Below are 111,706 nucleotides of genomic sequence, written 5' to 3'. Positions count from 1 at the left end.
GTTATCCCAGTCTTACAGGCAGGTTACCCACGTGTTACTCACCCGTCCGCCGCTGATATCAGGGAGCAAGCTCCCATCAATCCGCTCGACTTGCATGTATTAGGCACGCCGCCAGCGTTCGTCCTGAGCCAGGATCAAACTCTCCGATAAAAGTTTGAATAGCTCTTTAAAAATAAATCTAGAATTAACGTTGACGTATTGTCTTGTTTTGTTCAGTTTTCAAGGTTCAATGTGTAAGCGCTTCGTTTAAGCGACTTTTTTATCTTATCAAGTTGCCTTCATATTGTCAACAACTTTTTCATTTTTTTAAGTCGCCACTGACCGCTCGTTGCCGTCGTTCAGCAGCGACATTTACTAATATACCAAGGTAGCAGATTGAAGTCAACGAAAAATTAATATTTTACTATAATTATTTTGCTGCACGGTAATAACGGTGATAAATCCCTTGTCCTTTCGTCTCTACATCGACGATTTCAACAAATCCCTTATCCGTTAAATATTCAATGAGCATACTTAAATCCACGGAGTAGTGTCTCGCTTCTGAATGATTAAGAAGATCCTGGAACGTCCAGTGTTCCTTTTGGGCAAGGATATCCAATAGATGTTCAGTGGAAACCTTCGTTCTTGAATGGATGAGAAACTCGCTTGCCAAGAACAAGAGCTCCAGCCGTTTATCGATTTCTTCATCACTGGTAACGAGTTCTTCATACAATTTATAAATCTCGGGTTCTATTTGCTTGACCTGGTTCCAAACGGTTACCTCTGGATGGAATCCATTTTCTATGACTGCCAGTCTCGCTAAATGATGCAATGAGTGGACAATGTGATTGTAAGCATCCAAATAATGTTTGCTTTCAAAGAATTCTTTACCGTCCATATAACGGCGAATCAATTTGGCAAATTCCATGCCCATTTTGATCTTTCTGCCATAGAAAGGGAAGTCCCGTAACTCCGTTTTAAGATTCTGGATAAACTCATTGCGATCAAACAGGACTTTTCCATTGAACAGCCAATCGATCACTTTCCGGTTTGATCCGAGTAAAATCCACTCGTTCAGCTTGGCTTCTGTCACGATATGTAACGCTGCCTTTTGTTCTTTATAAGAATAGTGCTTGATGAATACCGGCTCTTCCGCTTCCTTCACAATCAGGAAAAGGACAATATCAAAAGTATCCGTCAACGGACTTGATTTCTTGCTTTGTTCTATTAGAAGCGCTCCTAAAGTATTGGGGTGACTTGTACGCTCTTGGTATATCGGTCGTAAAATGTCTTCCATTTCATACTCCTCCACATCACTCATTGGTTGGTTACTATTTCGACATTCAAAGAGGATTTCCTTCTCTGAATATAGTCATTTTTCGACAAAATGGTTTCGTATCCCTCTACTGTCAACAAATATGGTATAGTACTTTTTTAGGGGGGACAAACAAATGGCTAAGAAATATTCAAGTAAGATCAATAAAATCCGTACGTTTGCCTTAAGTTTAGTTTTCATCGGATTTATCATTATGTACGTCGGTATATATTTTAGAGAACATCCATGGATCATGACAACATTCATGCTGCTGGGTTTTCTGGGAATCATCGGAAGTACGGTTGTCTACTTCTGGATCGGGATGCTGTCTACGAAGGCCGTACAGGTGACATGCCCCAATTGCGGTAAGGTCACCAAGGTCCTTGGACGAGTAGATATGTGCATGTACTGCAACGAGCCCTTGACCCTTGATCCGAACCTTGAAGGTGAAGAATTCGATGAGGACTATAATAAAAGGAAAAGATAAAGCTGAATGAGAAAAGACCTTCAACGGGGACCCGACCCCCAAAAGTTAGAGTAGAAAACTAACTTTTGGGGGTGTTTTTATGGCTAAATATAGTGAGGAATTTAAAGAAAAGCTTGTGATCGAGTATTTGTATGGGAATCTTGGCTATAAATTATTGGCGAAAAAATATAATATGCCGAGTTCTACTCCATTAAAAAATTGGGTGAGCACCTATAAAAGTCAGGGGATGAAGGGGGTAAAAAGGAAAAGAAAGAATAGGGCGTATTCTGTTCAATTTAAAGTAGATGCTGTAAAATTTACTTTAACTACAGGTGCTTCTTATTCAGAAACGGTTAAGCAATTCAATTTGACCAACCCTGCCTTACTTGCACGATGGGTGAAAGTATTTCGCGAACAAGGGGTAGAAGGCCTGAAAACAAGATCAAAGGGGCGTCCTTCTATGTCTAAGAAACCCAAGAAATCCAATAAAAAAGAGGAAGCAACGTTAACACGTGAAGAAGAATTAGAACGTGAGAACGAGCTACTGAGGCTAGAAAATACGTATCTAAAAAAGTTGAAAGCTTTTCGGGAGAATACGATTGCCTATCGCGAAAAGCACAAGCAAAGCTGGCGCTCGAAATCAAACAGGAAGGATTTCGACTAAAGGATGTTCTCGTGGTCGTTGATATTCCTGAAGCAACCTATCATTATCATGTAAAAAACGTTGGGAAAGAGAATGCTGAAACAAAACTGAAAGAGCTCATCACAGACCAATTTAAGCAGTCTCATGAACGATATGGATATAAACGGATTACGAAAGAATTAAAGAAATCAGGTCATCAAGTTAACCATAAAAAAGTGTATCGCATCATGAGAGAACTAGGTTTAAAGTGTGTAAAATTCATGCGCAAATCCCGTAAATATAATTCGTATAAGGGAAAGGTCGGGAAGGTAGTGAAAAACCGATTAAACCGACGTTTCAGCACATCGGTCCCCCTTCAAAAATTGGTGACCGATATTACCGAATTCAAATGTCTTGGAGATAGAAAATTGTATTTGAATCCGATTCTAGACCTTTATAATGGAGAAATTCTTGCGTTTGACATCAAGCAGAAACCAACATTAGATCTCGTCATAGAACCGTTGAAAAAAACGATCGAAATCGTCAAAAAACACGCCACCTATCGCACCACCATCCATTCTGATCAAGGCTGGCATTATCAACACAACCAATGGGTCAAGACATTGAAAGAAAATAAAGTATTTCAGAGTATGTCACGTAAAGCGACCTGCGCAGACAATGCTTCCATGGAAAATTTCTTTGGCATTTTAAAACAGGAAATGTATTATGGGGAACGATTAGTGAGCTATGAAGAATTAAAAAAACGGATTGAAGACTATATCCACTGGTACAACCACAAACGATCAAAAGAAAAATTGGCAGGATTAAGTCCAGTGGAATACCGAACTCAATCCTGCCAATCAGCTGCATAATAAAAACTCTAACTTTTGGGGGTTAGCACCCAACGGAAGGTCTTTTTTTTGAGGGCAAAAATAAAAGAATGGTCCTAAATTAGAACCATTCTTATCTAATGTGTCTCCTTAACAGAGCAGTCAGTGCATGTTCCGTAGATTTCCATGCGGTGGTTGTTCACCTTGAATCCAGTGACATGGGAAGCCAGCTGTTCGACTTCATCAAGTCCCGGGTAATGAAAGTCAACGATTTTGCCGCAGCCATCGCAAATGACATGATAATGATCCGTCGTCACAAAGTCAAAGCGACTGGATGCATCCCCATACGTCAGCTCTTTCACTAAACCTACTTCACGGAATACACGTAAATTATTATAAACAGTCGCGACACTCATGTTAGGGAATTTTCCTTCGAGCGCTTTATATATGTCATCGGCAGTTGGATGGGCCATTGAATCAATGAGATACTCTAATATCGCATGACGTTGAGGAGTGATACGGACTCCCGTTTCCTTCAATGTCGAAATTGCTTCTTTCAATTGTCCTTCTTCAGACATCGTCATGCACCTCTTTTCATAAGAATTATTATTTTATAATGTTTATAAATAGTGTACTAATCAACGGTCCCTTTTGTCAATCTTTCACCCTGTTACTCGTGGAGGTTTTTCTCCTGCTCCCCAAGCTGCTGGTTGATGTATCTCCCTGCTACGAACAAGTAATCGGAAAGCCGGTTCAGGTAAGAAAGGACCAATGGATTGATGTCTTCATCAATTCCTACAGCTTCTCTCTCAGCTCTCCTGACAATCGTCCTTGCAGTATGCAGGGCTGCACCTGCCGGCTGACCACCGGGAAGGATGAAGTTTCGTAGAGGTGTGAGAGATCCATCCAGGAAATCGATTTGATCTTCCAACTCTTTGATATGTGTTTCATCAAGCTTCCATTTCACTTCTTTTCCAGCAGGAGTGGCAAGTTCTGCCCCGACATGGAACAGGATCGTTTGCACCTTGTGAACAAACTCTTCGAATTCTTCTTTACCATCAAAGTATTCAGCTTTGATATAACTTAGACCAAGACCAATCATGGAGTTCGCTTCATCGCAAGTTCCGTAGGCCTCTACCCGTTGATCCTTTTTGGATACCCGTGTTCCGTATACTAGGGAAGTCGTCCCTTTGTCTCCCGATTTTGTATAAATCTTCATGTTAATAACCCCTCTCTGTATCGATCACGTTAATAAAGTTTTCCCTCTTCTTACTATATGTAGATAAATTCTTTTTAAAGATTTCAAAGGCCCTTGGCATATACTTTTTTGTAATGCTTGATAGGTGAGGTGTCACCGTGATCCCTTCCGTCTTCCAAAATGGATGATTTTCAGCTAACGGCTCTTGATCAAATACATCCAGATACATATGTTGTATCAACTTCTTGTTCATCGCTTCAAGAAGGATCGATTCTTCAACAAGATCACCGCGACCAATATTGATGAATACAGCTGAATCCTTCATCTGTTCAAAATGGTCAATGTCCAATATTCCTTTGGTTTGACTCGTACTTGGCAGTACCGAAACAATGTAATCGGCTTTCGGAAGTTGATCCGTGAAGGTCTCCAAAGTGAACATACTGTCAAAATGCTCCGAGGGTAAACCGGTAGAATTCACTCCGCTTACGTTCATTTGAAACGCCTTTGCCAGTCTCGCAATTTCCCCTCCAATGGCCCCTGCTCCAAGAATAAGAAGAGATCCTTCATGAAGTTCAGTGGTAGGTAACCTTCTGCTCCACACGGCATCTTTCTCCTGTTCCCAAACTGACTGAAGCTGTTTCGCATGCTGAAGCATCAAGCCGATTGTGAACTCAGCCATGGGGATCTTGTGGATTCCCCTTGCATTGGTGACGAGGATCCCCCTTCTTTTGATCGCTTCAAACGGCATTTTTTCAAGTCCCGCTGAAGTAACCATGATCCATTTGCATTTCTTGCTTCTCTCAATATGATCACTCGTTAAATCTTCCCCCATTGTGACGATCACTTCTGCATTGGGAAGCTCACTTTCCGCTTGACTGATTTTTTTATAAAAAAGGAACTCAACCCCGGGGAAGCTATTCGTTAAATCTGAAACGAATTCTTCCTTCGGTTGAAATGTAACGATGATTTTCATGTAGCTGCCTCCCATCCCTATTGCCCATTATTTTACCATATAGGAGAGGATTCCCCCTAGCTTTGAGCATCTCTTTGAGCATAAAAAAAAGAGGATCGACCTGGTCGATCCTGCTACACGGATGAGACTGACTTATTTGAGGAGGTTGCCCTACTCTTACTATATGTCCTTCCAGCCTTTGTGAATGGACAAAAGCCTCAAGCCCGTTAAAATAGGCTTGAAAATAGGCTTAGGACAGGTTGTCTTGAATATACTGAAGAGCCTCTTCTACATGTCCCTTCACTTTCACCTTCCTCCATTCCTTGGAGAGGTTTCCATCCTTATCGATAATGAAGGTAGAGCGCTCGATACCCATGTATTCTTTCCCGAAGTTTTTCTTCAGCTTCCACACTCCGTATTCTTCCGCCACTTTATGATCTTCATCCACAAGCAGAAGGAACGGCAGTCCATGCTTGTCTACAAACTTTTCATGTTTATCGACGGGGTCCGGGCTCACTCCAAGGATAACGGCATCAAGATCTTCAAAGTTCTCATGCTGATCCCTGAAATCACACGCTTCTGTTGTACACCCTGGCGTCATGTCCTTTGGATAAAAATAAAGGACGACGTTTTTCCCTTGATAATCGGAAAGCTTCACCTTTTCTCCATTGCTTGCGAGTAATTCAAATTCAGGTGCTTTTTGACCAACTGTCATACATCTTCCCCTCCTAATGGTTATCGTTCTCACTTTAGCGTACCCAATAGGAGGGAAAAACTCAAACCATACGCTACTTGTTCTCGTAGTGTAAGAAGGACTTCACGACAAAGGCTGCCGGTATCGTATAACCAAGCCAGGACTCGATAAGGGCAATCCCTCTTCCGATCCCCACAGGGGTTACATCTCCATATCCAACCGAGAAGAGGGTAATGCCACTGAAATACATCGTCGTAAAAAAATGATCGAGGAAGTCCCCCGAGAGAGGTCTCCCCGCCTCGACGAGAATCTGGATGCCCTCGATCTCAAGGAGCATAAACAATAACCCGAACCCGATCATAATCGTGATGTAACACATTCCCAAGAAAAGAAAATGATGCAGTGAAACATGGTGTTCCTTCCATCTTGAAGGATAAAATAATGCCCTCAGGCTCATAACCATGCAAAACAGAATAAAAAATCCAATGATATAAAGCATGTACATACCCTCTTTTTTTCTGCTTGTCTTAGTATATGTACGCTTTTCATCGTGGAATCATTCTAGTTACCTGCACCTCTGTACCGCTTCACTCCCTCATTCCAAAGAACGATGGAGAAAACAAAAAATCCGATTCCGACAAATGGAGTCAGGAACGAATACGGATACCATTCCGTCTTCTCAAGGAAAAAGGCAGATGGATATACGCCAACGAACGCAAAGGGAAGGATCCAGGTCAGTACAAATCGGATGACGCTATTGTAAATATCAACGGGATATCTTCCATAGTTTCCGATATTGTACATCATCGGCATGATGGACGTTTTCGCATCCGACCAGAAGCCAATGCTTGCGAGAGCAATGAAGATCCCTGCATAAACGAGGGCACCACCTAACACAAATACGAGGAATAAAACCGGCTCATACCATTCAAAGGTGATATCAAGCCTGCCACCTGCATAGTACATGACCGCCAATCCCGTAATGACGCCGAAAAGGGACTCAAGCTCCATCCGCTCCAATATCACTTGAAACAAACTGTGGATCGGTCTCGTCAGGATCCGGTCGAACTCCCCCTTCACTACATACCGGTCGTTAAAGTCCCAGATATTGAAGAAGGAACTGAACAAGGCGAAAGGTACAAGAAAAAATCCATAGATGAATATAATTTCATCCCTTGTCCACCCGCTCAACAGCTGTGTGTGACCGAAAACAACTAAAATGAATACGAGATTAACAGCTTGAAATAATAAATCTGATAATATCTCTACGATCAGATCAGCCCGGTACTGCAGTCTGATCTTCATGTATTGGGCGACGTATTGAAAAAACATCTTCACATAAAACATCGGTCACCCTCCTTGTATGATCATTTGTTTTTTGGCCATGACCCAAAGTACTTTGATCGGTATGAGGAGAAGCAACGACCAAAGACCCTGCATCATGATCGCGTTGAAGGCTTCCGACGTTGAAAAGCCATTCGTGAAAATCATGCTCGGGACATAGCTGATACTCTGAAACGGCAAGTACTCCATCACATTTTGGGCCCACAGGGGGAAAAAGTGAATCGGAAGGAGAAGTCCCGAAAATAAATCGATGACAACCCGTTTCGCCCGGATGAGACCATCGTTATTAAATAAGAAAAAGGTTGTGATTCCTGTCAGCAAATTGATTTGAGTATTGATGATGAAGCTGAATAGAATGGAAATCGCGAATAAACCGATCGTGTCAAAACCTGTACCGATTTGAAGCGGGAAAACGAGGCTCACAATGATCATTCCCGGGAATGAGAAAAACACCAAGCGGAAGACTCCCTCACCGAGTCCCTGCATCGTTTTCATACCAAGGTAGTTATACGGACGGATGAATTCAACGGCCACTTTCCCCTCTTTGATTTCCTGCGCAATTTCACGATCGATATTATTAAAGTAAAAGGCCCTTGCCATCCATGAAACGGCGACATATGTCGTCATCTGAATGATCGATAATCCTTCAATATCCTGCTTCCCACCGTAAATGGCCTGCCACAAGAAATAGTAAGCCCCGATATTGATACTGTAAATCAAAATTCCACTATAATAATTCGTGCGGTAGGCAAGCATCATCAGAAACCGGATGCGAATCATTTCGATATACTTAGCCATGATGCCTCACCCCACACACGTACAGACATTTCATGGTTTTTATTCCACAGCTCATCTTGTCACAGCCCCTTTTTCATAGATGTTGCGGATAATTTCCTCAGTGGTCGTTTCTTCTATCTTCATATCCTTCACTTTGAAATTTGCCACGACATTCGTGATGAGCTGCGAGATGACTTCTTCATCGGCTTCCGTTATAGCAGCATAGGATTGCTTTTTCTCATCAAAAGACCAGGAGATATTCTCATTTTTAGTAAGGTCGGATAAAGCCGACAGAGAGGTTCCATCAAGGAATTGAAAGACGACTTCTTTCTGATCTCCCCAGTTTTCTTTCAGCCGACTCAGTTCACCATCGTAAATGATCTTTCCTTCATCCAGCATCACGACCCGTTCACACAGTGCTTCGATATCGGATAAGTCATGGGTCGTAAGCAATATGGTTGTGTTGTATTTCTCATTGATTTCCTTTAGAAACTGACGGATTTTCAATTTCACAAGGACATCCAACCCGATTGTCGGTTCATCCAGAAAGAGAAGGGGTGGATTGTGAACAAGTGCTGCGGCAAGTTCACATCTCATCCGCTGTCCCAGGGATAATTTACGGACTGGCTTGTCCAGGAGCGGAGCGATATCCAGGGTTTCAATCACATGATCCATATGCTCTTTGTATTGCTGGTCCGGTACTTTATATACCTTTTTCAGTAGTTGAAAAGATTCCTGCACGGCAATATCCCACCAGAGCTGTGAACGTTGTCCGAAAACGACCCCGATCGTCTGGACAAACTTTTCACGATCCCGGTGAGGATTCATTCCATTTACGGTTATATCTCCCCCGGTCGGAGTCAAGATCCCGGTCAACATCTTGATGGTCGTCGATTTACCCGCTCCATTTTCACCGATGTAGCCGACCATCTCACCCTGCTTCACATTAAATGAAATATCATTCACAGCAGGGACGACTTTATAATTACGCGTAAACAAATCCCTGAAGGCCCCCTTCAGCCCCGAACGGCTGGAAAAGGCTTTGAATTCCTTACGCAAATGATTCACTTCAATTGCATTCATCTTGCGTCCTCCTAAATTCCTAAAAAATAGATTTCTCTTTAACAAACAAAGAATAGTGTACCACAGTGATGCCCCTCTATTTGAACAGTCTGCTTAAAAATGAGGGTCCCCATTGATTCCCTATTTGCTAAAGTGGAAAAGGCCGTACTACAATAGAAGGGTAGTTCATAGACAAATACACATTTACCGGGAGGAAAACATGAAATTCACTGAATCAGAAACTTTACATACAGAAGCATTGGAACATATCGTCGGAGGCGTAAACAGCCCGTCCCGTTCCTATAAAGCGGTTGGCGGCGGATCCCCCGTTGCCATGGAAAGAGGAAAAGGCGCCTACTTCTGGGACGTGGACGGGAACAAATACATCGATTACCTGGCAGCATACGGTCCGATCATAACGGGACATGCCCACCCGCATATTACAGAAGCGATCACAAGAGCTGCAGAAAACGGGGTCCTTTACGGAACTCCTACGCGCCATGAAGTGAAATTTGCGAAAATGATCAAGGAAGCCATGCCTTATATGGACAAAGTCCGCTTCGTCAATTCAGGTACCGAAGCCGTGATGACGACCATCCGTGTGGCGAGAGCCTATACAGGTAAGGACAAAGTCATCAAGTTCGCCGGCTGTTACCACGGTCACTCGGATCTGGTGCTTGTTGCAGCAGGTTCCGGCCCGTCCACCCTGGGAACGCCTGATTCTGCAGGTGTCCCAAAAAGCATTGCCCAGGAGGTCATCACCGTTCCATTCAACGACATCGAGCCATTTAAAGAAGCGATGGAGAAATGGGGAGATCAAATCGCCGCTGTTCTTGTGGAACCGATCGTCGGGAACTTCGGGATCGTGGAACCGAAGGAAGGCTTCCTCGAGCAGGTGAATGACATTGCCCATGCCTCTAATTCCCTTGTCATCTATGATGAAGTCATCACGGCATTCCGCTTTACATACGGCGGTGCCCAGGACATGCTGAAGGTAAAACCGGACTTGACTGCTCTTGGAAAAATCATCGGCGGGGGGCTGCCGATCGGAGCCTACGGCGGAAAGAAAGAAATCATGGAACAGGTGGCCCCACTTGGTCCTGCCTACCAGGCTGGAACGATGGCCGGTAATCCCGCCTCCATCCTTTCAGGAATAGCCTGTCTTGAAGTATTAAAAGAAGAAGGCGTATACGAGAAATTAGATCAACTCGGGGAAATGCTTGAAAAAGGTATTTTATCTGCAGCAGAAAAGCATAACACCCCAATTTCCATCAACAGGCTGAAGGGTGCCCTCACTCTCTACTTTACAACTGAAAAAGTGGAGAACTATGAGCAGGCGGAAGCAACGGATGGAGAGATGTTTGCGAAGTTCTTCAAACTCATGCTTAACCAGGGCATCAATCTTGCTCCATCTAAATATGAAGCATGGTTCCTGACAACGGCCCATACAGAAGAGGATATCAAGGTGACACTCGAAGCTGTAGACCGCGCCTTTGCACAACTGTAAACACAATCAAAAGACTGCATGCCAAAAGCTTGCAGTCTTTTTTTGATGAAGAATACTAATCCTCTACCTTTTTGCATAGGGATGAAAGTTGTGGTAGAACGATTGTTTAATCCCTTTTTTAAAGTAATTCGTAAAAACTTATTCGAATTTGCCTATTGATATTACTTGTAAGTACATGTATAGTACAGTATTGTTTATTAATAAGTTACACAAGAAAGGATTCTAATTCCATGAAACTTGGTGCTCGCATCCTTAAAACGGGAATTGCGATTGTATTAGCTTTACTTGTATCCCAGTTGCTCGGCATACCTTCACCAGTGTTCGCGGGAATCGCGGCGGTATTTGCCGTCCAGCCCACGATTTATCGTTCTTATCTATCCATCATCGAACAAATTCAGGGAAACCTGATCGGTGCCGGGATTGCCGTCATCTTTGTATTATTATTCGGAAGCAATCCTTTGATTGTCGGTCTTGCTGCTGTTATCGCCATTGCTATTATTCTTAAATTAAAGCTGCAGAACACGATCGGTCTGGCGCTGGTGACGATGATTGCGATCATGGAAGTGACGGATCAGGACTTCATCCAGTTTGCATTCATCCGATTCTCGACGATCATGATCGGTGTCTTCTCATCGTTTCTTGTGAATCTCGTCTTCCTGCCTCCAAAATACGAAACCAAGCTTTATCATAAAGTATCCGATTCAACGGAGGAAATCCTGAAATGGATCAGGCTAAGTATGAGGCATGCAACAGAGTTCCATCTTTTAAAAAAGGACCTGGAACGCATAAAAGAAAAGTTGATAAAGGTCGACCAACTGTATCTTCTCTATAAAGAAGAACGAGATTATTTCAAGAAAAATTCAATTGTCAAAAGCCGGAAGCTCGTGATCTTCAGACAAATGATATCTTCAACCAATCGGAGTTTTGAAATATTGAAGCGCCTCAACCGCTATGAAAATGAAATCTATCAATTGCCCGACGACTTGCGTGGCGTCATAAAAAATCAACTTGATTGTTTACTGACCTATCATGAGCAATTACTGTTGAAGTTCCTTGGCAAGATGCATCCCCATGCAGAATCAGAAGCCCAGCAGGATGTATGCCTGCACCGTAAAGAGCTGATGAAGATCATGCTGGAAGAAGTCAATCATCATACTAAGGATGACAACATCCATAATTTTCACCTGCTTCATATTTTCTCTGCCATTTTTGAATACGATGAGCATCTCGAGCACTTGGAAAAACTGATTACAAGCTTTCAGTCGTATCATAAAGACGATAACGAAGTAATGATCGGGGAAGAAGAAGAATAAATGGGAACGGAGCAAAGGATGATGTCCTTTGCTCCGTTTTTAGTTAGTTTTTCATTTTTGGATCAAGCGCATCCCGAAGTCCGTCCCCCATCAGGTTGAATCCTAACACAGTCAGCATGATGGCAAGTCCAGGGAAAATCATCGTCCATGGTGCCTGAAGCATATACTGCCTTGCATCGGATAACATTTTCCCCCATTCAGGTTCCGGCGCCTGAGCTCCGAGACCCAGGAAGCCAAGTGCTGCCGCTTCAATGATGGCAGTCGCAATGGCAAGTGTCCCCTGTACGATGATCGGAGCCATACTATTCGGGAGAACGTGACTGAAGAGAATCCGAACATCGCTCATCCCGATCGCTTTTGCAGCCATGACGTACTCTTCCTGCTTTACACTCAGTACCCGTGAACGGATGAGTCGACCGAAATTCGGAATATTGATGATGGCGATGGCAATCAAAGCATTTCGGAGTGACGGTCCAAGAGCTGCCACAACCGCGATTGCGAGCAGGATACTTGGGAATGCAAGCATGATGTCAAAGACACGGGAGATGATCGTATCAACCCATCTGCCATAATAACCCGCTACGATCCCCAGTAAACTTCCTACCACGGAAGAGCCGATGACGGCGAAGAAACCGACCCATAATGAGATACGCGCTCCATGGATGATCCGCGATAAAATATCCCTTCCAAAGTCATCCGTCCCTAACCAATGTTCTGAGGACGGTGCCTGCAGCCTTTTCGATAAATCCTGTTCATTGATCCCCTGAGGTGCAATGAGTGGTGCTGCAATAGCCAAAACGACAAAGAAAAGAACGATACAAAATCCGACTAAAGCAATTTTATTCTTTGTGAAGCTTTTCCAGGCTTCCTTCCAGGGAGAGACCGTTTCTTCTTCCAAAGAAGGATGAAGCTCCTTTTGCGGTTCTGCTAATTCTGCCATGAGAGTTCACCTCTTTCTTCATTGATGTTAGTTGTATTTAATTCGTGGATCGACAGCCGCATACAGTAAGTCGACAATTAAGTTAATCGTGACAAAGATCGTGGCAACGACCAGGATTCCTGATTGAACGACTGGATAATCACGGTAACCGATCGCTTCATAAATATATCGTCCGATTCCAGGCCAACCGAAGATGGTTTCCGTCAGGATTGCTCCCCCAAGGAGAAGGCCCATTTGTAAACCAATGACTGTCAGCACCGGGATGATGGCATTTTTCAAAGAATGCTTATATACGACCCAGAACATTTTCAATCCCTTCGCACGAGCTGTACGAATATAATCCGAACGCATGACTTCCAACATACTCGAGCGTGTCATCCGGGCAATGATGGCCATCGGGATGGTTGCTAATGCAATCCCCGGCAGGATGATATGTTTCAAAACGTCACCAAGCTGATCGAACCGTCCTTGCATGATCGTATCGAGAATATAGAAGTTGGTTATGGAATCAACGGGATTCCGTATATTCTCCCTTCCTGTTGTAGGCAGGATGTCAAGCTGAATACCGAATGTCCATTGCTCCATCAATCCTAACCAGAAGATCGGCATGGAAACACCGATAAGGGCCAGGATCATAGCCGTATAATCGAACCAGGAGTTTTGGAACCACGCACTGATGATCCCTGCATTCACTCCTATGACAATCGCTATGATGATGGCGACGATGGCAAGCTCAGCTGTAGCGGCCAGATAAGGCCAGATTTCGGTTGAAACTTCCGTCTTCGTTCGCAGGGAACTTCCTAAATCCCCGGTCAATAATCCTTTTAAATAATCAATGTATTGGATATACCAGGCATTATCGAGACCCAGTTGATCTCTTAATGCAGCCACGGCTTCTTTCGTCGCCTGCTGCCCTAGAATGACCTGAGCCGGATCTCCCGGAATCGCACGGATGATCGAAAATACGATAAGAGTCATCCCGAGTAATACCGGAATGAGCTGAAGTAATCGACGAATGGTGTATTGGAACATCTTGTTCACCTCTCTGAGTGGAGATTCTGATTAACTAGTATTAATTTAATAAGATTGCATTGTAGCTTTTCTATTTGTCCAGCTCCAGCGGCTAGTCCCTCGAGGTCATAAGGCCAGCCCACCCAAAAGGCAAAAGGCGCCTTTCCGGTGGACTTGCCTTATGCTTGTCGCCTCTGGGCGAAGCCCTCCGCTTTTCTATGTACAAAGGGGAGAAATCGTAGATGTCTCCCCTTTGGTTTGTTGCTTATTACTCCATGTCCACAGCGCCTAACCAGTCTGAGCCGGTTGGATGCGGTTTGAAGTTTTTAAGAGCTGCACTTCCTGCAAGTAGTGGTGTAGAGTGAGCAAGTGGTACCCATGGAGCATCCTCATGGATGATTTCCTGGGCTTTCTTGTACAGTTCTTCACGTTTTCCAGGATCTACTTCTGTTTGAGCGTCGATCAGGATTTTGTGTACCTCATCGTTTTTGTAGTAAGAGTAGTTGTTGCTTCCGATATTGTCTTGGTCAAGAAGGACATACAGGAAGTTATCAGCGTCTCCATTATCCCCTGTCCAGCCAAGTAAGAATGCGTCAGCTTCTCCGTTTTTCGCTTTTTCAAGGTAAGTCGCCCACTCGTAAGAAACGATTTTGGCCTTCACTCCTACTTCAGCAAGATCCGCTTGAATCGCTTCTGCTACCTTTTGGCCGTCCGGCATGTATGGACGTGGTACAGGCATTGCCCATAATTCCATATCAAATCCGTCTTTAAGACCCGCTTCAGCAAGAAGTTCTTTCGCTTTTTCAGGGTTGTACTCATAAGCTTCGATATCATCATTGTATCCACCGATTACCGGAGGCATCGGGTTTTTCGCCATCTCAGCTTTTCCTTCGAAGAACGCATCGATGATTTCCTGCTTGTTGATGGCATAGTTGATCGCCTGACGTACTTTAGGATTATCAAAAGGTTTACGAGTTGATGTTAAACCTAAGTATCCAACGTTCATGGATGGACGTTCGAATAATTGCAGGTTGTCATCACCTTCGACTTTACTTGCATCACTTGGGTTTACACCATCGGCAAGATCAATTTCACCTGAAATCAACGCATTCAGACGAGCTGAGTTTTCAGGGATCGATTTGAACACGACTTGATCTAATTTTGGTAAATCTTTGTTCCAGTAGTCTTCATTTTTCTCGATGACGATTTTGTCATTACGCTTCCACTCAACAAATTTGAAAGGACCAGTCCCCGCATCTGTCGGCGCTTCAGCAAGTTTGTCACCCAGTTCATCAATCGCTTTCGGACTTACGATCGCGAATGGACTCATGGCAATATTTTTTAAGAATGGTGCTTGAGGACGCTTTAATACGAATTCAACCGTCATGTCGTCAGCAGCTTTCACTTCTTTGATGACATGACCTTCATCGCCCTTGAAACCGCCAAACATTGAACCGTAGTAAGGGAACTGATCTGCATTCCCGTTCATCCAGCGCTCGAAGTTCTTCACAACGGCATCTGCATTGAAATCTGTGCCGTCCTGGAATTTCACTCCCTCGCGCAACATGAATTTGTACGTTAACCCATCATCGGATACTTCCCACTTTTCAGCTAATCCCGGGTTTACTTCTGTATCCTGCTCTCCGAATTTAACAAGAGTTTCGAAGATGTTTTTCGTTACTTTAAATGATTCACCGTCAGTTACTGTTCCCGGATCAAGAGCTACAGAGTCTCCCCCGCGACCGAAGATCAGTACTTTAGGATCTCCATTATCTCCGCTTTTGCCGCCGTCTCCTGAAGATTTCTCATCTCCTCCACATCCATAAAGCGCGGATGATACGAGCAGGATGAGCAGCATTAAAATTGACCAGCTTTTTTTCCTCAACTAAATCCCCTCCTGAATATTGTTTATATAATTATGAGACTTGTCTTCTAGTAAAGATGACAAGCTACATAATGCCCTGGTTGGTGTTCCTTGAATTCCGGCACTTTTTGTTTGCATATCTCTGTTGCATGCGGGCATCTGGTGTGGAATGTGCAGCCGCTCGGTGGATTGGACGGACTCGGGATGTCCCCCTGTAAGAGAATGGTTTCCCTTTTGAAATCCGGATCCGGTACCGGCACCGCCGACAGGAGCGCCTGGGTGTATGGATGAAGCGGCTTTTCATAGAGGTTCTCACTATTACTGAGCTCTACCATCTTCCCGAGATACATCACTCCTACCCGGTCGCTTATATGTCTGACTACACCCAGATCATGCGCAATGAAGATATAGGTGAGTCCGAATTCTTTCTGTAGATCCTGCATTAAATTCAAAACCTGTGATTGAATGGATACATCAAGGGCCGATACCGGCTCATCGGCTATGATAAGCTTCGGCTTTGTCATGAGAGCCCTTGCAATCCCGATCCGCTGCCTTTGCCCTCCACTGAATTGATGTGGATAGCGTTTGGCATGGTAGCTGCTCAAGCCGACGATATTGAGGAGTTCATGAACCCTTTCTTTTCTTTCCTTGGCTGAACCCATTCCATGAACCTTGAGTGGTTCTTCGAGAATCTTCTCTACCGTATGTCTTGGGTTCAAGGAAGCGAAGGGATCCTGAAAGACCATTTGCATTTCCCGGCGTACCTTCCTCATCTCCGAGTTTGATAGACTCGTAAGTTCCCGATTCTCGAAGGTCACTTTTCCTTCTGATGGGTCGATAAGTCTCATGAGCATCCTGCCCGTAGTCGATTTTCCACAGCCGCTTTCCCCTACGATCCCTAGGGTTTCTCCTTTATTCACCGTGAATGATACCCCGTCCACCGCTTTTACAGAGCTGACAGGTCGTCCGAGGATCCCCCCTGTAATCGGAAAATGTTTCTTAAGATTCTCAACCTTTAGCAACGGTTCCGTCATAAACTCCCTCCTCCACTTCATCGAACAGGAAGCATCGTGTGCAATGTCCTTGTGATGTTTCATATAATTCCGGTGTTTCCACTAAACAGCGATCGAATGCAGCATCACAGCGTGCGGCAAACCGGCAGCCTGTCTTGATTGAGCCCGGCTTGGGTACATTCCCCTGGATCGAGTGCAGCCGCTGCTGTTTGATGCGCATGTCGGGTACAGATTGTATCAACCCTTTTGTGTAAGGGTGCTGAGGGTTTTTGAAGATTTCTTCAACCGTGCCCTCTTCCACTACCTTGCCTGAGTACATGACGACGACCCGTTCGCATGTTTCTGCGACAACCCCTAGGTCATGTGTGATCAGGAGGACCGCTGTGTTCAGTTCTTTATTTAATCGCTTCATCAATTTCAATATCTGGGCCTGGATCGTTACGTCCAGTGCCGTTGTCGGCTCGTCTGCAATCAGGACGCGGGGATCACACACCATTGCCATGGCGATCATGACCCTTTGTCTCATCCCTCCGGACAATTGGTGAGGATATTCCTTGATCAATTCTTCCGATCTCGGTAAACCGACCATTTTCATGATCTCAACAGCTTTATCCCTTGCTTGCTTCTTTCCTACTTTCGTATGTATGCGTATTGCTTCGGTTAATTGATCACCTATTGTAAAAACAGGGTTTAACGATGTCATCGGTTCCTGGAAGATCATCGCTATATCATTGCCACGAATTTCTCTCATCCGTTTTTCTGATGCCTGTGTCAAATCTTCATCTTTATAAAGAATCTTGCCACCTACGATTTTCCCCGGTGGTTTTGGTACGAGACCCATGATCGACAGGGATGTCACACTCTTTCCACATCCACTTTCCCCTACGATTCCAAGCACTTCCCCTTCATTCACGTGAAAACTCACTCCATCGACTGCAGGAACTTCTCCATCATCAGTAAAAAAGGAGGTCCTTAAATCTTCCACTTTCAGTAAAGGACGCTGTTCGCTCATTCAAATCCTCCTCTTCAAAACTATCTCTCTTTTCTTAATAGTGCTTATTTTCTAAATTTTATATGTTTCTTATTATACAAGATGTTACAAATGTTGCAATCCATTTTCAGAATTTTTCTACAAGAAGTCGATATTCCCACTTCAATTCAATATATGTCCAATTGACCCTTTCATTCCTTCCATATAAAGTTATTTAGTCCTACTTTATATATGAAGCACCTGATATAAGTTTGATATATTTTTTAGAAATACAAAAAAAGTCATGACATTTATCACAGAAATCGTGATATGTCATGACTTTCATTCTTATTGGTCAAGCTGTTGTACTTGGAAGAGTTTGTAGTAATGTCCCTGCTTTGCCATCAACTCTTCATGAGTTCCCATTTCGACAACTTCACCGTGTTCCAAATGGATGATCCGGTCCGCATGGGTGATCGTGGATAAACGATGGGCCACGATAAAAGTTGTTCGATCTTTTGCCAGGATCTCAAGAGATTCCTGGATGAGGTGTTCACTCTCTAAATCAAGGGCGGATGTCGCTTCATCCAGTATGAGGATCGGCGGGTTCTTAAGGAATACCCTTGCAATCGCAACCCTTTGCTTCTGACCACCAGAAAGCTTCACGCCGCGTTCTCCTACACGGGTATCGTAGCCTTGCGGCAGTTTCATAATGAAATCATGGGCATTTGCCGCCTTTGCTGCCTCGATGACCTCTTCGTCTGTCGCTTCGGGATTACCGAACTTAATATTCATCTTAACGGATTCACTAAAAAGAATATTGTCCTGCAGTACCATTCCGATGTTGTCCCGTAATGATCTGACTTGAAACCTCCTGATGTCCGTACCATCTAAAAGGATCTGTCCATCGGTTACATCATAGAAGCGGGGTATCAGACTGACGAAAGATGATTTCCCCCCGCCACTCATCCCGACCAACGCGACGGTTTCACCCGATCTGATGTCTAAATTAAGGTTGCGGAGCACTCTTTCTTCATCTGATTCATATCGGAAAGAGACACTGTTAAACTTGATATCCCCCTGTACATTTTCACACGGAACCGCTCCCGGTTCATCATCGATATCATATTTTTCATCCATGAATTCAAACACACGGTCCATGGAAGCAATCGATTGAGTCAGGGTGGTAGATGAGTTCACCAGTCGTCTGAGCGGACCATACAGGCGGTCGATGTACGCAATGAAGGCCGCCATCGTACCAATCGTAAGATCTCCATTGATCACTTGCAGGCCGGCATATCCAATGATGATCAAAGGTGAGATATCCGTGATCGTATTGACGACCGCAAACGCTTTGGCATTCCAGCTCGTTTGCTTTAAAGCCTTCGTCAGGAAATTATGATTCTGATCCTGAAATTGCTTTTGTTCATAATCTTCAACAGCAAAGCTCTTGATGACAGCCATCCCCTGGACCCGCTCATGCAAATGACTTTGAACTTCCGCAAGCGCCTGGGAACGATCTCTCGTCAAGCCCCTTAACCTTCCGAAAAAATAGCGGACGGAGAAAGCGTAAAATGGAAAAGCAATGAGTGAGACTAGGGTGAGCGATACATCCATCGTGAACATGATCGACAGTGCGATCACAATGGTGGCCGCGTCCAGCCAAAGATTCATCAGCCCGGTGATGACGAAATTCTTCGTCTGTTCCACATCATTGATGACCCTCGAAATGACTTCCCCTGCCCTTGTATTTGAATAATACTTAAAGCTGAGTTTCTGAATATGCGAGAAAAGAAAATCCCTCAAGTCATACAGGATCTTGTTGCCCGTCCATTGTGCAAAGTACTGCCTGTAATATTCCACCGGCGGCCTCACTAGAAGGAACAGGACAAGCATGATCCCCATGATCATGAGCAGCTGACTAGTCTTCTCATCGGTTGTCAGTCCTTTAGCCCCGACGATGTCATCAATGACATATTTAATTAATACGGGGATTAACAAAGGAATGGTGAATTTGATGATGCCTATGATTAATGTACCTATGATCTGCCACTTATATGGTTTGACAAACTGGAGGTACCGTTTGATACTATCCAAGTGATTACTCCTTTCTAAGATGTGTGTATTTATTTTCCCCAATAAAAAGGGATGACCCCGTATGGAACGCAGCACTGTTCCTCTTCACATCCTGATTGGAAGTGAGCAGGTTGCTCCTTACTGGGTCAGCCCTTTGATACCTATACAATTTTTAAAGCTCCGTTATCCCCTGTGAGTCAAATAGCGCTCGTACCAGATATCAATAAAGTCAGGGGCAAATGGCCCTTTTCTTTGTCGGATCCAGCGAACAAGCTTGTCTACATTCCGCTTCAGGATATGATCGATCACATCCGGGTAACCGTATAGTTTCCGATGAGCTTCGTACTCATCTTCATCGAGCAGTGTATATGTCATATCAGGAAACACTTTTATATCCAAGTCGTAATCGATATACTTGATCGCCTCATGATCATATACAAATGGTGAACTTAAATTACAATAATAATAAATACCGTCCTCACGAATCATACAAATAATGTTAAACCATAGCTCAGAATGAAAATAGCAAATAGCCGGCTCTCGGGTCATCCATGTCCTTCCGTCTGACTCCGTCACCATCGTCCGGTCATTTCCACCGATGATCTGATTGGTCGTTCCTTTAAGGACCGTCGTTTCATTCCATATGCGGTGAATGTTTCCATCATGCTTAAAGCTATGTATTTGTACAGATTTTCCTTCAGTGGGAACCGCCATCGTATCCCCTTCTTTCATTTCAGAATTACCTTTATATATACTTGTCTATTTTATCATTATAACGTTTCCTCAGAAAATTTAAAACAAAAGGGCTATCCTTAAAGAAAATATCCTTTAAGAATGGCCCGAAATTGATCCTTATTGGGGTCTAATATAGAAATGGAAGCGGTATTTCTCCTGATTTTATGATGTGACACCGCTTTGTTCCTTTTGATAGGAACGGATCACCTCATCGGTCTGCTCTTGAAAGGTTTTCTGGATTTCCCTGAGATCCTTCTTTTTCCTAAGGATTTCCTTCTGTATTGATTCTACCTTTGTCATCTCCTGAAGTTCGATCAATTCTTCCTCCAACGCCTGGCAACGCTCTATCTCGGACTGAAGATATAATAACTTATCCATTGTATCCAACTGTACGGAAACCAACTCATTAAATCGTTGCTGCAACACTTCGACCAACTCCTCTAAACAAGCTCTCCTAACACATTCTCCCTTCGGTGCACAAACCCTTTGACTTTTTATGTCACAATCGTGGAAGTTTTGTCGATGTGAAAGTTGAAAGCTGTGGTGTCAGTTGGATATTCCAATATTTGTTAAACGACGCAATTCACGACCAGAATGACGCAATTATCATCCAAAATGACGCAATCCCCCATTTACGTGCCTCTTCAAAAGGGACATTTTACTCACCAGAAGTACTTCCTGTTCTGTAATCCGTTGAACATGCATTGATAATCAGGTAAATGAGGCAAAAATGAAAAAGCACCCATCGAAATGGGTGCTTTTTCTGTCAAGAACAATGAGATTATTGTTGTTGACCGTATTTTCCAGAAGCTTTCGCTTTGTTAGCTTCTGCTTGTTGGTTTTGTTGCTTCACGTGTTGAGCTGCTGTCGTTTCTGAAGCGAACTCAGTACCGTATTGTTGTTGCTGAGCTTGACCAGCTTGAGCGTTTTGTTGTTTCACGTGTTGAACGCTTGTACCAGATTGAGTTTTGTTTGGTTGTTTTGCCATTGTAATCACCTCCACGCTTATTAAGATAACCAAGCGTGGATTTCACTATTCGGTTAATTTCAGGAAAAACATTCCATTACACGAGAAGTGAGCGGCCACCGTCTACGATGATGGTTTGCCCTCTGATCATGGAAGAATCGTCTGAAACGAGGAACATGACAGACTTCACAAGATCATCGATTTCGACCATGCGTCCTGCAGGTGTTTTACTGCGGGCATCTTCCAGGAGCTCTTCGCGATTAGGAAAGTGCTTGAGTGCATCCGTATCGATTGCGCCGCCTGATACAGCATTTACAATGATGTCACGGGGTGCAAGTTCAACGGCAAGATAACGGGTCAATGCTTCCACGGCAGCTTTTGAAACTCCGACCGTTGTGTAATTGTCCAAATAACGGATGGACCCCAAAGAGCTGATGCTCACGATGCGTCCGCCCTTGTCCATTAATTTAGCTGCTTCCTGAGCACAGAATAACAGTGCTTTACTGTTTATATTCATCGTCCAGTCCCAATGAGACTCTTCAAGCTCCATGACAGGGCGCAATACCCCTGATGCCGCGTTGCTTACCAATACATCCAGGCGGCCGAATTCTTCTCTGATCTGTTCAAACATGGATTTGATCTTATCCACATCGCCGACATTCGCCCGGACAACAAATGCTTTCCGTCCAAGCTTCTCAACTTGTTCAGCCGTCTCGAGGGCACCTTTTTTACTACGGGCATAATTGATGACGATATCGTATCCTTTTTCTGCAAGCTGGATGGCGATTTCCCTTCCAAGACCACGGCTGCTTCCTGTTACTAATGCTACTTTTTGACTCATGTTACTTCATCCTTTCAATTTCATTTTTCCAATTGGTCCAAAGCATAAAGCGACCCTGAACACGCAAACTAATAAGAAATATCAGCTAAATGGAGGAATGAGTTATGTATGTAGGCAGAGATATGACTGAGCTTTCAATGATACCCAAAGATGAATGGAAGGAAAGCGAGCTTGCTTTCTTTCACCATTCACTACAACAAATAGTACCTTATTTGAATGCAGAAGGACAATCGATTCATCGGGAAATTATCGAAGAAATAGAAAATCGTGGCGGAATGAAGCGCGGTGAGGCCGATTATACTCATGGTACGAAAATTAGTTACGACTGAAAGGGTATGGATGAAAAGAGCAGCGGGGCACGCTGCTCCTTTCTATTTCAGTAGTATCCCTGCACCTGTTTCCTTCCAGATCTTCTGGTGTGAAACAGGAAACGCATACTTTTCGATTTCTGCAGGAGTAACGGCAATCAGTTCGCTGCCTTCTAGCGTGTTGCTGTCTACAGATCCCACATATACTTCAATATCCCATACAATATGAGAGAAAATATGCTGAATCTTTGTCACAACTCCGGTCTTTAAAGAGCAATCCACATCATACTCTTCTTCCATGAGCTGAAGCAATTGCTTCCGGCCACTGCTCGCATTTCCCACTTCAAAATTAGGGAATTCCCATAAATTAGCGAGCAGACCCTTCCCAGGGCGCTTATGGATCAAAACCCGATCATCTTCCGTGAACAAAACAGCTGCCGCCATATTTAGCTTGCGGGCGGACTTTTTCTTCGATTTAATCGGAAGTTCAGTTTGAACTCCTTCTTCAAAAGCCTGACAGTGCTCCCGTACAGGACAAAGCAGACAGGATGGGGATGTAGGTGTACAGATCAGAGCACCAAGTTCCATCAGTGCCTGATTGAAATAAGAAGGGTTTTCTTTTGAAATCAGCTCCCTTACTGCTTCATCAAACACTTTCCTTGAGGATGGTTTGGCAATATCCAGCCATATGGATAAAATACGTGAAAATACCCTCATCACATTTCCGTCTACGGCTGGCTCTGGTTTACTATAGGCAATACTTAAAATCGCACCCGCTGTGTAGGGACCTACACCTTTAAGAGAAGAAATTTCCTTCGGTGTATCCGGAACGATTCCTTCATACTTTTCCCTCACTTCTCTTACGGCTGTTTGCAGATTCCTGACCCTGGAATAATAGCCGAGGCCTTCCCACGCTTTCAGGACATCTTCTTCATCAGCGGAGGCAAGGGCATCTATTGTAGGAAATTTCTCGATGAATCGGTTAAAATAAGGTATGACCGTATCCACCCTCGTTTGCTGAAGCATGATTTCTGACACCCATACTTTATAGGGATCTTGATCATTCCTCCACGGCAAATCACGTTGTTCTCTTGAAAACCATGAAATCAAATCTTTCTGAAATTCCTCACGGTTGATGGTTTGTAAGTGTTTCAGTGGTTCTATCAATTTTGTACCTCCAGGATGTTAATTGTTACATTGAATAGGGAATAAATAATTAGTACTCTGTTTTTAAACAGACAAGGTTTATTTCTTGTAACCCACCACAAATACATTCGTCCAATAATCCAAATAATAAATGACGACGGGACATCCGTAAACGTTTTAACGCATGAAAATGGGACTCGGTCGGAACCACGAAGGTTTCGATATAGCGATTCGAATCGGCTTCAGCCTTCTCCCAATGGAAGTTTAAAGCGTCATATTGTGGTAATGTCTCTGCGATATTGGTCATAATTTGCTTATACCGAGGTTTTAAATTCTGCTTTATTTCATATTCCAAATGTATGTGTAAAGTGTTTTTCATTGAAATAATCTCCTTTTAACCATATCATGTTCACCAATGATACGTCATAAACAAATCTTAGAAATGCGAGCCAAGGGAGGACTTTTTTTGGATACAGGCACTCATATCGTCATGGGCTTCGCTCTCGGGGGATTGGCTACTTTAGATCCCGTCGTAGCTGAAAGCGCAGCCACTTCTCAAAGTGTGTTAGTCGCTGCAGTGATCGGCTCTCAAATACCTGACATCGATACCGTGTTGAAATTACGTAATAATGCGGTTTATATTCGCCACCATCGTGGAGTTACTCACAGTATTCCTGCGGTCGTTCTCTGGCCACTCTTGATTGTCGCTTGTCTTTATCCGTTTTTCCCCGGAGCAGATTTGCTTCATCTATGGATTTGGACATTTGTGGCGGTATTCCTTCATGTATTTGTCGACATTTTCAACGCCTATGGGACCCAGGCCATCAGGCCGATCTCGTCGAAATGGGTCGCTTTAGGGGTCATTAACACGTTTGATGCAGTAATATTTGGAATACACTTAGTAGGCTTGATTTTGTGGGGCCTTGGATTACCACCGGGAAGAATCTTTTTGGTCATGTACATTGTCATTTTTGCTTACTATGTATTGAGATTCCAAGTTCAAAAAGCCGTGAAAAATGCGGTGAAGCGAAGAATCCCGAAAGCCGAGAAAATCATCGTTTCACCGACGATCCGATTTTTCCAGTGGCGGTTAGCCATCGTAACGAAGGAGCATTATTATGTGGCACGGGCATTTAGGCGGTCGATCACCATCTTTGATAAATTCAAACGTGTGGAGCTCCCTGATAGTCCGATCATCAATGCTGCCAGGAAGGATAAGAACCTGGCTGCATTCCTCTCCTTTTCACCGGTTTACCGTTGGGAAGTGGATGAGTACGATGACCATTATGAAGTACGCTTCATCGATCTACGATATCGGAATAACGGTCACTACCCATTCGTGGCGCTGGTACAGCTCGATAAAGACCTGAACATCGTGAGCTCCTACACAGGATGGGTCTTCAGCGAAGAAAAACTCCGTTCAAAAGTGGACATCGACATTTTAATTGATTAAAACAGTGAGGGACGGGCCTTTAAAAGGTCCGTCCCTCATCACTTTAATGCACTAAACCATCATCTTCTTTATCGTCGATCAGGTGTTTGTATTTCGGGTTTTGTGCGGCAAATTCATGAATCTGTTCACCATACGTATTGACCCATTGACGGACGACTTTCTCCGTCACTGCTTTTCCTTTGTAATCGTAACCTGCTTTCGCGTATGTTGCTTCGAAATCTTCCCACACGAGTTCAATCCAGGTCCTTGCTTTCTCATAAGAAAGCTTATTATTTTTTTCAATTAACAATTGTGTTAATTCGTGGAATGTTGACTCCATTTTGTCCCCTCCTTTTCCATATATTTAGTTTGTACATTTATGATAATGTCGATCATTTCACCCATACTAAAGGTACGTGGTTAAGCTTAGTTGTGAATCTTTGCTTCTTCACGGTATGAGTCAGTACATTTCACCTTTTAGGAGGCACATTATGCGAAATAAATCGACAGGGTTCCCGAACATGAACAACAATAAATTCGAAGGTGAACCGAGAGCAAAAGCGGAATATGCATCTAAAAGGGCTAACGGCACCATCAATACCCATCCTCAAGAACGCATGAAATCTTCAGGACAAAGAGATCACGACTCACTTTAATACAGTGAAATTTGATTAGGGGGTAGTCACGATGGCAAACATGAAAAACAACTTCTACCGCAACAAGTACAGCAGTCCATTTAACAAGGCATTCTACAATCCGAAGCATGCCCATTCCCAGGCAAATGGACAAACAACACAAACTCAAGACTTAATCATTCTGGAAAACCAGACACGTAAGCGTTCCTAGATCTTCAGAGGTCCGTCCCTAATGACGGACCTCTTCTTTATTTCTTTTCTGCAGCTAAAAGGGAAATGGGTAAAGCTTCTTCTTTTCCGTCTCCGCCCAGTCTGTAGCCCCACGCGAATACTCCATTCAAGTAGTCAATTTTAAAATAAGTGCCTGGATCGCCTTCAATCCCATAAATCCCACCAGGCTTATAAGCATCAGGATTCATCAAATAAGCCTGAGCCATAAGGGCTTTTCGCTCCAGTACGGCAAACTCATTCACAATCCCCAACTGCTCAGCCTTTCGGGCCTTCTCTTTCAACGAAGCAATCTCCTGCCTCAACTCATGCTCCGTCATCTCACTATATCTTCTCTCTTGTTCCATTCTCATCACCTCTACTAATAGTAGTATAGAGAAAATGATACAATAAGAAAAGCGCAAGCGGCTGGTCAGGCCCGACAAGCATAAGACGGGATGGCCGGAAAGGCGTTCTTTGCCTTTTTGGCCATCACGACTTATGACCTCGAGGGGCTAGCCGCTGGAGCTGGACAAAGAAAAGCGCAAGCGGCTGGTCAGTCCCTACAAGCATAAGAAAGGATGATTAATCATGAAGACAGCCCTCATTACAGGTGGAGGCTCGGGCCTCGGTAAAGAATTGGGGAAACTTCTTAGCGGGCAAGGATATCATATCTTCCTCCTTGGTCGAACAGAAGACCGTTTAAAGGAAGCAGGAACAGAAATTGAAAACATGGGCGGACAAGTTTCATTTACCACGTTGGATGTTCGCTCCGCTCATGACATTCACCAATTCTGCAAGAATCACCTTAGTGATCTTAACGTTGAATTACTCATACATAACGCTGGCGTAGGCTACTTCGGTCCTTTCAAGGAGTCAACTGACGATGAGTTAATCAGTATGTTTGAAACCAATACCCTCGGGCCAATCCGGTTAACAAAGGCACTGCTCCCTCAATTGGAGAAAGGATGCACAATCATCAATATCATCTCTACAGCCGGCCTAAGAGGCAAGAAAAACGAGTCCCTTTACGTAGCAAGCAAGTTCTCTCTAAGAGGGTTTGGGGAAAGCCTTCAAAAGGAATACGAAGGCTCTAATCTTCGCATCGTGAATGCTTATATGGGTGGAATGGATACTCCATTCTGGGAAAACAGCGATCATATCAGTGACACGTCAAGACTGCGTTCTCCCAAAGAAGTAGCGGAAACGATCGTGAATGAATACCGAAAAAAAGATGAGATCGTCATCGAATCAAAAAAATAAACCAAAAAAGGCAGCCTTCCATTATAGATGGCTGCCTTGATTTAAGGAGCAAACGGAAAAAACATAAAGGCCACAAAAAATAATAGCATTGGGACTAAAAACAATGCGAATACATCAATGACCACGACAAAGGCGATCCATACCCAGCGGATTCCATCCTTTCGTTTTAAAAACTGCTGAATCATCCTGATATTGACGAGGATCAAGAAGATTGCCACTCCCAGAAGAAAAAATGGCACGACCCATTTTCCCATATCCTCAGAAAAGCCCTGCTTGTACCACTCCTGCCTGCCTAATGAAAAGAAGTCCGTTTGCATTTTGATAATCAATTCACCGATGAGAAATAGCAGGGCATTACCAATTACGATTCCCCCGGCATAAAGCTTGAATTTTCTCCCTGTCCCAATGATAAGTGGCAGGGTAACAACAACAAACAGGATCGCAACGATCTCCACTGAACTCTCCCTTTCCCATCCGGTTTAATCACTCTTCATTTTCTTTTAATTCTTCCAACAACCTTTCAATGTCTTCCATTGAAAATCCTTTCCGATACAACGTTTGTTTCATTTTCTGTACATACTCATAACCATCATATTTTGAACTGAGTTTTCTGTGTGCCTTCAACCCCTGATGGTAAACAGCATCCCATCTCTCATCATCATCCCGTTCGGATTCGACTGTTTCCCATACGATTTTCATGATTGAGCCAGGATACCCTTTCCTCATCATGTTTTGTTCAATCTTTTGCTTGGCAATCATCTTTGAATCTTTTCGATATTTATGAAGGAGCTTTTCTGTCAGGGCAACCGCTTTGTCTACCTGCTTTTCTTGTGTGAAAGCGGATAGGGCCTCTTCAATATGAGAATCCCCTACGCCTTTCCTTCTTAATTCCCCGCGGATCCAAGTCGGCCCCTTATCAGCCGTATTCATCTGCGTACCGACAAACGCATGGGCGAATTCTAAATCATTGATGTATTTAATCTCATTTAATTTATGAATGACTTCCTGGATGACCCCTTCCTCCGGGTCCCCTTCCTGCAGGTGATCACGGATTTCCTTTTCCGTTCTCATCCGGTAGGCAAGATATTGAATGGCTTTATTGAATGCTTTTTTTACATCGTCTTCATATTGAAGCTCCGAAATCTCGAGCTCATCCACCTCCAGCCCTTTTCTGAGCTGAAACTTAGCAAGGACCGCTTCGTCGACACTGAAAGAATATTTGCCATCTATAAATAAATTGTAACGCTCATCGTTCTTCACTTGCTTCGTTATTTTCGTAATCTTACCCATTTTTTCCACCTCATATTAATCCTAACACATTCAACATATGTTTTTTATTGTGAAGATAGGTAAAATAATAAGTATAACTGGAGGGATGATGATGAAGATCGCTATAACAGGTGGAACAGGTTTTGTCGGGCGGGCACTGACAGAGGAACTTCTCAAACACCAGCATGAAGTGATGATCCTGACCCGAAATCCGGATAAATATGAGGCGCAGCCAGGAGTGACGTATGTGAAGTGGCTGTCGGATGGCGCGAGGCCGGAAGAAATGCTTGAAGGTATTCATGCGTTTATCAATCTTGCCGGTGAATCGATCAATAGCGGACGCTGGACAGACGAACGGAAGAAACGCATCATTAATAGCCGGATCAACTCCACCAGGGAAGTCATCAATATCATCAAGGCCCTGAGAGAGAAACCATTATGCCTTATCAATGCAAGCGCAATCGGCTATTACCCCTCTTCCAAGACGAATACGTATACGGAAGCCTCAACCGAGACCGCAGACAATTTCCTTGGGGAAACCGTTCAAATATGGGAAAAGGAAGCAGCAAAAGCCGCACAAATCGGTATAAGGGTAGCCTATACGCGATTCGGCATCATTCTCGGCAGGGACGAAGGTGCCCTTCCCCGCATTGCGCTGCCCTATAAAATGTTTGTCGGTGGGACTGTCGGTTCTGGTGAACAGTGGATGTCATGGATTCATATTAAAGATATCGCGAGAGCCGTGCATTTTGTTGCCGAAACGGAAGGGATTGAGGGACCGGTTAATGTCACCGCTCCCTCTCCCGTCACCATGAAAGAATTCGGAAAGACACTCGGGACGGTCCTCGGGAGACCTCACTGGATACCGGTCCCTTCACTCGCTTTAAAAGTGGCAATGGGTGAAATGAGCGCCCTTGTGCTGGAAGGTCAAAAAGTCCTTCCGAGTGTCCTGTCAGAACACGGTTTTCAATTCCAATATCCTGAATTGAAAAGTGCCCTCAAGGATATTTATCAGTAAATCATAGGTATGTCCCTTTCATTTCACGGCAAAAATAGAATTAATCTTGAAAAGAAGGGATGTACATAGGAATGGATAATAAGAAAAAGAAAGACAAAAACAAGTCGGTTCTATCAAGTGCTCAGGAAGTAACGTACTCAAGGGAGTTCAAAGCAGCAGACCGTGCAGGCGGTTTCAGCTCCAAAGCACACAGATAGACAATTATTACCTAACTAAAAGTCCTTACTTTGAAGAAAGATAAAGGTACAGGTTCCAAAGGATCCTGTACCTTTATTTTTTAACCAAAAGGGGATGTTGATATTGGGAAGATCACGCGGCCATAGCAAAAGAGGAAACAAAAACAGCCTGCCACAAACACCCGCTCAGCTCAAATCTGATGGTGTTGACGAAGAGTTCTCAAGAGAACTTGCCGACCAGGCGGATATGGAAGCACAAGCCCGTGCGAACGCTGCAAACCAACGTGCACGAGTGAAGAAAAACCAATAGTGAATCCCGTTAGTTAAAAATGTCGGGTTTGAGGAATTCAGTTATAAATAGCCCCACGCTGTGACAGCATGGGGCTATTTCATATCCGAAATTTTCATACAACAATCGGCTTCTTGTGCTTTCTGTCATGTTGGGTGAACACCTGTTTCAAGTAAGGAATCATCCAATGGTCGGCTCCCCAGAAGTAGGCACCTCTACCTGCAAAAAGAAGGATGATGGCCGCTGTGTAAAGGATGGGGTTCGTGCTCACAGTCCCTGCCAGTAAGAAGTTCAGGTTCATAAATGCTCCTGCGAGAAGAGCCGGAATGGTCATGAATCCAACAATCAACCCTACCCCTACCAATATTTCTCCCCAAGGAATCAAGACATTGAACAGTTCTACGTTTGGCAAAGCAAATCCTTTCAAGAATTCTGCATACCATCCTTGGACGGCAGGATGATCTCCTGTAGCATTAGCCAAAGCCCCCTGCAAAAAGCCGCTTGCATCAAAGCCGTCATTCACCTTATGCCATCCAGCTTCAAGCCATTGAACTCCAAGCCAAACTCTCAACACTGTCCAAACCGCGCTCACTTTTTGATTTTCCCACCATCTCATGATGGATCATCTCCTTTTGAATGTATAATTTGTGAAACTTTTCACAAATATCATTGCGTTAAGATGTCTTGTTGTCATTTATATTCGTGTGATTGTGAATTGTTTCACATGTTCTTTACACTCTTACTATACCTCTTCTTACACCTTAATACAATAGGCTTTCATGTCGTTCACAAAGGTGTCAAAGTCTTGAATATTATGATGAGTACAGGTGCTGAATTTTCAACGGTATATCACTTATCAAATTTCTTTCCAAATTAACGTTTTAGAATCAATGACGTTGATTTAAGTGAAACTTTCCTATTTTACTTTCGTACTACATAATAGACATATAAACAGTTTCCGAATGCGGGGGATGAAACAATGAAGTCACAAAACAAGCTTTGGAGAATGTGGAAGGTATTATCACTCGCCTTATCCATAGTGGTGAGGGTCTACTGGTACCGGCTGCGGGGTAAGTCTCAATGGGACAAAGAAAAGCTTTGGGAACGAATCGGAAAAGAGTTCAAAGAAACCCTTTTTGAACTGAATGGCGTGTTGATCAAAGTTGGACAACTGTTGAGTATACGGGAGGATTTGCTCCCGAAAGGGTTCATCAATCAAATTCAGGACTTGGTTGACCATGTACCTCCTTCACCTTGGGAAAAGATTGAATCCGTTCTTGAAGGGGAATGGGGAAGTTCCCTTTCTTCTAAGATACAAAGCATAGATAAAGAAGCCATCGCTTCGGCTTCCATCGGAGAAGTGTACAAAGCGACATTGCTTGATGGCACACAAGCAGCCATCAAGGTACAAAGGCCGGAGATCCCTTCTCTTGTGAAGACTGATTTCCGGACGTTGTCCATCATCATCTGGTTTGCCCGGCATTTTGCTCCCATGCCAAAAGGATTCATCGATTTTAAGATGCTATATAGAGAATTGAAACAGGTCATCGAGCAGGAGCTCGACTTTTCCAAAGAAATGAGTACTGCCATTTCTTTTAAACAGAGGTTTAAAGATCATGCCAATGTGAAGATCCCGACGATGTACCCTGAACTCTGTACAGATAAAGTATTGGTGATGGAATGGGTCGATGGTGTTCGATTGAATGATAGAGAAGCGATTGAATTGTATGGACTGAATGGCCAGAAGCTCTCACAGGAACTATTCCGGCTCTTCCTCCCTCAGTGGCTTGAGCCCGGAATCTTTCATGCCGATCCCCATGCTGGGAACATTCTGCTTCAGCCTGATGGTACATTCGTTTTATTGGATTACGGGATGATCGGGGAAATCTCAAAAAGGGATTCAGCCCATTTCCAAGATCTTCTCGAAGGGGTTCTTCTAAAGAATTTCCGGAAAGCTTCGGAAGCTCTTGCCGAATTGGGGTTCCTGCTTCCAGACGCCAGTCCGAAGACGATTGAGCCTGTGCTAAAGGAATTTGTCTCTCTTGATATGGAGCAGTTTAAACAGATGGATTTGATATCAGTAAAGAAGGAAATCAACGAAATGGTCAAATCACTTCCTGTACAGGTTCCGACACGCTTTATCTTTTTAGGGCGATCCTTCGCCACCATCGAAGGACTTGTCCACACATTGAATCCCAATGAGGAAACCCTTGATGTCGTTAAACCAGCCTTCATGGATTGGGTGAAGGATGGGAACACGAACAAATGGGAGCTTCTCATGAAATGGGTCAGCGCCCAACCTCTATTTCAGACCGTTCAAAAAGTACGGCAGTTGTTGGATATACCGGAAAAAGCATTGGAACAAAAGGATCATCATCAGCTAAACGGCTTTCAGTTCAAGATATTTGAGAGCCAAAAAAAGCAGGCTTTTATCCTTCTGCTTGCAGGATGCATTGGGGGATTCTCAGGACTTGCGTTCGGTATGGAGGTCATCTGGCAAGGTAGCTTTGGACTTGCAGGAATCGGTTTAGCTGCGTATTGGATAATTGCCACGAAGCAAAGAAACTGGTTGAAGAAGTTGAAGAATGGACAATTGCATTAAATCTAAAAAGGTAACCTATAATGAGGTTACCTTTTTATGGTAAAATACAGAGGGGAAGGATACTATGACAAATCGTAAACAACCGTTTAATGATGTGATTGACCATATGTCTAAAATCGAAGGGGCACCCATGAACAAGCCCGAAATGGGAAGTCTTCCACTCGGGATCCGGATCATCGGTTATACCATCATTGGGTTCACGGGCCTTCTGACTTTATTTGCCCTCATTTTCGGTTTGTTTGATTGAAACTTCAGTATGTGTGTTCCACTCAGATTCAGGGTGATGCTGATATTTCCCAAGCTCAATCCTGTTATTCCCTATAAAATGGACTCCCTCCGCTTCAAGGGACAGCCTTTGGCCCATCATTTGCTCCTCATCACGAAATCCGATTTCCCCTTTGCTGTTTAGAACCCTGTGCCAGGGGAGTTTATACTTTTCACTCATGGAGTGTAGTATCCTCACGACCTGCCTTGCCGCCCTCGGGCTTCCTGCAAGCTCTGCAATTTGCCCGTACGTCATGACCTTTCCCTGAGGAATATCGGCTATGATGTTCACCGCCCGTTCAGTAAACGGCTTCATGCTTGTTCACCTCCCCTTCTTCCTCTCAACTATGTTTTAACCTTATTGTAATAGGAAGTCCCCGATTTAGGAACTCATGCCCTTCAGCAAGTCACCTTCCTAGGAGTTTCGCTCTCTTTATATTACACTGTAGATGAATGAAAAGAAGGACGTGATAAGAATGAAGGATATTAAACTGATTGCACTGGATATGGATGGGACACTCGTCAATCATGAGGGCGAGGTATCCCCGGAAAACGAACAAGCCATTCAGCGGGCAAAGGAAAAGGGAATTCATGTTGTACTGAGTACCGGCCGCTCCCTATTTACATGCAGGGATATTTCAGATGAGCTTGGTCGCTCCTCTTACCTTGTCACCGTGAATGGCGGGGAAATCTACGATCATGAATACAATCTTGTAGATCGCATCCCTCTTGATATTGATCTTGTAAAGCAGCTATGGGAGCTTAAAGAAGAGCATGATGTGTATTTCTGGTCTTCCACGTCCCAAGGCTTATTCAATAGCAGGAAAACTTTTAATCAGGATATCGAATCTTATAACTGGCTGAAGTTTGGCTTTGATATCCAGGATGATGATGTCCGTAAAGTCATGATGGACGAACTGGTGAAGAATGAAGCACTTGAAATTACGAATTCATCACCCACCAACATCGAGATCAATCCAGCAGGGGTCAATAAGGCGGCTGCATTGGTGAAGGTGTGTAAATGGCTGGACCTATCAATGGATCAGGTCATGGCAGTCGGGGACAGTATGAATGACATCGCGATGATCCGTGAAGCAGGATTCGGTGTGGCCATGGGCAACGCTCAGGAAGCAGTGAAAGAAGCAGCCGACTGGGTGACAGGGATCAATACTGATCACGGAGTCGCTCAAGCAATCGATAAAGTACTGAAAGAAATGAACTAATTAGAATAAAGGTGCCTGATTCTCAACCGAATCAGGCACTTTCTCTTTACACAGGGTCTATTCCTTTCCTGTTACGTCCATACTAATGGAAAAAACAAGGATTGTATCCGATATGTATCTAATACTAGTAGTAGTGGTTTATTTACTTTTCGCAAAGTTCTTTATTGATTGGAAACGGTGGAAAGATTTTTATCCAACGGTTCAATTTTATATCATTTGCAATCTCACCTATAACCTGATTTTTTACAACCACACCTTATGGGAGTATAAAGCGGTGACGGTTGACTGGCTCAATCATACGTTGATCGATTTCGTTTTCACCTTTTTTATCATTCCGGTGGTGATTATGATCTATCTTCGTTATTTTCCCTATCGTAAAAAGAAGATTCTATATGTCTCAAGCTGGATTACTTACTTTACGTTCCTGGAGTACTTATTTCACAAAAAAGGTTTGTTCATTTACGAAAATGGCTGGAACTTAGGATGGTCTGCTGTTTTTAATATCATCATGTTTACCATCTTGGGATTGCATCACAAAAAACCGTTGCTTGCACTCATCATTTCGATTCCGATCATTGGCATCCTTTTACTGATTTTCCATCCATCTTTTCATGAATTAAAGTGAGGCTGTTTCGATGACTTCCTTTCCTACCCCTGTTTTTATTGTATCGGTTATTTGTGTTTATATTGCGATGGCCATTTATATCGCGATATTAAAACGAAAAGAATAAAGAAAAAGAAGCACCCTCAAAATTCCGGATGCTTCTTTTTCAATTTATTTCACGATAATCTCATCATTTTCAAGTGACACGTTCATTTCCGCCACACCTTCTTCATCAAGAAGGAAGTCGGCAATTTTATCTTCCACTCTTTCTTGGATTACGCGGCGCAATGGTCGTGCACCAAATTCAGGATGATACCCGAGTTCCACGAGCTTGCGCTTCGCTTCCCCATCGATCGTCATGGTAATCCCCTGCTCCTTGAGTTCTGCCTGAAGCTCATTCAGCATCAGATCAAGAATTTGAAGCAGTTCTTCTTTTTCCAGAGATTTGAATTCAATGATACTGTCAAATCGGTTCAGAAATTCCGGCTTAAAGTAGGCACCAAGTGATTGAAGAATGTTCGTTTCTTTAATGGCATCTGTACCTCCCGTATCGAAACCGACGACTGCTTCTTTCTTGTCCGTCACCCCAGCGTTGCTTGTCATGATGATCACAGTCTCTTTGAAGCTGACCGTTCTTCCCTGACTATCCGTCAGACGCCCATCTTCAAGAATCTGCAGGAACATATGCTGAACATCCGGGTGGGCTTTTTCAATTTCATCCAGGAGTATGATGGAGTAAGGATTTCTTCGTACTTTTTCCGTCAGTTGACCGGATTCCTCATGACCTACATACCCTGGAGGGGAACCAATCAACTTAGAAACAGAGTGTTTCTCCATATACTCACTCATATCCAGTCGAAGCATGGAATCTTTAGATCCAAACAACTCTTCTGCCAGTGTCTTTGTTAATTCTGTTTTCCCTACCCCCGTCGGTCCGACAAAAAGGAATGTGCCGATTGGACGGTGCTTTGCTTTCAGGCCTGCCCGACTGCGTCGGATGGATTTCGCCACTTTTTTCACGGCTTCCTCCTGTCCGATCACTTTATGAGCAAGGTTTTCTTCAAGGGACTTCATCCGTTTGCGATCATCACTTTGAAGCTTTCCAACAGGGATGCCTGTTTTGGTTTCAATGATCGCCTGAATCAATTCCTTTTCTACAAGTGCCTTCGAATCAGAAATACCACGGCCTAGTTGTTCCTCCAAGTCCGCTTCCTGATCTCTGAGAAGTGCTGCCTGCTCATAATTTTCTTCTTTCGTTGCCTGCTCTTTCTTCAATCTTACCTCATGTAATCTTTTGTGGAGGGCCGTTTTATCCTTGCCTTCAGATAGAAGGTTCACTTTTGAACCTGCCTCATCCATCAGATCAATCGCTTTATCCGGCAGGAATCGGTCCTGTATATAGCGGTGGGATAATTTCACACAAGCCTCGATGCTCTCGTCGGTGAATTCCACCCCATGATAGTCTTCATAGCGGTTTTTTAAACCCTTTAGAATTTCAATGGCTTCTTCTTGTGTAGGCTCATTGACCATAACAGGCTGGAAGCGGCGTTCGAGTGCCGCATCTTTTTCGATTTGACGATACTCTTTAAGGGTTGTCGCCCCAATCACCTGCAGTTCACCACGGGCAAGGGCCGGCTTTAGGATATTCCCTGCATCCATGGACCCTTCTGCAGAACCTGCTCCCACTAATTGATGGATCTCATCGATGAACAGCATGACGTTCTCACGACTTTGCAATTCATTGATGATGGCTTTCATCCGTTCCTCGAATGATCCCCTAACGCCAGTACCAGCTGTCAAGGAAGCAACATCCATCACATATACTTCTTTATTCAATAATTTTGACGGCACATCACCTGCTACGATTTTACGTGCCAATCCTTCCGCTATGGCTGTTTTCCCGACACCGGGCTCACCGATCAGTACCGGATTGTTTTTATTGCGGCGGTTCAGAATCTCAATCACACGATCCACTTCTTTGTCACGACCGATAACCGGATCGATCAAGCCGGCTTTGGCTGCTCCAGTGACATTACGGCTAAACTGATCGAGGATGCCGTTTCCTCCATTTCCGTTTCCACCTTTCGTTTGAGGTGAAGTTGGCTGATGTTGGTTATGGAATCCGTGGTCTGGACTTCCACCCATATTCATCCCTTTGAACAATTCATCAAACGGGAATCCTCCTTGAATGCCAGAAGGGATTTGCTGCTTTTGAAAGCAAGCAGAACACATTTTCATACTGAATTTATTACCATTCACTTGCGTATACACTTCAACCGTTGCTTGATTGTGTTGACATACTTGGCATTTCATGAAACATGACCTCCTGTTGTCTTGTTATATATAAATAGTTTATTAGTAGGTTTATAGTTAAGGTCAAATCAAAATTTGACTATGTTTGACTTTGACTTTATTTGACCTTATAAACACAGTATACTTTGACCTTTTTTGACTTTCAAGATTTTTGCTTATGGAAATTTTTGGTTGGAATTTATTTTCCCGTTGATTGAAGAGTATAGTAGGGTGGAATAGAGAAATCAAATAATTGATTTATTGGTATACCCATCCTGAATTGCACAAAAAAAAGCCGGCATATACGCCGACTCCATTAATACCAATGCTCCCAGTTGTCTTTGTAGCATCCATGCTTCTTTTTATGGCAAGTACATTTTTTAATCTTCTTTAGTTCTTCCAGAATCTCTTCTAGAAGATCTTTGATGTCTTGATGCTTGTCTTTTTTACAACCATCATGCTTGTAGGATTCGGATTGTTTTTTATACATACGCTGATTCACCACCTTTTCAATCATTGGAAGAATATTCATCATGTTTGCCATGGACCCTAAGTTTCCAAGTGAACCTAGTGCATCCAGAGACCCCTTTCCTTCCGAACCTAACAGTCCTTTAAGATGATCCTCATTCAGTAATGAACTTACCTTTTCTTTTGCCGTTTCCAGATCCAGTTTACTCTCATCTTCTTTTGTGTATTGGTTGATCAGATCCATAAGTCCTTCTAGTGGATTATTTTTTTCACTCATCGTTTTCCCCTCCATCTTTTTGCAGTTTTCAATGTAATGGTATTCCTTGAAGACTCCTCATCCCGTCTTCAAGGAATGGTGAATCTTTAAATATTAGCTAATGGCACTAACGGCTAGTAGAACCAAAATAGCGATTCCAACAATCAATGCTGCTAGAGGGTTAATTGCAAGTAGAACTAGAAAAGCTACAATTAACAGAACTAATAGCAAGCTGTAAAAATCAAATTCGTTATGAGAATGACCGGCACTCATCCATAATCACCTCACTTATTCAGTACTTTTAAATCACCTTACATGGCTATCTTATGTATGTATTGCTAGTTTCGAATGATATAAACGTCTATTTACTAGTAAAAAGGGCTATTTAAACCATAAAAAATGCCAGACCTGGAATCAGGTCTGGCATTCTACTATTCATCTTATCCTTAGCTTTATATCAATTCACGATCCCAATGGCGATGTTCCGCAATGGCTGCGGTGAACTCCCGGGCAAATGATTTCATGTCTTCTCCGGTTACAACCCCTGAACCCTTCACACCTGCTTCTTCCAGCCAGTGTAAACCTTCATGGGTGGCACCTATCGGTTTAAAGTGAGAATACGCTTCTTTTACAAAGTAGGTAGTATCTTGTGAGAATTTTTTATCAACGTTTTCTCCACCTACAACGTATAGACTGTCGAATAAGACCGATTCTCCCGTTAAGAATGTATGGTCGACTTCAAGCTCTGTACCGTCATTACCTTTGCGGGTCCCCAGTTTATCACTTATGATTTCAGGCTGAACCCCTTCTTCTTTTAGAGCAGAGAGAACATGATTCACTTCTTCTCCTTTGAAGCCATTACCGACGATGACACCCACTTTACGGGTAGCCGGCTTCTTTTTCGTATTTTCCTGACTTAAAGCCGGTGAAGATTTCGTTACCTTCGATCCTTCTCCTTCAGGTACTTCTATATTGATCGCTTCTGCGAAACCTTTTGCCAGGTCCATACTCACGTTCGCAAACATATCGACGATCTGCTTCTGAACCGATTTGCTCTTCACTTTTCCCAGTTCAAAACTGAAGGCTTGAATGATGTGCTCCTTCTCAGGTTTACTCATGCTGTTCCAGAATAGTGTCGCCTGTGAGAAGTGGTCCTTGAAGCTTTCACTTCTTGTACGTACTTTCCTGCCTTCCATCTTTTCCTGATAGTGGGTGTACCCGCCTTCTTCCTTCGAAGCAGGGGCCGGTGTATTATGAGCCAATGAATTGTTATGATAGCTCACCTGGCCTTTATTAATCGTATGACGTCCATAACCATCACGCTGGTTATTATGGAAAGGACATACAGGTCTATTAACCGGAAGCTCGTGGAAGTTCGGTCCTCCAAGGCGGATCAATTGTGTATCTGTATAGGAGAATAAGCGTCCCTGCAACAACGGATCATTGGAGAAATCGATTCCAGGAACGACAGATCCAGGATGGAATGCCGCCTGTTCCGTCTCGGCAAACACATTGTCCACATTCCGGTTCAGGGTCATTTTCCCGACGATCTTCACAGGGATTTCCTCTTCCGGCCATAACTTCGTAGGATCGAGGACATCAAAGTCAAAATTGAACTCATCTTCTTCTTTGATGAGCTGAACACCAAGTTCATACTCCGGATAGTCCCCTCCCTCGATTGATTCGTATAAATCACGGCGGTGGAAATCAGGGTCTTTCCCGTTAATCTTCTGTGCTTCATCCCATACGAGTGAGTGTGTTCCGAGTACCGGTTTCCAGTGGAATTTCACAAAATGAGCTTTGCCTTCTTCGTTCACCAGGCGGAATGTATGGACACCGAATCCTTCCATCATACGGAAACTCCGTGGAATCGCCCGATCGGACATGGCCCACATCACCATATGAGCGGACTCCTGATTATTTGCAATAAAGTCCCAGAATGTGTCGTGGGCAGAAGCAGCCTGAGGCATTTCATTATGCGGCTCAGGTTTAAGAGCATGAACAAGATCCGGGAATTTGATTGCATCCTGAATGAAGAACACCGGAATATTGTTTCCGACAAGATCATAATTCCCTTCTTCTGTATAAAATTTCGTGGCAAATCCCCGCGCATCACGTACTGCCTCCGCTGAACCCCTGGACCCAGCCACTGTTGAAAAGCGTACAAATACAGGAGTCTTCGTCGACGTATCCTGAAGAAACTTAGCCATAGTATATTCTTTCATAGAGTCATAGAGTTCGAACTCTCCATGAGCCGCAAATCCACGTGCATGGACAATCCGTTCCGGTATCCGTTCATGGTCGAAGTGGGTCATCTTCTCCCGGAAGTGGAAATCTTCCATTAAAGTAGGTCCGCGCTCTCCGGCTTTCAGTGAAAACTCATCCTCAGATACCTTCAGCCCTTGATTGGTTGTAAGATGCTTTCCTTCGTCATCCACCCTATACTGTTCAAGCTGTTCATCTTTACTTTTACCATTCACCTTCGTACGACGATCGTCTCCCATTCTTTCATCCCTCTCTATGTTTATTAATGTTTACTATGTAATACATTCTGATTAACTAGTACCCATGATGAGTTGATGTAAACATTTATTGGAAAGTTCGGGAATCATCTCTTTTAATATTTTTCCAATTTTTCTTTACTGCGTAACATTGTTCTGTTAAACTGAATGCAAAGTAACGTAACAATGTTTTGTTACAGAAAGAAGTGAACCCTCATGGAAACAGATCTTATTTCTAAAAAAGAAGTGCTGGAACTCACCGGGATATCTTACGGACAGCTTTACCGCTGGAAACGAAAGAATATCATCCCTGAAGGCTGGTTCATCAAGAAGTCCAGCTACACCGGTCAGGAGACGTTCTTCCCGAGGGAAAAGATGCTTGCACGGATCGATACAATCAAAGAGATGAAAGATGATTACTCCCTGGATGAGCTCTCGGATTTCTTTTCACCCAATCCCACAAGGATCGGAGTCAGTGAAGGAGAGCTTTCGTCCCACGGCCTTCTTTCAGATCAAACCATGGCTTTCTGTACCTCTCTATTACCAGTAAAAGACGCTTACGAATTCCAGGATATCTTAAATATGTTGATTATCGAAAAGTGCAACAGATTAGAAATCCCTAAAGAAGCTCAGCAAACCCTTTATCTTTTTCTTCATGAAAAGTTTACACCATTGAAAGAATCTTCCCTTGAACTAATCGGTATCAGAAAAGGTGAGGCGCATATGTGGATGCTCCTTCCCCTCCCTTCAGACTTCCTGGTGGACCATACGGCTCAAGTCGTGTTGAGATTCGATTTACAACAAATGATGGAAGAATTGAAAATCACGTTAACGAATACGAAAGGGATCTGACGTCCCTGAATTGGAGGAGAATTACATGAATACAGTGGAAAAGAAAAAGCTTCATGATTTGAAGATCAGCGGGTCCGGAACATCCGGCGGAGGACAATTTGATGAAGTGAAGATCAGTGGAAGTGGGAAGATCGCTGGGGATATTGACTGCCGTGAAATGAGAATATCGGGTTCAGGTACCGTGGCAGGGGATGTAAAAGCAGGGCTGATCAAAACAAGCGGCTCTTCCTCAATTGAAGGAGATACGAAAGCCGAAACGATTACAACGAGCGGCAGTTCCAAATATGAAGGGTCCGTGATTGCATCCGAAATGACGATAAGTGGATCCAGTAAGGTGAATGGGGATCTTATCATCGAAAAATTCAAGGTAAGCGGTTCATGCAAGGTAAGCGGAAAGATTCAGGGCGGATTGATCAGAGCGAGCGGATCTTTAACGGTTGGAGAGGATTGTGAAGTCGAAACCTTCTCATCTTCAGGCTCTGTGCACATCGATGGGTTACTTAACGCTGATAACGTCCAGATTGAAATCAACCATGAATCATCCATTAGAGAAATTGGCGGTGAAAAAATTTCAGTGACTCACCACCATTCAACCAAACTATTCAAACAGGTATTCAACTTCTTTCTGCAAAAAGAAGATTACTTATCCTCTGAACTGATCGAAGGTGACGAAGTCAATCTTGAACATACGAGGGCAAAGCTTGTTCGCGGTAAAAACGTCGTGATAAAGGAGAACTGTGAAATCGATACGGTTGAATACTCAGGTACCATTGATGTACACAAGGACTCCTCCATCAGAAACAAAGTGAAAATCTGACTTACACGAAACAGGGAGTGGCCCGGCCATCCCTGTTTTTTATATTTACGACTCCTTTACATCCCCTTAACCTCCACCTATTCGAAATTTCATATTTTTATTCTGAATGTTCTGCTATATTAATAGGTATATAGTAAAATCCTGCGAGGATATTGGAGGACATTATGAAACGTTTGACGGATCACCTCATAGTCATCTCTTTCGATTGTTTATCAGCCTTGGACTTTCCCATCCTGAACGAACTTCCCCACTTCCAGGAACTGATTGCACATGGATCTTACTGCAAAGGGGTTGAAACCATCTATCCTTCTGTCACGTATCCCTGTCACGCAACAATCGTAACCGGAAAGTACCCAAATCGTCACGGTGTGGTGAATAATACACTCCTCCAGCCTGGCAGAGAGTCGCCGGACTGGCATTGGCACCGGAAATCCATAAAGGGCACCACCCTGTATGATGAAGCCAGAAAAGCGGGAATGACGACGGCAGCCCTCCTTTGGCCGGTGACAGCCAAAGGGGATATTGGTTATAATATGCCCGAAATCTTCGCCAACCGTCCCTGGCATAACCAGATACTCGTCTCGCTTTTGAATGGAAGTCCCCTCTTCCAACTGCAGATGAATCGTCTTTTTGGCCATATGCGCAACGGCCTGAATCAGCCTGAGCTGGATGATTTCGTCCTCGAATCGACGGTTGAAACAATCAAAAGGAAACCAGACTTATTGCTTGTGCATTTTACGGACCTTGATACCATGCGGCATTACCATGGTTTTTCTTCTGAAGAAGCACATGCAGCCCTCCGCCGCCATGATGAGAGATTGGGGAGAATCATAGAAGCGTTAAAGGAAAACGGCATGTATGCTAAGTCGACGATTGTCGCCCTTGGAGATCATAGTGCCTTAGACGAATCGAAGGCCGTGCAACTCAACGTTCTTCTTAAGGAAAAAGGGTTAATATCCGTAAACCGTCGCGGGAAGGTAACTGACTGGAAAGCGTATTGCAAAGGGTGTGATGGTTCTGCCTATGTGTACACTCGGGATCCCGATTCGACACAAGAAGTGAGGTCGCTCTTGGAACGGTTACAACCGGACCCTTCCAATGGTATTGAATCCATTCTCACAGGAGAAGAAGCTGCCGGAAAAGGAGCCGATGCAAATTGTGCATTCATGCTCGAGGCCCGACACGGTTTTTACTTTAAAGATACTCTGGATGGATCCTTCATCCATACAATCACTCAGGAAGATGTGAAGGATAAGCGGTACACGTATGGCTCTCACGGATATTCTCCGGAAAAGGAGAACTACTCCACGATCTTCATGGCTGCAGGAAAAGGAATCCGTCCAAACCTTGAAATCCCATCAATGCGCCTCATTGATGAAGGACCGACATTTGCAAAATTGCTCGGCCTCACCTTAGAAAATCCAGACGGAAAACCGATTGAAGAATTATTGGATGTATAAAGAAGATTCTGTTTCCTTAGGGGGAAAAAATCATGAAACGTTTTTCGAAAGAAGAAAGCAGCTGGATTTTTTATGATTGGGCCAATTCAGCGTATTCCATTATCATTTCTACCGCCGTCTTTCCGCTCTTTTATAAAGCGGCCGCTACAAATGCCGGAGTCAGTGCCGCTAATTCAACGGCCTATTTGGGATACACCATTGCGATTGCGACCTTCATCCTGGCCATGATCGGTCCGATCCTTGGGACCATCGCCGATTATGAGGGATATAAGAAGAAGTTCTTTACCTTCTTCTTTGCACTGGGTGTGACATTCACCCTCTTCCTCGCTTTCGTACCCAGTGATCAATGGCTGCTTCTTTTAGTCTTTTATACAGTGGCAGCAGTCGGATCAGCCGGTTCGAACGTCTTCTATGATGCCTTTCTGACCGACGTTACGGCGGAAGAGCGGATGAACCGTGTATCGTCACGGGGATTTGGATTCGGGTATATCGGAAGCACGATCCCGTTCATCTTAAGCATCGCCATCATCATTTTATCCCAGAATGGGACCCTTCCCATCTCCGTCACCGTCGCCAGTAAGATTGCCTTTGTGATCACCGCTTTATGGTGGGGGCTCTTCTCTATACCGCTATTGAAGAATGTACACCAGCGCTACTTCATCCAACGGGAAAAAAGCCCGGTCGCAAACAGCTTCAAACGTCTTGGCAAAACGATGAAAGAAGTCAGGAAATATCGGGCACTCTTTTTATTCCTGCTTGCTTACTTCTTTTATATTGACGGGGTCGGCACCATCATCACCATGTCCACGGCTTACGGGTCGGATCTTGGGATCACCTCCACCAACCTTTTGATTATTCTATTTGTGACCCAGGTGGTGGCTGGACCTTTTGCGATTCTATACGGAAGACTGGCCGAAAGGTTTACGGGGAAAAAGATGCTGTATGTGGGAATCTCAGTGTATATCATCGTATGCATATACGCCTATTTCTTAGAGACAACCATGGACTTCTGGATCCTCGCCATGCTCGTTGCTTCTTCTCAAGGTGGCATCCAGGCACTGAGCAGGGCTTATTTTGCAAAGCTGATACCGAAGAAAAATGCCAACGAGTTCTTTGGGTTTTACAATATTTTCGGTAAGTTTGCATCGATTCTCGGTCCCTTATTAGTGGCAGTCACCGCGCAAATGACCGGTGCGTCCAACAGTGGTGTCTTCAGTCTTGTCATCCTCTTTATCATAGGAATTATCATCCTTGCTTTCGTACCCGAACCGACAGAGGCTGACGTAGAGAAGTCAGCCATCGTATAAAGAAGAAAGAGCCCGAACATTTATGTTCTGGGCTCTTCTAATTTCATTAGAAAGAATGTGCTGCATCTTTCGCACGGGCAATCGCATCTTCCTTGATCTCCTGTGCTTTATCCGGCATTGCGGCATGTCCCTCCACAAATACACCCTCAAAGGAAGGTACACCGAAAAATTGCATGATAAGGCTTAAATAGCGATGTCCCATCTCCATACCTGCCGCCGGTCCTTCAGAGTAAATACCGCCCCTGGCCTGGATATGTATCGCTTTCTTGTCCGTCAATAATCCAACCGGCCCATGTTCCGTATACTTGAATGATTTCCCTGCCACTGCCACGGAGTCGATATATGCTTTCATCACCGGTGGAAATGAAAAATTCCAGAAAGGAGTAACAAATACGTATTTATCAGCCCCGATGAACTGATCGGATAGTTCATTGAGACGGTTGACTTTCTTCTGCTCTTCCATGGAAAGCTCCTCAAATCCTTTACCTGATTGAAGCTTCCCCCATCCACTGAACACATCCGCATCGATATGAGGAATATGCTCACGGTACAAATCGAGATGAATCACTTCATCGCCCTGGTTCACTTCCTTATACGTATCCATAAATGCTTTCGCAACCGCCATGCTGTACGATTGGGTATCGTCATGGGGATGCGCGGTTATATATAATACTTTTGCCATTCATCATCCATCCTTTCTTCTATTGACTCACAATCGTATTTTGTGAAGATATGAATGGTATTATCCTTTTTTTCAAAAAAAGAATGCTGCCCGCTTAGGACAGCATTCAAATCTTACTCTTCTTCACCTGGTGTTTCAAACGGGTTTCCTCCGATATTTTTTCTTATTTCGTCTGTTAGTTCAAATGGAGTGTTTTCTTGCGTTTCCCCAGCTGCGAAATGGTGACTGCCATCAAAGTGAAATGGTAATGGTTTACCTTCCAAAGTCGACACCTCCGTTTTACTGTAGTATGACCATTATGTACGGGTCCATACAGAACAGACCTTTTACCCAGTAGTATTTACTCATTATAATATGCTTTACTTCCAGAAGATATCCTTTTTTCCCATTTTATATTGATATTTTTTATTTTCTAATACAACAACCTGCTCTGACGATGTTGTTGCCACACTCTTTGTTTCTTCCACGAGATGTTGAATGAGACCATGGCATTGCTTCGCCCCTTTCACAAGGAGGGGCACGCCGATCCAATCGATCCCCAGTTCCCTTGAAAAGAAGCCTCCCGCTGTCATCGTTGGCGGGACGGTTGGTGAAGTATTGGAAATGATGATTTTTTCCTTTTGTCCGTAGCGATTCAATAAAATGCCACTCAGATCCGTTAAGGCAGGTACCACATACTTGGAATTCCTTCGTCCGATTGTATAGACGGAATTACCTTCCTCGTCGGTCCCGTGATAGAAAATGTGTCCCGTGTCTTTTTTTCTGAGCTGGTTAAAATATGGAACCGAAAGGATCTCCTCCTTCGTTAACTTTCCCGGCTTCAACAAACGCAAGTGATAAGCTGCAGCCAAGGAGGTGGTATGAGTCCCGCCGAAATCATTGTATATATATATCATCTGATCACCTATAAGAGTCGTTTTCTTCAGTATGGACGGTTGGGTTGGAGAGTATCCCTTTTCATTTTAATACAATAAAAAATCCTGCTCCCACGAATGGGGAAGCAGGAACTCACAGCCTGAATCAACCACCCGCAGGAGCAGTACCTGCTGCTGGTGCTGCTGTACGCTGACCCAATTCCTGGTCCAGCACCAATAGAGCGGCGGGATTATCTCCGGCAAGTTTCAACCGATCTACAATAGTCAGTGCCTGAGCTTCTTCATCAATCTGTTCTCTCAGAAATTCCTGAATGATGACAGCAGTCTGTTGATCATTTTGAGCGGCATAATTGTAGGCCTGTTGATAGGAGTTGGTAACGAATTGCTCATGTTCCAGCACTTTTTGAAAAGTTTGAAGAGGGGTTCCATACTCTTTCGGCTGGGCAGGGAGTTGCTGAATATCCACCATTCCTCCCCTGTCTGTCACATAGTCGATGAGCTTCAACATATGTGTCCGCTCCTCTTCAGATTGGAGCCTCAGCCAGTTTGCCATTCCTGTGTAATTCTGATTCGCCATATAGGCAGACATAGCAAGATAAAGGGTAGTTGACACATGCTCGATCCCGATTAGATTATTCACCAGCTTTTGAATTTGCTCATTAAGCATATCGTTCCTCCTCAAAATGTATTGACCATTTATTTTATTGAAGGAAAGATAAAATTATGATGAATAAAAAAACAGAACCATCTATGCTTGATGATTCCGTTTTCCATCCAGGAACCGTTTCCGTTTTCTTTTCACCACAATTTCTTCCAGGGTACCGGATCCACATACGACACCAAGGACGATGAACACAAGACCGACCAGGTGATAGATTGTCACGGTCTCACCAAGAAAAATCGCCGCTCCGAGAAGTGAGAAAAAAGTATTAAGGTTCAGGAAAATCGATGTTTCAGCAGCACCTATTTTTCCAATCGAATGATTGTAGATCATATGTCCAACAGCTGTGGCCAATATGGCTGAAGCAAAAAACAGCACCCATATCGAGGCCGGTGCCCCACCTAATTGCTTCAGTCCTCGGGGTTCCGTGACCAGGCTGATGACAAAAAGAACAATGGAACCGAACACAAGCATATACCCCGTCAATAAACGGGGATCCAACGTCTTGGCGGCACGGCTTATGATGATGAAGCTCAATGCCTGTGAAAATATGGAGATGAAAATGAACAGATCCCCCATCTTCAATCCACCGATTCCTTCCCCACCTGACAATACAATGATCGTCACACCGACACTGCCTGAAAGAAACCCGATGATTTTAATCACGGTCGGCCGATTCCTGAGGATGATCGTCGCCATTAAAGCCGTTAACAATGGCCCCGTTCCAAGGATCAACCCCCCATTTGTAGACGACGTTCCCGTTAACCCGACCGATAAAAAATAATGGTGACTGACCACATTTAACAGACCACCGGCAATGATGAATAGGAATTCCTTTGCTGTCGGCTTTCTGATCTTCCCCATAAGACCAAGGAGAATAAATACTGTCATACCTGCTGTGAAAATGCGAAGAGAGGTAATCGTAACAGGTGTAAATTCGCTTACAAGCGTTTTCAACGCCGGCACATTAAAGCCCCATATGAGCATGATGAACACAAGGATGATATACGTTTGCCATTTTTTCAATTCAAAGGAGCCTTCTTTCTATCGGATATTTCATCCAATCATAGCACCAGAGAGGCATTCCGACTAGAGATAGAAATCCTTTTTTGGAAACAACAGGAACATTTTAGCGGTAATATAGACAGCACCTTATATTCTCCTCCACCCTAGACTATGCTATAGTATAGGTCGAAAGGGGTTTTTAAACATGACAAATCATGAACTGCCACCAAAAACATGTACCATCGAACGTTTAGTAACAAATGCGGAAGACGTTGAAAAAGTGCTTCAAGGAACGAAAACGGCAACCCGTCGAAATGGAAGATACGCGGATGTCGGGGAAATCATGGAACTTCAAGAAAAGAAATACATAGTGAACAGCGTCTATTCCCAGTCTCTGGGCGAACTGACAGACGATCACGCCAAGCAAGAAGGATATCAATCTGTAGAGGATTATAAAAATGCCATCCTCTCCTTCCATCCAGGAATGCCGTGGCACCCGGGCATGAAAGTATGGGTCCACGAATTTAGTTTAGTGACAGAATAGAGCACTTCACATGGAGCAACTGCTATATAAAACATTGATTTACCTTCATGTCATAAGTGTCGTGGCTTCCATCGGGCCATTTTTCTTACTATTATTGACGATGAAAAAGTTACGGACCGCGTCTCCGTCCATCCTGCCTTCGTACCTGGATACATTCCGCTACACCGTGCAGCTTTCAAAGCATTCAGGACACGTCCTTGTCGGATCGGGGATTCTCCTCGTTCTTCTTGGACCATGGACATGGACGACACCGTGGATCATCATGACCCTTTTCATCATGTTCTGCTCTCTTTTCTTTTTGGCACGGGCATTTTCACCGACTCTGCGGAAATTCGGGGAGGAAGATGCGGACAGGGAGAAGCTTGTTGGAAAATTGCATAGGACCGTTTGGATTTATCTCGTTCTCCTTTTGGCCATGCTGTGGTTTATGGTGGTGAAACCGGGGATGTGGGTGTAATTGTTGCGTGTACCGGGTACAATCGGGGATGATTGTACCCGGTACACGCTTTTTTAGTTCGATTCCTACTCATCCCCCTTATTCCCCTTCGACTCTAATACTTTCATAAAGTAGGCAGTCGGAAGTAACAGTCCGATCGCGGCTTCAAGCAGCGCAAAGAATCTGAGATGCCCCGTCGGGATATAGTCCCCGTAACCGACTGACAAAATGGTCACTCCGCTATAATACAGGTAATTGAGGAATGAATGTTCCACCGGCTTACCACTCGGCGAACTAATCCGGAGCATAGGATTGTCAAACGACAGGGCATAATAAAGTGCAGCAAATGCAATCATGATGCTGAGAAGCACAAAGAACAGCTTCAGAAATAACGCTGTGCTGAAATAACTGTATTTGAAATGCTTATCCTTAAAGAAATATATTAAGTTTACTACTATAAATAGGATGGCTCCTAAGGTAACGATGGTTGCCAATGCGTGTGAATCCTCCTCTTAAACAGACTATGTTTCCTATACCACGTTCGGTTTGTTTAAAACTCATGACTTCAAATTCTTATTCCTAATCCCTAAAATCCACATATGATGTAGCAACTCCTCTATTTTGAGAAAGGTGAGAATGACATTGAATCTGCCATATAATATGTATAGACCCGCCCACGGCGGTGGAGGGCATGCAAGTTGGGGAAACGGACACGGCCACGCAACCTGGGGACACGGAACAAGTTGGAATCAGGGAGGTAACTGGAATCACGGTGGAAACTTTGGCTATCACGGCTGGGGATACCCCGGCTTTGCTGCCGGAACAGTGACCGGTTTAGCCGTTGGGGCAGCTGCGTCCCCTGGACCATACCCGGTGCCGGTACCTGCTTATCCATATCCGTATCCTTACCCTTATCCCTACCCGACACCTTACCCCCAATCATAATGAAAACGAAAATCCCCCCTCCTGGATGGAGTCGGGGATTTCTTGATGATTGGCTTTATTTGAAGCACAGAAGCTGCATTTTCATTCATGTCACATTCTCTCTATTAACCATGAAATTCCTCCCATGGAATAGAGTTTAAGGGTCCACGTGAACGGTGGAAGTTTCTCCATTATTAAAATGTGGTATAATAGATTAGTTAGCAAATTATTCATAGATTCGTATACACAAGGAGGAAGCAATATGGATTTCTCATTTCCACTTGGACTTGCCATCTCTACCGGAGCAATCATTGCCCTATTAAAAATCATAGCCATCGATATCATTTTATCTGGAGATAATGCGATTGTCATTGCCATGGCAACGAGAAGATTACCGAAAGACCTTCAGAACAAAGCGATCTTCTGGGGAACGGCAGGTGCCGTCACCCTACGAATCTTCTTTGCAGCCGTCATCGTTTATTTACTACAGATTCCTTATGTTCATCTCATAGGAGGAGTCCTGTTACTATGGATTGCCTATCAGGTACTTGTGGAAGATGAAGAAGATGCCAATGTTAAATCGCACACCGGACTTAGACAAGCCATCATGACCATCATCATCGCGGATGCTGCCATGAGTCTTGATAATGTCGTTGCTGTCGCAGGTGCCGCACATGGACATCTCGGTATGATCGCCCTCGGCGTCTTCATCTCGATTCCTATCATGATATTCGGATCCAAAGCCATCGTAAAAATACTGGAAAGATTTCGCTGGATCGCCTACCTTGGGGCTGGGATCCTTGCCTACACAGCAGGGGAAATGATCGTGTCGGATGAGAAGTTCCTGGATCTGATCAATATCGAACACGGACTGATTACTACCATCATCACCATCGTACTAACCGCCGCGATTCTTATTGGAGGGTTCCTGGCAAATAAACGTTCTCAATCTGATCACAAAAATGTACACCAATATAATGCATAACCCTGGAAGATGCCTGCAATTGTAGGCATCTTTTTTGTTTCTTACAAGTGCTTTTTGGAAAGACTAATTGTCAGTTAAGAAAGAAGGAGGACGTGTTTATTGGATTTCTTCATGAGCCAGGAATCATTAACCGCTGTGGAATGGATTTTCCGTGCTGCTACAGGATTCACCTTTTTACTTGTCATAACCAAATTAATGGGACAACGGTCCATTTCTCAACTGCGATTCCTTGATTTTGTTATGGCACTTTTAATCGGGAATATTATGGCTCATCCCTTGTCTGACGAAGGGTTAGGAATGAAAGGATCTATGCTCACTATGGGAACGTTGGTGATTCTCTATCTAATTGGGGTTTACCTCAGCCTTCATTCAACCTTCATACGAAAAATACTCGATCCCTCCCCTATTCCCATAATACATAATGGTGAAATCTTATATAAAAATCTCAAGAAAGCAAGGATTCCTATAGAAAGCCTGTTATCTGAATTAAGGAAGCAGCAAATCGAAGAAGTTCATAAAGTTGCGATAGCCCTGTGGGAGCCTGGAGGAGAGATTTCATTTTTTCTCAAACCACAGTATCAGCCCGTTACAATTCAGGATGTCGCACTCCCTTTTAAAGCATTTGACCTCCCCATCCCCATTATCGAGGATGGCAGAGTCAATCTATCAGCATTAATGAAGCTTAATAAAAACGGATCCTGGTTGTATGATCAATTAAGAAATTCTCATGATGTTACAGTACACGAGGTCTTGCTGGCAACGATAGATAAGCAGGATCAGATAAAAATCTATCTGTATAAATGAAGACTCCCTCTACCCTCGGAGGGATCATTACCATTATGAGTTCATCATCTGCTTAACCAATTCTTTATTCCTTTTCTTGAATGCTTCGTTATGAGAAGAGACCATGGCAAATTCTTTGGCGTCGGGTTGAATGAATTGCTTGGCTTTATTGACCGCGTTTGCGGCATCCTGGAAAGCGCCGGCAATCAAATTCACTTTTCCTTCATGTTTCAGGATATCGCCTGCCGCATAAAGCCCTTCTATTGAGGATTCGCTCGTTGTTGTACCAGCTATATAGTAATCATCGATCATATCGATATCGAGTGAACTATTCTTTAGTAAAGATGTATCGATTTCATATCCATGATTGATGATTACTTCATCGATCGACAGATAGGATACTTCGTTTGTCTGGTGATTCGTCAACTCTACCTTCTCAATGGAATCATGGCCGGCACCAGCTATCAGCTTGGAAATGGACGTATTCAGTAAGCAAGTCACCGAGCTGGTCATGAGCTGTGCGCACTGTGCTTCGTGTCCTTTGAGGGCATCCTTTCGATAGGCAATGTATACTTTCCCAGCAACCGGCTCCAGTTCATTTGCCCAGTCGATCGCAGAGTTGCCTCCACCTGAGATGATGACGGTTTTTCCTTTGAACCGTTTCAATGACTTTACCGTATAGTTTAAATTGGAGACTTCAAACCTTTCTGCTCCCTCGATGTTAAGCTTTTGTGGATTAATGATCCCACTTCCCACTGCGACGATGACCGTTTTTGAATAGTGCTTTTCACCGGAAGAACCTTCGAGAATAAATATTCCTTCTTCATCTCTCGTCATCGACTCGACCTTTTCATTCAGGACGACAGTCGGATCGAATGTCAGCCCTTGTTGAACAAGCTGCTCAATAAGTTTTGCCCCCGGTACAGGAGTCATTCCCCCTACATCCCAAATCATCTTTTCTGGATAGACGTGTATCTTTCCGCCTAAGCTTGGCTGAAATTCAATGATCTTCGTTTTCATTTCTCTTAATCCGCTGTAAAAGGCTGAGTAAAGGCCAGCCGGTCCTCCGCCGATGACTGTTACGTCGAATAATTCTTTTTCCAATTCCGTTCACTCCTTGAGTAACCAAACTATAATTGATTATCATTCTCAATTACATCCTATCTCTTTTTCATTCCCTTGACAACCAAATTTTATGTTGACATTGGTAAAAAAGGATTATAGTATTGAAATTGTTCGAGAATGAGAATCATTATCAATTTTATAAATGGAGGTCATAAAATGGTACGCCTCTGTACAGACGAATTAAACATTGGTTATGGGGACCGACTGATTGTGAAAAATCTCAGCGTCGACATCCCGGACAAAAAAATCACAACCATCATCGGATCCAATGGTTGTGGGAAGTCCACCCTGTTGAAAGCGATTACCCGGATCATCCCCCACCACTCCGGGAATGTCCTGTTGGATGGTGAAAACATTTCAAGGGGAAATACAAAAGAATTGGCCAAAAAGATGGCGATTCTCCCTCAAACACCTGAAAGTGCAAGCGGACTCTCGGTTGGTGAATTGGTGTCGTACGGACGTTTCCCTCATCAAAAAGGAATGGGACGGCTGACCAAAAAAGACTACGACGTCATCAACTGGGCTCTTGAAGTGACAGGGATTCTAGAATTTAAGTACAGAGAAGTCGATGCCTTATCCGGCGGTCAGCGTCAACGCGTATGGATTGCCATGGCTCTTGCCCAGGAAACGGACATCATTTTCCTCGATGAACCTACTACCTATTTAGACATGGCCCATCAGCTCGAAGTACTTGAACTGTTACAAAAGCTCAACCTGGAAGAGGAACGCACCATCGTAATGGTCCTCCACGATTTGAACCAGGCAGCCCGGTTTGCCGATTATATCGTAGCGTTAAAAGAAGGTGAAATCGTCAAATCCGGAAGCTGCGAAGAAGTCATCACCCACGACGTATTGAAGAAGGTATTCCACATTGATGCCGAAATAGGAAGAGATCCCCGAACAAATAAGCCAATGTGTATCACATACAATTTACTCAAAGGAGAAGCTCAACATGAAAAAATGGCTCATTCCGTTTACTCTGCTGTTGGTGTTACTGGTTAGTGCCTGCAGCAATGGTTCAACGAAAGAAGAAGGTTCAGATTCAAAAGAAAAGGATAATAAATCAGATACCATCACCTATCAATCAGAAAATGGTCCCGTTGAAGTACCTGCCGATCCACAACGTGTCGTCGTTCTATCCTCATTCGCAGGAAACGTCATGGCACTCGATGTGAACCTGGTCGGCGTCGACTCCTGGTCCAAACTGAATCCAAGCTGGGATAAAGAGCTCAAAGGCGTTGAAGAGGTCACAGATGAAAATCTTGAAAAAATCATCGAACTTGATCCGGATCTGATCATCGGGTTATCCAATATTAAAAATGTCGACAAATTAAATGAAATTGCCCCTACGGTTACATACACTTATGGAAAAGTAGACTACTTAACTCAACATATCGAAATTGGGAAACTACTAAACAAAGAAAAAGAAGCGCAGCAATGGGTAGATGATTTTAAAGAGCGTGCCGGAGCTGCAGGTGATGATATCAAAGCAAAAATCGGTGAAGATACAACCGTTTCTGTCATTGAAAGCTTCAATAAGCAATTATACGTATACGGGAACAACTGGGGACGCGGAACTGAAATCCTTTATCAGGAAATGGATTTAAAAATGCCTGAGAAAGTAAAAGAACAAGCCTTGGAACCTGGATATTTCGCCCTCTCCACTGAAGTGATGCCCGAATTTGCCGGAGACTACCTGATCATAAGTAAAGATCCAAAAGCAGATAACTCCTTTATGGAAACTGAAACATACAAGAATATTCCTGCAGTGAAGAACAATCAGGTGTTTGAAGTGAATATGATGGAATTTTACTTTAATGATCCACTTACTCTGGATTACCAGTTGGACTTCTTCAAAGACAAATTTCTAGGCAATTAATTTTTAAAGGGGAATTCTTAATGATAAGAGTTCCCCTTTCCCATACTCTAAAAAGAAAAGATGATTGATGATGAACACTCAACAACAACGGATTCCATTTATTTATAAATTGATCGGGGTCTTCCTTTTGTTTGTTGCCGCCTTTTTGATATCTGTAGTGTATGGAGCTGCAGAAACACCCGTAAAGGAAGTCTTTCATGCACTGACTTTTACCGGTAAGGGAGATACCATCAACATTCTTCAGGAAATCCGCTTTCCCCGTGAAGTCGCTGCCATTGTAGTGGGAGCATCCTTGGCTGTATCTGGAGCCATCATGCAGGGAATGACACGAAATCCTTTGGCCGATCCAGGACTCCTTGGACTGACAGCCGGAGCCAATGCTGCTTTGGCAGTTGCTCTCGCGTTCATCCCTTCGGTGAGCTATTTCGGCATCATGATTTCCTGCTTTATTGGTTCCGCCGTGGGTGCCCTTATGGTATTCGGGATCAGTTCCATGAGAAGAGGCGGTTTTTCCCCCTTTAGAATCGTACTGGCCGGAGCGGCTGTTTCCGCCTTTTTATTTGCCATAGCAGAAGGAATCGGCCTATTTTTCAAGCTTTCAAAAGAAGTCTCCATGTGGACGGCAGGCGGGATGATCGGAACCACCTGGGGGCAGCTTCAAGTAATTGTTCCGTTCATTTTGATCGGTATACTGGTTTCCTTATTTTTATCCAGACAGCTGACGATCTTGAGTTTGAACGAGGAAGTGGCGGTAGGCTTGGGGCAACGGACGGCATTTGTCAAAGGTATTCTTTTCATCGTGCTCGTCCTGCTTGCAGGTGCTGCCGTGGCACTTGTCGGGAACATGGTGTTCATCGGCTTGATGATCCCTCATATTGTGCGGGCGATCGTCGGAACGGATTACCGTTTCATCATCCCCGTCTCCACCTTGATGGGGGCTCTATTTATGCTGCTTGCAGACACACTAGGACGTACCATAAACGCTCCCTATGAGACACCTGTGGCAGCGATCGTCGCGATGATGGGGTTACCCTTCTTCCTGTTCATCGTTCATAAAGGAGGGAAAGGCTTCTAATGATACATCCTGATTTGATAAAAAAACAACGGATGCTTCTTATAGCCCTATTCGTACTAATCATAACAACAGCGTTTATTAGCATCGGACTTGGTTATTCTTCAGTATCGTACAGCCGGCTCATCCCGACCCTTTTAGGTGACGGGTCATTTAAAGAAGAATTCATCCTTTTCTCCATACGCTTGCCGAGAATCATCATCACAATTCTCGCGGGAATGGCCCTTGCCCTATCAGGCTCCATCCTGCAAGGCATTACCCGGAATGATCTGGCAGACCCGGGAATCATCGGAATCAATTCCGGAGCTGGCGTTTCCATCGCCATCTTCTTCCTATTCTTTCCGATCGATGCCGGTTCATTTGCGTATCTGCTTCCCATTGTGGCTTTCGGGGGTGCGCTTCTTACAGCATGCTTGATCTACTTCTTTTCATATAGTAAGAAAAACGGGATCCAGCCCGTCCGCCTGGTCCTGGTGGGAGTCGGATTCTCCATGGCGATGTCCGGTCTCATGATCATTCTGATCTCAAGCGCTGAACGGGCGAAGGTGGACTTCATTGCCAAGTGGCTGGCGGGGAATATATGGGGTGCTGACTGGCCGTTTATATGGGCTATTCTCCCTTGGCTTGTGATCCTCATTCCCTTTGCACTCTATAAATCTCAAATGCTTAACCTCCTTGGATTAAGCGAGCCTGTTTCGGTGGGTGTTGGCGTCTCCATCAACCGTGAGCGCTTCATGATGCTGATCGTGGCAGTCGCCCTGGCAGCCTCTGCAGTTTCTGTCACTGGCGGGATCGCCTTTATCGGCTTGATGGCCCCTCATATGGCAAAAGCCATGGTCGGACCGCGCAATCAAATGTTCATCCCCATCGCCATATTGCTCGGGGGATGGCTCCTTTTACTCGCCGATACCATCGGCCGGAACATCCTCGAACCCGACGGAATCCCAGCCGGCATCACAATCGCCGTCATCGGCGCCCCTTACTTTATGTACTTGTTACTAAGGAAGTAGATTTGAGGGACGGACCTCAAATTCCACGTAAGAATGTGATAATGACGGCATTTGTCACTCAATTTGGGAGGTCCGTCCCTAACAAAAAGGTACCGGAAGTATCCGGTACCTTTTTCGATTGATCTATCTCGCATTCGGGGTGACTGCTCCTCTACTATATTCCTCCTCCACCTCGACATCTACAGGTTTCTTACTCCAAAACGTTGCAAGGATCGGTCCTGAAATATTATGCCATACTGCCGCAATGACACTCGGCAGGGCAGCGAGGGGACCAAAGTGGGCAGTGGCAAGGGCCACTCCGAGTCCGGAGTTCTGCATTCCCACTTCTATAGAGATTGCACGTCTCGTCCCTTCATCCAGCTTCATCAGGACACCGGTGCCGTATCCCAAGCCGAGTCCAAATAGATTATGAAGGATCACCGCCGTGAAAATGATTGCCCCAGAAGATGCGATATTTTCAACATTCGCAGAGACGACGGCTGACACGATGATGATGATTGCGAGAACTGAAATAAGCGGAATAACGTTCAGGCTTTTTTCCACGGTACCCGGGAATAGCTTTCGTACCACTAACCCAATCGTGATCGGCAGGATGATTACCTGCACGATTGAAAGAAACATGGCGACGGGATCGACGGGCAGCCACTGACCGGCAAGACCGAGAAGGATCAGGGGCGTTGCAATGGGTGCCAAAAGCGTCGACAGTGAGGTCATGGCAACGGATAGAGCAAGATTCCCTTTAGCGAGATACACCATGACATTGGATGCCGTCCCTCCTGGAACAGATCCTAATAATACTAAACCGGCAGCCAGTTCAGCCGGCAGACCAAGTATGTATGCAATTAAAAAGGCACCCAGTGGCATAATGAGAAACTGTGCCAGGACCCCAGTGATGACAGGTAGAGGTTTTTTTAGTACCAGTTGAAAATCAACAGGCTTCAAAGTGAGCCCCATGCCAAACATCACGACTCCTAATAGGATCGTAATATAAGCTCCTAATGAGAGAAATGACGCCGGAATAAAATAAGCGATAGCCGCTACCAGGATGACCCAAACGGCAAAGTACTTCCCTGCCAGATTACTGATGGTTTCAAGTAGTTTCATTTTGAGTCCTCCTTCTTTTTATGTACTAGTTTGTGAGGGTTGAAGATTCCATCGGGATCAAGTGCCAGTTTGATTTTCTCCATGACCTTCAAGGCTCCCCCGTGTTCACGCTCTTGATACTTCATCTTCCCTACCCCTACTCCATGTTCCCCTGTGCACGTACCATTCCGTTCCAGGGCGTATTCCACAATCCGTTCGTTATAGATGCCGGCTCTCTTCACCTCATCCGGATCATCCAGGTCAATCATGAGTGAGGTATGATAATTCCCGTCCCCCACATGCCCAAGGATCCCTCCGATGAGCTCTAATTCTTCAAGTTGTTTTCGGGCGTGCTGAACGGCTCCGGATAATTCAGAAATGGGTAAGCAGACATCCGTCACCATGAGTTTCCTTCCCGGATGCCCATGCACGTAAGCATAGGCGAGATTATGCCTCGCTTCCCACAATTTGTTCCGTGCTGCCGTATCCTCTTCAAAGACAATGTCTTCACACTGATGATCTGCAACGATTTCTTTCGTGAATTCAACATCTTGATTCAGACCCGCTTCATTGCCATGAAACTCAAGGAATAGAGTCGGTTTTTCCTTATAATCCGTATCACTGAACCGGTTCACTTGAATCATGGACGGCTCATCTACAAGCTCACATCTGGCAATCGGGACGCCCGCCTGCAGGATGGATACGACCGCTTCCACTGCATCATCTACATGTTGGAATGACGCCCGTGCGGCCACGGTGTATTCAGGAATGCCATATACGCGGAGGGTTAGTTCCGTAATGCATCCAAGCGTCCCCTCAGACCCTACAAATAAGCTATTCAAGTGATAGCCTGAGGAGGACTTCTGAGCCATATTACCTGTGTGGATCACTTCCCCATCGGGCAGTACCACTTCAAGATCACGTACCTGATCACGCATGACACCATATTTAACAGAAGTCGTTCCACTGGCATTCGTGGCAGCCATTCCTCCGAGAGTCGCATCCGCTCCCGGGTCCACGGAGAAGAAGAGGCCATATTTCTTTAATTCTTTATTCAGCTGGGTGCGGGTCACACCGGGCTGAACCTTGACGAGGAAATCCTTCTCCCGTACTTCAAGGATCCTATTCATCTCGGAAAAATCGATCGTGATCCCCTTATCATATGGGATGACGTGCCCTTCAAGGCTGGTGCCAAGTCCAAATGGAATGATGGGTATATGGTGAGCAGACGCCAATTTCACAATTGCACTCACGTCCTCACTGTTCTCGGGAAATACCACCACATCCGGTGAGCTTGGCGAATGATAAGATTCATCCCTTGCGTGTTGATCCAATACCGTTTCATTCACCGACACCTTCCCACTGCCGACAACCTCCCTTAACTCATCCAACAAACGTCCATCCTTCACACTCACAATCCCTCTCCCCTTCCATAAAAAAGTATAATGTAACGAATTATACCTAATAATCTGAATATTTCAATAGTCAATTGGGATCCCTTTTGAGGGACGGACCTCCAAAAGACGTGTTTTCACAGGCAAATCCTTATCACAACGGGATTTTGGTGAGGTCCGTCCCTCAAAAAAAGTGGTATCGGAAGAGTCCCGATACCACTTTTTTGTCATGTGTTTTGTTTTTGGAGTTTTTCATTTAAGAGGGTGAACATGTTTTTCAGTTCTTTTTTTGGTACGTTTTTGTATTGATCTCCAATATTCGCTTCAAAAGCGCACTCATTGTCACTTACTTCATTCACGTATCCGGTTAAGCCGATCCCCGTTTTTTCATACATTTCGATCAGAATGGCTTCGATCTGCTTTTGAGGGTAGTGGAAGAAGACGTGAAACATATTCGAAACGGGCGTTTCAGGGAGGGTCCTGATCCCCTCACAGCCATTGAAATGAGTAGCCAGTTCCTTCGCTCCTTCATAATACTGATCCATCTTATCAATTCGTTGATCGAAATAGTAGTCGGCACTTATGATGTATGGATACAGACTGATCAGATCACCGCCATGGCGCCTTTTCCACACCTTGGATTCGTCTGTGAATGCCTCATCACCAGCAAGGATCGCTCCTGCAATTCCACCGAATCCCTTATAAAAGGAAATATAGACACTATCAAACAAATCGCAGATTTCTGCTGCCGTTTTCCCGTAATAAGGGAGCACTTCATAAAGTCTCGCCCCGTCGAGATGGAGCTTGATCCCTTTATCCCGGCAGTACTGAGAAATCGCTACAAGGGTTTCATACTCAGGCAGCTGACCTCCTATTTCCCTTTGAGGAAGCTCCAATAGTAAGCATGCAATCTCTTCTTTTAAACCGACAACATCTTCAAGATTAATCACCCGGTTTTTTTCCGCCAATAAAATAGGCTCAATCCCGTGTAATTTCTTCAAGCCATCCTCTTCATGAATTTCGAGATGGCATAAAGGATGGTACGCCACTCTCTGCACCTGTTTTTGATCACACCAAATGCGCAGGGCAATCTGCTGGGCCATCGTTCCACTTGGAAAGAACACGGCTCTTTCTTTCCCAAGGCTATCCGCCATCTTCTCTTGAAAGTCTTCTATTATTTTTCCTGATCCATATATATCGCTATCCACATCACCATCGAACCCCTCAAGTGCCTCCTTCAGGACGTCAAAATTCCTCTTCCCATGACCCTGCACCGGATGTGTAGCATTTTTATACGCTTCAAATAACGTTTTTTCCCCCATCACGATTCATCCCTTCTATGATTTCATCGCCTCGGCAATGAACCCCTTGATCCGTTTCTTATATTCTTCTTCTTCCACTGTGAACCCTTCTGTATGTCCCGCCCCAGGTACGATCCATAATTCTTTCAGGCCGCCTGCAGCCTCATACAATCGCTTGGCCATCTCCGTGGGAACCAGTTCATCCTTATCGCCATGAATGATGAAGATGGGCAAATGATTCTTCTTTACCTGTTCCAATGCGGAGGCTTCCTTGAATGAATAACCTGCTCTCACCTTTGTCACTACACCCGTGATATCCATAATCGGAAATGCAGGTAAACGATAGAGGTATTTCAACTGATGGGCAAGCTCCTCGTCCACAGAAGTATATCCACTGTCCGCAATGATACCCTTCACCTCTTCCGGAAGGTCTTCCCCACTCGTCATCAATACGGTGGCGGCCCCCATTGAAAAGCCGTGGAGAAAGATGGTGTCCTGCCCTTTTTCGTTGATCAGAAGATCGATCCACTTTTTCACATCCAGCCGATCGTCCCAGCCATAACCGATATAGTTCCCTTCACTCTTACCATGCCCCCGTGCATCAGGCTTCAGGATATTGTATCCCTCTTCATAATAAAATCTCGTGATCTCCGGCATTTGCTCACTGTTTCCCTTATATCCATGAGCAAGGATCACCGTCTTCCCATTTGGCGACTCGTTCTCGAGGTATTGGGCTCTAAGTGTCAATCCATCTTCCGATTCCACCTCCACCGTTTGAAAATCCCGTTTACTTGTCCAGTTTCTTAATTCTTCCAACCTCTCTTGTTCTTCCTCTAATGCACTGACCGCTTCAACCGCTTCTTCCGTCCCGCCGTATAGCTCCACTGCATCATTGCTGCGATTGATGGCTACATCATAAAAGTAGTTGCCGGCGACAGTCAGACCAATGAGTAGAAACAACAACAAACTGCTGACAATCCACACGATTTTCTTTTTCATGGCACGTTCTCCTTCATACTAGTAGTTATCTCTATTTTACTTGAAGGCTGCCTATGTTTCACAGAAAAAAGACCTGCTTAAATGCACAATCCATGCTTAGGGTGTGACGGATTAACCCAGTTCTCCCCCGTCAAGCACGATTGTGGTCTCATCTTTATGCTCTTTGATCAGTGTAGCCGCTCTCCCGAATGCCTCAAAGTGGCTGTGTACATCATTTGCATGTAATATTTTTAGTTTCATCTTAACCTCCACACGTGTTTTTCAGAAAACTCTCTCTATTAATAGTAAAGGAATTTAACACTGTGTAAAGCCTTTTCATGGAAAAAAAGAGCTTATCTTCCACTGGATGGGAGGTAAGCTCTGCACTTAAGATTCTTCAGTTTGATCCTCTACCAGCTCGGTATAGACAACAAGTCGCTCAACGTAGTTATGAATGTCATGATCGAAATAACCTGTGCATGTGATCAGATTCAACATCCGTTTCTGACTCGGGCCGAAAATCTTTCGAAGAGGTGCATCATCTTTATCATAGGCGACCTTTTCCCTCACCACGAATGTAAGGGTTTCTCCAGATTCCCCCTCTAGATGGATCTCATCACCAGGCTCAAGCGTCTTCAGCTCAAAAAAAACAGCCGGCTTTTTCTCATCATCTACATGCCCTGCAAGAACGGCATTCCCCTTTTCGCCAGGTTGGAAGCCCGGTTCAAACCATGCTACATCACTTCCATTCTTCGGAAGCTCCATATTCCCGTTCTTATCCAGCCCAAACTCCTTAATCGGCGCCTCGAGTTCAAGCTGAGGGATTGACAGGACAGATGGTTTGATCTTGTTCTCTTCTTCTACTGCTTCTACAACGGGTGTTTTGGCTTGAACAGGTTGTTCGACGGTGGATGATTGAACACCGGTATCCGGAACAGTTTGAGGCTCTTCGGCAGCACATGCCGCCAGAAGAGCCATAAGAGGAAAAGTCAGTAAAATTTTTTTCATTATTTTTGCAGTTGTCTGCGTGTGACAAATAGTAGAGCCGCTCCACCTAATACCACTGTTGCAAGTACAATTGGAAGATTGGAAGATTGTTCAGTCGCCGCTCCGCCCATTCCTGTTTCAGGCATGCTTCCAGGCATCATGGTATAGTCCTTCAATACAAGCACTTCTAATTGATCGGCCGTGTTAATGGCAAAAACGCTGTATACCGTGTTTTCTTCAAGCATTGTACCGGACAGATCCAACACTTGATCTCCTTCAGGTGTTCTGATTTCTAAATCATATGTTCCAGGATCTAATTCCTTGTAATCTGTGATCGCCTTGAATTCTGCCCCGCTGAATAGTTCATCCCCACCTACAGGACCGACATCAACGGTCGGTGCATCCGGTGAAAGATGTCCCACTCGGACCTTCGTCATTCCTTCCGTTACATCCATAGAGTCCTGGGCTACGACCAGTTCAAGATTCTCAAGCGTATTGGCTGCCGCTACTGTGTAAGCCATCCCTGCTTCAACTGTTAGATCTTGAGAGATGACAGGATCTTCGCTTCCCATTGTCCCTGCAGCATAAATTTCCACTTTATGGTCGCCGGCTGGAAGATTCATATAATCCGTCGCTGCTTTAAATTCTGCACCTTCCACCACGGCATTTCCGTCAATATATACATCGACAGCCGGGGCATCTGGTGACGCATGTACGATACGAACCATCGCGTCATTTTCTGCTGCAAAAGCACCTCCTGCCAGTGATAGGAAAAGCATTGCAGTTACAAAAATCGTAAAAATCTTTTTCATTTCATCCACTCCTTTTATTTTGTGAAAGTTTTGTAGCTTACTTGTACACTAAATGTATAATTATATGAAAAAGATTTCAACTTTGAACTGCGCTACTCAGCACATTCACTTTTCCGCGTACAAATTAGTGACTCCTCACTCAAACATAGGTATCTGCGGATCCTGATCATAACAATGGACAAGCATAGCATGAAGCTGTCCACGGTGGTGATAAAGATGAGCTGCAACCTCCACCAGCCACTCGAATCTTGTATATGTCACTCCCCAATAGGCCGTGGTCTCTTCTACCAGCATATCTTCAGTCCATGCAGCCACCTGCTTTTTCAGATAGTGAAAATCCTCCCGTAGTTCCACTCTCATGTCGTCGAGGGTATGCATAGATTTACTCCTATAAAAAGAATCCATTTCTTCTTGGCTGGCTCCCCCGGCGATGAGGTCATCCGCCATGCATATGAGAGAAATATGCGAAAGCAGCTCCCCTATGGAATGCTTGGAAGGAGTCGGTCTCATGATCAGGTCTTCCTCTTTAAGCCCGTCCATGATGCCTATGATCGACTCTATGGCTACTTCGATTTGGTGCAGGGTGCTTCGGCAAAATACATTCATATTCATTCTCCTCATGACGTTTTACCTTTCATTATACAAGGGGATAACCATTGACACATTCCATTCGATGGAAAAAAGTTTTGCCTGTTGAATTAGAGTGATCGTTTGACAGTTGAATTTCCCCCAGTTTTCAGCTGCTGATTTTCACCGTTTTTTCAGCAGCTGAGATCCACTTCCAACACTAAAAGGTGCCAGGCACAGAATCTTCATTCCGTGCCTGGCACCTTTTCAAATATCTTACTTATTTTCCTGACCCGTTTCTTCAAACTCGTTTTCTTCCACTTCGTTCGAAGCTGCTGCTTCCTTGTCTCCTGACTCGGAAATAGCAGGCTGGTAATGCGTCGGTTGAGTCCTGTTTGCATACGACTTCAGTAATTCCCCCACATCGATGCCTGTCATTTCACGCAGTGGCTCCTGCATGTCGAGCATCGTTCTGGTGATGCTTTTACCAAAGGAAGGAACCCCTTGGCCGTTACCGGAATCGATGATTTTGACCGAATCGATATTATTGAGAGGCTGAGCGATTTTCTCAGCGAACACCGGCAGCATTTCGATGAGTTTCTCTGTGATAATGACATCTCCGTGTTTTTCCATGGCCTCAGCCAGCAGTTTACGGGATTCAGCTTCGGCTTTACCGCGTTCACGGATAACATCGGCTTCGGCAGACCCTTCTTCCCGGCGGATCTTCGCTTTTGCTTCCCCGTCGATTTCCGATTTACGAGCTTCGGCTTCAGCTTTACGAGTCGTTTCGTAATAGTCTGCATCGGCTTTTGTTTTACGGACCTTGGATTCTTCCGCTTCGAGTTTAACCGCACGCTCCCGTTCAAGGAATTGAAGGGTCAGCTCTTCTTCTTTTACTTCCTTGGCAAGTTTCGCTTTTTCAAGCTCATAGGACTGTTCGGATTTTGCTCTTGCACGTTCTGTTTCTTCTTTGAAGGCAGCATCTTTTATGTCTTTTTCCTTTTTCGATTCTGCAATCGTGATTTGGCGTTTGTATTCTTCTTCTTTCGCTTCCTGGTCGGTTTGGGCACGGTGAATCCGTGTTTCACGTTCTGTGTTCGCTTCAGCGATTTCAGCTTGTTTCCTCACCTCAGCGATACGCGGGCGACCAAGATTTTCTAAGTATCCATTTTGCTCGTCAGCATCCCGGATGTCCGTCAAACCGAGTGATGTGATTTTAAAGCCCATCAGATCAAGCTGTTTCTGGGCGATTTCCGAAACATCGGCATTGAATTTCTCGCGGTTGCTGTTTATGTCTTCCACGGTCATTTTTGAAAGAATCGCGCGGAGGTTACTTCCCAGCACCTCGATGATTTCATCTTCAATTTCTTTTTGATCCTTGCCGAGGAACTGCTCGGCATAGTTGGCGATCCCGTTCAAGGTATCGGCAACCTTTACCATGGCCACGGCATCGGCCACGATCGGAACTCCTCCGTTTGTGTACACTCTTGGTGTCGATAGTTTCAGTTGGAATGATGTAAGATTAACAGGAGTGGACGTCTGGAAACGTCTTAATCTGTATCCCCCACCACGGATGATTTTCATGGAACGGCCTTCCTGGTCGGTGAAAATATTCGATTCCTTCTCAGGATCCCCCAGTTTCGGTCCGGTAATGATCAGTGCCTGGTTCGATTTCGCCGTACGATAGCGGAACCTCATCCAGAAGTAATATGCGATCCCCACGATTGCTGCAATAACCAGAACAGGAATCAGGAAAACGAAAAATCCAATTACACTCAATGATCCTAGCATTCTGACAACCCCTCTCAACATTTTGTTTAAACCAGCATGCTGTCTGATAATTCTAAATAAAAGTGCTAGCTACACTACTATATACGTAGCCCACCCTTAAAAAGTTTCAATAAATTAGGCGAATCTCCTATTTTTATATAAAAAAGCCTGAACCTGTAGAAGTTCAAGCTTTCATATGCTATAGAAATAAACCGTGCAATGCACCAAGCAAAGTGAAAACGATGAGATGGTCTCCGACAGCAATTAGAAACATCCGTTTAGTCATGAGTCCAAATAGTGTATTTTTAAAATAGACGATGGATATAAGAAATCCAACAAGTCCACCAATCAAGACTCCTGAAGCAAAGCCGCCGGAATTCGTTGCATGAACGAGAACTCCCACCAGTGCTGAACTGATGAATGCCACCAAGACAGCCACGACATATTTCACCGGTCCTGTTTTTTCCTGATCTTTTTTACCGAGTAAAAGTGAATAATAAATCCCGCCGTATATCATATAGAATACGGCACCAGCCAAAAACGCAGACACATTAAAGTCTATTGTCATCCCTATTCCTCCATTAATTGGGTTCAATGGCCAGAGCGATCGCCTTTATACCGCATCTTATATCAAGCGATCCTTGTACACCTCTTACCTCAACTAGCTCCACCGGGTTCCCCAGATATCTAAAGCCGCTTTGTGGCAGCCAATAGCTATATTTCTGAGTAATATTCAATCAACATGCCCCTTTCTCCATAGTCGACAGGGTCTGGAAACTCATATATTACATGCTTACCTCCCGAAAAATGATTGACATCATCTCCCGATAAGCTTTGATCCTTAACCGCCAGGCGGCATTCGTACCTGTTTTTATCTGGTGGGGTAATGTAAGGATTGCTCTTTGGGACTCCGAATAGTAGTGAATTTCCCTTCATCAAATTTCTTGCATTTCCCCAATGATAGAGATCTCGCCACGTTTCAGGGATTCCCTCTGTATAGGAGCCTGTAAAGTAACGGTTGATGGTAGTACACTCAGGTAACTCGGCAACCTTCACTTCAGTAAGATCCAGCCATTTAAATTCATTATAGGATTCTCTGCTTTGGATTGCTTTCGGATTTGTGCTGAATGTTTTAGATTTCTTGCTATTAACATATTCCCGTGGAAATCGTTCTAAATACGCACCCTCTCTCCAACGTTTCGGATTACTGTTGAAATACGCATTGAACGAATAGGTGAAATAAGATAACGATGCAAATCCATTTATCATAGCAACTTCTGTAACAGGGATGTCAGGCTCATATATCAGCATATGTGCCGCATTCTCAAGTCGGATCCGTTTTACATATCCGGCAGGGGTTTCACCGATGAACCCTTTAAACAAACGTTGAAAATGATAGGGTGAATAAGTAGATACTTTGGCGAGCTGTTCTAAAGATAAATCCTCTGTAAGATGTTGATCTATGTAATCAATTACTCTATTAATCAGTATTTGCTGGTCACTGTAGGTCATGTCAATTCCTCACTTATCTTAATAAAAAAGCACGTCCATCATTCTATGATGAATAAAATGGTTGGAGCTCCCATTTTATCATAAATAGTCCTCATACAATGGAAGTCTATGATAAAATAATACCGTTCACAATTTAATCATTGCTCATTGGTGGAAATGACTTCAAGTCATTTTCTTAAAAGGGAAGTTGGTGAAAACCCAACGCGGTCCCGCCACTGTAATGCTGAGATTTCATAAAGATCCACTGTTTCACGTCGGAATGGGAAGGAATATGAAATCGGAGACGCCGAGCCAGGAGACCTGCCAAATGAGAAGAACACGAAAGTTCCTACGGGAGATAGGAGGGTGTTGCGCATATGAAACGTCATACAGGGAACCAAGAGATCCTGGACGCTCGTTTGGAGTAGCTGCATCTTCTTTTCAAAAAGGAAGATGCTTTTTTGTTTCGCCATTATACACTCAGGGAGATGACAAGAATGGAACAAGCTTATTCTATTGAGCGTTCACGAACCGTCCAAACCAGATTGGTACTGCCACCGGATACCAATCATATGCAGACAATCTTCGGGGGGAAGGTATTGGCATTTATCGATGAAATCGCTGCACTGTCAGCCATGAAGCATTCGAGCTCTGTGGTAGTCACGGCTTCAATCGATTCGGTCGATTTCCTGTCATCCGCAACTGTCGGGGACGCACTCAGCCTAGAGGCGATAGTAACTTCCACTGGAAGGACTTCGATGGAGGTGTACGTAAAAGTTTTCTCTTCGAATCTATTGACAGGTATCAAAACCTTGACGACGGAATCATTCCTTACCATGGTGGCGGTGGATGAAAACGGTAAGCCGAAACCGGTGCCTAAAGTGATACCGGAAACAGAAGAGGAGAAGAGATTGTTCAAATCAGCTGTTCTGAGGAAGGAACATCGTAAAAACCGGGCATTGATAAAATAAGTTTATGGGTATGAACAGCTCGCTGTTCATACCCTTTATTAACACTAAATATTGTCTTACCAGTAAAAGAAAACCGAGCAGATGATGACAGCGATCCATGCTGCGGATGACCAAATTCCTGCCCGCATTAAATCCTTGTCGGTAAAATAACCGTACGAGTAGCTGATCAGATGAACCGGGGACTGGGTGACGAGGAAAAAGCCCGGGACGCATGCCAGGAACACCGGCATGGCAATTTGCATGGGTGATAAACCCGGTATGGTGTGCCCTATCGTGATGCTGAGAGGGAGCATGATGGTCAAAAAACCCAGGATATTAACGAATACGATCCGAATAATACTCGTACATAAGATGAGGAGCAGGATGATCACCCAGGGTTGGCGGCCAGTAAGTATAGTATTCAACCCTTCTGCCATCCATTCAATCGTCCCTGTCTTTACCAGCATCCCCGATACCATCAGAGTGGAGGCAAAAAAGAGCATCAGATCCCAATCAATCGATTCCCGCGCTTCTTCCCACTTCCATACTCCCGCCAAAGGAATGACCGTCATACATGCACCCAGAAGGCCAACCTGAGGAATGGAATATCCATGCAGAGGCTGTGCAATCCACAGGATCAACGTTCCCCCGATGATACACATGATTTTCTTTTCATTGATGCCGACCGGCCCAAGCTCACTGATTCTTTTTTCGATCAATGCCAATAACAGCTTTCGGTCAATCTTCTCAGGGGGAAAGATCATTAAGAATATTCCCCACAACATCACGATAAATAGCAGCACCGGTATTCCAAAAATCAGGAACCATCTTATATAATTCAGATCCCTTGAAACGTCGCTCAGGATCCCAAAAGCGTAGATAGTGGAACTTGCCCCAGTCGCGACAAACGCCCCTGAAATGGCAGCCAGATAGGCAACCCCTATAAACAGCGACTTGCCCAGATAATGGACATCCGCTATTTTTCGCAGACTTTTCATCAGGCTGTCGAGTACTGATGATAACAGGCTGCCCTTCCCTACATTCGACGGTATCAGAACAGACAGGACAGTCATGAGCAGAAACGAAATGAAAATCAACGCCTTCCCCGACCCTCCAGACAGCTTTAACATATAGAGCGATACCCTGCTTGCTAGACCGGTTTTGATGAATGCAGTTGAGATAATGAATGTGGAAAACAAGAGCCAAACAATTCCCGAACTAAAATAACTCAAAGTCTGTTCATAACTGAAAAAATGAAACGATATCAGCAATATAAGCAGCAGCGAACTGAACGCTAGAGGAAATACTTTGCCGATCCACAGGATTTGAATGATAATGAGTGCAGCGATAGCCTTCCAGGTTTCATCCCACTCAAAAAATGGGAGAAAGAATAAGGCATATAATAGAAAGGTAATAACTAGTAACAGTTGTTTTTTCATGACGATTACTCCCATCTTTCAATCAAAGGAAAAAGCCACCGGAGATGGGGTGACTTTTCCTTTTCATCAATAACTGTCAGTGAATGATCGTTGAATCCTGTTTATTGCCGAGGGCATACCGGGCAGCTGAAGAGCCGGCTGTTTTCCCATATACAGCCCCGGACATCAATCCCGATCCCCCAGGATAATTGTGATAAAAAATACCGCCGACCATTTCTCCTGCAGCGAACAGGCCGGATAGTGGTTGATCATCTTTTTTTAATACCTCACCTGAAGGATTGACCCGGAGTCCCCCAAATGAAAACGTAATGCCGCACGTAACCGGAAATGCATAAAATGGCCCCTTTGCGATTCTTAATGCCCAGTTCGTCTTTTCTGGTGTAAGCCCTGCTGTTTTCTTGCCGTCTTTTTCCGTAGGATTGTATTCCCCGTCTTGAACGGCTTCATTATATTCCTCAATGGTCTGCAGGAATTGCTTCTTGTTAACGGAAAGCTGATTAACAAGCTCCTCCAGGGTTTCACCCTTGTAACAGGTCGCTTCCTCAAGATCATATTCCTTCCTCAGCAGCGGCCGGACTTGGGAGTCGTAAACCTGATAGGCGACATGACCAGGCTGTTTCAGGATTTCCCTCCCGTACTTTGCGTACGTATAATTACGGAAATCCGCACCTTCGTCTACAAATCGTTTTCCATCTTTATTCAGCATGATGCTGAGGGGGTAGGAATGTTTCTTGAAGATGTCACCGGGTTTTTTAAAGTCACCGACTTTCGGTGCATGATAATCCGTACCGATTGAATGACAGCCGGAGTATTCACCAAACTTCTCCGCTCCTGCCGCAATCGCCATTGTTATCCCGTCCCCTGTGTTATATTCGGTTCCGCGTACGATTGCCGCTGCCCATTCTTCCCCGATATGTTGTTTCCGAAGCTTTTTGTCTGCTTCAAAACTGCCACAGGCAAGAATGACACCTGTGGATTCAATGTTGATCCGCTCATCATCCTTCTGCACAACCACACCGCTTATCTTTCCACCTTCTTTTATAAGCTCCACTGCAGCAGCCTCATACCAAATATCGATACCCATTTCCCCGGCACGGGAAAAAAGCTGCTTCATCAACCCGATGCCTTTGTTTTCCGTCTTGACCGGAAGACCCCCCCAGAAATGCCGCTTGCCTTCCTTTTCATACGATTGATTATCATAATTGAGTTCGAATTTCACACCATGCCCCTTCATCCACACGAGCGTTTCAAACGAGCGGTCAACAAGTTGTCTGGCAAGCTCCGGCAGACTCTCCCCTTCCGTTACGCGCATGATATCATCATAATAGTCTTCCTCATTGTAGTCGGGCATGACGATTGAATCCGCTTCTTCATCAGAGAGATCCCTCACGACCTTCCGAATATCTGTGAGATCATGATAGGCCACCCTAATCGCTCCATCGGTAAAAAATGAATTTCCGCCTCTTTTATGTTCAGGACCTTTTTCGAGGACCAGTACTTCCGCACCTTCTTCACGGGCTGAAATGGCCGCACATAATGCTGCATTCCCCGCACCAACGACAACTACGTCGTATGAGTTCGTTTTTGACATCGATACTCCTCCTTATTACATGTCTTTTGAGATAGGGTCGATAGGATTCTTCCCTTTCTTTTTAAACGTTTTGATCAGCAGTGGATAAAACAGTGATAAAAGAGTCAATACAGCCAATGCGATGGCAATAGGTGTATCAAAGAAGATACCGAGACTGCCATTTGACGATAGCACCGCCATCCTGAAGTTCTGTTCCATATCCGCTCCGACGATCAATGCCAGAACAAGCGGGGCAATCGGGAAATCCATGACCTTAAGGAATAAACCGAATATTCCGAAAATCAAGAGCAGGAAGAAATCCATTGCACTGTAACTGAGCGTGTAAGTACCGATAAATGCAAGAATCACAATGACCGGATACAACACTTTTGCAGGTGTATCCAAAATCTTTACCAACAGGCCGACCAGCAGGATATTGATGATGACAAGTGCAATATTCCCGATGAACATACTATTGATCAGTGTCCAGACGGTATTGGGATCATTTTCGAACAAAAGCGGTCCAGGCTTCATGCCAAGCATGACGAGAGCTCCTAGCATGACAGCGGTTGTACCCGATCCCGGGATCCCCATCGTCAATAGCGGAATCATGGCACCTACTGAAGCAGCATTATTGGCAGATTCAGGAGCTGCAAGCCCTTCTACTGCACCCTTCCCGAATTCTTCAGGATGTTTGGAAATTTGCTTCTCTGTCGAGTAGCTGATCATGGATGCGATGGATCCCCCGGCTCCCGGAAGGACACCAACCACAAATCCAAGTGGTCCACTTCTTAGAATCGGCCATAATGAGCGTTTCCATTGCTTCTTCGTAAACCAGATCTTCCCGACTTTCTTTTTCTCTTTTTTCTCCTGATCGATCGTCAAGTAATTATAAAGGACTTCCCCGACTGCATATACACCGATGATCACGATTAGAAAATCGATTCCTTCACTTAGATGGGAACTTCCGAAGGTGAATCGATAGACGCCGCTCTGAGTATCAATGCCCACCGTACTGAGCATCAGCCCAAGAAACATGGCAATGAATCCCTTCACCATTTTCCCTACTGACAGGGCAACAATCGCCGAAAGAGTCAGCAGCATTAATAAAAAGTATTCAGCAGGACCGAATTTCAGGGCAAAGCTTGCCAGCGGCTCGGCAAGGAAGATAAACCCGATGACGGCCATCATTCCCCCTATGAAAGAGGCGACTGCCGATATGGCCATGGCCTGTCCTGCCTGACCCTTCTGAGCCATCGGATACCCGTCGAATGTGGCGGCAATCGCAGAACCGTCACCCGGAGTATTTAATAGAATCGAACTCCTTGATCCTCCGTACATCGCCCCATAATAGATGGCAGCCATCAGGATGATGGCACTGACGGGCTCCATGCCGAATGTAATCGGGATCAAGACGGCTACGGCTGTTGCCGGTCCCAGGCCGGGGAGCATCCCGACGATCGTTCCAAGGAATCCTCCGATGACAACCCACATAATATTGATCGGTTCCAACGCAGTTGTTAACCCTTGCATAAAATTGCTAAAATCCATCTAGTGCACCTCCTATGGAAGACTTACTCCTAATAAAACGCTGAATGCATACCATGATAGAAAAGAAAAGCTGATTGCCACTATCACATTCACAACATATTTCTTCCCGTTGACCGTAAATAATAAAGCGCCTAAAAATAAAATAGTAGAAAATAAGAACCCGATTCGTTCAAATATGAACGCATAAACAGCTCCGTATAAAACAGTCAGGGCAATTAATTTCGGTGTTCTCCCTTTCAGCAGTAGCTTGATATCTTCATTATGGATATGCAGGCTCTTCCACTCCTGGAATAAATAAACCGCGCTGAATATCAGCATGAAGACACTTAATCCGACAGGAAAATAAAGCGGCCCGTTTGGGTTCCCGAGATTTGCCTTTGGCAAATTGATGGATGCTATCAAAAAAAAGAAGCTTAATAGAATTAAAAAAATGGGCATCCCGAGTTTGATTGCTCTCATGCATTTCAACCTCCTCAATGACAGTAGACCGGCGGGAGACTCTTATCAGTCCCCTACCCGTCCGTCAGACTATTTTTTCAATCCGGAGCTTTCAACAAGATCCGAATATAATTTTTCCTGTTCCTTCATGAATTGCTTTGTTTCCTTGCTGTCTTTATAAAAATCATCCCAGTCATTGTTTTCAAGCATCTTCTTCCATTCATCCGTTTTGACCATTTCGCCTATCTTATCATCCCAATAGGCGATTTCTTCTTCTGTCATATCACCAGGGCCCATGATGCCTCTCCAGTGAGGGAATACCATGTCCACTCCTTCTTCCGTCCAGGTTGGAACGTCATCCAGTCCTTCCAGCCTTTTTTCTGAAGAAACCGCAAGAATCTTAAGCTTCCCAGCCAAATGCTGCTCTTTTACTTCTGAAAGGGAAGTCGTCACTGCATCTACATGTCCGCCGAGCAGCGCCGTCACGACGTCACCGCCGCCTTCATAGACAAGAAAGTCAAGATTAGTAGGATCGATCCCCTTCTCACTTGCCGCCTGTACAATCGACAGATGGTCATCGTTCCCGAGCCCCGGACCTACTCCGATTTTGAGCGACTTCGGATCTTTCTTCATCTGATCCAGCAGTTCAGAAGCGGTTTCAAATTTTGAATCAACCGGTACCGCGAGTGCCTGCCACTCTGTGGCCAATGTTGCAATCGGTGTAAATTGTTCATGGGATAGATCGCTTTGTCCCAATAATTTATTTGTCAGTACCAGACTTGAATTGATTGCAAGATGATGGGCATCCTTCTTCTCAAGATACTTCCATCCCGCTTCTCCGCCTCCACCCGGTTTGTTGATGACATTGATGTTTTTATCAACAATGTCGTTGTCACGCAAAACCTTCTGGACAGAACGAGCTGTTAAATCCCAGCCTCCGCCCGGAGAAGCCGGTGCAATGATTTCAATATTCTTTGACGGAAATTCCTTATCTCCCGAAGCAGAGCTGGAACAAGCTGTCATTAATGCCATTACACAAATAATCAATACGAAGCCAAACCTTTTCATTTTTTCTGCACCCCTTTTATTTTGTTTGTACTCACCAGAAACATCCCCTGTTAAAAAGGTGAAATACGTTAATTTAATCCTAGTTGCCGAATGAGTCTATGTAAACGTTTCCAAAATATTATGTTTTAAAAAACTTGTGGGGATTTTGTTCATTTTGTTCACCGCTTTCTTGCCTTCTGCAAATAAAGAAGTCTGCCACATCGATTTAAGTGATCACTTAAATCGATGTGGCAGACACAATCTCTCCCGGAAACTATTTCACTGCATTCTCACTTCCAATTCGGTATCTTCTTTCGGGACGTCCGACTATCCCATAGACATGCTCGACAGTGGCATCTTTTATCCCCACCAGATATTCGAGATATCTCCGTGCGGTTGTCCGGGATGCCCCCATCTTTTCGCCGACTCTTTCCGAGGTGATCCCTTCTTTTTCCTCTTGCAGGATTGATGTCACTTTATGAAGAGTCAAATAATCGATGCCCGGCGGAAGATCGTATCTTTTTTCGGCAGTTCTCTTTTTTTCCTTCCCAAAGAATTGATCCAAGATCTGCTGATTGACCTCTTCAGCAGAATCAAGCGTCACTCTTTTCTGGAGATAAGACGTGATGGCTTCTTGGAATTTCTCCAGTGTCACCGGTTTGATCAAATAATGTTCGACACCGTACCGGAGTGCCTTTTCTAAAAAAGCCTTATCTTTCGCAGCTGTGATCATGATGACATCAACGGAAGGATAATCAGAGCGGATTTTATGCAGTAATTCAGTTCCAAGCTGATCAGGCATATATACATCAAGTAGAAGCAAATCAACATATTGTTCATCAAGAATCGTCAATGTTTCCTTAGCATTCATCGCTTTACCGACTAATGTTAGCTGCTCATTCTTCGCCAGAAATTCTTCATGTATTTGTGCAATGCGAAAATCATCTTCGGCAATGACAACTTTAATCATACCTATTCCCCTTTTGTGTGTGATTTCGGCAGGATGACTGTGAAAACCGTCCCTTTATCCTTTTTGGAATCCCATTCGATTGTACCCCCGAGCAGGGTTAGTTCTTCCTGGACGTTTGCAAGTCCATACCCCCGGTGGTCACCCTTGGATGAGACTCCTTTCTGAAGAATACGTCCCTCTTCTTCTTCAGATATCCCTTTTCCGTTATCAGCGATTTCAAAGATGATATCGTTGCCAATGTCGGTAACGAAAAAAGAAACGACCTTGATCTTTTGTTTTTTGTCCATCACCGCTTCGAATGCATTATCAATCAGATTCCCCAATATAACGATAAGGGGTGAAAGACCGATGAATACAGGAAGCGGGGAAAGCGAACTTTCACTGTCTATTTGGAAATCTATTTTCTTTTCTGATGCCTTTGCAATCTTCCCTAATAGAACGGCCTGAACTTTCTCATCCAGGATACTCTGAAAGAATATGGTCGAATGATACTCCTGCAGATCCGATTCCTCCGTGAGGAATGTGATGGCTTCTTCATATTTATGGAGTTGAAGCAACCCGAGAAGTACATGCAGTTTGTTTTTAAATTCATGCGTTTGTGCCCGTAAGTCCTGCGAATATTGCTGAACTTCCGAAAGGGCATCCACCATTTGTTTAATTTCTGTCCGGTCCCTGAAGCTGAACACAGTTCCTGCCTTCTGATTATTTTCGATGATAGGCTGGGCATTTACGATCATCGTCTTTTCTTTATATTGAAGTTCGATGTTGGAAATATGCAAAGAAGAAGCCAGCATGTCGGACATCGTTTGAGAAGAAATGACTTCTGTCACGAATTTACCCTCAACATTTTGCTTAATATCAAGTAACTCACGGGCAGATTGATTCATCATCGTAATCACACCTTGTGTATCGATGGCTAAAATCCCTTCCTTTACAGATTGCAGAACCGCATTTCTTTCTCTGAAGAGCGCACTGATCTGATACGGTTCCAGACCGAGTGTATCCCTTCTGATACTCCTGGCCAAAAACAGACTGCCGAACACCCCGAGGATCAGGACTCCCCCGGAAAGAGCAAGCATTGTGCGGATTTCATAGGCAATCTTATTCCGAATGGTTTTCATATCAAACTCCACCGTTACGGTGCCTTCGACTTTTTTGTAGTTGTCATACCGGATCATGACTGGGACAATCCCCTTTAACACTTCTTCGTCGCCATCCCCGGTATGAATCAGATTATTACTTCCGAATACCAATGCACGATAACGGTCTTCGGGATCCCCATCCCCAATCGCTTGTCCGACAAAACTGAATATCTGTCCGTCCCTGTTTTCAATCAGGACAGCAGAAGCATCCACCTGGTCACGGATTTGTTCCGTGACCACACTTAGATCTTCAACTGGCTCCTCATTCTTAAAAGAATCCTGAATCACCGGCATATAAGAAAGTGTCTTGGCCGTTTGCATCGCCAGATCTTCTGCCTGAGCAACGTCTTCCTGTGATTCCCGGTATGCAAACATCCATGTAAGCAGCCCAATCACGATCAGCAGAAGCGAAATGACCAAGCCCAATATTTTGACCTGAAGCGGCACCTTAAGAAGTCTATTCATCCAAATACTCCTGATTATACTGAATTTTCTATTATATTAATATATCATACTCATTACAGGATAAGGAACTTAAAAAAACCTTAGTTTAAAACCCTTCTCAATCTGAAGAAGAGAAGAGGTTAATTAAGACCGCACCTCTGCGAAAGGAACATAGAAAAAACCGTGCATTGATTTTATAAAAAAAGAACACTCAGAAATTGTTTCTGAGTGTTTTCTATATCAAGTACGGAATAAGGATGTATATAAGAACTGAGAAGGCTATTATACTATGTCCGATTGTATAATAGCGACGGCTCTCTTTCATGTTGATAACAACATACATTACGTTGGTAGTGAGAATTATGAGCGGAACCCATATGGAATGTTCCGAGGATGGTTGAAACCCAGTGTATACAGAAACGACTCCCCCTAAAAAGAATAATAATAGGGATACGACCAGAAAAATCTTCCCAGCTTGATTATCCTCCATCCATCTTCATCCTATTGCTTCAACGTAAATAGGTCTGATGATACGGAGACCTTCTCCTCTAAAGTTTGTTCTTTCGACTTCTTCTTAACCTTGGCACCTTCCCCTTCAATCAATGATCTCCGTAAAGTGGCATTGATCGAGTTCACACACAGAATCAATATGGCGAATAAAGTCAGTGGAACGACCACAAGCATCGGACGGAGGAAGATCTGCTGAATATTGATGGCGATCGTTGCCGCCCATTCGTTCGTTTCAGAGAAATAAACCGGAATGGTTTCCATGATGCCGAAGTTAGCGATTTTCAATCCTCCAAGACACATATGAAGAATGCCGAGTTGAATGAGCAGGGCGAGCGTCTGGGAAACCTGTTCTGAAAATAATACGATCGAATGCCTTCTGAACTGGGGAAGCAGATGTTGTTTGAACAGGTGGAATCTTCCTGCACCAATCGTCCGTGACACCTGTATGAAGTCATTTCCCATAAAAAGCTTCATCTCTTCCCCCAAGTAGATTCCGAGAGACGGGACTGTCACAGCCGCAATGGCAATCACTTGAATGAAGAAGTATCGGTTGGAAGGGAGGATCTCTGAATGAAAGGCACCTTCCAGTGGCACCAGAAGCGCAAATACGATGATGACAAGGGGGATATATTGAAACGACTCCCCCAGCCCTTTAATGAATCTACCAACAAATGCGGGTAGGAATGTGTACAATACTGCAAAGAAAAAGCCCAGTACCATTCGCAATAACGCAATGGCCAGCGAAGCAAAGATGGTATATTTCGCTCCGACTAATAATAGCAGCAGAAAGTTTCTCCCTAGTTTATCACTCCCGAGAGGAGGCATTTCGCCAGGGGTGAATGGCGGGGCCGCTATCACTCTTCCATTTTCATCTGAGAGATAGTCCACCACTTCATCATAATCGGGATTCATTACCGGAACCAGGAAACTGACGCCAATCAAGGTAATCAGCAGGAGGATGGGAAGTGCCAATCGTTTGACCATCCATCTATTCATTTTGCTCCCCTCCTTTCAACCATTTTGATAGAATCACTGATCCAATCGTAAACACGATAAAGAACGGAATAAAAATGAGTAACATCCCGAGAAAGAATGCAGCAGGAGAACTTGTCGCTGTTCGCAGTAAAGTCTGCATGAACCCATTGATATTAAATAGAAGTTCAATGATTAGTAGATTTGAAAGCATTAGTAAAAAGATAGGTTTGAGGTGAAAGAAGAAGTGAACCCAGACATTCCGGAACAGATGATGCCAAACCGTATAGGCTCTTCTGAATCCTTTTGAATAAGAAAACTCCACATACGGTTTACTTTCTTCTTCCTTGAGTTGAAACAGAAACTGCTTTAACAAAAAGACAACAGGCAGTACAGATAAGCAAAGAATCGGCAAAAAGTAAATCCGACCTTCACCCAGGGCATAAATATCGAACACGAGCAGGTCCGTCTTTTTGAATAACCAGATGATGAAGAGCTGAAATAAAACCACAATGAAGACATCCGGCAACGCATCCAGGACATTTATGATCCTCGTCGAAAATCGATACGCTTTCCGGGGCAACAACATGAGGGCATAACTAAAGAGCACCGACAGGCAGATTGCAAGGCAGAATGAACTGAAAAGGATGAGAAAGGAGTATGAATACGTATTAGAAAAGACCTCGGTGATGCTATATTGCTTATTCCCATCTCCCCAATAGATGTAGATGGACGATGGATGCATGATTTCAATCCACGTCTGCTGCAAACGGTCACCATAGGCAGCCAGATTTATCAGAAGCTCTGTATCATATGCAAGCAGCGAACCAATCCCGCTTAGTAAGTACAACCCCAACACAACCACCAAAAAATGAAAGGGAGTCTCCAGCGCCCTTTTCATAAAATCACCCCAATCCATTTCCAAAATGATACAATTTTTCTATATTTATGTTACAATACTGTAATATAATTGTAAACACAATTCTGAAAACTGATGGTCCGCATAAAAATCACCCATAATAAAAAACTTGAGGAAATCTCCTCAAGTTTTTATCAATAACCTGATTTCTTAAAAGCATTAATCAATAGATCGCACATAATCGGCGATCTTTGACATTTCGATCTGACTGAGTTCCGATTTCCCATCATATTGATGACGCTCAATCGACTCTTCAATTGTCCTGGCACTTCCATCATGCAGATATGGACCAGTCGCCCAAACACCTACAAGACTTGGAGTGTCAAAGCTTTTCCCATCACGTGGATTCGTGAAGTCCGCCCTCGCGTCACCTGTAGTTGACACGTCATATTGGTTGGATGTCCCGATATCATGTAGATAGTCTGTCACATCCGTTGTCAGCTTCCCGTCCTCACCGATTGCTTTCACACTATCCGTAAATTGAGTTCCGCTATGACAGGAGATGCAGGATGCCTTTCCTTCAAAGAGAGCCTTCCCATCTTTCGCTGAGCTTGTTAATTCCCCGTTTTCTTTGTAAGGGCTCTCTGGAACGGGGAAAGATGACGGTTCCTTCAGATAGGCGAATAAATCATCATACATCTTCTCAACATCCGCCGGCAGTTCATCGCCTGGCTCATACTTCATCATGCCGCCCATTTCACCCTGCACCGTCAGGAGATAATCCGTAAAGTCATCCCGGCTACCGTCCCATGTGAAGAGTCCGGTTTCCGCAGTTCTTGTGTTCGTTGGTACATTCCGCTGACCCCTTCCAGTCATCAAGGTCAACCCATTGATCTCTCCATCACTGTGACAGGACACACAGCTCATCCAGTTGTTACCGGTAATATCAGCTTCAAACTCATCGCTGTTGGCACTGTAAAAAATGGTTTTCCCTTTACGAACCTGTGGGTCGAGTGGATCTTTTTCGATCAGGGAGATGTTATCATGAAGCTTTCTCGCCCTTGAATGAGTAGAGCTGCCTCCCGAATCAATGGTCGCAAGGTCGTGACTCATGGCATTATGGACATAAAGAGTTTCCCCGTTCTTACTTAGTATGATTCCACGGGGATTGTCCCCCTCGATCCTTCTTAGAATTTGAGTCGCATTCCCACCGCGCTTCAGATCAAAAACAACTAAATCTTCACTTCCCGACATCACTACATATGCTTTCGATCCATTCTTCTGGAAAGTCACATCATAAGGATTTGATACGATCATCGTCTCATTTTTCGAATCCAGCACATTGATTTCATCAAATAATTCTTTTCTCTTATCCACCAATTCTTTGTCGTGTTCCAGATCGATGATGGAAATCACAGGAAAGATCGTTTCTTCAAACTGAATGGGTGTATCGACATTGGTCACCAAGTGGGGGACCCATGCCGTTTTCCCATCGGGGGCAATCACAAATTGTTCAAGGGTGTTCGGGATCCCCTGGCTTTTTTTCCGGTCAGAAACATCAGGCGAGTCTGCCAGTTTAATTGTGTTTGCAACTTTTTTCTTTTCTGTGTCCAACACGGATATTTCACCGGATAAATAATGGGGAATGTATACCTTCTTCCCATCTGCTGTTAGAGCCATCGTTCTTGGTCGATCGTGCACCGGAATTGTCTCAGTTACATCCCCACTCTTCACATCAACCATCATAATCGTGCTTTCCCGGTAATTGGCTACATACAGGGTCTTACCATTCTGGCTTGTGAGGAGTCCAAAAGGCTCCGTTCCCACTTCATAGGAATCTACCACTTTCCCTTCTTCCAATGAGATGACATTAATCTTATTATCATACCTGCACGAAACATACAGGCGGTCTTCATCCGGTGACAACGCCAGTTGGACCGGCTCTTTTCCGACAGGAATTTCTTTTTTTACCTTCTGGGTTTTCTCATTCACTATGGAAACCGTATTGGCATCGAGATTGGCGATATACAGCTCGGTTCCTTCTTTATTCTGAAGGATATTATCGCTATTTATCGCTTCTTTCCGAACTGACTCGAAGCTCGGGTCATCTTTGGTTGCCGTTTGAACTGAACATGCAACAAGCGTTCCTGCTATGAGAAACGCTGCCGCATATCCTATCATTTTCTTCATAGGATCCCTTCTTTATCGTTTTTCAACCGTGACAGGAAGCAATACGGGAGCTATCCCGTTCTTTCCGTGTCCGGCCTGAATTTGTGGAACATTGTCTCCATCAGTATTTCCTGATGAATCCTTGCTGTCATAATAATCCCCTGTATCCCAGAATTCACTCGCCTGCATTCCTTCCTCAAGGGACGGACCATCGATGACCGTGTCATAGAAATCACTGTAGCGGGCGGTGATCGCATCGATTTCGAGGCTTTCAGGTGTTTCTGAATCTGATTCCCTGTTGCTTAAATTTTGCAGGGCAACCCTGTATGTGGCAGAAAGTGCGCCGGCTGTATATGGGGTATAGTCCATTTTTCCTTTTGATGTTTCGTACGCTTTCAGGTCGTCATCCCAAAGCTGTGAATCCATCGCTTCATAGATCGAACGGGCTGCTTCTCGATATTTCTCATCATCAGTCGCTAAATAAGCAGCCGTCAATCCTCTGATCGCCCCTAGTTGAGCATCTAAAGTAACCTCTTTATCCGCACCTTTATCGGCATCGAATCCCTTTGCTACAAGGCCAGAATCCATGACCAAGTCGTCTATCATGAAGTCTGCCTGCTTACGGATCATTTCCAGTGCACGTTTGCCTTCAGGTGTCTTCAATCCTTCAGCGGACTCCCCGGAAGCGTACCCGACAGGAAGTCCATCGATTGCACGTTGGAAGATCCTTATCGATTCCATTGTATAACCTGCCTGGAACGTGTCCATATACGTCCCTTGTTCTTTTCCATCATTTTCTGTTACGAACATTCCTTTATCGTCATTGAAATGCATGGCATCTATATTCTTGAATATATGAAGCATCACGTTTTGATTGGCTGTGAACGGGTCTGTTCCATTTACATCGTTATCAGGTGAGTCATCCGTATTTTCTTTAGGTGCTGAAGGATACGGTGCATCGTCAAACAACGCCTGGAATGATGGTGTCTTGTTCGGGTTGCTTTCCCTCTGGTCCGTCATTCCGTAGAATTCCGAGCTCGGCCAAAGCATCATCCACTGGTCTTCTAGGACACTGTTGGAATCTTTAATGGACAATGACTTGGCGCTTGGTGCCTCCATACCGTCTTCTGTAACCTCTATACTATGAGGTAAATAAACATATCCTTCAGACGGATCATACTGGCTGCCAAGTCCTGCTGCCGCCAAATCCCCTGTCGAAGCATCAACGAACAGTTCACTTCCTATGTAGTTCACTTTATTCCATATTTCTTCCGTCAGAACCGCTCCCTGGAAACCATCAGCTGAGCTCACTCCGAGTGCAACATTCTTATCTTCGTCATCCTTTGACGTTTCTCCTGAAAGCTCCTCATCCCCATCAATCGTGTGGAAGCCGCCCATGAAATCCCCGGCCCATAGCGCCTGCTTTAAGAATGTTGCCCCATAAGCTGAAGGGACAAGGGTTTTCTCCATTTTATCACGGTCCCAGCGGAGTGATTCGAAGTTTACTTGATACATAGGTACATAGCTTCCATCATCATTCGCTGCATACTCACTTGTATCTACTTTGCCTTTGTAATGGGGATCACCGGCAGAGTATTCAATGAAAGTCGGATACATATTCCTGAAAATTTCATCTTGTGGATACCCGACAGCATCCGCCAATTCGTAGAAACGGTTACCCAATTTTTCATCAGCTGTTTTTCCATTCTGAAGAGTATCTACCACCGGACCATTGATCAGGTGCAATCCCATCCCTGATTTTTCAACCACTTCATACATGGCTTCCTCAGAGTATTCATAAGATTCAACGCCGGCTGTATAATCGAATTGGGTCGGTTCATCGATTTTATTTATATCCAATATATCTAAATCCAAGCCGAGGCTTTCTGCCAGCGGCTCGCCTGATAATTCAAATTCTGCATAGGCAAACATATTCCCGGCAGTATCAAACGTATAATCGGATACATTCACCTTGCTTGCTCCCTTTTTCGCTTCTTCAGATTGATTTCCATCTGTTTTCGTTGCTTCATCCTTCTCGTTTACACATCCTGCAAGTAGGAGTGAAGATGCCAAAACGGATGCGGATAATACTTTCCATGGTTTATTCATTCTATGTAGCCCCTCTCAACGTTCACGAATCATTCGAGAATGATTCTCATTACTATTTATCAGTATAGGTTAATTGAGAAATAATCTCAATAAGAATTTTTCAAAAAAAGAAATCGATTTCACTTTCCCAAATCATTATCCATTTATTTGAAACTTTGTCCTTTTGAGAAACGTATTCTTACTATACAAAAAACAGGAAGAGTGATAGAAGTGAAGAAAAATATTGTCCTATTGGATCTGATGATTTATGTGGCGCTCCCATTATTTATGTGGAATATCATGAGGGACTACACCGGAGATTACTATGCCATGCTCCTCTCTTCAGTCCCGGGAATCGTTTATTCCATCTACCGATTCATCGAGATGAAGAAAGTGAATACATTCGGCTTGTTCATTCTTTTCACATTAATTGTCGGCACGCTGATTGACGTCCTCGCTGGTTCATCCATACAGCTTCTTTGGAATAATGTCTATTACGCTGCTGGAATTAGTTTGTTTTTCTTGGTGACCATGATCATCGGAAGACCCATCACCTTATATTTCGGTCTCGATTTCGCAGAGCTTCAAGGCTATGATCGTTCTTTTAGTAAGCGACTCTATCACAAGAAGCCTTTATATATCTTGTTCCAACTGATCACGCTCTGCTTCGCCATGAGGAGCGGGATCCTTGCCATCGTGAATACTTGGCTCATTATGGAGTATGGCGTAGAGGCATTTGATAAAGGGATCATCCTGCGCCAGGCGTTCAGCTGGATCATGACCGGAGTCACCGTAGCGGGATTTTTCTATATCGGGAAAATCATAAAGGACTCTCCTCATTTGGTTAAAGAAGTACAGGATGAACTTCAAGAAGAAAAGACGGATGCCGTATAACCGACTGGATGTTTCTGCCTTCAGACCTCCGTCTTGTACGAACCCTATAGAACATTGTGAATATTTTTCCTATAATGGATAATAAAATGTTCACTTCGAGGTGTACTATGATAGAAGGTAAATTGATTAAATTTCATCGTGAAGAATCTGGATTGACACAGGAACAGCTTGCACAGGGGATCTGTTCCACCACGCATCTAAGTAAAATCGAAAGGGGTATCACAGAGTACTCAAGTGAAATCACCAATTTACTTGCTAAAAGGCTCGGAGTCGATATGGCAGTGGAGCGTTCGCGATATGAATCCCTCCAGCATACATTAGCCGTCTGGAACGATGCGATCATTATGATCCGGACCCATGAAATTCATCAGCTCAAATCAGAAATAGAACAAGAGCCTCTGCGGTTCTTATCCGATTTCTTTGTTCAATACCATTTATTATTAGCACGATATCATCTGTTCTTTGATAACCCTTCAAAAGCAAAGGAAATCTTGAACATAATCGAGAATAAACAAGACTCCCTTTCCCCTTTTGAGCACAACTTATTCCTGCATGTGAGGGGAATCTATTATTATTCAATGAGAAAATTCGACTGCTGCATCCAAGCCTTGAAGCAGATCGATGATGAATACCCGAACGCTGAATATTATTTTCACTTGGCAACAGCCTATCATAGCATCCATTCAAATACGTTCGCTTATTATTACGGCCAAAGGGCACTGCAGTTTTTTCAAAAATCATTAAACATTCTCAGAGTCATTGATTCTGAAATTCTCATATTAATTCAATTGAACGCGAAAGAACCTTTCGATATGGAACAGACCAAACAACAATATGATAAGCTCCTAAAAGTCTGTGAATCTGTCAACTCGATGGAAAGGGCACATAAAATCCATAATAACCTGGGATTCGAATATTTCCGCAGAAAACGCTATGAGGAATCGAAAGAATCGTATGAAAGGGCACTTGAGCTCACGACCGAGAAAACCCCGGCTTCTTCTTATTTAGTCACGCTCAGCGGCTATATCCTTTCCTGTATGAAAGGGTGCCTGCTTCCTAAATCAGAGCTCATTCAATTGGCAAGCAAAGGACTGAAACTGGCTGAAGAGAATCAGGATCCCACCTATGCATTCTTTGAAATTTACCTCCTCACCCTGAATGAAAAGGAGGAAGACCTTTATACATATATTGAAAAGACCGCCCTTCCTCACTTCAAGAGTACGGGAAATCAGTTAATGTATCAGCATTATGAAAGACAACTCTTTCTGTATTATGTCAAAACCGGCCAAACGGAAAAAGGATTCCAGCTGGCATCCGAGAAGATGACAAATGAAATCAGCTATTATGAATTGGAATGATACCCCTAAAGCAGGATAACAAATATTGGATTCAACTTCCGGTTCCCTCCTTCATATGCTATCTAAGAAAGGAGGCATCACACCATGGATCGATTTATTCTTTTGTTAGTAGCGGGTATTCTTTCCGGTTTCGCTTTGTTAAGGGTTCCACTTGACGGCACATTTTTAGAAAGCGTTTCCCCTGTAACAGACATCATCGGTATTTTAGCTATTCTCGTATTCTCACTTTTCCTCATCTTCAAAGGGGTTATGGCCGTACTCGGTAAGTGAATTTGAGAGACCCGGAGTGATTTCGGGTCTTTTTTAATTGGATAAAGGAAACCAGATGTTCAAGAGCTCATTGTACCTTTCACTGTCTATTTCCTCTTTTGTCACTTTTCCTGCTTCCCACCGGGTAAAGGATTTGTCCGTCAAGGTGACGCTGCCGCCATCTGTCCGCTTTGTCAGTAGAGGATGTTTATTGAATGGTGATTCAGCATGCTCTTCTACCGTGATACGGACGCCGTTCAATCTGCTTACGTCACTTATCGTCTCCTCAATATCAAATGCATATCCGATTCTCCAATCGGTGTCCTTATGCTTCAACTTCATTTCTAATTGATAATGGCCATGTGCGGTGTGACCTTCGCTGATCCTGAATTCCCCATTGGAGGAAGAGACCGTTTCTCCTGACAATGGTACAGGTTTCATGGGAAGATTCCCTCCGAAGCCTCCATCCACGATATAAAGTTGGTTCTCATGTTGGACGAGAATGGCCACATGTGTCCTTCCCATTTTACCGAATTCTCCTCTAGCAGTATCATAGACAATCCCCTGAATAAGGGAAGCTTCGAAATGGTTCTCCTTGAGGAATAAGTAAAGGAGTGAATTTAATTCGTAACAGAGACCTCCCTCTTTCCTGACGAGCACTTTATCTATGATGTTCTCTTCGGACATTTCCTGTGATCGTTTTTCAATAATGCGCACATTCTCGAATGGTATAGCATGGGCCATTTTCCCTAAAATGCTGTCCAGGTCTTCAAAGGTCAGGGGACCCGAGGGTGAAAAATGAATTCTGTCGCGGAATCGTTTGTCCAGATTGTTGATGACGGGCACATCCTCTCTTGGTGGTTATTCTTTTAAGTTTATCTGCTTCCTTTGACAAGTTCAAGGCGACAGAAAAGGCGTGAATCGAATTAGCTGCATACGGGTATCCACTTTCACCATGCAACCATTAAGAGGGACGGACCTCAACCGTATTTCTCTTTGTAACGGCTGAGTGTGATCAGTGGCCAAATCCACCCGTAGCTATGGTAATGAACATAGAAATTCCCCGGAAGCCCGACGCCTGTAGGATATGTGTTGGCAACGCCATCAGCCGCTCCATTCATTAAGTCAAGAAGTGCCATCATACCAAGATCGATGGCAGGTGTCGGTTTGTCTTCGAGACAGATGAGTGCCTCCAGTGCCCATGCCGTTTGGGATGGGGTACTGAAAGGAAGGGGCACGAACGCCTTTTTTTGGTCACTGTAACACGACTCACCCCACCCCCCGTTTGTTTGTTGGATGCTTTCCAACCAAATTTTGGCCTTTTGGAGATTTGGATCAGATGAAGACACCCCTACTGCTTTCATTCCTGTGACGGCAGCCCACGTCCCATAGATATAGCAAACTCCCCATCGGCCATACCAGGAACCTTCGTCCTCCTGCATGAGCTTCAGCCACTGGATTCCCTTTTTCACCTTTGGGTGATCCTTTGTCATTCCCGCCCTTCCACCCAGGAATTCCAAGGCTCTCCCTGTTAGATCAGGAGTGGAAGGGTCGATGGCCGCTGCTTCTGCTCCGTCCATGGGAAAAGAAGTGAGAATCGTTTTCGTCTTATTCTTTTCAAAAGCCGGCCAGCCTCCATCGCGGTTTTGCAATCCAAGTACCCATTCCATTCCCCGATCCCATGATGGCCGAATCGAAGGTTTCCCTGCAGCGGAATAAGTGATGGCCCTGAGAGCCGCTGTCGTATCGTCTACATCTGGATGGATACTGTTGCTTTCTGAGAATCCCCATCCACCAGGCTTCACCACGCTTTCGTATGCCCAGTCCCCATACTTGAATTGCTGCTTCTTGAGAAGATAATCCACTGATTTCTCTATGGAATCTTCCCCTGGACCCACTCCTGCTTCCTGCAGGGCATAGCTGATCAGAGCTGTATCCCAAACGGTTGAGGGGGAATTCTGGATATGGGTGCCATTCTTCGTTTCACATGCCATCCCTTTTAATCCCTGTAATGCCTTTACGATGATTGGGTCACTCTTTTTATACCCTATGGCCAAGAGGGCATAAATCATAAAGAAAGTCGAACTGAAATAACTGAGATAGGTTCCGTCCCGCTCAATCCTTTGGAGCATGTATTCCACGGCAAACTGCCCGGCTTGCTGATGAAGATGGGCGGGTATGCTCGCAATCGCCTGTATGCCTTCTGTGATTTTCGACAATAGTCTTAACTCACGGTCGTTGTATCCCGGTTCAATTAGTGAACGGGGAGAATTCTTCATATGCGGGGTGACATTTGTTTTCAAAATAAATCGTTGATTTTTGAGCAACATCAATGGTGCCAGATGCCCTCGTGCATAACTGCTTAAATCCCAAAAGCTCACCGGGAATGTTTTGGGAAGCAACAGGAACTCAATGGGGATCGGCATAAGATGCTTCCAGTCGTATTGACCATGTACGGCCAACATGAACTTTGTAATGGAATGTGCCTTGTGAAATCCGCCGTTTCCATCGATGAACCGTTCGGCTTTGCGAAGTCTATCGTCCCCTGGATCAACCATACCACTGAATTTCAAGGCAAAGGTTGCTTCGATGGTTGATGACAAGTTCCCTTCTCTCTCATCTTCAAAGAGCTTCCACGTTCCTTCAACAGACTGCAGCTTCCAAAGACGTTCAACCAGCCTTCCGATGAGTTCATCCTCCCCTGTCTCCAGCGAACGAAGAAGGATGATCATATACGCATCGGTCATCACGCTGTTTTCAAAACAAAAGTGCCAGCTTCCATCCCCACTTTGCATCGTCTTCAAATCATGAATGAAACGGTGGATCGTGCCCTCTATCTTTTTTTTCATCATGTGTCCTCCCGGGTATCTTCTCTGTTGTTATGTATATGAGAAGAACGCGGGTACTAGTAGTGAGAAGCAAAGAAGAGCCTGCCCCCCGGTTTCCCGGCAGGCAGACTCTTACTGATTCTCTTCTATTTTCCGTGAATAATAACTTACAAGTTCGGGATAATCCTGCATTTCCTTCCTGCCGGTTTCCGTGATTTGATACACACCCCTTTTTACCCTCTCGAACCAACGGTAGTAATTCTTCTGAAGGATGGACGGCGTCTTGTCTCCGGTACCAAGCTTTGCCAGGTTCTTCGGGGACATGGGCCCATGTTTCTCAAGGCAGCAGGCGATGTGTATGCAGCTCTCCTTATAGGCGGTCATGATCTTCGTTTTATTGCTTCCACCCACATTGTAATCCGCACTTCGCCCTTCGATCTCCTTGATCAGGGACGCACGCTTCTTTTTACCGTTCGTCATGACCTTCTTCCGATCAAATGCTTCCGGATGAAGAACAAAATCAAGCTTGGGGGTCTTTGTCGTGAATGAAACGGTGATTAACCCTAGCTCAAGCCGCTTGACCAAATGGCGTATATCATTCCACCTTTTCGAACGGGTGCGTTTCGGTTTCGGAATCGCAATGTAAACAAATTCCGTCAGCCGCTGGCGCTTCGTTGCCTGGATGAGGAGCTCTACGTTCAGGGAGAGCTTCAATTCGACGATCACAAGCTCTCCCTCTTTCATCGCTGTCAGATCACAGTCTTTCACTTCGCCGTTCACCTGATATCCCTGTTTATGAAAATGCTTCTGGACCGGTTGATAAAGATCCGATTCTTTCAGTTTCGTCATGCTTCAAAAACCTTTCCGTGGAAAATTCTATAAGATAAAGTATAGACCATTTCAGTGATTTTTGCAGTTTGGAAGAAAGAGAGAAGATGACAGCTGATGGAATCGTTTATCTCCCGATTCAGGGATTTTTATGCCATTTGAGAAATATATCTGCCATTCTTCAAAACACGACACCCTCAGGCCTTACCTTCGAATCCTCTCGATCTCATCTGCGACAAACTGCACGGACGGTCCGACAATCACTTGAATACTATTTTCACCTACCACATGGATACCCGGGACCCCCGTTGCTTTGATCCTTTCTTGGTCCACTGCACCCATATCCTTCACTTCCACTCTCAATCTTGTAATACAATTCTCAACCGAAGTTACATTGTTATCTCCGCCGAGCCCTGCATAGATCTCCTCCGCCATAACGGCAAACTTTTCGTCTTGAGTGAATACTGCCGCATTCATCCCCACCGCTTCTTCGCTGTCTTCTTCACGACCCGGCGTCATAAGATTGAACTTTGCAATCATAAAACGGAATAGGAAATAATAGAGAAGAGCAAATACCAAGCCTTGAATGAGAAGCATGTATGGAAGATTTGCCAATGGAAGCCTTGAACTCAGAACAAAATCGACGAAACCGGCACTGAATCCGAAACCGGCCGTCCAGTGGAAGAAGGAAGCAATCGCAAGAGAAAGCCCTGTCAACACTGCATGAGCAACATATAAGGCCGGTGCCACAAACATGAAAGCAAATTCTAGAGGCTCCGTCACCCCGGTAAAAAAGGAAGCAAAACCTGCCGCAAGCATCAGTGAAGCAACCTGTTTTTTCTTACCTGGTTTCGCTGCATGATAAATGGCAAGTCCAGCAGCGGGTAGACCAAACATCATCACAGGAAAGAATCCTGCTTGATACATCCCGGTTACACCTTTTTCCCCTGTACCCGACCAGAAATTCCCGATATCATTGATTCCCGCAACATCGAACCAGAACACGGAATTCAATGCATGATGTAAGCCTGTAGGAATCAATAATCGATTAAAGAATCCGTACAAACCTGCGCCAGTAAACCCAAGTCCGCTTATTTCCTTCCCGAAGGAAACAAGCGCCGTATAGATGACCGGCCAGACAAACAGCATCACCCCTGAAACAATGAGCATCGCAACGGCCGACATAATCGGCACCAACCGTTTCCCACTGAAAAAGGCAAGGGCATCTGGCAGCTTTACAGAACTAAAGCGGTTGTACATACTTGCCGCCACGACCCCCGACAGAATCCCGACAAATTGATTTCCGATTTTCTCGAAAGCAGGATTCACAGCCTCTTTATCGATCCCTTGCAACAAAGCAACGGAATCCGTCGACAACAATGTAGTAATGACCAGATACGCGACCAATCCGCTCAGTGCCGCAGATCCATCCTTCGCTTTCGCCATCCCGAGTGCGACACCCACCGCAAACAAGATTGCCATATTATCAATGATTGATGCCCCTGCTTTGATCAGGAATGCGGCAATCGGACTATCCGCCCCCCAGCCGGAAGGGTCGATCCAATACCCGATCCCCATTAAAATTGCCGCTGCCGGTAACACGGCCACAGGAAGCATCAACGAACGACCAATGCGCTGCAAATAGTTCATCATTTTTGTTTTCCCCCTATCAGACTGTTTTCAAAGATCCCTTCCCCCATGAAAGAGGACAAATCTCTTCTATAAAAAATATTCCGATAGGGACTTGTTTAGAAGTGGATGAAGGTGTCTATTAAGGTAGTTTGATAGGTTATTTAGATTTATGTTGTGTAAGAATGAGGGACGGACCTTGGACTTGGATGGGATATATGTGGGTAACAGTTCTCCTTGTTGCCAGATGGAGATGTTGTTAATTGAGGGACGGACCTCTGGTTTTCGATGAATCGATAAGATATCAATATGTATCAAGGGTGTAAAATGAAAAATGATTTAAAGTGAAGGAAATGAGGTGTTCTTTATGAGAGATAGTCATTTTTTCATGATATCTCTCTCAATGGTACTGACATGACAATAAAAAGGTCTAAATGCTTGGTTTAGATACCTTTCGAGAGCCTTCCTCATATGATCCTGAACATAATTGCGTCATTTTAGAAAGTGATTGCGTCATTATTAAATTTATTGCGTCATAATTATTTTAATTGCGTCGTTTCCCAAGATAATTGCGTCATTATACATTTAATGGAAATCAAGAAAAGGTCGAGGAAGGTCCGTCCCCCCAAACAAAAACCCCCATCAGGCATCAAGCCCGACGGAGGTCCGTCCCTCAAAAAGGTTAAGGTAATTCAGTTGTGCCCATGAGGTAGCGGTCGCATTCGCGGGCTGCTTCACGGCCTTCGTTGATGGCCCAGACGATGAGGCTCTGGCCCCGGCGCATGTCTCCTGCAGCGAAGACACCATCGACGTTTGTCATGTAATTTCCGTACTCTGCTTTCACTGTGGAGTTGCTGTTTGTTTCAACTTCAAGCTCGTTGATCAGCTCTTGTTCCGGACCGCTGAATCCGATGGCAAGAAGGACAAGGTCCGCCGGCCATACTTTTTCAGTTCCAGGAATTTCATCACGGATCTTGTTTCCATTTTCGTCATAGCGGAGTTTCACGTTAACCGTGTGAACTTCCTTGATATGACCATGTTCATCACCGACAAACTTCTTCGTCATGACAGCGTACGCACGCGGATCATCTCCAAGTACCTCGGCGGCTTCCTTTTGTCCGTACTCCACCCGATGAATGACTGGGTACTGTGGCCACGGATTGCCGACTTCATCACGCATGGCACCCTTTTTATCGTAGATATCGAATTGAGTCAGGCTTTTACAGTTATGTCTAACGGAAGTGGCCAGACAGTCTGTACCCGTGTCACCTCCACCGATGACGATGACGTTTTTTCCTTCAGCAGAAATATAGTTACCATCTTCTAAGTTCGAATCCAATAAGCTTTTCGTATTCGCATGAAGGAATTCCATTGCATAATGAACGCCTTTCAAATCACGTCCATCGACTTGGATGTCACGATGAACGGCTGCCCCACCACATAGGATGACGGCATCAAAGTTTTCCCGGAGGTTCTCGACTGTGTAGTCTTTCCCAACCTCCGTATTGGTAACAAATTCAATACCCTCTTCTTCTAAAATATCGACACGGCGCTTCACGACTGAGTATGGAAGCTTCATTTCAGGAATGCCATACGTCAAAAGTCCGCCTACTCGATCATTTTTTTCAAAAACCGTGACAAGGTGCCCTGCTTTATTCAATTGAGCAGCGGTAGCCAATCCGGCCGGACCTGATCCCACAACTGCCACGCGTTTGCCGGTGCGGTACTCTGGCTGTTCCGGAATGACCCATCCTTCTTCAAAACCTTTTTCAATAATCGAGCGTTCAACGGTTCTGATCGCAACGGGCGGTTCATTGATTCCGAGGACACAAGCACCTTCACATGGCGCAGGACAGGCGAAGCCGGTGAATTCAGGAAAGTTATTCATCTGATGCTCCCGTTTCAAGGCTTCCTTCCACTGACCCTGATACACAAGGTCATTCCATTCCGGTATCAGGTGATACACGGGGCAGCCAGATGTCGCCCCGTTGATCTCCATTCCCGATTGACAAGTCGGTACGCCGCAGTCCATGCAGCGTGCCCCTTGTTTCTTGATTTCTTCTTCTGAAAGAGGAGTGGTGTAATCGTTCCAATCTTTCGTTCGTTCAGCTGGATGCCTCTCAGCTGTTGTCTGTCTCGTATATTCCATGAATCCGGTTGGTTTTCCCATCATATCCCCCTCCCTCTTTATTTCGCGGGTTCCAATACTTTTTTCTCTTCTTTTGTACCTTCTTCAAATGCAGCCATCTCTGCATCGAATTTTTCTAAACCACTATTTTCAAGCTCACTGATCCTCTCTCTCATCTTGAGATAGGATTTCGGAATCACACGGACAAATTTGGACACATATGACTCCCAGTTGGCCAATATTTTCTTACCATTATTGCTATCTGTGTAATGAACATATCTTTCGATCATATCGGACACATCTTTCATCTCTTCCGGATCGAATAGAGGCTGTACGAGGACAAGTTCCTGATTACATCTTGAACGGAAGGTTTCATCTTCGTCCAGTACATAAGCGACTCCGCCGGACATACCGGCCGCGAAGTTCCGTCCGGTCAAACCAAGGACGACGACTTTTCCTCCAGTCATGTATTCACATCCGTGATCCCCGACGCTCTCAACGACCACCTGTGCCCCACTATTACGGACACAGAAACGCTCGCCTGCCACTCCGTAAATATAAGCTTCTCCACCGGACGCCCCGTAGAAAGAAACGTTTCCGATGATTGTGTTCCTTTCAGGGATGAAGGTAGCCGTCGGATCAGGATGGACGATGATTTTACCGCCGGATAATCCTTTTCCGACGAAGTCGTTGGAATCCCCGACGAGTCTCAAGGTCAATCCTTTAGGAATATATGCACCAAAGCTTTGACCTGCAGAGCCTTTGAAGGTCAGACGGATCGTGTCTTCGGGTAATCCCTCTGCTCCATATCGTTTTGTGATTTCACTGCCGAGCATCGTCCCGGTGACGCGGTGAATATTCCGGATTGCCGTCGTCCATTCAACCGGCTCCCCTGTTTCAATCGTGTTGCGGCAGCGTGGAATCAGCTCTTGGAAGTCCAATGTCTTCTCAAGTTCGTGATCCTGCTTACGGGTAGCATATCTGCCGACCTTCTCAGGTACATCCGGTTGATAAAGAAGGGCTGACAGGTCGATCCCCTTGCCTTTCCAATGATCGATCGCTTCGTTTGCTTCAAGGATATCGGTTCTTCCAATCATTTCATTGATCGTTCTGAAGCCAAGTTGAGCCATGAGCTCCCTTGTTTCCTGGGCAACGAAACGCATGAAGTTCGCCACATGTTCCGGATCCCCCGTGTACTTTTTGCGTAATTCTGGGTCTTGTGTCGCAATTCCGACAGGGCATGTATTCATATGACAGACACGCATCATGACACAGCCGAGGACAACAAGTGGTGCAGTCGAGAATCCGTATTCTTCTGCTCCAAGAAGGGATGCGACGACCACATCCCGGCCCGTCATCATCTTGCCGTCCGTCTCAACGACAATTCTGTCACGAAGTCGATTTAACAGTAAGGTCTGATGGGCTTCGGCAAGACCGATTTCCCAAGGCAGTCCCGTATGTTTCAGACTGGTTCTTGGTGCAGCACCGGTCCCTCCGTCATATCCACTGATCAACACAACATCGGCTCTGCCTTTTGCCACACCTGCTGCAATCGTTCCGACACCTACGGCGGATACCAGCTTGACGCTGATGCGGGCCTGAGGGTTCGCATTTTTCAGGTTATAAATCAGTTCGGCAAGATCTTCAATCGAGTAGATATCATGATGAGGTGGAGGTGATATCAATTCTACCCCCGGTGTCGATCCCCTCACTTCAGCAACCCAAGGATAGACCTTTTTACCAGGGAGATGTCCCCCTTCACCAGGTTTTGCCCCTTGAGCGACCTTGATTTGAATCTCATCGGCGTTTACAAGATAATGACTCGTTACACCGAATCGTCCTGACGCCACTTGTTTGATCGAGCTGCGGCGTGAATCTCCGTTCTCATCAGGAATGAAGCGGTCAGGGTGTTCCCCGCCTTCCCCTGAGTTGCTCCGTCCACCGATTTTATTCATGGCAATCGCCAATGCTTCGTGGGCTTCCTGACTGATAGAACCAAATGACATGGCACCGGTCTTGAACCGGCGACAGATTTCTTCGACTGATTCCACCTCTTCAATCGGGATTGGCTTCGTTTCTTTGAATGAAAGAAGGCCGCGCAGGGATTGAAGATTCTGCTTTTCATCTGTCAGCATATTGGAATATTTCTTGAACAACTCATAATTATTCGTACGGCATGCATGCTGAAGAGTGTGAATGGTACTTGGATTGTACGCATGATCCTCTCCATTTTTACGATATTGGAATTCGTCTCCCGATTCCAATGTACGGTGGTGATCTTTTCGATCATTGAATGCTTTCCGATGTCTTAAGAGTACCTCTTTTTCGATGATATCCATTCCGATTCCGCCGAGCCTTGAAGCGGTGCGGGTGAAATATTTATCGATGACATCCTTATGGATGCCGACTGCTTCAAAGATTTGAGCCCCACGATAACTTTGAATCGTTGAAATCCCCATTTTGGATAGGACCTTGATGACCCCATCTGTTCCCGATTTAATAAAACGCTGCACCGCTTTTTCATAAGTGGTATCTTGAAGTTCGCCTTTTTCAATTAAATCACGCAGCGTTTCATAGGCCAGATACGGATTGATGGCTTCTGCACCATATCCAAGCAGGGTTGCAAAGTGATGTACTTCCCGGGGTTCCCCTGATTCGAGGAGGATACTGACGGTTGTACGCGTACCTTGACGGATTAAATGATGATGCAGGCCGGAAACGGCAAGGAGTGCTGGAATCGCTGCTTTATCCTTCACGACTCCCCGGTCAGATAAAATAAGGAGTGTGGCACCAGCTGCAACGGCCTGGTCAGCTTTTTCATACAGAGCATCCAGCGTGCCTTCGAGCAGGTTTTCTTCATCTGTTACGTTAAATAAAGTCGATAACGTAACAGCATTGAAGCCCTTCTCTTTTTGATGACGAAGCTTCTCAAGCTCTTCCCCGGTTAAAATCGGTGACTTCAAATGGATGTGCCTGCAGCTTTCAGGACCCGGATTCACCAGGTTCCCTTCTGCTCCGATCGTTGTTCCCACAGAAGTGATGATTTGTTCCCGGATCGCATCGATCGGCGGGTTTGTGACTTGAGCAAATAGTTGTTTGAAGTAATTATAAAGAAGCTGTGGCTTTTTGGATAACACGGCGAGAGGGGAATCATACCCCATGGAACCGACCGGGTCTTTCCCATCCGTCACCATCGGTTTGATGATTTTGTTCAGTTCCTCTGTCGTGTAGCCGAATGCCTGCTGCTGCAGGAGGACTTCATCAGAATCAAATTGCACCACTTCCTGGGTCGTTTCCGGAAGATCCTCAAGTTCAAACTTATTATTATCCAGCCAGTGTCTGTACGGCTGCTCGGAAGCAACGCGCAGCTTGATTTCTTCATCCGGGATGATTCTTCCCTTTTCCAAATCGACGAGAAGCATCTTCCCAGGCTGCAGGCGGTCTTTGTATACAATATCATCGGCAAAAATATCCAGCGCCCCTACTTCAGATCCAAGAACGATCATGCCGCTCTTTGTCACATAGTATCGGGCCGGGCGTAGTCCATTTCGATCCAGACAGGCCCCGATCTGCGTTCCATCCGTGAACACGAGGGCTGCCGGTCCATCCCACGGTTCCATCAAACAACTGTGATATTCATAGAAATCCTTCTTCTTTGGATGGATCGTGTCATCGTTCTCCCATGGTTCCGGCACCATCATCATGGCTGTATGTGCAAGGGATCTTCCTGATAAGTGAAGGAATTCAAAGCAGTTATCAAACATGGAGGAATCACTGCCTGTCTCATCGATAACCGGTAGGATTTTTTCCAGGTCTTCTTCATTGAAGGCACTTGAGCTGCACAGTTTTTCACGTGCGCGCATCCAGTTCACATTTCCTCGCAATGTATTGAATTCTCCATTATGAATGGTATATCTGTTTGGATGAGACCGCTGCCAGCTTGGGAAAGTGTTTGTACTAAAGCGGGAATGTACAAGAGCTAAAGCTGAGCGGAACTCAGGGTGGTTGAGGTCAATATAAAAGGAATCGAGTTGTTCCGGGATAAGCATCCCTTTGTAGACGATGGTCGTGGAAGACAAACTGCAAAGGTAAACGTCCTCTTGTCCTTCGACGGTCGCCACTTCTTTTTCGATACGCTTACGGATCACATAAAGCTTGCGCTCAAAATCCATTCGTGACTGCATGTCTTCCGATGCCCCGATGAACACTTGACGGATGAACGGCTTCGACTTCGATGCCACTTTCCCTACAAAGGAATCATTAAGTGGAACAGGTCTCCATCCGAGTGTCTTCTGGCCCTCTTCTTCAATGATGCGTTCAAAGATTTCCTTACTCTTCTGGCGCTTGTCATAATTTTCAGGAAGGAACACCATCCCGATCCCATATTCACCTTTCCTTGGGAGGATGATGTCTTCTTTCTCACATTGCTTCTTAAAGAAATGATGTGGGATTTGGGTAAGGATACCTGCACCGTCCCCGGTACTTGTATCAGCGGATTGTCCCCCGCGGTGCTCTAAGTTACATAGAATATTAATGGCATTTTGAACGATGCTGTGACTTTTCGTCCCATCGATATTTGCAATCATGCCAATTCCACATGCTTCATGTTCTTGCGCAGGATCATACATGCCTTGCGCTACAGGAAGATTCGTTTTCATCCAATGTCCTCCTCTACCAAACTTGTATATTTTTTGAATAATTAACCGGTTAATTAAATTTTCTTAATTTTCGTTAGTATATCATGAAATTTAGAAAAAACGAAAAATTATGTTAATGGTAATTCTGCATATTTTCCAAATATATATGGAACCAAAAGGAAGAACGTTGATTTACTCACATTACCTTTAACATAATATTCAGAATCTTTAAAAGCTTGATACAAACATAAAGAAATCGCTTACAATAATTCGTGTTCCTAAGTATATTTCATCAAAACCACATATGAATTTTCATACAAAAAATTCACTAAAAAAAATTTTTTTCAACAAAATTTGTCATCAAATCAGCCCTTTGGTTGGAGGGACGGACCTCTACGGATGAAAACGAAATTGCCATTTTCTTCTGAAACTCCTCTTCTATTCCCTCTCCTCCACCGTTTTAAACCAAATGAAAGAGGGACGGACCTTCGTAACCACGAAGGTCCGTCCCTCTTTCTTCTAACAGACAACATCTAACAAAACCCTCACCCATCCTCATGGGCAAAGGTCTCAGTGATTAGAAACCAAGGGGCTTTTCTTAGGAAGGAGCTTCTTGATCTCTTGGTATGCTTCTTCGATTGAATTCACCTTAACCGTGGTCTTTCGATCCTCGGGATATTGATTCCACATATGCAAGTACCTTGGGTCATAATAGTATTCAATAAGCAGTTCTAATATCCGCTCATAATTTCTCTCTTGCAGCTCACCTTCGATTTCATTTGCAATCGGACTGTGAATCCGCCGCTTTATGGTCCTGAACGCTTTCACAAATTCTTCATGATGTTCGTGGAGGCGGTACTCTTCTAATATATGGTGAACCCTTTCTTTCATGGGCATTTCGATAAAGATATGAAATGCCTCTTCCTTCTTCTGAATGAGAAAATCAGGAAGGAGAACCTTTCCAATCCGCTTACTTTCCGCTTCAAATAAAAGAAAAGGAGATTCCTGCTTCTTCTTCAGTTCCCGAAGGAGGAGGGAATCGAATGTTTTCTGGTTGTGGGCTGTAAGTCCGATTTCCCCAAATATGGATCCTCTATGGTTGGCGAGGCCTTCTATATCAAGCACCGGATATCCTTCCTCTTGAAGCTTCTTCAAAATCGCGGTCTTTCCGGTGCCTGTCCCACCGTTTAATACGAATGAAGCAGGCTTCATATCAATATTCTCAAGCCCCTTCAGCACCCAGTGGCGATAAGCCCTGACCCCTCCCAGAATTCGGGAAGTCCTGATCCCCATCAGGTCCAGGAAAGTCGCGGCAGCTTTGCTTCGCATACCACCCCGCCAGCAAAATACGACGATTTCTCCTTCTAGTTTCTTGAACTCGTTAATGAACCTGGGTAACTTACCCGAAAAAATCTCCAGTCCCCGGTCCGTCGCCACTTCCTTACTCACTTGCTTATATAATGTCCCGACTTCTGCTCTCTCTTCATCATCGAAAACGGGTATATTCAGACTGCCCGGAATCGTCATTTCCCTATATTCAGAAGGAGACCTTACGTCCACGAATGTATACTTTTCTAAATCGCATTGTTCGATCGGTAGATCTTTGAACATGTCATCCTCTCCCTTTTACATTTCTCTTCTATTTTACACCACTTCATTCATTCTTTCCCTTTTTACTCTTTTTAGAAGTATTCACCTGGTTCTTTCCTCCTCTTTAACGATTGAATATTCAGTTTTTTCACCTCATTGGTACTATATACCAGAGTAATGGAACCCCTTATAATTAAAGTAGAAATAATATTTCATATTTTCGTTAAATTTAATGAAGTATTATTTCAATAAAATGAAAGCGGTTTCTTTTAATCGCAAGAGAGGAGTAGAGAAATGAAAGCAGTAAAGTACATGATTATTGCCTTGATGTTGTTGTCACTGGCTCTTCCCTTTTCTACCGGGAAAGCGAAAGCATCCGGTACGTCTGAACCGAAGCATGAGATGCGGGCTGCGTGGATTGCGACCGTGGCGAATATCGACATGGCGCCTGGAATGGACAAGCAGGAATTTACGGATTGGGTGGTGAACACCCTGGACGAGTTGAGAGAATTGAACTTCAATACGGTGATTTATCAAGTCAAGCCGACTGCCGATGCCCTATATCCTTCCGAACTTGCCCCATGGTCCCAGTATATTACGGGGGAAGAGCAGGGTACCGATCCGGGCTATGACCCACTTGCCATCATGTTAGATGAATCACATAAACGAGGGATCGAGGTGCATGCATGGGTGAACCCTTACCGGATCACGATGCCGAATCAAACGATCGAGTCCCTTGCAGATGACAACGTTGCCAAGCTTCATCCGGAATGGGTACTGAAATATGGAAAGCAATACTACTTCAATCCCGGAATACCTGAAGTGCAAGATTACTTGATTGAAACAGTAAAAGAATTAGTCACCAATTACGACATTGAAGCCGTTCATATGGATGATTACTTCTACCCTTATAAAATCGCAGGAGAAAGCTTCCCAGATCAAGATACATACGAGAAATATGGCAGCACATTCGACAAAATCGATGATTGGAGACGGAACAACGTCGATGAACTGGTGGCTGATATCAACACTGAAATCAAAGCAATCAAAGAGTATGTCCAATTCGGGATTTCCCCTTTTGGCGTATGGAGAAACATTGCCGATGATCCGACGGGAAGCGAGACAAAAGCGGGACAAACGAATTTCGATGACCTGTATGCCGACACCCGACAGTGGATCAAGGACGGTAGCATCGACTACATCACCCCGCAAATCTATTGGTCCAGGAAACTTGCCGTCGCCAACTACTCCGTCCTGCTCGACTGGTGGAGCCGGGAAGTGAATGAGTATTCCTATGAGCATCCGGTCAATCTGTACATCGGGATGGCCGATTATAAGGTCGGGGACAATTTTGACCAGGAATGGTTCAATCCTTATGAACTGCCGGAGCAAATCATGGACAACCGCGCTAACGGGACGGCCCTCGGCCAAATGCATTTCTCCTTAAGACAAATTTTTGAAAACCCACTTGGGTACGCTGATATTTTACGGAATGAAGTATATACGGAAACAGCCTTGACGCCTGCCACTCCTTGGAACAATGATGACCTTCCGAAGAAACCGAACACCGTAAAAGCAAAAAAACAGAAAGACGGCATTACCATTACCATCGATGACAAAAAACATTCAGATGCCAGAAAGTATGTCATCTACCGCTTTGACGGCGTGAAAGAAGGAGATTACAAGAATTCTGCGAATATCGTGGATGTCGTGTATTCTCAAGAGAAGGTTACGACGTATCAAGACACATCAGCTGTAGAAGGAGCAATGTACACATATGGTGTGACATCCGTATCTCCGACAGGTGTTGAAAGTAAGGACGCGAAAACAGTGAGAGTACGATAATCATAGAAAGAAGCGTTTCCCCGTGGCGGGGAAACGCTTCTTCTTATCTCAACTGTATTTCCTTTACCTTTTGCCTCATATGATCCGGCCACCATGCCCCACATTCATCCGATACCACACAGGCCGCACATTTCTCCAAATCGTACACCATCATCCCTTGAATCGGCGGTGAATACAGGTGGAGAGTCACAAGATCCCCTGTACTCCCCTTTTTCATTTTATGAACCCCTTTCTTCGGTGCAAAAAAGAAAGAACCTTCCCTATATTCCCGGTCAAATAACTCCTCGGGAAGATTGTTATCCTTCACTTCAAAGATCGTGTTGACGGAAGTCCCATTCATCACCTGGATCCATCCCTTCGAATTCCCGTGATCGTGCGGGGCACATTCCATATCGGACCAATTCATGACGAGGAGCTCCACTGCTTCATTTTGATAAAGGAGTTTTCGATAATATGGTTTTCCTTCCGGAGACTCCAGGTAAGGCTGTAAATCTTCAAGACGTATATTGAGAGACTGCAAGACTTCTTTAAGTTCTTTCGTTGAAGGATGAGACAATTCATCCAATCGATTCTTAATCCGTTTCTTTAAGGTCACTGAGGATCCCCCCTGTTGTTATCGTTTCCTCCATAGAAAGCGATGGAGGACAGAAATCACCTGACCATTGACAATGACAACTCCTATTATAATTATGACTCCACCCAGGATGCTTATGAGAAAAATTTTCTCGTGCAGGAGGAGAATGGCGGCAATGAGAGTTGTGACAGGTTCCAAGTAGAGAAACATTGACACCTTGGACGCATCCAATACTTCCAATGCCTTCGCCCAGTACCAATACGCGATCCCTGAAACGAATACACCTAGAAAAATCAAGTGTGCCCACTCCACATTTGATAGTTGGGAAATGTCTTCCCAGCCACGGTTGCGGATGAGAAACGGGATGGTCAAACTGAATCCCAGCAGGCTCATATAAAAGGTGATCACGAGGGATGGCAGCTCAATACGAAGTTTTTTCAAAAGCACGGAGTAAACCGCCCAGTTCAACGTGCTGAGAATCATCAATATATATCCGATGTTAACCGCAAGTCCAATCGATTGCCCACTCCTCGCTGTCGTCACCATCAGCACACCTGTAATCGCGATGATCATCCCCAGAGCTTTAGGGAGTGTCATTTTTTCATGTAGAAACATCATGGAGAGGATGACGGTGAACACCGGGGAAAATGAAATCATCCACCCTGCCGACGATGCATCAATATTCAGAAGTGCCGTCGCCTGGATGACCTGGTGAATGAAGACTCCGAGGACCCCCAAAATGATCAAGTGAGGGACATACTTCAGAGGGATTGTGAGCCTATATCCTTTTAGTAATAGGAGTACGAGGAGAAACAGAGCTCCGATCCCAAAGCGGAGAACGAGGAGCGTATACGGATCAAGTGTACCAAGCACCGCTTTCGTTGACACGAAGGAAATGCCCCAGAAGCTGATGGACATCGTGGCATATAATGAGGCGGCAACCTTTGTTTTAATTGGAATCATGGACGGGGCATCCTTTCTGGACAAGGTTTCTTTTTATCAAGGTATGCTAGTCCCGGGGAAAGATGTGCAGGGGTTTTTTTGTGTGGTTTTGAAAATATATTCTGGTTTTTGAAAATAAGCTGGTCCGGTTTGAAAATAAAACCGGGAAGTTGATAATAACCCGTTCCTTCACTCTCTTCCCCACCAAAAAAACGTCCCAAATCACAATTCGGGACGTTTCCTATCTCTAATTACGGGTCACTCCCGCATCAAACTGCGGTAAATACTCTTTATGAACCTCAAGCATTTTATCCAGCAATTGTTTCGCTTTCACATCACTCGTCACCAACGGATTGATCGTCATGGCAAGCAATGCTTTTTCATAGGAGCCGGTTACGGATGCTTCTGCAGCCACCCGTTCAAAGGATTTAATTTGTTGCACGAGCCCTTTCACAGATACGGGCAGTTCCCCGACAGCAATCGGCTTCGGTCCCGCTTTCGTCACGACACAGTTCACTTCCACAGCAGACTCCCTGGGCAAATCACTGATTGCTCCATCATTGCGTACATTCAAAGTCTGGATATCTCCACGATCATTATAGATGGACGCTATGAGATTGCATGCTGCATCACTGTAATAAGCTCCTCCCCGCTCTTCAAGCTGCGGAGGCTTAACCGCCAAACCTTCGTCCTTATACAAATGAAACAGCTCACTCTCCAACTGCTGGACGACTTCCGCACGAGTCGTACCCATCTTGAATTCCTCAAGCTGCTTGTCTAAGATCTCACCCGTTTTGTAGTAATAGCGGTGATATGGACAAGGGATGACTCCCAGACTCCTGATGAATTCAGGCTCCCACGGCAGCGGAGCAATATTCCTCATGCTGACCTGCCTTTCGGGATCACTCATGATGTCGAGTACTTCCCCTAATACAGACTCTCCGTCCACGCGCACGTCCAATCCATATACCATATGATTGAGTCCGGCAAAGTCAATATGCAGGCGTTCCACCTCGACCCCAAGGAGTCTTGCCAATGTCATTCTCGTATTGATGGGAAGATTGCAAACGCCGACGACCTTCGGATGCGAACCATAGCGGAGCATCGCTTCTGTCACCATGCCGGCTGGATTCGTAAAATTGATCAGCCAGGCATCGGGACAAAGCTCCTGCATTTCATTTGAAATTTCCAAAAGAACAGGGATTGTCCTCATACCCTTGAACAACCCCCCCGCCCCATTGGTCTCCTGGCCGATCATCCCGTACTTGATCGGCAGGCGCTCGTCCTGAATCCGGGCTTTCAGCTGTCCTACCCGCATCTGGGTCGTGACAAAGTCAGCTCCACTCAACGCCTCTCTCCTGTCCAGTGTAAGATGGACTTTCATCGGGACTCTTGCCTTCTCCACCATTCTCTTCGCTAAGTTCCCGACAATATTCAATTTCTCTTTTCCCGCTTCAATATCCACAAGCCACAGCTCACTCACCGGAAGCTCATCATAACGCTTGATCAATCCTTCAACAAACTCGGGAGTATAGCTCGAGCCCCCGCCGATGGTGACGATCTTGATTCCTTTTTTCATTACAAGAGCCTCCAGTTATCTGGCCACAAAAGCCAGAATAAAACTTATGACGAAACTGACCACGACTGCCAGTAGCATCCGCTTCTTTTTAATAGAATCATCCTCCACCGGTCCTTCAATTTTCAATAAAATATACGAAAGCCCGATGGAAGCTGAAACGCCCGTAGCCAAAAACATACTCCATTCTTTTGCCAGTCCCGTACTCATCAATGGTTTAGAAAGAAGTAAAAGTCCAATAGATACGGAGATTAATAATACAAACACACTTTTAAAACCGATTCTCTTTGGCACAACGGTTTCTGTCATGTCAATCACTCCTTATGCTAGTAAAGAAGTGGGAATCCTAGGACCCCCACTTCTTTTTTAGATAATACTCTTATGCAAGCCGCCTCCGCTTTTCTAGGCTGCTTGTTGCTCACTTTCTTCCATTTTTAACATTTTCTTGTCATACATTTTCAAGAATGGGAAGTAGATAGAAAACGAGATTCCGATGTTGATCAGAACCATGACGATCGCTCTCCAGTCACCACCCGTTGCAAGGTATGCTCCGATTGGTGCAGGAAGTGTCCATGGCGGCATGATATAAGTTGGTGATACCAGCCCGACAGTGGTTGCCACATATGAAAGAGTCGCTGTGATCAACGGTACGGTGATGAATGGGATGATCAAAATCGGGTTCAATACGATTGGAGCACCGAATATGACAGGCTCATTGATATTGAAAAGACCCGGTACAAGACATGTTTTCCCTAATGCTTTTAAATATTTTGAACGGGAGAAGAACACCATCGCAAGAACCAATCCAAGCGTGGCTCCTGATCCACCGATCCAGATGAACCATTGGTAGAACGTTTCCGGCGCGATATGGGGGATCGCTTGCCCGCTTGCAACCGCATCAGCGTTGTTCACAAGGAATACTTCCCATAGTGGACGCGCTACGGTACCGACAACGGATACGCCGTGGATCCCGAAGGACCAGAAGAAATCGATCAGGAATACCGGAACCAATACTCCGAATATGCTGTCACCGGCAGTGACCAATGGAGCGACCGCAACTCCAACCAACTTATGCAGATCCACTCCTGCTAAAACAGTCACGGATGAAATCAATAAAATAACAATTGCTACAGGTATAAGTGCTTCAAAGCTTCGTGAAACGGATGCCGGTACTTGCTCTGGCATCTTGATCGTGATGTTCTTCGTTTTACAGAATCGCAGGATTTCCACCGCCAGAATCGAGACGACCATGGAAACGAATAATCCCTGCCCACCGAGGTTGGTCATTGGGAGGACCCAGCCTTCTCCGTCCATTACTTTCGGTGTGATGGTCAATAGAAGTGCCGCCACTGAGATCTGTGCTCCGGATAAAGGATCCAATTTATAGCTTTTCGAGAGATTGTATCCGATCCCGAATGCGACATAGAGCGACATGATGAACATCGTCAGACGGTATGGAATCAGGATCTCGACAATATTGTCGGCGGCCCACTGTTTAATGTCACCGAATATCCATGCATCAGGCAGTGGCGGAAACGCTAAGATCAGAAAGAATGAACCGACGATAATAAATGGCAGTGCTGAAATAACCCCATCCCGGATTGCTTGCAAATGCCTTTGTTCAGAGAGTCTGGCCATAGGACCTGACAAATTATTCTCCAGAAAGTTCACAAACGTTTGCATGTTACTACCCCCTTGTTTCCTATTAAATTAGTTTGTTAATTCCTTTACCGTTTTCAGTAAAGTCGGCCCGCCCAGTGGCGTGTAAGCCTGTGGCGGAATCGGCCCGCATGGAACATTGGCCTCATCGGCAGCTTTCTTCACTTGATCGAAACGGTGTCTGATCTGTGGTGCTACCATACATACATCCCATCCCTTAGAGATTTCCTCGGATACTTCCCCTGTTCCGATAGCATGGACTTCCATTTCAATCCCCTCTTTTGTTCCTTCTTTCTTCAGGGCATTGACGACGATCGCACTGGACATCCCTCCAGAGCATACGAATAATACTTTCATCCCTATTCCTCCTCCTCTTTCATTCGCTGAACCACTTCATGTGTATGAATAATTTGCTCGTAAACGCCATGTCCTTTTTTCATGCATAATGCCACGAATAAAGCGTCGATCACGACGAGTTGAGCAATTCTTGCCGTCATAGTACCGATTCGGATATTATGTTCCTCCTCGGAAATCGTCAGGACGATATCGGCGAGCTTTCTTGCCGGTGATTTTCCGTGCTGTGTCAGGAGTACGATGGTGGCTCCCTTTTCCTGTGCGACATTCATCAGCTTCAATATTTCTTTCGTCTGCCCGGAAGTCGATACGACGAACAAAACGTCACTCTCTGTTAAGTTCGCAGCCATCATCATCTGCACATGGATATCACTTGCCTGGAACGCCAGGTAGTTCAATCTCAACAGCTTCTGGGTGAAATCTTCCGCCACCACAGCGGAACCGCCCACTCCATACAGGTATACTCTTTCTGCTTCATGAAACGCATTCACCGCTTTACCGAGTTCATCAATGGAAAAAAGCTTTTCCGTATTCTTGATGGCTTGATAGGTATTCACCAATACTTTATTGAAGACGGTCTCAAGATTATCTTCAAAGGACAGGAGCGTATTGATATCATGACTCTTCGTTTCTTCGATGTTCGTACTTTTCGCGAGCTCGATCTTCAGGCCGCTGAAACTGTTGATCCCGATCCGTTTACAGAACCGGATGATGGCGGCTTCACTGCTGCCGCATGATTGTGATAGTTGCTTTGTGGTCATTTCCATCACTTTCTCAGGAAATTTGAGCACATATTGAGCAACCGCTATTTCAGACGGTGTAAAGCTCTCCATCTGACTTTTGATGTGTTTTAATACCTGGAATTCCGTCATGGTCACCTCCAAAAAAATGATTGTCTTGAAAGGGCTTTCAGTTTAATATGATTATATGCGATAATGAAATTAAATTTCAATATTATTTTAAAATATCTAAATTTTTATTTTACAAAATTAGTAGGAAAATGTTCTAAAAAGGTTCAGGGAGGAATATACGAATGGCAGAGATCCGCAACGTGGAAATGGAAATATTTGAAATCATCTCAAACGGTGGGAATGCGAAGAGTACGGCTTATGAAGCCCTTGCTAAAGCACACGAGGGGAAATTTGATGAGGCGGAAGAGATGATCAAGACCGCCCATGACGAATTGAATAAAGCCCACAAGACACAGACAAGCCTGATACAGGCCGAAATCAATGGGGAAGAATTTGAAAAATCACTTCTTATGATTCATGCACAGGATCACTTGATGACATCGATCAGTGAAATCTCATTAATTGAACAAATGATTCCGATGTTAAAAAGAATTCATGCACTCGAAAGTCAATCAAATTAAGGAGGGAACCACATGAGTAAAAAACTGGGCGTTTCAATCTATCCGAATCATTCTACAACTGAAAAAGATAAAGAGTATTTGACCCTTGCCGCTTCTCACGGATTCAAGCGTGTGTTCACCTGCTTACTATCCGTTGAAGGTGATAAAGAAGGCATCATCGCGAACTTCAAAGAAACGATCAACTTTGCCCGTGAGAAGAATATGGAAGTCATAGCCGACATCAGTCCCCGCATTTTTAAAGAGCTGGATATCTCCTATGATGACCTTTCCTTTTTTGCCGATCTCGGGGCTCACGGAATCAGACTGGATCTTGGATATACCGGTCACGAAGAATCCATGATGTCGTACAACCCTTATGATTTAAAAATTGAACTGAATATGAGCAATGCCACCAAATACATCGATAACATCATGACGTATCAGCCCAATAAGGATCAATTATTAGGGTGCCATAATTTCTATCCTCACCGCTACTCCGGTTTATCCTATCCTTTCTTCATCGAATGCAGCCAGAAATTCAAAGACCTCGGCATGAGAACAGCAGCCTTTGTATCTTCCGCGGATGCCACATTCGGTCCGTGGCCGGTCACTGAAGGATTGCCTACACTGGAAATGCACCGTTCCCTTCCTATTGATGTGCAGGCGAAACATCTGTTTGCGACTGGATTGATTGACGACGTCATCATCAGCAATGCGTACGCATCTGAACGTGAAATGCAGATCCTTAGTGAACTCAATACATCCAAGCTGACTTTCACAGTTGAAACCCATGAGACAACCACGGAATTAGAGAAAACGATCATCTTTGAAGAACCACATTTTTACCGTGGGGATGTGTCGGACTATATGATCCGTTCCACTCAAAGCCGCGTCAAATATAGAGGAAGAGAATTTGCTCCTCATCACACCGTCGATATTAAGCGTGGAGACATTATCATCGAAAACGACCTGTATGCCCAATATGCGGGAGAACTTCAGATTGCCCTACAGGATATGGAGAACTCCGGGAAGACGAACGTGGTGGGCAGGATCCGTGAAGAAGAAGTCTTCCTTCTTGATTACTTGAAACCTTGGGGCAAATTTGCCTTTCAGCCAAGTAAGAAGGTTTAAGAGATGACTAGAGTAATAGGGATCGATGCAGGGGGAACGAAAATTCAGGGACTCGTCATGGATATGGAGAAGAATATCCTTTTCCAAAGTTTATCCGGACACGGGAACCCATCAGTCTCGTATGAGGAAGCATTGCAGAACCTCTCCTCAGTCGTTCAACAATGCCTGGACCATACTGCTTCAGATGGTGCCACCCACGTTGTAATCGGGATGGCAGGTGGCGGGTCGGGGAACCTTTCCCACCGAATTCAATCAGAATTGAGTCGGATGACTTCCCTTCCTATCATTCTGATAAACGATGCGACACTTGCCTATTTCAGTTTGATCGGTGACCGGAACGGGGTGATGACGATTGCGGGAACGGGATCGATTTGTTATGGAAGGCACGGCACACGGGAAGGAACGACCGGTGGCTGGGGGCATCTTCTTGGAGATGAAGGCAGTGCGTATCACCTAGCCATCGAAGCGTGTAAAAAGATCATCGGGGAAATCGATTTCGGCATCCCGCTCTCCCCCCTATCCTTGAGCCTGATGAAGGAAATGGGCATCACTGATGCCAAAGGGTTGAAGGGATTTATCTATTCTTCTTCAAAAGGGGAAATCGCCCGGCTTGCGAAAGTGATCCACAAGGAAGCAGAGGCAGGGGATGAAACGGCCCTTACCTTATTGAAAACCGCCGGCAAGCAGCTTGCCGCACAGACCATCGCATTGATCGAAAGGTTACAGATTGAAACAAAGCCGGTGATAGCTTTGAAAGGCAGTGTCCTCGAACACAATCCTGTGGTTCAATCCACTTTTAAAGAAACGATTTCAACAGTGTTTATCGATCCAATTTTCATCGTTGATTCTTCGTCCCCCGCTACAGGCGCAGTGGACGTCGTTGAAGCAATCCGGAAAGGAAGGTTGTCATATGAGTAAACGATTAGCAGTCGGATTGATGTCCGGCACCTCCGTGGACGGAGTGGATGCCGCCCTTGTTTCCATTGAAGGGTCCGGGACGGATACAGTGGTGGAGCTTGTACACTATTCGGCGACCCCCTTCCCTCACAGGGTGAAAAAGAAAATCTTTGATGTCATGAGTCCTTCCGACTCGTCAACTCCCCTTTTGTCCAGCCTGCATTTTGAACTTGGAGACGTGTATGCACATGCCGTAGAAAAAGTATGTACAGAGGCAGGCATCTCTGTTGATGAGCTTACCTTTATCGGATCTCATGGTCAGACGGTCTATCATCAGCCCTTTCATACGGAAGATTCGGTTCCTTCCACTCTTCAAATCGGCGAACCGAGCGTGATTGCCTACCGGACCCGCACACAGGTGGTATCCAATTTCCGCTCCATGGATATGGCTGCAGGAGGAGAAGGCGCTCCCCTTGTCCCTTATACAGAGTTCCTTCTCTACCGGAAAAAGGATGGGGGCAGGCTGCTCCAGAATATCGGGGGAATCGGGAATGTGACCGTCCTTCCGAGGAACTGCTCCCTTGAAGAGGTTTTTGCTTTTGATACTGGTCCCGGGAATATGGTGATCGATGGACTATGCGAGAGGTTATTCGGTTTGTCTTTTGACGAGGATGGAGCGATTGCCGCCAGGGGAAGTGTTCACCCTGAAGCAGCACGGAGATGGATGGAGTGGGAAGCGGAATTCTTTCAGAAAGCGCCGCCTAAGTCCACCGGCCGGGAACTGTTTGGTGAGGTGTTCGTGAAGCGGATCCTGGATGAATATAGTCATCTTGCGAAAGAAGATTTGATTGCGACGGCCACCTACTTTACCGCCCTATCCATTTCGGATGCCTATAAGACATTCGTCTTCCCTCAGCATCCGATCAACGAGGTCATCATCGGCGGCGGGGGAAGCTATAACAAAACGCTTCTCCAAATGATGAGGGAACTTCTCCCTGAAGTGACAATCTTCATTCAGGAAGATATCGGATACTCCTCCGATGCCAAGGAAGCGATTGCCTTTGCCCTATTAGCCAACGAAACCCTGCACGGCAATCCAGGCAATGTCCCAGGGGCAACCGGAGCGAAAAAACCCGTCATCCTCGGGTCAATCACCCCAAGCCCTACAATCACAAAATAAATATATTCGGAGGTCCGTCCCTCGATTTTTATCTTTTATTAAATTTTATGAATGAAAAGTAGACGAGGAATGAGAGGATAATTCCATAGGTTGCAAGCAGTGAGAGGGCATTGGTGACATTGGTTGTGAGCCATATGGTGATGGCGGCGATTGAGACGAGTACGGCGCTTAGTGTGATGAGTCTGTTCATGAGCGGGCCTCCTTTATGATCGGGATGGATGATAAGGTTATTTACGTTTCAAGTGGGTGATTGGTTTCCTTTTTTTAAGTAGTTTAAGATAATAGATTGTTTGTATGTTCAGCTGCTGATTTCAAACTATTATTCAGCCGTTGAATATTCCCTTTTATTCACCTGCTGACTTCCCCCCAATAATCAGCAGCTGACTACTTCCCCTAATTCACCTGCTGAACCCAACACCCACAAAAAAACGGTTCAACGTCAAATGTTGGGGTGGAGTGAATTTTGCTCCACCCTTAACCAATATGTGAACCCAATCTTTTATACTTATGTGTTAATAGTATTTTCGCTCGAAAACGCGTAAAGCTTCGAAACCCAAATGCGTTTCGCTTCATCACTTTCGTTAGGTTATTGATTCCCTCCAAGAAGCCATTGGAATAGTTGTACATAAAGCTATTTAATATTTCAATCTGCCAATTCTTTAAGGTTTGCGCTGCTTT

The 111,706-nt window shown here is 44.7% G+C and carries 113 protein-coding genes, 1 rRNA gene, 1 pseudogene and 1 riboswitch; of the genes and pseudogenes, 39 read left to right on the top strand and 76 right to left on the bottom strand.

Translation table 11 applies throughout. The features are described from left to right. Window positions 1–150, bottom strand: a 16S ribosomal RNA gene (locus tag AM506_RS15630); the annotation flags it as partial. A 259-nt stretch (window positions 151–409) separates the two neighbouring features. Continuing rightward, on the bottom strand, window positions 410–1,276 hold the full coding sequence (locus AM506_RS15625) for a nucleotidyltransferase-like protein (protein WP_060673418.1): 867 nt from the start codon (window positions 1,274–1,276) through the stop codon (window positions 410–412). A 154-nt stretch (window positions 1,277–1,430) separates the two neighbouring features. On the opposite strand from AM506_RS15625, the gene AM506_RS15620 reads away from it, so the two are divergent. The 3 genes and pseudogenes from AM506_RS15620 to AM506_RS15610 all read left to right on the top strand — a co-directional run. Next, window positions 1,431–1,781, top strand: a complete 351-nt coding sequence (locus AM506_RS15620) for a YgzB family protein (protein WP_060673417.1) — start codon at window positions 1,431–1,433, stop codon at window positions 1,779–1,781. A 79-nt stretch (window positions 1,782–1,860) separates the two neighbouring features. Continuing rightward, window positions 1,861–2,424 carry a helix-turn-helix domain-containing protein gene (locus AM506_RS15615; RefSeq protein WP_060673416.1) on the top strand — a complete coding sequence of 188 codons (564 nt, stop codon included), beginning with the start codon at window positions 1,861–1,863 and terminating at the stop codon, window positions 2,422–2,424. Continuing rightward, window positions 2,382–3,254: pseudogene (locus AM506_RS15610) on the top strand (IS3 family transposase); the annotation flags it as partial. The gene AM506_RS15615 and the pseudogene AM506_RS15610, both read left to right, overlap by 43 nt. A 95-nt stretch (window positions 3,255–3,349) precedes the next feature. Here the strand turns inward: AM506_RS15610 and perR are convergent. From perR to AM506_RS15570, 8 genes are all read right to left on the bottom strand, one after another. Beyond that, a complete protein-coding gene (perR, locus tag AM506_RS15605; protein ID WP_408015249.1) occupies window positions 3,350–3,790 on the bottom strand; it encodes a peroxide-responsive transcriptional repressor PerR in 441 nt (146 codons plus the stop codon). Between the two features lie 92 nt (window positions 3,791–3,882). Beyond that, a complete protein-coding gene (locus AM506_RS15600) occupies window positions 3,883–4,431 on the bottom strand; it encodes a cob(I)yrinic acid a,c-diamide adenosyltransferase (protein WP_060673413.1) in 549 nt (182 codons plus the stop codon). Between the two features lies 1 nt (window position 4,432). Next, the gene (locus tag AM506_RS15595; RefSeq protein WP_060673412.1) at window positions 4,433–5,383 is read right to left on the bottom strand and encodes a D-2-hydroxyacid dehydrogenase; all 951 of its coding nucleotides are present in this window, start codon (window positions 5,381–5,383) and stop codon (window positions 4,433–4,435) included. Between the two features lie 229 nt (window positions 5,384–5,612). Then, on the bottom strand, window positions 5,613–6,077 hold the full coding sequence (gene bcp, locus AM506_RS15590) for a thioredoxin-dependent thiol peroxidase (RefSeq protein WP_060673411.1): 465 nt from the start codon (window positions 6,075–6,077) through the stop codon (window positions 5,613–5,615). A gap of 73 nt (window positions 6,078–6,150) precedes the next feature. Next, complete coding sequence (locus AM506_RS15585; RefSeq protein ID WP_060673410.1) at window positions 6,151–6,555, bottom strand: ion channel; 405 nt, start codon at window positions 6,553–6,555, stop codon at window positions 6,151–6,153. 62 nt (window positions 6,556–6,617) lie between these two features. Then, a complete protein-coding gene (locus AM506_RS15580) occupies window positions 6,618–7,403 on the bottom strand; it encodes an ABC transporter permease (RefSeq protein WP_060673409.1) in 786 nt (261 codons plus the stop codon). Between the two features lie 3 nt (window positions 7,404–7,406). Then, window positions 7,407–8,198 carry an ABC transporter permease gene (locus tag AM506_RS15575; protein WP_060673408.1) on the bottom strand — a complete coding sequence of 264 codons (792 nt, stop codon included), beginning with the start codon at window positions 8,196–8,198 and terminating at the stop codon, window positions 7,407–7,409. Between the two features lie 51 nt (window positions 8,199–8,249). Continuing rightward, the gene (locus tag AM506_RS15570; RefSeq protein WP_060673407.1) at window positions 8,250–9,260 is read right to left on the bottom strand and encodes an ABC transporter ATP-binding protein; all 1,011 of its coding nucleotides are present in this window, start codon (window positions 9,258–9,260) and stop codon (window positions 8,250–8,252) included. Between the two features lie 199 nt (window positions 9,261–9,459). Here AM506_RS15570 and AM506_RS15565 point away from each other — a divergent pair, with 199 nt between their 5' ends. Both AM506_RS15565 and AM506_RS15560 read left to right on the top strand, forming a co-directional pair. Next, window positions 9,460–10,746, top strand: coding sequence for a glutamate-1-semialdehyde 2,1-aminomutase (locus tag AM506_RS15565; protein ID WP_060673406.1), 1,287 nt, complete (start codon window positions 9,460–9,462; stop codon window positions 10,744–10,746). Between the two features lie 230 nt (window positions 10,747–10,976). Next, complete coding sequence (locus tag AM506_RS15560; RefSeq protein WP_060673405.1) at window positions 10,977–12,059, top strand: FUSC family protein; 1,083 nt, start codon at window positions 10,977–10,979, stop codon at window positions 12,057–12,059. A gap of 43 nt (window positions 12,060–12,102) precedes the next feature. On the opposite strand, the gene nikC is transcribed toward AM506_RS15560, so the two are convergent. The 10 genes from nikC to fabL form a co-directional block, all read right to left on the bottom strand. Further along, window positions 12,103–12,999, bottom strand: coding sequence for a nickel transporter permease (nikC, locus tag AM506_RS15555; protein WP_060673404.1), 897 nt, complete (start codon window positions 12,997–12,999; stop codon window positions 12,103–12,105). 27 nt (window positions 13,000–13,026) lie between these two features. Continuing rightward, on the bottom strand, window positions 13,027–14,031 hold the full coding sequence (locus AM506_RS15550) for an ABC transporter permease (RefSeq protein ID WP_034762595.1): 1,005 nt from the start codon (window positions 14,029–14,031) through the stop codon (window positions 13,027–13,029). A 247-nt stretch (window positions 14,032–14,278) separates the two neighbouring features. Beyond that, window positions 14,279–15,868: an ABC transporter substrate-binding protein gene (locus tag AM506_RS15545; protein ID WP_152968613.1), complete on the bottom strand. Its 1,590-nt coding sequence runs from the start codon at window positions 15,866–15,868 to the stop codon at window positions 14,279–14,281. Between the two features lie 74 nt (window positions 15,869–15,942). Further along, complete coding sequence (locus AM506_RS15540) at window positions 15,943–16,908, bottom strand: ABC transporter ATP-binding protein (RefSeq protein ID WP_060673402.1); 966 nt, start codon at window positions 16,906–16,908, stop codon at window positions 15,943–15,945. Further along, window positions 16,883–17,899 carry an ABC transporter ATP-binding protein gene (locus AM506_RS15535; RefSeq protein ID WP_060673401.1) on the bottom strand — a complete coding sequence of 339 codons (1,017 nt, stop codon included), beginning with the start codon at window positions 17,897–17,899 and terminating at the stop codon, window positions 16,883–16,885. Before AM506_RS15535 ends, AM506_RS15540 begins: the two co-directional genes overlap by 26 nt. Window positions 17,900–18,205: 306 nt before the next feature. Then, window positions 18,206–19,954, bottom strand: coding sequence for an ABC transporter ATP-binding protein (locus AM506_RS15530; protein ID WP_060673400.1), 1,749 nt, complete (start codon window positions 19,952–19,954; stop codon window positions 18,206–18,208). Between the two features lie 162 nt (window positions 19,955–20,116). Then, window positions 20,117–20,647 carry a nucleoside tri-diphosphate phosphatase gene (gene ntdP, locus AM506_RS15525; protein ID WP_034762875.1) on the bottom strand — a complete coding sequence of 177 codons (531 nt, stop codon included), beginning with the start codon at window positions 20,645–20,647 and terminating at the stop codon, window positions 20,117–20,119. 183 nt (window positions 20,648–20,830) lie between these two features. Further along, entirely contained in the window at window positions 20,831–21,094 is a 264-nt protein-coding gene (locus AM506_RS15520) for a YgaB family protein (RefSeq protein ID WP_082386393.1), read from the bottom strand. 355 nt (window positions 21,095–21,449) lie between these two features. Further along, the gene (locus AM506_RS15515; RefSeq protein WP_034762583.1) at window positions 21,450–21,656 is read right to left on the bottom strand and encodes a gamma-type small acid-soluble spore protein; all 207 of its coding nucleotides are present in this window, start codon (window positions 21,654–21,656) and stop codon (window positions 21,450–21,452) included. 76 nt (window positions 21,657–21,732) lie between these two features. Then, entirely contained in the window at window positions 21,733–22,476 is a 744-nt protein-coding gene (fabL, locus tag AM506_RS15510; protein WP_060673399.1) for an enoyl-[acyl-carrier-protein] reductase FabL, read from the bottom strand. A gap of 104 nt (window positions 22,477–22,580) precedes the next feature. Between fabL and AM506_RS15505 the strand changes: the two genes are divergently transcribed. After that, the gene (locus tag AM506_RS15505; RefSeq protein WP_060673398.1) at window positions 22,581–22,805 is read left to right on the top strand and encodes a hypothetical protein; all 225 of its coding nucleotides are present in this window, start codon (window positions 22,581–22,583) and stop codon (window positions 22,803–22,805) included. 42 nt (window positions 22,806–22,847) lie between these two features. Here the strand turns inward: AM506_RS15505 and mutY are convergent, their stop codons facing one another. Both mutY and AM506_RS15495 read right to left on the bottom strand, forming a co-directional pair. Beyond that, on the bottom strand, window positions 22,848–23,951 hold the full coding sequence (gene mutY / locus AM506_RS15500; protein WP_235576126.1) for an A/G-specific adenine glycosylase: 1,104 nt from the start codon (window positions 23,949–23,951) through the stop codon (window positions 22,848–22,850). Window positions 23,952–24,000: 49 nt separating this feature from the next. Next, window positions 24,001–24,309 (bottom strand): hypothetical protein, encoded by a 309-nt coding sequence (locus AM506_RS15495; RefSeq protein ID WP_060673397.1) that lies wholly within the window; start codon window positions 24,307–24,309, stop codon window positions 24,001–24,003. Window positions 24,310–24,396: 87 nt separating this feature from the next. On the opposite strand from AM506_RS15495, the gene AM506_RS15490 reads away from it, so the two are divergent. Further along, window positions 24,397–25,383, top strand: a complete 987-nt coding sequence (locus tag AM506_RS15490) for a metal-dependent hydrolase (protein WP_060673396.1) — start codon at window positions 24,397–24,399, stop codon at window positions 25,381–25,383. A gap of 43 nt (window positions 25,384–25,426) precedes the next feature. On the opposite strand, the gene AM506_RS15485 is transcribed toward AM506_RS15490, so the two are convergent. Continuing rightward, on the bottom strand, window positions 25,427–25,702 hold the full coding sequence (locus AM506_RS15485; protein ID WP_060673395.1) for a YfhJ family protein: 276 nt from the start codon (window positions 25,700–25,702) through the stop codon (window positions 25,427–25,429). A gap of 151 nt (window positions 25,703–25,853) precedes the next feature. Between AM506_RS15485 and AM506_RS15480 the strand changes: the two genes are divergently transcribed. Together AM506_RS15480 and AM506_RS22235 are read left to right on the top strand one after the other, a co-directional pair. Next, window positions 25,854–26,018, top strand: coding sequence for a small, acid-soluble spore protein K (locus tag AM506_RS15480; RefSeq protein ID WP_034762570.1), 165 nt, complete (start codon window positions 25,854–25,856; stop codon window positions 26,016–26,018). Window positions 26,019–26,049: 31 nt separating this feature from the next. Continuing rightward, window positions 26,050–26,208, top strand: coding sequence for a YpzG family protein (locus AM506_RS22235; RefSeq protein WP_082051311.1), 159 nt, complete (start codon window positions 26,050–26,052; stop codon window positions 26,206–26,208). 37 nt (window positions 26,209–26,245) lie between these two features. On the opposite strand, the gene AM506_RS15475 is transcribed toward AM506_RS22235, so the two are convergent. Further along, a complete protein-coding gene (locus AM506_RS15475; RefSeq protein ID WP_060673394.1) occupies window positions 26,246–26,572 on the bottom strand; it encodes a YfhH family protein in 327 nt (108 codons plus the stop codon). Window positions 26,573–26,795: 223 nt separating this feature from the next. Here AM506_RS15475 and AM506_RS15470 point away from each other — a divergent pair, with 223 nt between their 5' ends. Further along, entirely contained in the window at window positions 26,796–27,467 is a 672-nt protein-coding gene (locus AM506_RS15470) for an SDR family NAD(P)-dependent oxidoreductase (RefSeq protein ID WP_060673393.1), read from the top strand. Window positions 27,468–27,508: 41 nt separating this feature from the next. Here AM506_RS15470 and AM506_RS15465 read toward each other — a convergent pair whose 3' ends face one another. Next, window positions 27,509–27,922 carry a hypothetical protein gene (locus tag AM506_RS15465; protein WP_060673392.1) on the bottom strand — a complete coding sequence of 138 codons (414 nt, stop codon included), beginning with the start codon at window positions 27,920–27,922 and terminating at the stop codon, window positions 27,509–27,511. A gap of 28 nt (window positions 27,923–27,950) precedes the next feature. Beyond that, window positions 27,951–28,757 carry a recombination regulator RecX gene (recX, locus tag AM506_RS15460; protein WP_060673391.1) on the bottom strand — a complete coding sequence of 269 codons (807 nt, stop codon included), beginning with the start codon at window positions 28,755–28,757 and terminating at the stop codon, window positions 27,951–27,953. 91 nt (window positions 28,758–28,848) lie between these two features. Here recX and AM506_RS15455 point away from each other — a divergent pair, with 91 nt between their 5' ends. From AM506_RS15455 to AM506_RS15450, 3 genes are all read left to right on the top strand, one after another. Beyond that, the gene (locus tag AM506_RS15455; protein WP_060673390.1) at window positions 28,849–29,754 is read left to right on the top strand and encodes a TIGR01777 family oxidoreductase; all 906 of its coding nucleotides are present in this window, start codon (window positions 28,849–28,851) and stop codon (window positions 29,752–29,754) included. A gap of 71 nt (window positions 29,755–29,825) precedes the next feature. Then, complete coding sequence (locus AM506_RS22230) at window positions 29,826–29,951, top strand: YfhE family protein (RefSeq protein WP_079531092.1); 126 nt, start codon at window positions 29,826–29,828, stop codon at window positions 29,949–29,951. Between the two features lie 103 nt (window positions 29,952–30,054). Then, window positions 30,055–30,240 carry a YfhD family protein gene (locus AM506_RS15450; protein WP_060673389.1) on the top strand — a complete coding sequence of 62 codons (186 nt, stop codon included), beginning with the start codon at window positions 30,055–30,057 and terminating at the stop codon, window positions 30,238–30,240. A gap of 94 nt (window positions 30,241–30,334) precedes the next feature. Here the strand turns inward: AM506_RS15450 and AM506_RS15445 are convergent, their stop codons facing one another. Further along, on the bottom strand, window positions 30,335–30,835 hold the full coding sequence (locus AM506_RS15445) for a DoxX family protein (protein ID WP_060673388.1): 501 nt from the start codon (window positions 30,833–30,835) through the stop codon (window positions 30,335–30,337). Between the two features lie 363 nt (window positions 30,836–31,198). Between AM506_RS15445 and AM506_RS15440 the strand changes: the two genes are divergently transcribed. Together AM506_RS15440 and AM506_RS15435 are read left to right on the top strand one after the other, a co-directional pair. Further along, window positions 31,199–32,821, top strand: a complete 1,623-nt coding sequence (locus AM506_RS15440) for an ABC1 kinase family protein (protein ID WP_060673387.1) — start codon at window positions 31,199–31,201, stop codon at window positions 32,819–32,821. Window positions 32,822–32,885: 64 nt separating this feature from the next. Further along, window positions 32,886–33,068: a hypothetical protein gene (locus AM506_RS15435; RefSeq protein WP_060673386.1), complete on the top strand. Its 183-nt coding sequence runs from the start codon at window positions 32,886–32,888 to the stop codon at window positions 33,066–33,068. On the opposite strand, the gene AM506_RS15430 is transcribed toward AM506_RS15435, so the two are convergent. After that, window positions 33,036–33,401, bottom strand: coding sequence for an MGMT family protein (locus AM506_RS15430; protein WP_060673385.1), 366 nt, complete (start codon window positions 33,399–33,401; stop codon window positions 33,036–33,038). The genes AM506_RS15435 and AM506_RS15430 overlap by 33 nt on opposite strands. Before the next feature lie 160 nt (window positions 33,402–33,561). Here AM506_RS15430 and AM506_RS15425 point away from each other — a divergent pair, with 160 nt between their 5' ends. Next, complete coding sequence (locus tag AM506_RS15425; RefSeq protein ID WP_152968611.1) at window positions 33,562–34,308, top strand: Cof-type HAD-IIB family hydrolase; 747 nt, start codon at window positions 33,562–33,564, stop codon at window positions 34,306–34,308. A 112-nt stretch (window positions 34,309–34,420) separates the two neighbouring features. Then, window positions 34,421–34,933, top strand: a complete 513-nt coding sequence (locus AM506_RS15420) for a CBO0543 family protein (protein ID WP_060673383.1) — start codon at window positions 34,421–34,423, stop codon at window positions 34,931–34,933. Between the two features lie 150 nt (window positions 34,934–35,083). On the opposite strand, the gene AM506_RS15415 is transcribed toward AM506_RS15420, so the two are convergent. The 3 genes from AM506_RS15415 to AM506_RS15405 all read right to left on the bottom strand — a co-directional run bounded on the left by AM506_RS15415 (window position 35,084) and on the right by AM506_RS15405 (window position 40,432). Next, window positions 35,084–37,225, bottom strand: coding sequence for an ATP-dependent Clp protease ATP-binding subunit (locus AM506_RS15415; RefSeq protein WP_060673382.1), 2,142 nt, complete (start codon window positions 37,223–37,225; stop codon window positions 35,084–35,086). 295 nt (window positions 37,226–37,520) lie between these two features. Further along, entirely contained in the window at window positions 37,521–37,949 is a 429-nt protein-coding gene (locus AM506_RS15410) for a hypothetical protein (protein ID WP_060673381.1), read from the bottom strand. Window positions 37,950–38,380: 431 nt separating this feature from the next. Then, on the bottom strand, window positions 38,381–40,432 hold the full coding sequence (locus tag AM506_RS15405) for a catalase (protein WP_060673380.1): 2,052 nt from the start codon (window positions 40,430–40,432) through the stop codon (window positions 38,381–38,383). A gap of 213 nt (window positions 40,433–40,645) precedes the next feature. Here AM506_RS15405 and AM506_RS15400 point away from each other — a divergent pair, with 213 nt between their 5' ends. From AM506_RS15400 to AM506_RS15385, 4 genes are all read left to right on the top strand, one after another. Further along, window positions 40,646–41,281, top strand: coding sequence for a DUF4004 family protein (locus tag AM506_RS15400; RefSeq protein WP_060673379.1), 636 nt, complete (start codon window positions 40,646–40,648; stop codon window positions 41,279–41,281). Window positions 41,282–41,306: 25 nt separating this feature from the next. Continuing rightward, complete coding sequence (locus tag AM506_RS15395; RefSeq protein ID WP_060673378.1) at window positions 41,307–42,098, top strand: polymer-forming cytoskeletal protein; 792 nt, start codon at window positions 41,307–41,309, stop codon at window positions 42,096–42,098. 164 nt (window positions 42,099–42,262) lie between these two features. After that, entirely contained in the window at window positions 42,263–43,558 is a 1,296-nt protein-coding gene (locus AM506_RS15390; protein WP_200908459.1) for an alkaline phosphatase family protein, read from the top strand. Window positions 43,559–43,587: 29 nt separating this feature from the next. Then, complete coding sequence (locus AM506_RS15385) at window positions 43,588–44,865, top strand: MFS transporter (protein WP_152968610.1); 1,278 nt, start codon at window positions 43,588–43,590, stop codon at window positions 44,863–44,865. A 46-nt stretch (window positions 44,866–44,911) separates the two neighbouring features. On the opposite strand, the gene AM506_RS15380 is transcribed toward AM506_RS15385, so the two are convergent. From AM506_RS15380 to AM506_RS15365, 5 genes are all read right to left on the bottom strand, one after another. Then, window positions 44,912–45,547 carry an FMN-dependent NADH-azoreductase gene (locus AM506_RS15380; protein ID WP_060673376.1) on the bottom strand — a complete coding sequence of 212 codons (636 nt, stop codon included), beginning with the start codon at window positions 45,545–45,547 and terminating at the stop codon, window positions 44,912–44,914. Between the two features lie 113 nt (window positions 45,548–45,660). Next, window positions 45,661–45,810: a hypothetical protein gene (locus AM506_RS23000; RefSeq protein ID WP_200908458.1), complete on the bottom strand. Its 150-nt coding sequence runs from the start codon at window positions 45,808–45,810 to the stop codon at window positions 45,661–45,663. 96 nt (window positions 45,811–45,906) lie between these two features. Beyond that, a complete protein-coding gene (locus AM506_RS15375; RefSeq protein WP_060673375.1) occupies window positions 45,907–46,443 on the bottom strand; it encodes a DUF3189 family protein in 537 nt (178 codons plus the stop codon). A gap of 124 nt (window positions 46,444–46,567) precedes the next feature. Continuing rightward, a complete protein-coding gene (locus AM506_RS15370) occupies window positions 46,568–47,089 on the bottom strand; it encodes a ferritin (RefSeq protein WP_060673374.1) in 522 nt (173 codons plus the stop codon). Between the two features lie 81 nt (window positions 47,090–47,170). Beyond that, window positions 47,171–48,109, bottom strand: a complete 939-nt coding sequence (locus AM506_RS15365; RefSeq protein ID WP_060673373.1) for a DMT family transporter — start codon at window positions 48,107–48,109, stop codon at window positions 47,171–47,173. A gap of 184 nt (window positions 48,110–48,293) precedes the next feature. Between AM506_RS15365 and AM506_RS15360 the strand changes: the two genes are divergently transcribed. Further along, on the top strand, window positions 48,294–48,632 hold the full coding sequence (locus AM506_RS15360) for an ASCH domain-containing protein (protein ID WP_060673372.1): 339 nt from the start codon (window positions 48,294–48,296) through the stop codon (window positions 48,630–48,632). Window positions 48,633–48,651: 19 nt separating this feature from the next. After that, complete coding sequence (locus AM506_RS15355) at window positions 48,652–49,089, top strand: hypothetical protein (RefSeq protein WP_060673422.1); 438 nt, start codon at window positions 48,652–48,654, stop codon at window positions 49,087–49,089. Window positions 49,090–49,154: 65 nt separating this feature from the next. Here the strand turns inward: AM506_RS15355 and AM506_RS15350 are convergent, their stop codons facing one another. Then, on the bottom strand, window positions 49,155–49,562 hold the full coding sequence (locus AM506_RS15350) for a potassium channel family protein (protein ID WP_060673371.1): 408 nt from the start codon (window positions 49,560–49,562) through the stop codon (window positions 49,155–49,157). A 148-nt stretch (window positions 49,563–49,710) separates the two neighbouring features. Here AM506_RS15350 and AM506_RS22225 point away from each other — a divergent pair, with 148 nt between their 5' ends. From AM506_RS22225 to AM506_RS15340, 3 genes are all read left to right on the top strand, one after another. Beyond that, complete coding sequence (locus AM506_RS22225; RefSeq protein ID WP_235576125.1) at window positions 49,711–50,013, top strand: hypothetical protein; 303 nt, start codon at window positions 49,711–49,713, stop codon at window positions 50,011–50,013. Between the two features lie 241 nt (window positions 50,014–50,254). Continuing rightward, window positions 50,255–50,977: a TerC family protein gene (locus tag AM506_RS15345; RefSeq protein WP_060673370.1), complete on the top strand. Its 723-nt coding sequence runs from the start codon at window positions 50,255–50,257 to the stop codon at window positions 50,975–50,977. A 135-nt stretch (window positions 50,978–51,112) separates the two neighbouring features. Further along, window positions 51,113–51,781: a DUF421 domain-containing protein gene (locus AM506_RS15340; RefSeq protein WP_235576124.1), complete on the top strand. Its 669-nt coding sequence runs from the start codon at window positions 51,113–51,115 to the stop codon at window positions 51,779–51,781. A 33-nt stretch (window positions 51,782–51,814) separates the two neighbouring features. Here AM506_RS15340 and AM506_RS15335 read toward each other — a convergent pair whose 3' ends face one another. Continuing rightward, window positions 51,815–52,864: an NAD(P)/FAD-dependent oxidoreductase gene (locus AM506_RS15335; RefSeq protein WP_060673368.1), complete on the bottom strand. Its 1,050-nt coding sequence runs from the start codon at window positions 52,862–52,864 to the stop codon at window positions 51,815–51,817. A gap of 177 nt (window positions 52,865–53,041) precedes the next feature. Between AM506_RS15335 and AM506_RS15330 the strand changes: the two genes are divergently transcribed. The 4 genes from AM506_RS15330 to AM506_RS15315 all read left to right on the top strand — a co-directional run bounded on the left by AM506_RS15330 (window position 53,042) and on the right by AM506_RS15315 (window position 56,846). Next, entirely contained in the window at window positions 53,042–53,887 is an 846-nt protein-coding gene (locus AM506_RS15330) for an ABC transporter ATP-binding protein (protein ID WP_060673367.1), read from the top strand. Beyond that, window positions 53,838–54,764: an iron-hydroxamate ABC transporter substrate-binding protein gene (locus AM506_RS15325; RefSeq protein ID WP_060673366.1), complete on the top strand. Its 927-nt coding sequence runs from the start codon at window positions 53,838–53,840 to the stop codon at window positions 54,762–54,764. Before AM506_RS15330 ends, AM506_RS15325 begins: the two co-directional genes overlap by 50 nt. A 67-nt stretch (window positions 54,765–54,831) precedes the next feature. Then, window positions 54,832–55,839, top strand: coding sequence for a FecCD family ABC transporter permease (locus AM506_RS15320; RefSeq protein WP_060673365.1), 1,008 nt, complete (start codon window positions 54,832–54,834; stop codon window positions 55,837–55,839). Continuing rightward, window positions 55,839–56,846, top strand: a complete 1,008-nt coding sequence (locus AM506_RS15315) for a FecCD family ABC transporter permease (RefSeq protein ID WP_060673364.1) — start codon at window positions 55,839–55,841, stop codon at window positions 56,844–56,846. The genes AM506_RS15320 and AM506_RS15315 overlap by 1 nt, the downstream gene beginning before the upstream one ends. Before the next feature lie 123 nt (window positions 56,847–56,969). On the opposite strand, the gene AM506_RS15310 is transcribed toward AM506_RS15315, so the two are convergent. The 11 genes from AM506_RS15310 to AM506_RS15265 form a co-directional block, all read right to left on the bottom strand. Then, window positions 56,970–57,950 carry a bile acid:sodium symporter family protein gene (locus AM506_RS15310; protein ID WP_060673363.1) on the bottom strand — a complete coding sequence of 327 codons (981 nt, stop codon included), beginning with the start codon at window positions 57,948–57,950 and terminating at the stop codon, window positions 56,970–56,972. After that, window positions 57,947–59,344, bottom strand: coding sequence for an FAD-binding oxidoreductase (locus AM506_RS15305; protein WP_060673362.1), 1,398 nt, complete (start codon window positions 59,342–59,344; stop codon window positions 57,947–57,949). Before AM506_RS15305 ends, AM506_RS15310 begins: the two co-directional genes overlap by 4 nt. 206 nt (window positions 59,345–59,550) lie before the next feature. Next, complete coding sequence (locus AM506_RS15300; protein ID WP_060673361.1) at window positions 59,551–60,645, bottom strand: threonine aldolase family protein; 1,095 nt, start codon at window positions 60,643–60,645, stop codon at window positions 59,551–59,553. 15 nt (window positions 60,646–60,660) lie between these two features. Continuing rightward, window positions 60,661–61,623 (bottom strand): alpha/beta hydrolase, encoded by a 963-nt coding sequence (locus AM506_RS15295; protein WP_060673360.1) that lies wholly within the window; start codon window positions 61,621–61,623, stop codon window positions 60,661–60,663. Between the two features lie 111 nt (window positions 61,624–61,734). Beyond that, window positions 61,735–61,863 carry a hypothetical protein gene (locus AM506_RS23335; RefSeq protein WP_268788402.1) on the bottom strand — a complete coding sequence of 43 codons (129 nt, stop codon included), beginning with the start codon at window positions 61,861–61,863 and terminating at the stop codon, window positions 61,735–61,737. 126 nt (window positions 61,864–61,989) lie between these two features. Next, window positions 61,990–62,610, bottom strand: a complete 621-nt coding sequence (locus AM506_RS15290) for a class F sortase (RefSeq protein ID WP_060673359.1) — start codon at window positions 62,608–62,610, stop codon at window positions 61,990–61,992. Further along, a complete protein-coding gene (locus AM506_RS15285; RefSeq protein ID WP_060673358.1) occupies window positions 62,610–63,401 on the bottom strand; it encodes a DUF4397 domain-containing protein in 792 nt (263 codons plus the stop codon). Before AM506_RS15285 ends, AM506_RS15290 begins: the two co-directional genes overlap by 1 nt. 135 nt (window positions 63,402–63,536) lie before the next feature. Continuing rightward, window positions 63,537–64,007, bottom strand: a complete 471-nt coding sequence (locus tag AM506_RS15280) for a DinB family protein (protein WP_060673357.1) — start codon at window positions 64,005–64,007, stop codon at window positions 63,537–63,539. Between the two features lie 237 nt (window positions 64,008–64,244). Then, window positions 64,245–65,759 (bottom strand): flotillin family protein, encoded by a 1,515-nt coding sequence (locus AM506_RS15275; RefSeq protein ID WP_060673356.1) that lies wholly within the window; start codon window positions 65,757–65,759, stop codon window positions 64,245–64,247. A 178-nt stretch (window positions 65,760–65,937) separates the two neighbouring features. Beyond that, window positions 65,938–66,306 carry a DUF1761 domain-containing protein gene (locus AM506_RS15270; protein ID WP_060673355.1) on the bottom strand — a complete coding sequence of 123 codons (369 nt, stop codon included), beginning with the start codon at window positions 66,304–66,306 and terminating at the stop codon, window positions 65,938–65,940. A 146-nt stretch (window positions 66,307–66,452) separates the two neighbouring features. Further along, on the bottom strand, window positions 66,453–67,250 hold the full coding sequence (locus tag AM506_RS15265; protein WP_235576123.1) for a helix-turn-helix domain-containing protein: 798 nt from the start codon (window positions 67,248–67,250) through the stop codon (window positions 66,453–66,455). A 132-nt stretch (window positions 67,251–67,382) separates the two neighbouring features. Next, window positions 67,383–67,572, top strand: a riboswitch (cobalamin riboswitch). Window positions 67,573–67,726: 154 nt separating this feature from the next. Between AM506_RS15265 and AM506_RS15260 the strand changes: the two genes are divergently transcribed. Continuing rightward, the gene (locus AM506_RS15260) at window positions 67,727–68,200 is read left to right on the top strand and encodes an acyl-CoA thioesterase (protein ID WP_060673354.1); all 474 of its coding nucleotides are present in this window, start codon (window positions 67,727–67,729) and stop codon (window positions 68,198–68,200) included. Between the two features lie 56 nt (window positions 68,201–68,256). On the opposite strand, the gene AM506_RS15255 is transcribed toward AM506_RS15260, so the two are convergent. From AM506_RS15255 to AM506_RS15200, 11 genes are all read right to left on the bottom strand, one after another. After that, window positions 68,257–69,618: an SLC13 family permease gene (locus AM506_RS15255; RefSeq protein ID WP_060673353.1), complete on the bottom strand. Its 1,362-nt coding sequence runs from the start codon at window positions 69,616–69,618 to the stop codon at window positions 68,257–68,259. Between the two features lie 76 nt (window positions 69,619–69,694). Beyond that, window positions 69,695–71,209 carry an FAD-dependent tricarballylate dehydrogenase TcuA gene (tcuA, locus tag AM506_RS15250; RefSeq protein WP_060673352.1) on the bottom strand — a complete coding sequence of 505 codons (1,515 nt, stop codon included), beginning with the start codon at window positions 71,207–71,209 and terminating at the stop codon, window positions 69,695–69,697. A gap of 15 nt (window positions 71,210–71,224) precedes the next feature. Further along, a complete protein-coding gene (locus tag AM506_RS15245) occupies window positions 71,225–72,739 on the bottom strand; it encodes a tripartite tricarboxylate transporter permease (RefSeq protein WP_082386392.1) in 1,515 nt (504 codons plus the stop codon). 12 nt (window positions 72,740–72,751) lie between these two features. Further along, a complete protein-coding gene (locus AM506_RS15240) occupies window positions 72,752–73,198 on the bottom strand; it encodes a tripartite tricarboxylate transporter TctB family protein (RefSeq protein WP_060673351.1) in 447 nt (148 codons plus the stop codon). Between the two features lie 69 nt (window positions 73,199–73,267). After that, on the bottom strand, window positions 73,268–74,245 hold the full coding sequence (locus tag AM506_RS15235) for a tripartite tricarboxylate transporter substrate binding protein (RefSeq protein WP_060673350.1): 978 nt from the start codon (window positions 74,243–74,245) through the stop codon (window positions 73,268–73,270). Between the two features lie 253 nt (window positions 74,246–74,498). Next, window positions 74,499–75,194: a response regulator gene (locus tag AM506_RS15230; protein ID WP_060673349.1), complete on the bottom strand. Its 696-nt coding sequence runs from the start codon at window positions 75,192–75,194 to the stop codon at window positions 74,499–74,501. A 2-nt stretch (window positions 75,195–75,196) separates the two neighbouring features. Continuing rightward, window positions 75,197–76,801 (bottom strand): sensor histidine kinase, encoded by a 1,605-nt coding sequence (locus AM506_RS15225; RefSeq protein WP_060673348.1) that lies wholly within the window; start codon window positions 76,799–76,801, stop codon window positions 75,197–75,199. A 480-nt stretch (window positions 76,802–77,281) separates the two neighbouring features. Then, the gene (locus tag AM506_RS15215) at window positions 77,282–78,286 is read right to left on the bottom strand and encodes a hypothetical protein (protein ID WP_060673346.1); all 1,005 of its coding nucleotides are present in this window, start codon (window positions 78,284–78,286) and stop codon (window positions 77,282–77,284) included. Beyond that, window positions 78,279–79,163, bottom strand: coding sequence for an ABC transporter permease subunit (locus AM506_RS15210; RefSeq protein WP_060673345.1), 885 nt, complete (start codon window positions 79,161–79,163; stop codon window positions 78,279–78,281). Before AM506_RS15210 ends, AM506_RS15215 begins: the two co-directional genes overlap by 8 nt. Window positions 79,164–79,340: 177 nt before the next feature. Next, a complete protein-coding gene (locus tag AM506_RS15205; RefSeq protein WP_060673344.1) occupies window positions 79,341–81,311 on the bottom strand; it encodes a beta-propeller fold lactonase family protein in 1,971 nt (656 codons plus the stop codon). 12 nt (window positions 81,312–81,323) lie between these two features. After that, window positions 81,324–83,399, bottom strand: a complete 2,076-nt coding sequence (locus tag AM506_RS15200; protein ID WP_060673343.1) for a hypothetical protein — start codon at window positions 83,397–83,399, stop codon at window positions 81,324–81,326. 210 nt (window positions 83,400–83,609) lie between these two features. On the opposite strand from AM506_RS15200, the gene AM506_RS15195 reads away from it, so the two are divergent. The 3 genes from AM506_RS15195 to AM506_RS15185 all read left to right on the top strand — a co-directional run bounded on the left by AM506_RS15195 (window position 83,610) and on the right by AM506_RS15185 (window position 85,900). Then, complete coding sequence (locus AM506_RS15195; protein WP_060673342.1) at window positions 83,610–84,272, top strand: VC0807 family protein; 663 nt, start codon at window positions 83,610–83,612, stop codon at window positions 84,270–84,272. 107 nt (window positions 84,273–84,379) lie between these two features. After that, complete coding sequence (locus AM506_RS15190; protein ID WP_060673341.1) at window positions 84,380–85,630, top strand: helix-turn-helix domain-containing protein; 1,251 nt, start codon at window positions 84,380–84,382, stop codon at window positions 85,628–85,630. An 84-nt stretch (window positions 85,631–85,714) separates the two neighbouring features. Further along, a complete protein-coding gene (locus tag AM506_RS15185; protein ID WP_060673340.1) occupies window positions 85,715–85,900 on the top strand; it encodes a hypothetical protein in 186 nt (61 codons plus the stop codon). A gap of 33 nt (window positions 85,901–85,933) precedes the next feature. Here the strand turns inward: AM506_RS15185 and AM506_RS15180 are convergent, their stop codons facing one another. From AM506_RS15180 to mnmH, 7 genes are all read right to left on the bottom strand, one after another. After that, window positions 85,934–86,725 (bottom strand): arylamine N-acetyltransferase family protein, encoded by a 792-nt coding sequence (locus tag AM506_RS15180; protein ID WP_440480355.1) that lies wholly within the window; start codon window positions 86,723–86,725, stop codon window positions 85,934–85,936. A gap of 134 nt (window positions 86,726–86,859) precedes the next feature. Then, window positions 86,860–88,728: a terpene cyclase/mutase family protein gene (locus tag AM506_RS15175; protein ID WP_060673339.1), complete on the bottom strand. Its 1,869-nt coding sequence runs from the start codon at window positions 88,726–88,728 to the stop codon at window positions 86,860–86,862. A gap of 111 nt (window positions 88,729–88,839) precedes the next feature. Next, window positions 88,840–89,556 (bottom strand): DUF2161 domain-containing phosphodiesterase, encoded by a 717-nt coding sequence (locus AM506_RS15170; protein ID WP_060673338.1) that lies wholly within the window; start codon window positions 89,554–89,556, stop codon window positions 88,840–88,842. A 183-nt stretch (window positions 89,557–89,739) separates the two neighbouring features. After that, a complete protein-coding gene (gene nagE, locus AM506_RS15165) occupies window positions 89,740–91,188 on the bottom strand; it encodes an N-acetylglucosamine-specific PTS transporter subunit IIBC (RefSeq protein WP_060673337.1) in 1,449 nt (482 codons plus the stop codon). Between the two features lie 658 nt (window positions 91,189–91,846). Next, entirely contained in the window at window positions 91,847–93,334 is a 1,488-nt protein-coding gene (locus tag AM506_RS15160; RefSeq protein ID WP_060673336.1) for a glutamate synthase subunit beta, read from the bottom strand. Between the two features lie 17 nt (window positions 93,335–93,351). Beyond that, window positions 93,352–97,950 (bottom strand): glutamate synthase large subunit, encoded by a 4,599-nt coding sequence (gene gltB / locus AM506_RS15155; protein ID WP_060673335.1) that lies wholly within the window; start codon window positions 97,948–97,950, stop codon window positions 93,352–93,354. 549 nt (window positions 97,951–98,499) lie between these two features. Next, entirely contained in the window at window positions 98,500–99,540 is a 1,041-nt protein-coding gene (gene mnmH / locus AM506_RS15150; RefSeq protein ID WP_060673334.1) for a tRNA 2-selenouridine(34) synthase MnmH, read from the bottom strand. A 273-nt stretch (window positions 99,541–99,813) separates the two neighbouring features. On the opposite strand from mnmH, the gene AM506_RS15145 reads away from it, so the two are divergent. Further along, complete coding sequence (locus AM506_RS15145) at window positions 99,814–101,364, top strand: glycoside hydrolase family 10 protein (RefSeq protein ID WP_060673333.1); 1,551 nt, start codon at window positions 99,814–99,816, stop codon at window positions 101,362–101,364. 43 nt (window positions 101,365–101,407) lie between these two features. On the opposite strand, the gene AM506_RS15140 is transcribed toward AM506_RS15145, so the two are convergent. From AM506_RS15140 to AM506_RS15105, 7 genes are all read right to left on the bottom strand, one after another. After that, window positions 101,408–101,959, bottom strand: a complete 552-nt coding sequence (locus AM506_RS15140; protein ID WP_060673332.1) for a cysteine dioxygenase — start codon at window positions 101,957–101,959, stop codon at window positions 101,408–101,410. A gap of 18 nt (window positions 101,960–101,977) precedes the next feature. Beyond that, on the bottom strand, window positions 101,978–102,901 hold the full coding sequence (locus AM506_RS15135; protein WP_200908457.1) for a DMT family transporter: 924 nt from the start codon (window positions 102,899–102,901) through the stop codon (window positions 101,978–101,980). 226 nt (window positions 102,902–103,127) lie between these two features. Beyond that, window positions 103,128–104,459, bottom strand: a complete 1,332-nt coding sequence (locus AM506_RS15125; RefSeq protein WP_060673330.1) for a 6-phospho-beta-glucosidase — start codon at window positions 104,457–104,459, stop codon at window positions 103,128–103,130. Window positions 104,460–104,474: 15 nt separating this feature from the next. Then, entirely contained in the window at window positions 104,475–104,765 is a 291-nt protein-coding gene (locus AM506_RS15120; RefSeq protein ID WP_060673329.1) for a hypothetical protein, read from the bottom strand. Between the two features lie 93 nt (window positions 104,766–104,858). Beyond that, window positions 104,859–106,139, bottom strand: a complete 1,281-nt coding sequence (locus tag AM506_RS15115; protein WP_060673328.1) for a PTS sugar transporter subunit IIC — start codon at window positions 106,137–106,139, stop codon at window positions 104,859–104,861. 27 nt (window positions 106,140–106,166) lie between these two features. After that, a complete protein-coding gene (locus AM506_RS15110; RefSeq protein WP_060673327.1) occupies window positions 106,167–106,472 on the bottom strand; it encodes a PTS sugar transporter subunit IIB in 306 nt (101 codons plus the stop codon). A gap of 2 nt (window positions 106,473–106,474) precedes the next feature. Continuing rightward, on the bottom strand, window positions 106,475–107,341 hold the full coding sequence (locus tag AM506_RS15105) for a MurR/RpiR family transcriptional regulator (RefSeq protein ID WP_060673326.1): 867 nt from the start codon (window positions 107,339–107,341) through the stop codon (window positions 106,475–106,477). 161 nt (window positions 107,342–107,502) lie between these two features. Between AM506_RS15105 and AM506_RS15100 the strand changes: the two genes are divergently transcribed. From AM506_RS15100 to anmK, 4 genes are read left to right on the top strand one after another with little or no spacing between them, the layout of a single operon-like run. Continuing rightward, complete coding sequence (locus AM506_RS15100) at window positions 107,503–107,841, top strand: PTS lactose/cellobiose transporter subunit IIA (RefSeq protein WP_060673325.1); 339 nt, start codon at window positions 107,503–107,505, stop codon at window positions 107,839–107,841. A gap of 12 nt (window positions 107,842–107,853) precedes the next feature. Continuing rightward, complete coding sequence (locus AM506_RS15095) at window positions 107,854–108,951, top strand: DUF871 domain-containing protein (RefSeq protein ID WP_060673324.1); 1,098 nt, start codon at window positions 107,854–107,856, stop codon at window positions 108,949–108,951. Between the two features lie 3 nt (window positions 108,952–108,954). Further along, the gene (locus tag AM506_RS15090) at window positions 108,955–109,869 is read left to right on the top strand and encodes a BadF/BadG/BcrA/BcrD ATPase family protein (protein ID WP_060673323.1); all 915 of its coding nucleotides are present in this window, start codon (window positions 108,955–108,957) and stop codon (window positions 109,867–109,869) included. After that, window positions 109,862–111,028, top strand: coding sequence for an anhydro-N-acetylmuramic acid kinase AnmK (gene anmK, locus AM506_RS15085; protein ID WP_060673322.1), 1,167 nt, complete (start codon window positions 109,862–109,864; stop codon window positions 111,026–111,028). Before AM506_RS15090 ends, anmK begins: the two co-directional genes overlap by 8 nt. A 28-nt stretch (window positions 111,029–111,056) precedes the next feature. Here the strand turns inward: anmK and AM506_RS22815 are convergent, their stop codons facing one another. Together AM506_RS22815 and AM506_RS15080 are read right to left on the bottom strand one after the other, a co-directional pair. Beyond that, window positions 111,057–111,218, bottom strand: coding sequence for a hypothetical protein (locus tag AM506_RS22815; protein ID WP_160316885.1), 162 nt, complete (start codon window positions 111,216–111,218; stop codon window positions 111,057–111,059). A gap of 284 nt (window positions 111,219–111,502) precedes the next feature. Further along, on the bottom strand, window positions 111,503–111,706 hold a 204-nt coding region (locus AM506_RS15080), incomplete at its 5' end, for a transposase (RefSeq protein WP_160316857.1).

The organism is Rossellomorea vietnamensis, from assembly GCF_001305855.1.
Classification (GTDB): Bacteria; Bacillota; Bacilli; order Bacillales; family Bacillaceae_B; genus Rossellomorea; species Rossellomorea vietnamensis_A.
This window is presented reverse-complemented; position numbering and strand designations above follow the sequence as displayed.

What these genes read in the sequence shown, in the direction of transcription:
- AM506_RS15625 (WP_060673418.1), bottom strand. Translation starts at nt 1,276, where the DNA reads ATGGAAGACATTTTACGACCGATATACCAAGAGCGTACAAGTCACCCC.
- AM506_RS15620 (WP_060673417.1), top strand. Translation starts at nt 1,431, where the DNA reads ATGGCTAAGAAATATTCAAGTAAGATCAATAAAATCCGTACGTTTGCC.
- AM506_RS15615 (WP_060673416.1), top strand. Translation starts at nt 1,861, where the DNA reads ATGGCTAAATATAGTGAGGAATTTAAAGAAAAGCTTGTGATCGAGTAT.
- perR (WP_408015249.1), bottom strand. Translation starts at nt 3,790, where the DNA reads ATGTCTGAAGAAGGACAATTGAAAGAAGCAATTTCGACATTGAAGGAA.
- AM506_RS15600 (WP_060673413.1), bottom strand. Translation starts at nt 4,431, where the DNA reads ATGAAGATTTATACAAAATCGGGAGACAAAGGGACGACTTCCCTAGTA.
- AM506_RS15595 (WP_060673412.1), bottom strand. Translation starts at nt 5,383, where the DNA reads ATGAAAATCATCGTTACATTTCAACCGAAGGAAGAATTCGTTTCAGAT.
- bcp (WP_060673411.1), bottom strand. Translation starts at nt 6,077, where the DNA reads ATGACAGTTGGTCAAAAAGCACCTGAATTTGAATTACTCGCAAGCAAT.
- AM506_RS15585 (WP_060673410.1), bottom strand. Translation starts at nt 6,555, where the DNA reads ATGCTTTATATCATTGGATTTTTTATTCTGTTTTGCATGGTTATGAGC.
- AM506_RS15580 (WP_060673409.1), bottom strand. Translation starts at nt 7,403, where the DNA reads ATGTTTTATGTGAAGATGTTTTTTCAATACGTCGCCCAATACATGAAG.
- AM506_RS15575 (WP_060673408.1), bottom strand. Translation starts at nt 8,198, where the DNA reads ATGGCTAAGTATATCGAAATGATTCGCATCCGGTTTCTGATGATGCTT.
- AM506_RS15570 (WP_060673407.1), bottom strand. Translation starts at nt 9,260, where the DNA reads ATGAATGCAATTGAAGTGAATCATTTGCGTAAGGAATTCAAAGCCTTT.
- AM506_RS15565 (WP_060673406.1), top strand. Translation starts at nt 9,460, where the DNA reads ATGAAATTCACTGAATCAGAAACTTTACATACAGAAGCATTGGAACAT.
- AM506_RS15560 (WP_060673405.1), top strand. Translation starts at nt 10,977, where the DNA reads ATGAAACTTGGTGCTCGCATCCTTAAAACGGGAATTGCGATTGTATTA.
- nikC (WP_060673404.1), bottom strand. Translation starts at nt 12,999, where the DNA reads ATGGCAGAATTAGCAGAACCGCAAAAGGAGCTTCATCCTTCTTTGGAA.
- AM506_RS15550 (WP_034762595.1), bottom strand. Translation starts at nt 14,031, where the DNA reads ATGTTCCAATACACCATTCGTCGATTACTTCAGCTCATTCCGGTATTA.
- AM506_RS15545 (WP_152968613.1), bottom strand. Translation starts at nt 15,868, where the DNA reads ATGCTGCTCATCCTGCTCGTATCATCCGCGCTTTATGGATGTGGAGGA.
- AM506_RS15540 (WP_060673402.1), bottom strand. Translation starts at nt 16,908, where the DNA reads ATGACGGAACCGTTGCTAAAGGTTGAGAATCTTAAGAAACATTTTCCG.
- AM506_RS15535 (WP_060673401.1), bottom strand. Translation starts at nt 17,899, where the DNA reads ATGAGCGAACAGCGTCCTTTACTGAAAGTGGAAGATTTAAGGACCTCC.
- ntdP (WP_034762875.1), bottom strand. Translation starts at nt 20,647, where the DNA reads ATGGCGGTTCCCACTGAAGGAAAATCTGTACAAATACATAGCTTTAAG.
- AM506_RS15515 (WP_034762583.1), bottom strand. Translation starts at nt 21,656, where the DNA reads ATGGCAAAACAACCAAACAAAACTCAATCTGGTACAAGCGTTCAACAC.
- fabL (WP_060673399.1), bottom strand. Translation starts at nt 22,476, where the DNA reads ATGAGTCAAAAAGTAGCATTAGTAACAGGAAGCAGCCGTGGTCTTGGA.
- AM506_RS15505 (WP_060673398.1), top strand. Translation starts at nt 22,581, where the DNA reads ATGTATGTAGGCAGAGATATGACTGAGCTTTCAATGATACCCAAAGAT.
- AM506_RS15495 (WP_060673397.1), bottom strand. Translation starts at nt 24,309, where the DNA reads ATGAAAAACACTTTACACATACATTTGGAATATGAAATAAAGCAGAAT.
- AM506_RS15485 (WP_060673395.1), bottom strand. Translation starts at nt 25,702, where the DNA reads ATGGAGTCAACATTCCACGAATTAACACAATTGTTAATTGAAAAAAAT.
- AM506_RS15480 (WP_034762570.1), top strand. Translation starts at nt 25,854, where the DNA reads ATGCGAAATAAATCGACAGGGTTCCCGAACATGAACAACAATAAATTC.
- AM506_RS22235 (WP_082051311.1), top strand. Translation starts at nt 26,050, where the DNA reads ATGGCAAACATGAAAAACAACTTCTACCGCAACAAGTACAGCAGTCCA.
- AM506_RS15475 (WP_060673394.1), bottom strand. Translation starts at nt 26,572, where the DNA reads ATGGAACAAGAGAGAAGATATAGTGAGATGACGGAGCATGAGTTGAGG.
- AM506_RS15470 (WP_060673393.1), top strand. Translation starts at nt 26,796, where the DNA reads ATGAAGACAGCCCTCATTACAGGTGGAGGCTCGGGCCTCGGTAAAGAA.
- recX (WP_060673391.1), bottom strand. Translation starts at nt 28,757, where the DNA reads ATGGGTAAGATTACGAAAATAACGAAGCAAGTGAAGAACGATGAGCGT.
- AM506_RS15455 (WP_060673390.1), top strand. Translation starts at nt 28,849, where the DNA reads ATGAAGATCGCTATAACAGGTGGAACAGGTTTTGTCGGGCGGGCACTG.
- AM506_RS22230 (WP_079531092.1), top strand. Translation starts at nt 29,826, where the DNA reads ATGGATAATAAGAAAAAGAAAGACAAAAACAAGTCGGTTCTATCAAGT.
- AM506_RS15445 (WP_060673388.1), bottom strand. Translation starts at nt 30,835, where the DNA reads ATGAGATGGTGGGAAAATCAAAAAGTGAGCGCGGTTTGGACAGTGTTG.
- AM506_RS15440 (WP_060673387.1), top strand. Translation starts at nt 31,199, where the DNA reads ATGAAGTCACAAAACAAGCTTTGGAGAATGTGGAAGGTATTATCACTC.
- AM506_RS15435 (WP_060673386.1), top strand. Translation starts at nt 32,886, where the DNA reads ATGACAAATCGTAAACAACCGTTTAATGATGTGATTGACCATATGTCT.
- AM506_RS15430 (WP_060673385.1), bottom strand. Translation starts at nt 33,401, where the DNA reads ATGAAGCCGTTTACTGAACGGGCGGTGAACATCATAGCCGATATTCCT.
- AM506_RS15425 (WP_152968611.1), top strand. Translation starts at nt 33,562, where the DNA reads ATGAAGGATATTAAACTGATTGCACTGGATATGGATGGGACACTCGTC.
- AM506_RS15420 (WP_060673383.1), top strand. Translation starts at nt 34,421, where the DNA reads ATGTATCTAATACTAGTAGTAGTGGTTTATTTACTTTTCGCAAAGTTC.
- AM506_RS15415 (WP_060673382.1), bottom strand. Translation starts at nt 37,225, where the DNA reads ATGAAATGCCAAGTATGTCAACACAATCAAGCAACGGTTGAAGTGTAT.
- AM506_RS15410 (WP_060673381.1), bottom strand. Translation starts at nt 37,949, where the DNA reads ATGAGTGAAAAAAATAATCCACTAGAAGGACTTATGGATCTGATCAAC.
- AM506_RS15405 (WP_060673380.1), bottom strand. Translation starts at nt 40,432, where the DNA reads ATGGGAGACGATCGTCGTACGAAGGTGAATGGTAAAAGTAAAGATGAA.
- AM506_RS15400 (WP_060673379.1), top strand. Translation starts at nt 40,646, where the DNA reads ATGGAAACAGATCTTATTTCTAAAAAAGAAGTGCTGGAACTCACCGGG.
- AM506_RS15395 (WP_060673378.1), top strand. Translation starts at nt 41,307, where the DNA reads ATGAATACAGTGGAAAAGAAAAAGCTTCATGATTTGAAGATCAGCGGG.
- AM506_RS15390 (WP_200908459.1), top strand. Translation starts at nt 42,263, where the DNA reads ATGAAACGTTTGACGGATCACCTCATAGTCATCTCTTTCGATTGTTTA.
- AM506_RS15380 (WP_060673376.1), bottom strand. Translation starts at nt 45,547, where the DNA reads ATGGCAAAAGTATTATATATAACCGCGCATCCCCATGACGATACCCAA.
- AM506_RS15375 (WP_060673375.1), bottom strand. Translation starts at nt 46,443, where the DNA reads ATGATATATATATACAATGATTTCGGCGGGACTCATACCACCTCCTTG.
- AM506_RS15370 (WP_060673374.1), bottom strand. Translation starts at nt 47,089, where the DNA reads ATGCTTAATGAGCAAATTCAAAAGCTGGTGAATAATCTAATCGGGATC.
- AM506_RS15360 (WP_060673372.1), top strand. Translation starts at nt 48,294, where the DNA reads ATGACAAATCATGAACTGCCACCAAAAACATGTACCATCGAACGTTTA.
- AM506_RS15345 (WP_060673370.1), top strand. Translation starts at nt 50,255, where the DNA reads ATGGATTTCTCATTTCCACTTGGACTTGCCATCTCTACCGGAGCAATC.
- AM506_RS15330 (WP_060673367.1), top strand. Translation starts at nt 53,042, where the DNA reads ATGGTACGCCTCTGTACAGACGAATTAAACATTGGTTATGGGGACCGA.
- AM506_RS15325 (WP_060673366.1), top strand. Translation starts at nt 53,838, where the DNA reads ATGAAAAAATGGCTCATTCCGTTTACTCTGCTGTTGGTGTTACTGGTT.
- AM506_RS15320 (WP_060673365.1), top strand. Translation starts at nt 54,832, where the DNA reads ATGATGAACACTCAACAACAACGGATTCCATTTATTTATAAATTGATC.
- AM506_RS15315 (WP_060673364.1), top strand. Translation starts at nt 55,839, where the DNA reads ATGATACATCCTGATTTGATAAAAAAACAACGGATGCTTCTTATAGCC.
- AM506_RS15310 (WP_060673363.1), bottom strand. Translation starts at nt 57,950, where the DNA reads ATGAAACTACTTGAAACCATCAGTAATCTGGCAGGGAAGTACTTTGCC.
- AM506_RS15300 (WP_060673361.1), bottom strand. Translation starts at nt 60,645, where the DNA reads ATGGGGGAAAAAACGTTATTTGAAGCGTATAAAAATGCTACACATCCG.
- AM506_RS15295 (WP_060673360.1), bottom strand. Translation starts at nt 61,623, where the DNA reads ATGAAAAAGAAAATCGTGTGGATTGTCAGCAGTTTGTTGTTGTTTCTA.
- AM506_RS23335 (WP_268788402.1), bottom strand. Translation starts at nt 61,863, where the DNA reads ATGAAACTAAAAATATTACATGCAAATGATGTACACAGCCACTTTGAG.
- AM506_RS15290 (WP_060673359.1), bottom strand. Translation starts at nt 62,610, where the DNA reads ATGAAAAAAATTTTACTGACTTTTCCTCTTATGGCTCTTCTGGCGGCA.
- AM506_RS15285 (WP_060673358.1), bottom strand. Translation starts at nt 63,401, where the DNA reads ATGAAAAAGATTTTTACGATTTTTGTAACTGCAATGCTTTTCCTATCA.
- AM506_RS15280 (WP_060673357.1), bottom strand. Translation starts at nt 64,007, where the DNA reads ATGAATGTATTTTGCCGAAGCACCCTGCACCAAATCGAAGTAGCCATA.
- AM506_RS15275 (WP_060673356.1), bottom strand. Translation starts at nt 65,759, where the DNA reads ATGCTAGGATCATTGAGTGTAATTGGATTTTTCGTTTTCCTGATTCCT.
- AM506_RS15270 (WP_060673355.1), bottom strand. Translation starts at nt 66,306, where the DNA reads ATGACAATAGACTTTAATGTGTCTGCGTTTTTGGCTGGTGCCGTATTC.
- AM506_RS15265 (WP_235576123.1), bottom strand. Translation starts at nt 67,250, where the DNA reads ATGACCTACAGTGACCAGCAAATACTGATTAATAGAGTAATTGATTAC.
- AM506_RS15260 (WP_060673354.1), top strand. Translation starts at nt 67,727, where the DNA reads ATGGAACAAGCTTATTCTATTGAGCGTTCACGAACCGTCCAAACCAGA.
- AM506_RS15255 (WP_060673353.1), bottom strand. Translation starts at nt 69,618, where the DNA reads ATGAAAAAACAACTGTTACTAGTTATTACCTTTCTATTATATGCCTTA.
- tcuA (WP_060673352.1), bottom strand. Translation starts at nt 71,209, where the DNA reads ATGTCAAAAACGAACTCATACGACGTAGTTGTCGTTGGTGCGGGGAAT.
- AM506_RS15245 (WP_082386392.1), bottom strand. Translation starts at nt 72,739, where the DNA reads ATGGATTTTAGCAATTTTATGCAAGGGTTAACAACTGCGTTGGAACCG.
- AM506_RS15240 (WP_060673351.1), bottom strand. Translation starts at nt 73,198, where the DNA reads ATGAGAGCAATCAAACTCGGGATGCCCATTTTTTTAATTCTATTAAGC.
- AM506_RS15235 (WP_060673350.1), bottom strand. Translation starts at nt 74,245, where the DNA reads ATGAAAAGGTTTGGCTTCGTATTGATTATTTGTGTAATGGCATTAATG.
- AM506_RS15230 (WP_060673349.1), bottom strand. Translation starts at nt 75,194, where the DNA reads ATGATTAAAGTTGTCATTGCCGAAGATGATTTTCGCATTGCACAAATA.
- AM506_RS15225 (WP_060673348.1), bottom strand. Translation starts at nt 76,801, where the DNA reads ATGAATAGACTTCTTAAGGTGCCGCTTCAGGTCAAAATATTGGGCTTG.
- AM506_RS15215 (WP_060673346.1), bottom strand. Translation starts at nt 78,286, where the DNA reads ATGAATAGATGGATGGTCAAACGATTGGCACTTCCCATCCTCCTGCTG.
- AM506_RS15210 (WP_060673345.1), bottom strand. Translation starts at nt 79,163, where the DNA reads ATGAAAAGGGCGCTGGAGACTCCCTTTCATTTTTTGGTGGTTGTGTTG.
- AM506_RS15205 (WP_060673344.1), bottom strand. Translation starts at nt 81,311, where the DNA reads ATGAAGAAAATGATAGGATATGCGGCAGCGTTTCTCATAGCAGGAACG.
- AM506_RS15200 (WP_060673343.1), bottom strand. Translation starts at nt 83,399, where the DNA reads ATGAATAAACCATGGAAAGTATTATCCGCATCCGTTTTGGCATCTTCA.
- AM506_RS15190 (WP_060673341.1), top strand. Translation starts at nt 84,380, where the DNA reads ATGATAGAAGGTAAATTGATTAAATTTCATCGTGAAGAATCTGGATTG.
- AM506_RS15185 (WP_060673340.1), top strand. Translation starts at nt 85,715, where the DNA reads ATGGATCGATTTATTCTTTTGTTAGTAGCGGGTATTCTTTCCGGTTTC.
- AM506_RS15175 (WP_060673339.1), bottom strand. Translation starts at nt 88,728, where the DNA reads ATGAAAAAAAAGATAGAGGGCACGATCCACCGTTTCATTCATGATTTG.
- AM506_RS15170 (WP_060673338.1), bottom strand. Translation starts at nt 89,556, where the DNA reads ATGACGAAACTGAAAGAATCGGATCTTTATCAACCGGTCCAGAAGCAT.
- nagE (WP_060673337.1), bottom strand. Translation starts at nt 91,188, where the DNA reads ATGATGAACTATTTGCAGCGCATTGGTCGTTCGTTGATGCTTCCTGTG.
- AM506_RS15160 (WP_060673336.1), bottom strand. Translation starts at nt 93,334, where the DNA reads ATGGGAAAACCAACCGGATTCATGGAATATACGAGACAGACAACAGCT.
- gltB (WP_060673335.1), bottom strand. Translation starts at nt 97,950, where the DNA reads ATGAAAACGAATCTTCCTGTAGCGCAAGGCATGTATGATCCTGCGCAA.
- mnmH (WP_060673334.1), bottom strand. Translation starts at nt 99,540, where the DNA reads ATGTTCAAAGATCTACCGATCGAACAATGCGATTTAGAAAAGTATACA.
- AM506_RS15145 (WP_060673333.1), top strand. Translation starts at nt 99,814, where the DNA reads ATGAAAGCAGTAAAGTACATGATTATTGCCTTGATGTTGTTGTCACTG.
- AM506_RS15135 (WP_200908457.1), bottom strand. Translation starts at nt 102,901, where the DNA reads ATGATTCCAATTAAAACAAAGGTTGCCGCCTCATTATATGCCACGATG.
- AM506_RS15125 (WP_060673330.1), bottom strand. Translation starts at nt 104,459, where the DNA reads ATGAAAAAAGGAATCAAGATCGTCACCATCGGCGGGGGCTCGAGCTAT.
- AM506_RS15120 (WP_060673329.1), bottom strand. Translation starts at nt 104,765, where the DNA reads ATGACAGAAACCGTTGTGCCAAAGAGAATCGGTTTTAAAAGTGTGTTT.
- AM506_RS15115 (WP_060673328.1), bottom strand. Translation starts at nt 106,139, where the DNA reads ATGCAAACGTTTGTGAACTTTCTGGAGAATAATTTGTCAGGTCCTATG.
- AM506_RS15110 (WP_060673327.1), bottom strand. Translation starts at nt 106,472, where the DNA reads ATGAAAGTATTATTCGTATGCTCTGGAGGGATGTCCAGTGCGATCGTC.
- AM506_RS15105 (WP_060673326.1), bottom strand. Translation starts at nt 107,341, where the DNA reads ATGACGGAATTCCAGGTATTAAAACACATCAAAAGTCAGATGGAGAGC.
- AM506_RS15100 (WP_060673325.1), top strand. Translation starts at nt 107,503, where the DNA reads ATGGCAGAGATCCGCAACGTGGAAATGGAAATATTTGAAATCATCTCA.
- AM506_RS15095 (WP_060673324.1), top strand. Translation starts at nt 107,854, where the DNA reads ATGAGTAAAAAACTGGGCGTTTCAATCTATCCGAATCATTCTACAACT.
- AM506_RS15090 (WP_060673323.1), top strand. Translation starts at nt 108,955, where the DNA reads ATGACTAGAGTAATAGGGATCGATGCAGGGGGAACGAAAATTCAGGGA.
- anmK (WP_060673322.1), top strand. Translation starts at nt 109,862, where the DNA reads ATGAGTAAACGATTAGCAGTCGGATTGATGTCCGGCACCTCCGTGGAC.
- AM506_RS22815 (WP_160316885.1), bottom strand. Translation starts at nt 111,218, where the DNA reads ATGAACAGACTCATCACACTAAGCGCCGTACTCGTCTCAATCGCCGCC.